The organism is uncultured Varibaculum sp., from assembly GCF_902489465.1.
Taxonomy (GTDB): Bacteria; Actinomycetota; Actinomycetes; order Actinomycetales; family Actinomycetaceae; genus Varibaculum.
Window position 1 is genome coordinate 1 of sequence record NZ_CABTZZ010000005.1, and the last position, 83,811, is coordinate 83,811.

73 protein-coding genes, 1 other RNA gene and 2 pseudogenes are annotated in these 83,811 nt (G+C 51.8%); 65 read left to right on the forward strand and 11 right to left on the reverse strand.

Annotation, left to right across the window (positions count from 1 at the left end):
* The 6 genes from RDM26_RS01575 to RDM26_RS01600 all read left to right on the forward strand — a co-directional run.
* Nucleotides 1-231: hypothetical protein (locus tag RDM26_RS01575; RefSeq protein WP_307737313.1), on the forward strand; the 231-nt coding region annotated here is incomplete at its 5' end.
* 32 nt (nt 232-263) lie between these two features.
* On the forward strand, nt 264-1,448 hold the full coding sequence (locus RDM26_RS01580) for an AAA family ATPase (RefSeq protein WP_307737314.1): 1,185 nt from the start codon (nt 264-266) through the stop codon (nt 1,446-1,448).
* The gene (locus RDM26_RS01585; RefSeq protein ID WP_307737315.1) at nt 1,429-3,132 is read left to right on the forward strand and encodes a UvrD-helicase domain-containing protein; all 1,704 of its coding nucleotides are present in this window, start codon (nt 1,429-1,431) and stop codon (nt 3,130-3,132) included. The genes RDM26_RS01580 and RDM26_RS01585 overlap by 20 nt, the downstream gene beginning before the upstream one ends.
* Before the next feature lie 500 nt (nt 3,133-3,632).
* Nucleotides 3,633-3,845: a type II toxin-antitoxin system Phd/YefM family antitoxin gene (locus RDM26_RS01590; protein ID WP_024058767.1), complete on the forward strand. Its 213-nt coding sequence runs from the start codon at nt 3,633-3,635 to the stop codon at nt 3,843-3,845.
* Entirely contained in the window at nt 3,842-4,225 is a 384-nt protein-coding gene (locus RDM26_RS01595; RefSeq protein ID WP_307737316.1) for a type II toxin-antitoxin system death-on-curing family toxin, read from the forward strand. The genes RDM26_RS01590 and RDM26_RS01595 overlap by 4 nt, the downstream gene beginning before the upstream one ends.
* A gap of 407 nt (nt 4,226-4,632) precedes the next feature.
* The gene (locus tag RDM26_RS01600; protein WP_307737317.1) at nt 4,633-5,610 is read left to right on the forward strand and encodes a hypothetical protein; all 978 of its coding nucleotides are present in this window, start codon (nt 4,633-4,635) and stop codon (nt 5,608-5,610) included.
* Nucleotides 5,611-5,874: 264 nt separating this feature from the next.
* Here the strand turns inward: RDM26_RS01600 and RDM26_RS01605 are convergent, their stop codons facing one another.
* Nucleotides 5,875-6,960 carry a hypothetical protein gene (locus tag RDM26_RS01605; RefSeq protein ID WP_307737318.1) on the reverse strand — a complete coding sequence of 362 codons (1,086 nt, stop codon included), beginning with the start codon at nt 6,958-6,960 and terminating at the stop codon, nt 5,875-5,877.
* A gap of 304 nt (nt 6,961-7,264) precedes the next feature.
* On the opposite strand from RDM26_RS01605, the gene RDM26_RS01610 reads away from it, so the two are divergent.
* Nucleotides 7,265-7,720 carry a cupin domain-containing protein gene (locus RDM26_RS01610; RefSeq protein ID WP_024058773.1) on the forward strand — a complete coding sequence of 152 codons (456 nt, stop codon included), beginning with the start codon at nt 7,265-7,267 and terminating at the stop codon, nt 7,718-7,720.
* Between the two features lie 165 nt (nt 7,721-7,885).
* On the opposite strand, the gene RDM26_RS01615 is transcribed toward RDM26_RS01610, so the two are convergent.
* On the reverse strand, nt 7,886-8,194 hold the full coding sequence (locus tag RDM26_RS01615; RefSeq protein WP_307737319.1) for a thiamine-binding protein: 309 nt from the start codon (nt 8,192-8,194) through the stop codon (nt 7,886-7,888).
* A 391-nt stretch (nt 8,195-8,585) separates the two neighbouring features.
* On the opposite strand from RDM26_RS01615, the gene RDM26_RS01620 reads away from it, so the two are divergent.
* From RDM26_RS01620 to purF, 7 genes are all read left to right on the forward strand, one after another.
* Nucleotides 8,586-12,032 carry a phosphoribosylformylglycinamidine synthase gene (locus RDM26_RS01620; RefSeq protein WP_307737320.1) on the forward strand — a complete coding sequence of 1,149 codons (3,447 nt, stop codon included), beginning with the start codon at nt 8,586-8,588 and terminating at the stop codon, nt 12,030-12,032.
* On the forward strand, nt 12,023-12,493 hold the full coding sequence (gene purE / locus RDM26_RS01625) for a 5-(carboxyamino)imidazole ribonucleotide mutase (RefSeq protein ID WP_307737321.1): 471 nt from the start codon (nt 12,023-12,025) through the stop codon (nt 12,491-12,493). Before RDM26_RS01620 ends, purE begins: the two co-directional genes overlap by 10 nt.
* Before the next feature lie 31 nt (nt 12,494-12,524).
* Complete coding sequence (purC, locus tag RDM26_RS01630; RefSeq protein WP_307737322.1) at nt 12,525-13,235, forward strand: phosphoribosylaminoimidazolesuccinocarboxamide synthase; 711 nt, start codon at nt 12,525-12,527, stop codon at nt 13,233-13,235.
* 86 nt (nt 13,236-13,321) lie between these two features.
* Nucleotides 13,322-14,305, forward strand: a complete 984-nt coding sequence (gene purM / locus RDM26_RS01635; RefSeq protein WP_307737323.1) for a phosphoribosylformylglycinamidine cyclo-ligase — start codon at nt 13,322-13,324, stop codon at nt 14,303-14,305.
* Nucleotides 14,293-14,841, forward strand: a complete 549-nt coding sequence (locus RDM26_RS01640; protein WP_307737324.1) for a formyltransferase family protein — start codon at nt 14,293-14,295, stop codon at nt 14,839-14,841. Before purM ends, RDM26_RS01640 begins: the two co-directional genes overlap by 13 nt.
* Nucleotides 14,841-16,034, forward strand: coding sequence for a phosphoribosylamine--glycine ligase (gene purD / locus RDM26_RS01645; protein ID WP_307737325.1), 1,194 nt, complete (start codon nt 14,841-14,843; stop codon nt 16,032-16,034). Before RDM26_RS01640 ends, purD begins: the two co-directional genes overlap by 1 nt.
* Nucleotides 16,035-16,044: 10 nt before the next feature.
* Nucleotides 16,045-17,496 (forward strand): amidophosphoribosyltransferase, encoded by a 1,452-nt coding sequence (purF, locus tag RDM26_RS01650; RefSeq protein WP_307737326.1) that lies wholly within the window; start codon nt 16,045-16,047, stop codon nt 17,494-17,496.
* Between the two features lie 68 nt (nt 17,497-17,564).
* Here purF and RDM26_RS01655 read toward each other — a convergent pair whose 3' ends face one another.
* Nucleotides 17,565-18,461 (reverse strand): EamA family transporter, encoded by an 897-nt coding sequence (locus tag RDM26_RS01655; RefSeq protein WP_307737327.1) that lies wholly within the window; start codon nt 18,459-18,461, stop codon nt 17,565-17,567.
* 309 nt (nt 18,462-18,770) lie between these two features.
* On the opposite strand from RDM26_RS01655, the gene pyrB reads away from it, so the two are divergent.
* Nucleotides 18,771-19,811 (forward strand): aspartate carbamoyltransferase, encoded by a 1,041-nt coding sequence (pyrB, locus tag RDM26_RS01660; protein WP_307737328.1) that lies wholly within the window; start codon nt 18,771-18,773, stop codon nt 19,809-19,811.
* Nucleotides 19,812-19,878: 67 nt separating this feature from the next.
* Nucleotides 19,879-20,790, forward strand: coding sequence for an AEC family transporter (locus RDM26_RS01665; protein WP_307737329.1), 912 nt, complete (start codon nt 19,879-19,881; stop codon nt 20,788-20,790).
* 19 nt (nt 20,791-20,809) lie between these two features.
* Here the strand turns inward: RDM26_RS01665 and RDM26_RS01670 are convergent, their stop codons facing one another.
* A complete protein-coding gene (locus RDM26_RS01670) occupies nt 20,810-22,294 on the reverse strand; it encodes a DUF1846 domain-containing protein (protein ID WP_307737330.1) in 1,485 nt (494 codons plus the stop codon).
* 193 nt (nt 22,295-22,487) lie between these two features.
* Between RDM26_RS01670 and RDM26_RS01675 the strand changes: the two genes are divergently transcribed.
* Together RDM26_RS01675 and RDM26_RS01680 are read left to right on the forward strand one after the other, a co-directional pair.
* On the forward strand, nt 22,488-23,309 hold the full coding sequence (locus RDM26_RS01675) for a Nif3-like dinuclear metal center hexameric protein (protein WP_307737331.1): 822 nt from the start codon (nt 22,488-22,490) through the stop codon (nt 23,307-23,309).
* 11 nt (nt 23,310-23,320) lie between these two features.
* Nucleotides 23,321-24,052 carry a hypothetical protein gene (locus tag RDM26_RS01680; protein WP_307737332.1) on the forward strand — a complete coding sequence of 244 codons (732 nt, stop codon included), beginning with the start codon at nt 23,321-23,323 and terminating at the stop codon, nt 24,050-24,052.
* A 27-nt stretch (nt 24,053-24,079) separates the two neighbouring features.
* Here the strand turns inward: RDM26_RS01680 and gdhA are convergent, their stop codons facing one another.
* Entirely contained in the window at nt 24,080-25,417 is a 1,338-nt protein-coding gene (gene gdhA, locus RDM26_RS01685) for an NADP-specific glutamate dehydrogenase (RefSeq protein WP_307737333.1), read from the reverse strand.
* Nucleotides 25,418-25,684: 267 nt separating this feature from the next.
* Here gdhA and uvrC point away from each other — a divergent pair, with 267 nt between their 5' ends.
* The 14 genes from uvrC to RDM26_RS01755 all read left to right on the forward strand — a co-directional run bounded on the left by uvrC (nt 25,685) and on the right by RDM26_RS01755 (nt 40,600).
* Nucleotides 25,685-27,646: an excinuclease ABC subunit UvrC gene (gene uvrC / locus RDM26_RS01690; protein WP_307737334.1), complete on the forward strand. Its 1,962-nt coding sequence runs from the start codon at nt 25,685-25,687 to the stop codon at nt 27,644-27,646.
* Nucleotides 27,647-27,675: 29 nt separating this feature from the next.
* Entirely contained in the window at nt 27,676-28,629 is a 954-nt protein-coding gene (gene rapZ / locus RDM26_RS01695; RefSeq protein ID WP_307737376.1) for an RNase adapter RapZ, read from the forward strand.
* The gene (gene yvcK / locus RDM26_RS01700; RefSeq protein ID WP_307737335.1) at nt 28,626-29,624 is read left to right on the forward strand and encodes a uridine diphosphate-N-acetylglucosamine-binding protein YvcK; all 999 of its coding nucleotides are present in this window, start codon (nt 28,626-28,628) and stop codon (nt 29,622-29,624) included. The genes rapZ and yvcK overlap by 4 nt, the downstream gene beginning before the upstream one ends.
* 60 nt (nt 29,625-29,684) lie before the next feature.
* Nucleotides 29,685-30,662 carry a DNA-binding protein WhiA gene (gene whiA, locus RDM26_RS01705; protein ID WP_307737336.1) on the forward strand — a complete coding sequence of 326 codons (978 nt, stop codon included), beginning with the start codon at nt 29,685-29,687 and terminating at the stop codon, nt 30,660-30,662.
* A 221-nt stretch (nt 30,663-30,883) separates the two neighbouring features.
* The gene (gene gap, locus RDM26_RS01710) at nt 30,884-31,891 is read left to right on the forward strand and encodes a type I glyceraldehyde-3-phosphate dehydrogenase (RefSeq protein WP_307737337.1); all 1,008 of its coding nucleotides are present in this window, start codon (nt 30,884-30,886) and stop codon (nt 31,889-31,891) included.
* A 115-nt stretch (nt 31,892-32,006) separates the two neighbouring features.
* Nucleotides 32,007-33,197 (forward strand): phosphoglycerate kinase, encoded by a 1,191-nt coding sequence (gene pgk, locus RDM26_RS01715; RefSeq protein WP_307737377.1) that lies wholly within the window; start codon nt 32,007-32,009, stop codon nt 33,195-33,197.
* A gap of 4 nt (nt 33,198-33,201) precedes the next feature.
* Nucleotides 33,202-33,975: a triose-phosphate isomerase gene (gene tpiA / locus RDM26_RS01720; RefSeq protein ID WP_307737338.1), complete on the forward strand. Its 774-nt coding sequence runs from the start codon at nt 33,202-33,204 to the stop codon at nt 33,973-33,975.
* A 130-nt stretch (nt 33,976-34,105) separates the two neighbouring features.
* Complete coding sequence (secG, locus tag RDM26_RS01725; protein WP_307737339.1) at nt 34,106-34,354, forward strand: preprotein translocase subunit SecG; 249 nt, start codon at nt 34,106-34,108, stop codon at nt 34,352-34,354.
* A gap of 50 nt (nt 34,355-34,404) precedes the next feature.
* Nucleotides 34,405-35,724: a CapA family protein gene (locus RDM26_RS01730; RefSeq protein WP_307737340.1), complete on the forward strand. Its 1,320-nt coding sequence runs from the start codon at nt 34,405-34,407 to the stop codon at nt 35,722-35,724.
* A gap of 205 nt (nt 35,725-35,929) precedes the next feature.
* Nucleotides 35,930-37,279 carry a trigger factor gene (gene tig / locus RDM26_RS01735; protein ID WP_307737341.1) on the forward strand — a complete coding sequence of 450 codons (1,350 nt, stop codon included), beginning with the start codon at nt 35,930-35,932 and terminating at the stop codon, nt 37,277-37,279.
* Between the two features lie 254 nt (nt 37,280-37,533).
* Nucleotides 37,534-38,151 carry an ATP-dependent Clp protease proteolytic subunit gene (locus tag RDM26_RS01740; protein WP_307737342.1) on the forward strand — a complete coding sequence of 206 codons (618 nt, stop codon included), beginning with the start codon at nt 37,534-37,536 and terminating at the stop codon, nt 38,149-38,151.
* A gap of 5 nt (nt 38,152-38,156) precedes the next feature.
* Complete coding sequence (locus tag RDM26_RS01745) at nt 38,157-38,822, forward strand: ATP-dependent Clp protease proteolytic subunit (protein WP_374041806.1); 666 nt, start codon at nt 38,157-38,159, stop codon at nt 38,820-38,822.
* An 85-nt stretch (nt 38,823-38,907) separates the two neighbouring features.
* Nucleotides 38,908-40,149 carry an ATP-dependent Clp protease ATP-binding subunit ClpX gene (gene clpX / locus RDM26_RS01750; protein ID WP_307737343.1) on the forward strand — a complete coding sequence of 414 codons (1,242 nt, stop codon included), beginning with the start codon at nt 38,908-38,910 and terminating at the stop codon, nt 40,147-40,149.
* A 130-nt stretch (nt 40,150-40,279) separates the two neighbouring features.
* Nucleotides 40,280-40,600, forward strand: coding sequence for a chorismate mutase (locus tag RDM26_RS01755; protein ID WP_307737344.1), 321 nt, complete (start codon nt 40,280-40,282; stop codon nt 40,598-40,600).
* 56 nt (nt 40,601-40,656) lie between these two features.
* On the opposite strand, the gene RDM26_RS01760 is transcribed toward RDM26_RS01755, so the two are convergent.
* The 4 genes and pseudogenes from RDM26_RS01760 to RDM26_RS01775 form a co-directional block, all read right to left on the reverse strand.
* Entirely contained in the window at nt 40,657-42,540 is a 1,884-nt protein-coding gene (locus tag RDM26_RS01760) for an AMP-binding protein (protein ID WP_307737345.1), read from the reverse strand.
* 46 nt (nt 42,541-42,586) lie between these two features.
* Nucleotides 42,587-45,274 carry a valine--tRNA ligase gene (valS, locus tag RDM26_RS01765; RefSeq protein WP_307737346.1) on the reverse strand — a complete coding sequence of 896 codons (2,688 nt, stop codon included), beginning with the start codon at nt 45,272-45,274 and terminating at the stop codon, nt 42,587-42,589.
* A 248-nt stretch (nt 45,275-45,522) separates the two neighbouring features.
* Nucleotides 45,523-46,167: pseudogene (locus RDM26_RS01770) on the reverse strand (DUF5692 family protein); the annotation flags it as partial.
* Nucleotides 46,142-47,023: pseudogene (locus RDM26_RS01775) on the reverse strand (hypothetical protein); the annotation flags it as partial. The pseudogenes RDM26_RS01775 and RDM26_RS01770, both read right to left, overlap by 26 nt.
* On the opposite strand from RDM26_RS01775, the gene RDM26_RS01780 reads away from it, so the two are divergent.
* The 3 genes from RDM26_RS01780 to RDM26_RS01790 all read left to right on the forward strand — a co-directional run bounded on the left by RDM26_RS01780 (nt 46,940) and on the right by RDM26_RS01790 (nt 52,039).
* Nucleotides 46,940-47,230: a hypothetical protein gene (locus tag RDM26_RS01780; RefSeq protein WP_307737379.1), complete on the forward strand. Its 291-nt coding sequence runs from the start codon at nt 46,940-46,942 to the stop codon at nt 47,228-47,230. The pseudogene RDM26_RS01775 and the gene RDM26_RS01780 overlap by 84 nt on opposite strands.
* A gap of 43 nt (nt 47,231-47,273) precedes the next feature.
* Nucleotides 47,274-50,108 (forward strand): excinuclease ABC subunit UvrA, encoded by a 2,835-nt coding sequence (gene uvrA / locus RDM26_RS01785; RefSeq protein ID WP_307737347.1) that lies wholly within the window; start codon nt 47,274-47,276, stop codon nt 50,106-50,108.
* Between the two features lie 113 nt (nt 50,109-50,221).
* Entirely contained in the window at nt 50,222-52,039 is a 1,818-nt protein-coding gene (locus tag RDM26_RS01790) for an AMP-binding protein (RefSeq protein WP_307737348.1), read from the forward strand.
* Between the two features lie 53 nt (nt 52,040-52,092).
* On the opposite strand, the gene rnpB is transcribed toward RDM26_RS01790, so the two are convergent.
* Nucleotides 52,093-52,442, reverse strand: an RNA gene (gene rnpB, locus RDM26_RS01795) — RNase P RNA component class A.
* 114 nt (nt 52,443-52,556) lie between these two features.
* Between rnpB and RDM26_RS01800 the strand changes: the two genes are divergently transcribed.
* From RDM26_RS01800 to hisG, 27 genes are all read left to right on the forward strand, one after another.
* The gene (locus tag RDM26_RS01800) at nt 52,557-53,180 is read left to right on the forward strand and encodes an L-threonylcarbamoyladenylate synthase (protein WP_307737349.1); all 624 of its coding nucleotides are present in this window, start codon (nt 52,557-52,559) and stop codon (nt 53,178-53,180) included.
* On the forward strand, nt 53,180-54,532 hold the full coding sequence (locus RDM26_RS01805) for an AAA family ATPase (RefSeq protein WP_307737350.1): 1,353 nt from the start codon (nt 53,180-53,182) through the stop codon (nt 54,530-54,532). The genes RDM26_RS01800 and RDM26_RS01805 overlap by 1 nt, the downstream gene beginning before the upstream one ends.
* Nucleotides 54,533-54,643: 111 nt before the next feature.
* Nucleotides 54,644-55,267, forward strand: coding sequence for a 30S ribosomal protein S4 (rpsD, locus tag RDM26_RS01810; RefSeq protein WP_307737351.1), 624 nt, complete (start codon nt 54,644-54,646; stop codon nt 55,265-55,267).
* Nucleotides 55,268-55,398: 131 nt separating this feature from the next.
* On the forward strand, nt 55,399-55,752 hold the full coding sequence (locus RDM26_RS01815) for a DUF948 domain-containing protein (protein WP_024058818.1): 354 nt from the start codon (nt 55,399-55,401) through the stop codon (nt 55,750-55,752).
* Nucleotides 55,752-55,928 carry a hypothetical protein gene (locus RDM26_RS01820; protein WP_307737352.1) on the forward strand — a complete coding sequence of 59 codons (177 nt, stop codon included), beginning with the start codon at nt 55,752-55,754 and terminating at the stop codon, nt 55,926-55,928. The genes RDM26_RS01815 and RDM26_RS01820 overlap by 1 nt, the downstream gene beginning before the upstream one ends.
* Before the next feature lie 50 nt (nt 55,929-55,978).
* Nucleotides 55,979-58,660: an alanine--tRNA ligase gene (gene alaS, locus RDM26_RS01825; RefSeq protein ID WP_307737353.1), complete on the forward strand. Its 2,682-nt coding sequence runs from the start codon at nt 55,979-55,981 to the stop codon at nt 58,658-58,660.
* Nucleotides 58,660-59,136 carry a Holliday junction resolvase RuvX gene (ruvX, locus tag RDM26_RS01830; RefSeq protein ID WP_307737354.1) on the forward strand — a complete coding sequence of 159 codons (477 nt, stop codon included), beginning with the start codon at nt 58,660-58,662 and terminating at the stop codon, nt 59,134-59,136. The genes alaS and ruvX overlap by 1 nt, the downstream gene beginning before the upstream one ends.
* Entirely contained in the window at nt 59,136-60,392 is a 1,257-nt protein-coding gene (mltG, locus tag RDM26_RS01835; RefSeq protein WP_307737355.1) for an endolytic transglycosylase MltG, read from the forward strand. Before ruvX ends, mltG begins: the two co-directional genes overlap by 1 nt.
* A complete protein-coding gene (locus RDM26_RS01840) occupies nt 60,380-61,213 on the forward strand; it encodes a shikimate dehydrogenase (protein WP_307737356.1) in 834 nt (277 codons plus the stop codon). Before mltG ends, RDM26_RS01840 begins: the two co-directional genes overlap by 13 nt.
* Before the next feature lie 4 nt (nt 61,214-61,217).
* Nucleotides 61,218-61,868, forward strand: coding sequence for a prepilin peptidase (locus RDM26_RS01845; protein ID WP_307737357.1), 651 nt, complete (start codon nt 61,218-61,220; stop codon nt 61,866-61,868).
* 87 nt (nt 61,869-61,955) lie between these two features.
* Nucleotides 61,956-63,167 carry a chorismate synthase gene (gene aroC, locus RDM26_RS01850; RefSeq protein WP_307737358.1) on the forward strand — a complete coding sequence of 404 codons (1,212 nt, stop codon included), beginning with the start codon at nt 61,956-61,958 and terminating at the stop codon, nt 63,165-63,167.
* On the forward strand, nt 63,164-64,870 hold the full coding sequence (aroB, locus tag RDM26_RS01855; protein ID WP_307737359.1) for a 3-dehydroquinate synthase: 1,707 nt from the start codon (nt 63,164-63,166) through the stop codon (nt 64,868-64,870). The genes aroC and aroB overlap by 4 nt, the downstream gene beginning before the upstream one ends.
* The gene (locus RDM26_RS01860) at nt 64,863-65,402 is read left to right on the forward strand and encodes a shikimate kinase (protein ID WP_307737360.1); all 540 of its coding nucleotides are present in this window, start codon (nt 64,863-64,865) and stop codon (nt 65,400-65,402) included. The genes aroB and RDM26_RS01860 overlap by 8 nt, the downstream gene beginning before the upstream one ends.
* A 71-nt stretch (nt 65,403-65,473) precedes the next feature.
* A complete protein-coding gene (efp, locus tag RDM26_RS01865; protein WP_307737361.1) occupies nt 65,474-66,037 on the forward strand; it encodes an elongation factor P in 564 nt (187 codons plus the stop codon).
* 6 nt (nt 66,038-66,043) lie between these two features.
* Nucleotides 66,044-66,493, forward strand: a complete 450-nt coding sequence (nusB, locus tag RDM26_RS01870) for a transcription antitermination factor NusB (protein WP_307737362.1) — start codon at nt 66,044-66,046, stop codon at nt 66,491-66,493.
* Between the two features lie 72 nt (nt 66,494-66,565).
* Nucleotides 66,566-67,864 carry a dihydroorotase gene (locus RDM26_RS01875; RefSeq protein WP_307737363.1) on the forward strand — a complete coding sequence of 433 codons (1,299 nt, stop codon included), beginning with the start codon at nt 66,566-66,568 and terminating at the stop codon, nt 67,862-67,864.
* A gap of 9 nt (nt 67,865-67,873) precedes the next feature.
* Nucleotides 67,874-68,728, forward strand: coding sequence for an orotidine-5'-phosphate decarboxylase (gene pyrF / locus RDM26_RS01880; protein ID WP_024058831.1), 855 nt, complete (start codon nt 67,874-67,876; stop codon nt 68,726-68,728).
* Between the two features lie 98 nt (nt 68,729-68,826).
* The gene (mihF, locus tag RDM26_RS01885) at nt 68,827-69,138 is read left to right on the forward strand and encodes an integration host factor, actinobacterial type (protein WP_022865224.1); all 312 of its coding nucleotides are present in this window, start codon (nt 68,827-68,829) and stop codon (nt 69,136-69,138) included.
* Between the two features lie 89 nt (nt 69,139-69,227).
* A complete protein-coding gene (gmk, locus tag RDM26_RS01890) occupies nt 69,228-69,779 on the forward strand; it encodes a guanylate kinase (RefSeq protein ID WP_307737364.1) in 552 nt (183 codons plus the stop codon).
* 55 nt (nt 69,780-69,834) lie between these two features.
* A complete protein-coding gene (gene rpoZ / locus RDM26_RS01895) occupies nt 69,835-70,110 on the forward strand; it encodes a DNA-directed RNA polymerase subunit omega (RefSeq protein ID WP_278605520.1) in 276 nt (91 codons plus the stop codon).
* 7 nt (nt 70,111-70,117) lie between these two features.
* A complete protein-coding gene (coaBC, locus tag RDM26_RS01900) occupies nt 70,118-71,329 on the forward strand; it encodes a bifunctional phosphopantothenoylcysteine decarboxylase/phosphopantothenate--cysteine ligase CoaBC (RefSeq protein WP_307737365.1) in 1,212 nt (403 codons plus the stop codon).
* Nucleotides 71,326-73,404 (forward strand): hypothetical protein, encoded by a 2,079-nt coding sequence (locus tag RDM26_RS01905; RefSeq protein WP_307737366.1) that lies wholly within the window; start codon nt 71,326-71,328, stop codon nt 73,402-73,404. The genes coaBC and RDM26_RS01905 overlap by 4 nt, the downstream gene beginning before the upstream one ends.
* Before the next feature lie 42 nt (nt 73,405-73,446).
* Nucleotides 73,447-74,400 (forward strand): methionyl-tRNA formyltransferase, encoded by a 954-nt coding sequence (fmt, locus tag RDM26_RS01910; RefSeq protein ID WP_307737367.1) that lies wholly within the window; start codon nt 73,447-73,449, stop codon nt 74,398-74,400.
* On the forward strand, nt 74,400-75,923 hold the full coding sequence (locus RDM26_RS01915) for a transcription antitermination factor NusB (RefSeq protein ID WP_307737368.1): 1,524 nt from the start codon (nt 74,400-74,402) through the stop codon (nt 75,921-75,923). The genes fmt and RDM26_RS01915 overlap by 1 nt, the downstream gene beginning before the upstream one ends.
* A 2-nt stretch (nt 75,924-75,925) precedes the next feature.
* Nucleotides 75,926-76,585, forward strand: coding sequence for a ribulose-phosphate 3-epimerase (rpe, locus tag RDM26_RS01920; RefSeq protein ID WP_307737369.1), 660 nt, complete (start codon nt 75,926-75,928; stop codon nt 76,583-76,585).
* A 143-nt stretch (nt 76,586-76,728) separates the two neighbouring features.
* The gene (locus RDM26_RS01925; RefSeq protein ID WP_307737370.1) at nt 76,729-76,992 is read left to right on the forward strand and encodes a phosphoribosyl-ATP diphosphatase; all 264 of its coding nucleotides are present in this window, start codon (nt 76,729-76,731) and stop codon (nt 76,990-76,992) included.
* Nucleotides 76,993-77,000: 8 nt separating this feature from the next.
* Nucleotides 77,001-77,846, forward strand: a complete 846-nt coding sequence (gene hisG / locus RDM26_RS01930) for an ATP phosphoribosyltransferase (RefSeq protein WP_307737371.1) — start codon at nt 77,001-77,003, stop codon at nt 77,844-77,846.
* Between the two features lie 88 nt (nt 77,847-77,934).
* On the opposite strand, the gene RDM26_RS01935 is transcribed toward hisG, so the two are convergent.
* Nucleotides 77,935-79,065, reverse strand: coding sequence for a DUF3866 family protein (locus RDM26_RS01935; RefSeq protein WP_307737372.1), 1,131 nt, complete (start codon nt 79,063-79,065; stop codon nt 77,935-77,937).
* A gap of 64 nt (nt 79,066-79,129) precedes the next feature.
* Between RDM26_RS01935 and RDM26_RS01940 the strand changes: the two genes are divergently transcribed.
* From RDM26_RS01940 to lnt, 3 genes are all read left to right on the forward strand, one after another.
* Nucleotides 79,130-79,456: a hypothetical protein gene (locus RDM26_RS01940; RefSeq protein ID WP_307737373.1), complete on the forward strand. Its 327-nt coding sequence runs from the start codon at nt 79,130-79,132 to the stop codon at nt 79,454-79,456.
* A complete protein-coding gene (locus RDM26_RS01945; protein ID WP_307737374.1) occupies nt 79,457-82,255 on the forward strand; it encodes a DEAD/DEAH box helicase in 2,799 nt (932 codons plus the stop codon).
* Nucleotides 82,240-83,811 (forward strand): apolipoprotein N-acyltransferase (lnt, locus tag RDM26_RS01950; RefSeq protein WP_307737375.1); only part of this gene is annotated, 1,572 nt, incomplete at its 3' end. The genes RDM26_RS01945 and lnt, both read left to right, overlap by 16 nt.

Genomic DNA, 83,811 nt, shown 5'->3' on the forward strand with positions numbered 1-83,811 from the left:
AGTACTCAGTACCTTAAGGCAAGCTTCAGCAGCGCTGGTGTTTTGGGCTTAAACCTCCTTTTTTCAAGAAGAACACGGCTTACGAACCTCAATAGTAACGAGCGTTCCTTTTTTCCAGACGAAGTAGACATTGAAGACGAGTCATTAACGGTTCGATTGGAAGCGAATCTCGACGGTGAAGATCTCACTGTCAGCCGTTTCTTTCCGTATGGGCAGCGAATACTTCAGTAGGCTCAGAGCAGCGTAAGAGTATTGGATGGACTATGATTTCATCTGACTTTTCGGCAAAGTCGCTAGCCCCGGGGCGAAGGACACTAGTAGATGATTACCTTAAAGAAATCGATGCTTCGGGTGATCAATATAAGTTAGAAGCAGCTATAAACGCACTCAGCGGAGCCATTAATGATTCCACTGCTTTCACTGGTGCACTGAACTCACTGGCTTCCACTCTAAATCAGGCACTGGAAAGCGGAGTGGATGATAGTAAGCTCCGATTCGTACCTGGAGCAGCAATCGAGGGAAACCTTTTGAGCGATGTGCGATTGGAGATGAAGGATAAGTTTGGCTCCATGCGAGAAGTTACCGAACAGTCGGATGGGACGAAGGCTCTAATCTCGTTTGCAATATTCGGATTAATAAATTCGAGTGGAATAATCGCTATAGATGAACCCGAGACCCATCTTCATCCATCAGCGCAGCGAAATCTGATTGAGGTGCTTCAGTCTTCCGGTAGGCAGCTAATAATTGCTACGCATTCTGGTGCTGTTGCAAGTGAGTTTAGCCCGGACAACATTGCAGTAATGCGAGAGTCTATGTCCCCCGCTCAGCCAAAAGTTGGGTTTCTCAAAGGGCGGGACGAACAAAAAACGCTAGCCAGATGGTGGATCAGCAACCGAATCGAGCTACTCACGGCTAGGCATATTATCGCTGGAGAAGGGCAATCGGACAGAATGGTAGTAGAGCGTGTTGCCGAGCTAAGCGGATATCACTTGAAAAGAGATGGAATTGAAATTCTCGAGGCAGGTAGTTGCAATGAGATGAAACCCGTTATGGGTATTTTTGGCGACAACGGGTTTGGCAAGCAAATCAGTATTCTGGTTGATGAAGATGCTGAAAATGAGACAGCCAACGAGCAAAAGAATCTCACTTCAGTATCTCTATTCGTCTCAAGAGCCGATCTCGAAGACGAGTATGTTTCTGCAATCGGAGCAGATGCGCTGTGGGAGGCATTGAGAAAATCGACTCTTTTCACGCCAAACATACTGAAGAACTGTGCTATCTCAGATGGAGCAGTCAAACCTAATGAAGATGAGCTTGCAGAGTTTTGTAGGCATAAGAAGAGGAAAATCTCCTGTGCTATTGTTGCCTGCAAGCTGCTGGATAAGACCTCGGCACAGCGGGTTTCCAGTGTTGTCAAGGTGCTTCAAAATGCAGCCCAAGTCGCATGAGGTAACTGCCGAGCAGCAGGAGATTTTCGATTACGAGCCTTTTGGGATGGTAATCACTGCGCCAGCTGGATGCGGAAAAACTGAGGCGCTTGCCTATAGGGCAAGAGGACTCCTTGAGCGATATGATTTCTCAGGCAATGGCAGGAAACTGCTGATAGTCTCTTTCACCAATCAGGCACGAGACAACATTAACGAACGGCTTAAGAAATATATTGGTGTGAAAACGCTAAGGGAACATGTCACCGTCTGTAACTTTCATGGTTTAGCGTCACGAATCATTAGGGCGCATGGTCAGCTTATAGGTATTGGAAGCGATTGGAGTTTGGCGAATTCAGACTGGGTAGGTAGAGAGCTTCGCGCCCCTGGATACAATCGAGAGGATGTTAATCAGGCTAGACTAGCAATACGTGATGCAAAGCTCACGTGTTTGACCGATGAGGAAGTGAAGAAAAAGCTCGAAGGTTTACCTGGGCGGGCTGGCAAAATTGCACTCAGCATCGAGAAAAAGCGAATGAAAGAAAAGATTATTTCCTATGACGACCAAATCAGAGTCGCGCTGTGGTTGTTACGCGATCCTAGGGTAACTGCACTTTACAGAAACCACTTCTTCGCGGCACTCGTTGACGAGTTTCAGGATTTGACACCTCAACAGCTGAGATTCGTACAGGCGCTTTGTGGTGAGAACATCACGTTTGCTGGGGATCTGGCACAAAGCATATATTCTTTTGCGGGAGGAGACGTCACTTTTATACAGCGGGAGATAGCCAAATCCTCTAGTACGCAGATAAAGCTACTTAAGTCATTTAGGTCGGCTCCTGAGGTTCTAAATACTGTCAACTCCTTATCGTCTCTGACGGGGAGTGGGCATCTCAGTACCGCCTTTCCCGCTGACTGGAAATCGGGTGGGGTTGCTGGCTCAGCATCTTTTGAAAACGAGAATTCTGAAGCTGAGTGGATTGTCGACATGTCAAAGTCTATCTTGGAGCATTGTCCAGACCACAGAATTGGCATCATCACGAGGACGGGGTACCGCGCATTGACCGTGAAGACAACCTTAACGGAGAGCGGAGTCAACTATACCGATTGGGGAAGCGGGATATTCAGCCCAGAAGTAGCTAGAGTTCTTAAAAATATTTGTTCTGGCATACAGGCTAAATCATGTTCAAGTAGTTTTGAAGTTCTACCGTATATTCAGCAGCAAGCAGAAATTTCGCAAGTAAGTCAAACAAGTGAACTTGAAGACGGGTGTGCATGGCTTCTTGACCAATTTTTTGAACGCAATTTCGATCTATCGGAAATACATGAAATTGAAAAGAGAATTGTTGCGCGAAGAGGAAACGAGACTATCGCGACTACAGGAGGCGTTCACTGTCTCACGGGGCACGCTGGGAAAGGGCAACAATTCGACTGGGTGTTTGTGCTTGGCTTGGAAGAAGGGAATATTCCTGATTATAGAGCAAAAAATCAGGAATCGAAGAATGAAGAAGCCCGGGTGCTCTCTGTAATGATTTCTCGCGCGCGAATCGGCGTTTTTTGTACTTACATAAAAGAAATGCGTGGTCACAGAAAGAAACCCTCAAGGTTTATCAAGTTCCTAAAAAAGACACCTGGATTTTTGTGCGGCAAAGAGAGTGTCGAAGTATGGCGCAGAAAAGCTGACTGGTCAGCAATAGCATCGATGTAGCTTGAGCTTTGTGAGGCTGCGAGTAGGCATTCTTCAATACCTTGAGCTGTAGGCACTTCGATGCTAATTACCTAGATCCAGTATGTTATTGCTCAGTCACGAAGTGTCAATCTTGAGTCAGTGAGTACCCGATCCAGTTGGCATTATTTCCATCCATTTAGTGAGCTGTGTGCAGCTAAGCCACGTTTCTCAGGTTATATGTGCCAGTCTTTAGTCTCATCGAAATAGTCTTCCAAAATTACTGTGCTGCTTGTAGTCGCTCCTGGCCGCTTGGTGGCTACACGGTTTTCGCGATTAGAATGTGCTGGTAAATATAGGTCAGGTATGGTGCTGAATACATAGAAATGAACTAAGTAATGATTTTGGGGGAGGAGGATAATCGAGATCGGATATTGAATACGCTCCTCCAGCAGTAGCGGATATGACGCTGAGGGAAGGCCTCTGTTGACTCTGGCCAAAGTTTTGACCATAATTTTGGTAGGTGTAGAAAGGGGAGGTCGATGCCAGCACTCACGATGGGGCTCGCGGAAGCAAAGAATAATTTTTCTCGGGTCACCGCAGAGGTAAACAAGACGGGTAAACCCCTTACCATTATGAAGAACAATCGGCCGTGGGTAGTCATCCAACCAGCGCAGGGTGTTAGAGAGGTTTCTGACGTGGCAGTCGATTTTATGGATGAGTACGCAGACGTATTTCAAGAACTTGCTAAATGAATCAGTTTGCGTTCTCGCGGCAAGAAGTCCTGGCTATTCATGATACGGTGATCGCTAAGTTTGGGGGGCTCGGAGGGATTCGCGACGAAGGAATCTTAGAGTCCGCTCTTGTACAACCCTTCCAAGTGTTTGCTGGTCAACAGTTATATCCTAGCCCCGTTGAAAAGGCATGCAGGTACGCGTTCGGAATTATTTCCAACCATCCGTTTCTGGATGGAAACAAAAGAACTGGTGCTGCACTTCTAGGTACCTATCTCAGAATCTCCGGTATAGATTTCAAGCCCAATCATGAGTCATTTCTCCAAGCTATGCTGAAAGTGGCGGATGGCTCCGCGGGCTATGATGAACTCGTGTCTTGGGTAGAAAGTGCATTGCAGTAACCTAGTTCGTTGCTGTCTGCCACCCGTCTGCCTGCTCGATTCAGAAGTAGCCGATAGGCAGTGCTATGAAATAGTGATCAAGGAGTAACTCTATCGTAGAGAAACACTCATTCGGATCTGACGGCAGATAGAGTGTTACGAATGCTGGCAGGGGCACTGCTCAATAAAATTTACGATGCTAGAATTTGCGTATTGCAACAATTCGAAAGGAAATATATTGAGTAACTCACCCCATTTCCAACCTGATGAAGAAGCTCAGCAACCAGACGGATATGAAACTAGGTTGGCTCCTAGTGCAAGCTCTGGTTCCGAAAACAGCTCATTTTCTCCCGCAGCCGGCTCCTCACAGCCATCAGCCCCCGCTAATGGGGTACAACCCCCCGCTTCCGCCTGCTCCGCCAAGCGGGATGAATCCGCCGTATCCGTCAGGGGGTTATCCGCAACCGATGCCTCCTGCTGGGTATCCGCCTTATCCGCCGCAAGGGGGAGCCGGGATGCCGCAGCCTCTTCCTCCGTCAGCTTCAGCACCTCAGGGAGAAATGGTGGGGTATCCCCAGGCAGGCTATCCGCCGGTAAATCCGGCAGCGATGCAGTCTCCATATGCCGCGAACCTCCCCGGTTATCCGCAACCCCAAAAATCACCTAACGATTTTGTGCTTGCCTTAAAAGCTATTTGGCCTACCTTTGTGGCTATGCACAAATCTGAGGGGCAACTTCGGGTAAAAGCCAACTCCCAGTTGAAACACTGGTGGTGGGTAGTGATGCTGCTGTTTTCCCTATTGGCGGGGCTCAGCGCCTCCGTGCTGGTAGCGCGCAGCGGCGATATCTTCTCCGGAGGATTATTCGGTGGCTCGGGATTTGGTGCCTATAGCATTTTATATTTCGGGTATTGGTTCCTTTGCTTCTTCGTATTCACCCTGGTGTCATTCGCGGCAGTTATTCTGCGGGCGGCGTTAGCACTAGCTGCTGCGCGCACTAAGCAAAGTAGCATCACCTTTACTCAAGTCGCTTCCATAGTTGCGACTGGGCTGGTAATGCCGTCTTTCGCATTGGTGCTAATATTCTTGATTTCCCTGCTACCGATTCCGGTTTTGCCGCTGATATTGATAGTGATCCTTCAAGTACTGCTATCGGCCGCCTTCTTGATTATGGAGCTATTGATTTTCGGAGGCTTAAAAGAACTGTATCCGCAAGATAAAAGCCCGGAGATGCGGCATACCGTTTTCTATATCATCTGGACACTTTGCGTTTCCCTAGTAATTGGGGTACTAGCGGTTCCGACCGGGACTTATGCCGTCACCTCCAGCGCGAAAGCTGCGGTAGAAGATACGGTGCAACAGCAAGTAGATCAGCTGGAAGATCTCAAGGGACTGTTCGATCAGTAGTGCCTTATCGGGGCCGTCCTTGGACGGCACTAACGGATAAGGATTAATAAATCGGGGTTTCCGCCAGAATTAAATTGGCGGAAACCCTGATTTTTCACTAAAAGCTACTCTTAGCCCCGAGATTAGTCGCCTTAGTCCTGGCATTGCCTCAGCTACTAAGTTCGGAGCTGCGAATGCCGATTCTGCGGTACTCCGTATTTTTGCCAGGGTAGGGTAGCCCTGCCTACCTATAGCGAAGAGTAAGAATCGTGATAGTCGCTGATTTCAAACCCTTTGATTGACATTTTCTGCGATCAAGTCGGGGCTACCTGAACCCAGTACCGGATCAGATCCGTAAATATTAATCCTGCCGGGACCTACAATTTTCACCGCTCCGTTTTCTAGAGCCGGCCCAATTGCAGTTAGATAGGGATGCTCGGGGTCGGCAGGATCAAAAATTGCCAGGTTGAAGCCATTTCCTTCGAATACGTCAACTACCAGCAGGGCATCTAAATAACCGTCTGCGTTTACATCCCCGTATCCCACTGCATAGGATTTATTCGGATCGGCTGGGAAACTTGCCGGGTCAAATAGTTTACCGATATCTTTATCTGCTAGCGTGATCGCGTCCATATGCGATTTAGGGTTCATGGGCGCGGGAGTGAACTGTTCAACTGAGGTTCCATTTTTCATGGTTGCCCAGCATTCACTGGTGGCAGCCGGCATCTTCCTGACAACGGGAGTTCCATCAGCATTCTGCCAAAAATTAGCTTCGGCGCATTCCGGAGAGTTTACAAAGGGCTGGAAGGCGTTGGCGAATTCAATATTTTTAATGGCATCTTTTGCTACCTCAGGTTCACTCGGCTGGATATCGGCTTGGCTTAGCTCTTTCTCAGGAGAATCTTGCGCCTTCGAGCTGCCGGTAAGTGCCATTACCTCGAGTTCATTGGAATCGTCCTCTGCTACGGCATCTGGGTCTTGGGGATTTGCGCTCTGGGTATTAGCTTCAGAATCCGGGCTAGCTTGTCCTGAGGAATCCCCAACTACCCTGGTGGTGTAAACGGCTTTCCCACTGCAGGTTACCGAGGCAGGTTTTTGCAGATTCTGTACCCACAGCAGTTTCGTGGTTTGGGGACTGTAGGCCACGATTTGTCGAGCATTAGAGGCGGTGGGGCTAGCCCCGACTACCAGGTGTTTATCACTGTAGATTTGTTCTTTGAAGTGGTATTTTTTATTCCGGATACTGGGCAGGTTGGGGGTACTGGTCAGCCGGTGGGTAGTTATTACCCTGCAGATAAGACTGGTAAGGAGTGCCTGGGGGAGGGGAAGGGAAGCTGCCCGAGGGCGTGCGCGAGGCTGAACCGAAGCCATCTTCCTTAGGGGTAAACGTTGGCATGTTTCTACACTAACAACTAAGACTCCTGTTCAGCAGTAAAAATAGAATGATAAAGGGACGTGACCAGCATTGCCGTAAAGATGCTTTCATTCCCGCACCTTTCGATCTTCCGTCTTTCAATCCGCTGAACGAAGAAGTGACCCCCTGCTGGTAGCCGAAATATTTACGCAGGTTCTTTCCACGCTGGTAGCGATATTCTCCGGGAAGTGCTGCGACCTGATCTCACCCTAGCTAGCATGGAAGAGGACAATCTGAAAGGCTAATGAAAGGAAAATACTCATGGCAGTTCATGACAATGGACCGGAGCCCTATAGCTTCGATTTGGAAACCGAAACTAAGGAAAACACCAACTACCGTACCACCGCCTGGACTGGGAAATATCTGCAGGTAACCCTAATGTCTATACCGGTAGGTGAATCTATTGGCCTGGAAGTACACCCTGACAATGATCAGTTCCTGCGCCTGGATGCGGGCAAAGGCAAAGTGGTAATGGGGGACGCAGAAGATAACCTCACCTTCGAGCAAGAGGTCGGCGACGGCTGGGCGGTAATGGTACCGGCCGGCAAATGGCACGACATTATTAACATCGGTGATGAACCGATGAAGGTCTATGCAGTTTATTCGCCTTCCCACCACGCGAAGGGAATCGTACAAGAGACTTTCGCTCAGGCGGAAAAGGACGAGGAATCCGGCAAAGACGTTCCTCCCGAATGGACTGTACAGCTCGGTAAATAGCTTATTTATCTAATAGATGACTCCAGTAGGTAGCCCACTTTGGTTACTTACCGCGGGAGTGCTTACCCGTAAAATCTAGTGGCGCCGCCCCAAAATCGGGGCGGCGCCACTAGATTTTTTACTAACAGATATTAGGTTTTAACCCAGATTTTTCAGATACTTACTCTAGGACTGCAGCCGATCCAGCGCGGCATCTAGACGGGTTAGTTTCGCGGTCATTTCACCGCTGCGGCCAGGACGAATATCCGCTTTTAGCACTAAAGATACCCGCGGAGCGTACTGGGATACCGCTTCACAGGCGTCCTTGACTACCTGCATACATTCATCCCACTCGCCTTCGATAGTGGTGAACATGGAATCGGTACGGTTAGGCAGTCCCGAATCCCGAATAACTTTTACCGCGGCAGCAACTGCGTCATGAACTCCGCCCTCAGAGTCAGAGGCGGAAGGCGTAATAGAAAATGCAACTAACATATTTTTACTTTAGTACCTCTACTTGCGAAACGAACTAGCGGATCCAACTCCACAACCCTGTAGCGTGATTCTGGTTTATGTGAAAGCAATCTCGCAAACCGCAAGTTCTTCCTCGGCACTAAGAAAACCGCGAAAAGATGAGACGAATTGCTTGCTGGTTTCTAGCAGCTGATTAGTACGCCAGGCGCTGCCCCTGGTAGGCTAAAAGGGTAGTTGGTTCCTGTGGGCTTGTTTCAAGAACTCCCGGGCAAGCAACTAACAGGCTCCCCGGGCAGCAGGTTTTACCAGAGGTCAGGGGGATGCGGTTGGGTAGTGGGTGAGAATTCAGACGACTTCCCGATGCCGCGCACAAAATTTCATACCGGGCAGCTATTTCATATAAGGGAAGACTTTGAATAAGCGGATTTTCGTAAGGAAAAAGAACGATACTACCCAGTTCAATGTCTATGACATTTTTGGTCTCGACGCGGCTGCACTGGAAAAAGCCAAGTACACCATATTTGCTGAGATCAACCAGGATCTGGTGCTTGACGCGATTGATATCGATGACTACTACGTCCTCGAATACCTACCGGGACAATTCGACCAGCGTGCCGATGCCGCGGAAAAATGCCTACAGCTGCAAGGATATGAAGCTACCGTAAAATGCGGATACGGGCATACCGGCAAGGTTGAATTCAACCCCATCGAGATGCGGCTTAAAGATATGTCGGTACTGGAAAACGAAACCTACGTTCCGAACCGACAATTACCTCCCAGCATTGAAATCACTGAAGAATACTATGAAAATGCTGCTTTGGCGATGACCAAAGCAGACTTGCTATTTATTAAAGGCTATTTCGACAGTATCGGGCGTCTACCTACCGAAACTGAGATTAAAGTAATTGATACCTACTGGTCAGATCACTGTCGCCACACCACGTTTGAAACTGAGCTCACCGATGCCGCCTTTAGTGGTCCTTACGCGGATCGTCTGCAGGAAGAATGGGATCAATACCTGGCAGAACGCAATAGTGAAAAACCGATTACCTTGATGGATTTGGCCACCTTGGCGGCCAAACGGGAAAAGGTAAAGAACCAGGAAATCTCCAACGAGATTAACGCCTGCTCGGTATATGTAACTGTGGGCGGCGAACGTTATATCCTGCAGTTCAAGAACGAAACCCACAATCACCCCACCGAGATAGAACCTTTCGGTGGGGCTTCAACTTGTATTGGGGGGGCTATACGTGACCCGCTATCGGGACGTACCTTCGTTTACCAGGCAATGCGTATTTCCGGTAGCGCCGATCCCCGGCTAACAGACCCCATCGAAGGCAAACTATCCAGTAAAGAAATTACCCAGCGAGCAGCGGCCGGATATTCCTCTTACGGTAACCAGATTGGGCTGGCGACTAACTATGTTAAGGAAATCTATCACCCCGGTTATCGTGCAAAACGCCTCGAACTCGGCTTTGTGGTGGGAGCGGCACCCGCAGAGAACATTATTCGCGAAGAACCTGCCCCCGGGGATCTCATCCTCTTGATCGGAGGACGGACCGGACGTGACGGGATTGGGGGGGCTACCGGATCCTCTAAAACCCACACGCGGGACTCCTCCCAAACCTGTGGGGCAGAGGTGCAAAAAGGTAACCCGATTATTGAACGCAAGATTCAGCGGCTCTTCCGTCGCGGCGAGGTCGCCAAGCGGATTAAGAAATGCAATGACTTTGGAGCGGGAGGAGTCTCCGTCGCTATCGGAGAGCTGGCTCCCGGCTTGGAAATAGAACTCGACCGGGTACCGGTCAAATACCAGGGACTAAATGGTACCGAACTGGCTATTTCGGAATCTCAAGAGCGGATGGCAGTGTGCATAGACCCTGCAGACCTACAGTTTTTCTATGACGCTTGCGAAAGTGAAGACGTAGAAGTAACCCATGTGGCCACCGTGACTGCTGAGCGGCGTCTGGTGATGCATTACTTGGGAGAAACTATCGTCGATATTTCCCGGGACTTCCTGGACACCAACGGAGTACGTTCCCAAGCTAAATTTAAGGCAGCCTCGGGTGGACAAATCGCTCCTGAGCGGGAAGTTTCCGGTTCAAACCTGCAGGAAAAACTGGAAAATAACCTGGCAGATTTAAATATTTGTTCCCAGCGCGGACTCAACGAAATCTTTGATTCCTCTATTGGCGCCACCACTTTAACCTTGCCCTATGGCGGTAAATTCCAGCGCACCCCCTCGCAGGTGAGCGCGCAGCTGGTATCAATGGAGAACGAACAATCCGAGGTAGCCTCGGTAGCGGCCTACGGATTTGAACCTTCGCTGGCTGAGCTCAGCCCCTACCACAGTGCAATTGTTTCAGTAGTGCAATCAATGTCGCGCCTAGCCGCAGCCGGGGTAGATTACCGCGACCTGTATTTCAGTTTCCAAGAATATTTCCCGCGTCTGGGGGAGGAACCTGAAAAGTGGGGAACAGTGGTGGAATCCCTGCTAGGAGCCAACCGGGTTCTGCGGCACTTCCATCTAGCCTCCATTGGCGGTAAGGATTCTATGTCCGGCACTTTCGAAGATATGAATGTGCCACCTACTTTGGTTAGTTTCGCGATCGGTATGCAGGAAGCGGATAAACTGCGCACCCCGGAATTCAAAGCTCGTAATCACCGTCTCTACCTGTTACCAGCGCAAACAGATGAATTGGGTGCAATAGACCTGGAATCTTTCCAAACTGCCCTCGATAAGTTGCAAACGATTAATCCCATCTCGGCATATGCCCTCGGGTATGGAGGGATCGCAGAGGCATTGCCAAAGATGGCTTTTGGAAACCGGATCGGGTTCAGCATCAATACTGAAGAAGACCTATTTGCTTCCCGCTATGGGGGTTTCCTGCTCGAAACTGATCAGCATTTGGACTTACCGCTTTTGGGATACACCGGTAGCTGGTCAGATAGCGCCATTAACGGGCAACGTTTAGACCTGGCAGCTTTACAACAAGCTTGGGAAGAACCTCTAGCAGATATTTTCCCGACCGCTGGTAGCCAGCTTCCTAACGATATTTCTAGTTCCAGTGAAACCTGCCTGACTAAACCGCATCATGCGCCCTATCGAAAACAAAATCCACAGGTATTTATTCCGATCTTCCCCGGTACTAACTGCGAATACGATATGGCTAGAGCTTTTACTCGGGAGGGGGCGCAGGTGGTAACCGAGGTTTATCGAGATGCCGCCTCCTACGCCCAGCAAATCGAGCAAGCCGATATTTTGGCACTGCCTGGGGGCTTTTCCGTGGGCGACGAACCCGATGGCTCGGCAAAGTTCATCGTTTCGGTGCTGCGTCAAGAACAGGTTAAAGAAGCCGTCCACTCCCTTCTGCGCAAAGGTGGCTTGATTCTGGGGATCTGCAATGGCTTCCAAGCGTTAATTAAATCCGGATTGCTTCCCTATGGACAGATCCGGGATTTAGATGCGGATTCACCGACCTTGGCCGCAAACGACAGCGGTCACCACGTCGCCAAAATCGTCCATACGGCTGTTTCATCGGTAGCTTCCCCCTGGCTCAGTTCCTTTGATGTGGGAGAAGTCCACCACCTACCGATTTCTCATGGCGAAGGACGGGTAGTTATGAGCCCGGAGCAGTACCGCGAATACTCAGCCTCGGGACAGATAGCTACTAAGTATTTAGGGGAAAATCCCAATGGATCTTCCTTCGGAATCGAAGGGCTGTTGGCTCATCAAGGACAAATCCTAGGAAAGATGGGTCATTCAGAAAGGAGCGGTAGCGGTTTATACCTCAACTACTGTCCCGAAATAGAACAAAACCTATTTAGAAACGGGGTTAATTATTTCCGATGGATGTAGCAATCATTTTTGGTTCCGCCTCCGATAAAGAAAAAATGGCGGGCGCGGCCAAATGTTTAGACGAGTTCGGATTGGAATATAAAGCATATATCGCTTCGGCACATCGGGTACCGGAACTTTTAGAGAAAATTCTCAAAGAGGCCGTGGATTCGGGGGCGAAAGCCATCATCGCCGGGGCAGGGCTAGCGGCACACCTACCAGGGGTAATTGCCTCTAAAGTGACGATCCCGGTAATCGGGGTACCTTTAGATGCGGCCTTAGGCGGTCAAGACGCCCTCTACTCAATCGTGCAAATGCCGAAAGGAATCCCGGTTTCTACGGTGGGAATCAACAATTCCTATAATGCCGCCATGACCGCTGTCCAGATTATTGGAACCAGCAACGAGCAGGTGTCCGCGCGGCTAAAAGAGTATCGCGCGAACATGAAGCAAAAGTTTACTGCTGACCCGGTTAGTTTTTAAGAGAAAATTTTTAGATAAAAGAAGGCAAATCATGGAAAAGAAAGAATTCCTGTACGAGGGCAAAGCCAAGAAAATCTATGCCACTGATGATCCTGATAAGGTAATTGTTTATTACAAGGATGATGCCACTGCCGGTAACGGCGAAAAGAAAGGCACCATTGCTGATAAAGGCATTATCAACAATGAGCTCACCAGCTACCTGTTTGAAATGCTAGCCTCACAGGGAGTAAAAACTCATTTCATTGAGAAACTGAATGATCGCGAGCAGCTGTGCTGGAAGTTAGATATCGTGCCGCTAGAGGTCATCACTCGCAATATTATTGCCGGTTCTATGGCTAAACGCCTGGGGCTAGAAGAAGGCACCATGCCGAAGAAAATGATTCAAGAGTTCTCCTATAAGGATGACGACTTGGGCGATCCTCTGATCAACTCCGATCACGCGGTGGCCATTGGGGCGGCCACTGAAGAAGAGGTGGCAGAAATCCTGGAGGTAACCGCTAAGATTAACCAGATTCTTTCTGATGCGTTTAAGAAGGAAGGTATCCTCCTGGTGGACTTCAAGATCGAATTCGGTCGCGACCAGGACGGGAATCTGATGCTAGCCGACGAAATCACCCCCGATACTTGCCGCCTGTGGGATGCGGAAACCAAGAAGAAACTAGATAAGGATCGTTTCCGCCGGGATATGGGCGGGATCGAAGAAGCCTATAAAGAAATCCTGCACCGTATTACCAAGAAATAGATTTTAGAGCAGATCCCTGGGGGTGGAGGTAATACTTCCACCCCCAGGAGACAGACCGCTACTTAGGGCAAGGGAAAAGACAGAATATGGTCAGCTATAAAGATGCCGGTGTTGATAAAGAAGCAGGATACGAGCATGTACGCCGGTTAAAGCAAATGGTCGCCTCCACCCAAAATGAACAGGTATTGGGTTCGCTAGGATCATTTGCTGCCCTGTATGAACTCGGTAAATACCAGGAACCCGTCCTAGTCTCCGGTACCGATGGCGTGGGCACGAAACTGAAAATTGCCTTCGCCTTAAAAAAATACGACACCGTAGGCATCGACCTGGTGGCCATGTGCGTCAACGATGTGCTCTGCCATGGAGCCCGGCCACTGTTTTTCCTCGATTATCTGGCTTGTTCCGAGCTAGATGCCGAGGTTTCTTCCCAACTCGTGTCCGGAGTGGTCGCCGGGTGTAAGCAGGCGGGTGCGGCGCTAATCGGGGGCGAAACTGCAGAGATGCCCGGGTTTTATCAAAGCGGCGAATACGATATGGCCGGTTTTACCGTTGGAGTGGTAGAGAAGGCCGATATTATCGATGGCTCGGCGATTAAAGAGGGCGATGTAGTGGTAGCCCTTCCTTCCTCTGGGCTACATTCCAACGGATTCTCGCTGGTACGGGCGCTCTTTAAGGATCCTTTCCCCGCGGAATTGCTGACTCCGACTAAAATTTATGTTCCCGAAATCCTCTCATTGCTGGAGCAAAAAATCGAGATCCACGGTCTGGCGAATATTACCGGAGGAGGGTTAGAGGAAAACGTACCGCGGATTATTCCTGAGGGTCTTTGTGCACGGATTGAAAAAGAAAAAGTTCGTATTCCCGCCATCTTTAAACGCGAAGAATTCGCGGCAGTACCTGAAAGTGAAATGTGGGGAACTTTCAATATGGGGGTGGGCTTCACTCTGGTGATTCCCCCAGAAGAATTACCGAAAGTAACCGCGTCGCTGCCCGAGGCCTATCAAATCGGGCAAATCCAGTCGCAAACACAGCTTCCCGATGGGCAAGGCAATAAAATATGCCTGCGATAAGTGTTTTTTGCTCTGGGGCAGGTACAAATCTACAAGCACTCATTGACGCTGGATGTGATATTCGCCAGGTAATCTGTAACCGAGAATGTCAGGCAGCAAAAAGAGCCGAGCGAGCCGGCATTCCCACCTTGATAACCAGCGCGGTCAGTCCGAAAGACGTTGATCCCCAGGTGGAACTAATAGTGTTAGCAGGTTACCTCAAGATACTTCCTCCCCAATTTGTCGCGGCCTTCGCTGGCAAGATTATTAATACCCATCCTGCCCTTTTGCCTCGTTATGGCGGTAAAGGAATGTTTGGTCTACACGTGCATCAGGCCGTTTTGGAGGCAAAAGAAAAAGAATCTGGCTGCAGCGTGCACCTGGTTACGGACCAGGTAGACGGGGGACGTGTCTTAGGTCAGCGGAAAGTACCGGTACTTCCAGACGATACCCCTAAATCCCTGCAGGAGCGAGTGATTAGCCAAGAACACCAGTTGCTAGTGGAAATAGTGAAAAACTGGGATAAATACTGCCCGAAAGAAAAGAGAAAATACTGATGGCGAAGATTCTGATAGTAGGGAACGGGGGACGAGAAAACGCTATTAAGCGCGCCCTGGGAGCCCACGAAATTGCCCAAACCACGTCCTCTAATATGCAAGAAATCTTGCAAATCGCGCGTGATTTCCACGCCGATCTGACCATTGTGGGCAGTGAAGATCTGCTAGTTGCCGGGATTGGAGATCTGTTTAGCCAGGCCGGCTTGAAACTATTTGGTCCGGGCAAAGCCGCAGCCCGCTTAGAGGGCTCTAAAGCCTATGCGAAAGATTTTATGCGCAAGTACGGGGTGAAGACAGCTCGCTACGAGACCTTTACCGATCCTCAGGATGCAATCGCGGGACTGGCCGACTTCGATTTGCCGGTAGTAGTTAAAGCTTCCGGGCTAGCCGCTGGTAAAGGCGTGATTATCTGCCAGACTGCCGAAGAAGCACGAAACGCTATCTCTCAAATCATGGTGGAACAGCGCTTCGGTAAGGCCGGAGCGGAAGTTGTGCTAGAAGAATTCCTAGTAGGGAAAGAGGCCTCGATCCTTAGCTTTGCTAATGAACAAGGGATTTTTCCGCTGGTATCCGCCAAGGATCATAAGAAAATAGGGGAGGGCGAGACTGGCCCTAATACCGGTGGAATGGGTACTTTTGCCCCCAATCCCTTCTATACCGCTCAGCGGCAAGCGCAGTTTGAACGTGATATCTTGGAGCCGACCTTAAAAGGGATTCAAGCTGAAGGCCTCGAGTTCGCCGGATGTATTTTCTTTGGACTAATGCTCACCGATAACGGCACCTATCTGTTGGAATACAATATGCGGTTTGGGGATCCGGAAACGCAAGTGGTGCTTCCCCTAATTGAGGGCGATTTTTATCAGCTACTGGTGGCCTGTATGGAACGTCGCCTGGAGCCTGGGGACATAAAAATCCGCGACCAGAAAACTATTTGCCTGGTGCTCGCTTCTGGAGGCTACCCGGGTAGCTATGAAAAAGGTAAAGAGATTAGTGGCCTAGAGGGCGTGGATTACCTGGAAGCGGGAGTGCGCCACGAAAATGGGAAAGCCTATACCAATGGGGGGCGGGTATTGAATCTGGTGGCTCGGGCGGACACTATAGAAGCTGCCCGCAAGGTGGTTTACGAAAATGCCCAGAAAGTAGATTTTGAAGGCAAAACCTACCGGAAAGATATCGGTGCGGATGTTATCTAGGGAGGGAAACATGAACGCGCAAATCGTTAATAACCTGGGAGAAGAGTGCGGAGTTTTTGGGATCTACGGCTCCCCAGATGCCTCTAGCCTGATCTACTACGGCCTGCATGCTCTGCAGCATCGCGGGCAAGAAGGCGCGGGCATTGCGGTCTCCGATGGAGACACCATTCGAGTTAAAAAAGCGAAAGGGCTGGTTAGTGAGGTTTTTGATGACCCCATACGTCTCGCTAAGCTAAAGGGATCGCGCGGCATCGGACACGTGCGTTACTCGACTTCCGGTAATAACTGGAGCTGCAATCTGCAACCCTTCGTATTTCATATGCATAACGGGAATATTGCCTTAGCCCATAATGGCAACCTAGTGAACTCCCCGGATCTAAAAGTTGAGTTAGAACGTCAAGGTTCGCTATTTAACTCCAACTCGGATTCAGAAGTGCTAATGCACTTGATTATGCGTGAACAAGGCAGCTTTTACGAACGGCTCTGTGCAGCCTTGCAGCGACTGCGAGGAGGATTCAGCTACCTGATCATGACCGATGACACCATGTACGGGATAGTGGATCCTCACTGTCTGCGACCACTGGTGATCGGAAAGACTAAGACCCGCGGCGGTTGGGTAATATCCAGTGAAAGCTGTGCCTTGGACTTGATCGGGGCTGAGTTTTATCGAGATCTGCGGGGCGGAGAAATCGCGATTATTAATGAGGACGGACTAAAGATTGAACGCTACTGCCCGCCGACAGATACCTGCGTAGCCGCCATGGAGTATATTTATTTCGCTCGGCCGGACTCCAATATTTTGGGGAAAAATGTCCATGCGGTGCGTAAACAGTGCGGGATGACTTTAGCGCATGAACAACCTACTCCCGGCGCTGACATTGTTATTGGGGTTCCTAACTCCTCCCTGTCGGCAGCGTCGGGCTATGCAGAAGCTGCCCACCTGCCCTATGAAATGGGGTTAGTGAAGAACCAATACGTGACGCGTACCTTTATTCAACCGAAACAGTCCCTGCGGGAAAAAGGGGTACTGATGAAGCTATCTGCGGTAAAAGGTATCGTGGAAGGTAAATCGGTGGTGATGGTAGATGACTCGATTGTGCGCGGTACAACTTCTCGGCGGATCGTCAGGCTGCTGAAAGATGCCGGCGCCCGCCAGGTACATGTGCGAATCGCTTCCCCCGAGTTTATTTTCCCCAGTTTCTATGGGATTGATGTTTCCAACTCAGCAGAATTGATCAGCGCCCATATGAATGTGGAAGAACTACGAGAACATTTAGGGGCAGATTCCTTAGGGTACCTGTCGATACCGGGACTGGTGGCCTCCGTGGGTCTGGATCTGCCCGGTAAATACGCAGGCCTCTGTATGGATTCTTTCGCCGGTCACTACCCGGCGGGTCTGGGCAGTTACGAGCAAGAGTATTTAGAAACTAGAACGGAGATTCAAAAGAGTTTCTCTGCCTAGAATTCTATCGATCCTCTGCATAGCTGCCCAGCTATATAAACAGTTCCGGCAGTCTTTGTTGGTGCTGCTTATTTGGCGGTACGGATTTTATCGCGAGCACGATAGGCGGGGATAAGCTCGGTGGCAAGCATAGCGACAACTACTAAAGCGCCCCCGACGACCATTCGCGAGGTTACGTCCTCGCCCCCGAAAAGGACCGCAAAGGCGGCAGCGAACACCGGTTCCATAGTCATTACTACTGCTGCCTTAGTAGGACGTAGGTGTTTCTGCGCCCAGGTCTGCATAATTAAGGCTCCAATGGCTGCGAACACCACCGTGTAAAGCAACACTGTCCACTGCCCCGCGTCCTGAGGTAATTGCAGTCCGAAGGGTAGAGCCGCTAGAAAACAGAAGACTCCAATGGCGATTAATTGGATCGCCGCTAAAGTTATGGGGTCGTCTTCGGCGGCCCAACGAGCAGTGAGTACGATGTGGAGAGCAAAAAGAGCTGCTCCCGCCAGAGTTAATAGTTCCCCGAAGCCAATGGAGAATCCATCAAGACTCAAAACCATTAACCCTGCCGTCGCCACCAGGGCAGCCGCTAGGTTCACTGGCTTAATTTTTTCTTTGAAAAGCAACCACACTAGCAGGGGAGTGATCACTACATAAAGTCCGGTAATGAAACCTACCACCGAAGCATCGGCACTCTCTAAACCTTTAGTTTGTAGGACTTGCGCCGCGGAATATACCGCACCTAAAGCAAAAGCGTGTTGCCAAACTTTTTTGCTCGCCTTTTTTAAGCGAGGAAAAAATATCACTGCCGAAAGCGCGCCCGCGATCACGAACCTAACCCCTAGAAAAGATAGGGTGGTCATACTAGTCAACAGGTCTTTGATTAGAAAAAAAGTAGAACCCCAAAAAGCAGTGGTTAGTATCAGCGCTAAAACGGCTAGAGACTGCAGATAGTAGCGGTTGAGTCCCTTCAAATCATCCCCCTTTGCTTTTCACCGTCATTCGATTCTAGGAGGCTAAGCGGGTGCAAAGCCATTTACGAGGATGTGTGCTCTAGCACCTTGCGAGAAAAACCAGGGAGAAAGAGGACACAAAAGCTGCCCCTGGCAGGGTTAGAGGTATTAGGGGAGGTAACGATGTGCTATTCTTCCTTCAGGAAAACGTTAGGAGCGTGATGGGAACCAGACGGTCGCGGCAACTGCCTGAGGTTTCTATTTCCAATTTCACCCCGCTGCGGCGGGGTATTTTTTTATCAAAAACACTCAATTGGAAAGGGCGAAAACATGTCGGAAGATTATGATTTCCCGCGTTTTGGGGTAGGGCAACATCTGATTTCGGTTGGTCAATTTGATCGCGAAAACCTGGGGGAACTCTTTGATCTTGCCGAGTTCTTGCGTCCTGTCGCTCAGCGAAAACAAATCTGTACGGTTCTAGATGGTGCCGTCTTGTGTTCCCTATTCTTCGAGCCCTCGACTCGTACCCGGCTATCCTTTGAATCTGCCTTCTTGCGGTTGGGTGGGGAAGTAGAAACTACTACCGGTTTCACTTTCTCTTCCATGGCGAAGGGAGAATCCATAGCCGATACTTCCCGGGTGGTTTCCGGATTCACCGATGTGTTAGTGGTGCGCCACCCCGACGCCGGTTCAGTAGCGGAGTTTGCCCGTCATTCGGTGGTGCCAGTGCTCAACGCTGGCGATGGCTCTGGCGAACACCCCTCTCAAGCTCTCCTGGATGTGTTCACAATGCGCAAAGAACTGGGCAAACGCGGCAAATCTCTCGACGGATGCACCATCGCGATTATGGGGGATCTGAAATATGGACGCACCGTCCATTCCCTCATGAAACTTATGAGCCTGTATGAGGGAGTAACTTTCCGGTTGTTTTCTCCGCCTTCACTGGAGCTGCCCCGAGAAATCGCCGAGTATGCGATTTCACGAGGCGGGCAAGTAATCGATTGCAATAACCAGATTGAGGCTTTGGAGGGCGCAGATACGGTTTACGCCACCCGGGTGCAGCGCGAACGGATGACCGAGGAACTGGCTAAGTCGAAAGAATTACAAGGGTGCCTGCTAGATAAGCCGATGTTAGAGGAGGCGGGAGCCCATGACATCGTTATCTGTCACCCGTTGCCGCGAGATTCCCGCCCCAACGCTCTTGACCTCTCGACTGATGTAGATGATCTACCGGGTCTCTCCATTTTTAAGCAAACCGATAATGGGGTGCTGGTACGCATGGCAATGTTCTTGACCACTATGGGGGTCGGGAAAGAGTTGGTGCAAGCCAAAACCAAACACAAGATCTGGAAAGTTAGCCCCGAAGGTTAAGCGGGAGATTTTCTCAGATACCAATCGGAGTTTAACTTCCGGTTTCTTACCCGCGTAACCTAAAAATATGGCGGGAATAATCCAAGGTTTGGCGGCAATCTGCGCGGTAGTAGCCATCGGATGGCTGCTGCGAATCCGCCGTATTATGAGCCGCGAGGTTATTGATGCCTTAGCTCAAATTGTGTACTGGGTGGCTACTCCCGCGCTGATTTTTCACACGGTCTCTACCTCACCATTAGCGCGAGCTATTGGAAAACCCCTAGCGGTGGCAGCTATGTCTGGGTGTGCAGTCGCCTTAGTCTTTGCGGTTGTGGCGGTGATTTTCCGAATGCAAAGAGTTGAACGTGCCGTGGCGACTATGAGTTCTTCGGTAACTAATGCTGCCCATATCGGGATTCCAGTTGCCGCCTACGTCCTGGGAAACACTTCTGCGGTGGCACCGGTAATTATTTTCCAACTCTGCTTCTTAACCCCGTTTTCTTTTGTCATGATCGACCTGGCAGCCAACAAACAAAAACTTTCGATCGGTTTGGCAACGAAAATGGTTTTCACCAACCCGATGGTGATTGCGGTACTGCTAGCGTTAGCGATTAATGCCGCGCAGCTGCCGGTACCTCGCCTAGTGTCTTCGCTAGCTGACCTGTTAGGGTCGGCGGCACCGGCGATGGTGCTGCTGGCTTTCGGAGCCTCCCTAAAAGATATGCGTCCGAAAGAACTTAGCTGGAAAACCGTGAGTCTGGTTGCTGTCTGTAAAGAGGCGCTGCATCCCTTGCTCGCTTGGGGAGCAGGTACATTGCTAGGTTTGAGCGGTCACGCGCTGCTAGCAGTCACCGTAATGGCGGCGATGCCCTCGGCGCAAAACTGTTTTGTAGCGGCTACTCGAGCCAAAGCCGGTCAGCAGGTTGCCCAGGGAGGCATTATGGTCACTACCGCCCTTTTTGTTCCGGCGGTAGTGACCATAGCGGCGCTTTTAACCTAAAAGCCTGACGGTAGTCGCCCTATTTCTTAAATAGGGTCTTGCGGGCATATACCGGCTCGGAAGTTACCTGTAATCCCAAATTCCGGAAAATCTGGGTATCAACCGAACCTAAAATCGTGGTGGTATGTACTTCGCAATCTCGTAAATGAGCGAGTTCTTCTAAAGCCTTGCGCGCATTGTCATCAGTATCTGCTGAAACGGACAACGCAATTAAAACTTCGTCAGTATGCAAACGGGGGTTACGGGCACCCAAATGGTCAACCTTCAAAGTTTGGATCGGTTTAATAGAAGAGGGCGCCAGCAGCTGCACCTCTTCGTCAATGCCGGCCAACATTTTCAAGGCGTTAAGTAGCATGGCAGAGCAGCAACCTAACAGGGGAGAAGTCTTACCGGTAATAATCCGCCCATCGCTCAATTGCATCGCTGCCGCCGGAGCTCCGGTTTCGGCCTCCAGATTTAAAGCCGGCCGGACTACGTAACGGTACTCTTTTGTGATTCCTAGTTTTGCCATTGTCATGGCAATCCGGTGTGACTCGATGGGATCGGCATGAGTGGCTGCCTCGTTACCCAAGGCGTGATAATAGCGGCGCACTACCTCTTGTTTGGCAGCTTCCTGGCAAACAAGATCATCGCTAATACAAAAGCCCGCCATATTAACACCCATATCGGTGGGTGACTGGTAGGGGCATGAACCCGCTAGTTGCTGCAGCAGGGAGCGCAGCAGAGGGAAAACTTCCACATCCCGGTTATAGTTAACCGCCTGTTTGTCGTAAGCCTGCAGATGGAAAGGATCGATCATATTGACATCGTCCAGGTCAGCGGTGGCGGCCTCATAGGCGAGATTCACCGGATGGTCGAGGGGGAGATTCCAAATGGGAAAAGTTTCAAACTTGGCGTAACCAGCTTTAATACCTCGTTGATATTCGTGGTAAATCTGGGACAGACAAGTAGCGAGTTTTCCAGACCCCGGTCCCGGAGCGGTTACTACCACCAAATCACGGCTAGTTTCCACATATTCATTGCGCCCGAAACCCTCCTCCGAAACGATCAGCTCAGTATTGGAGGGATAACCGGGAATCGTATAGTGCCGGGCAACTTTAAGACCGGAACGTTCTAGGCGTTCTTTGAATAGCTTGGCGTTGTGGTTATCTTCTTCCATCTGGGTTAAAACCACGTTTTCCACCAGGAAGCCCCGTTCGCGAAATACGTCTACCAGGCGGAGAACATCTTGTTCATAGGGGATACCTAAATCTGCGCGAATTTTTTGACGGTTGAGGTCTTTCGCGTTGATGGCGACCACGATTTCCATTTCGTCGCGTAGGCGTTCCAACATCGAAATTTTGTTGTCGGGGGTGAATCCCGGTAGCACCCGAGAGGCATGGAAGTCGTCGAAAAGTTTGCCCCCCATCTCCAGGTATAGTTTGCCGCCTATCTGCTGGCGACGTTCATCAATATGTTGCGATTGCGAAGAAATATAACGCTCAGAATCAAAACCAATCCGCATTGGACCCTTCCTGTTTGTCAACTTTACGGGGGTCATGCGCCCTTACCCATAATAGTGGGTGCGACGCCGGTGGTAAACCTGGCAGTAAATAGCCGTTTTCCTAAGTGTGCTCGTCGCCGGGGAGAAATTGCTATTCCTAGGTAATGGGGCGCGCTCTGCCCCCGGTATCCCATTTGTCTATTAGGATCGAATGGTGAGTGTAAAGCTAAGTCGCCTGGTCGAACGCCTAGAGGAGCTGTATCCTCCCCATTTAGCTGAAGAATGGGATCGGGTGGGATTGATTACCGGGCATCCGGATTCTGAAATTGATAAAGTCCTGGTAGCGGTAGATCCGGTGGCCAAAGTTCTGGAACAAGCGATCGAGGTCGGGGCACAACTTATTGTTACCCACCACCCCCTCTATTTGCGAGGAACCTCTTTTGTGGCAGCTACGGATCCGAAGGGAATCCTGATTCACCAGTTAATCGAAAACGGGATTGCGCTGTTCAACGCACACACTAACGCTGATTCCGCCGAAAGTGGGGTAGCAGATTGCCTAGCCGCAGCAGTGGGATTGCATAATACCCGCCCGTTGCTTCCCCTTGGTGAGCACACCGGCACCGGGCGCATCGGAGATTTACCCACCGCGTTGCCGCTGAAGGATTTTGCGCAACAGGTAGCGCAGGCTCTACCGGATTGCCCTGCAGGAATCCTGGTGGGAGGAGACCTGGAGGCAAAGGTGAAGACTATCGCGGTTAGCGGCGGTAGCGGTGATTCTTTCTTAGCGGATGCGCGCAAGGCAGGGGCAGATGTCTATATTTGCGCTGACTTGCGCCATCATCCGGCTTCCGAGCATTTAGAGGCGGGCAAACCCTATCTTATTTGTGCCACTCACTGGGCAAGTGAATGGCCGTGGGTACCTGCTTGTGCCCGTCACCTAGAACATAGTTTTTGTGGAGAACTGACGGTGGAGGTCTCAAAGATTTGCACTGATCCCTGGGCAGCACGGATAGCGCCGAAATTATCGGAGAATTAGAGGAGAAAGCAATGGAAGCGCCTTGGAAAGACCAACTAACTTTACTAGATTTGCAAGAGCTGGACACTAAGATTGCCAGGTTACGCTTTCGGCTCAAGAAAATGCCCCAATTAGCGCAGCTAGCGGAGCTGAGCGAAAAAGACCGTAAGTTGGACGACAAACAAACCCAACTGGCAGCTCATAAAACCGATAAACAGCGGGAAATAACTAACCTGGAAAATGACCTGGCAGGCATCCAAAATCGCCTGCAAACTCAACAGGAACGCTTAGATACGGGTGCGGGAACTCCTAAAGAGCTGGTGAGCTTGCAAGAAGAAATCCAGCAGATGCAGCAGCGAATCGGTGATCTAGAGGATCAAATGCTCGCGGTAATGGGCAAGCTGGAGCAGCTAGAGGATATCGAACAGCAGATCGCCCGGCGTAAACAAGAATATGCCCAAGAGATTTCACGATTAAAAGATGAAGTTGGAGCAGAAAACTCGCAAATCACTGCCCAGTTGCAGCAGCTAGAAAGTGAGCGGGAACAAAAGGCAGATCCCCTAGACACCCAGCTGCTATCTCTTTACGAGCAGGTACGCGGGCAAACCGGGGGAGTAGGAGCAGTGAAAGTAGTTGACGGAAGACCAGTTGGATATGATCTGGCTTTTTCGGTAGCGGAGATCGCGCACTTGCGGGCAGCGAAACCAGAAGAAGTTATTACCTCCGAGGACGAAGGCTATCTGCTAATCCGCTGCCCGCAATAGTCACTATTTAGTTATACAACTGGGGTTTTAAACGATGCCTTGCTCCATCATGCCGTGAGCCACCTTCAAGAAGCTATTGATATTAGCGCCCATTACATAGTCACCGGCATGACCATATTCTTCGGCGGTTTGTGCGCATTCGTCGTGAATGTTGTGCATGATCTTGGTGAGTTCTTTTTCCACCTTCTCAAAGTCCCAAGAGGCGCGGGAAGCGTTTTGGCTCATTTCTAAGGCCGAAGTGGCGACCCCGCCCGCATTTGCCGCTTTACCGGGGGCAAATAGAACCCCGGAATCTTGGAACAAACTGGTGGCGTTAGGGGTGCAAGGCATGTTTGCGCCCTCAGCCACTACTTTTACTCCGCCATCAAGTAAACGCTTCGCATCCTGCGAAGTAAGCTCGTTTTGGGTTGCGCAGGGGAGCGCAACGGTTCCCCCAACTGCCCAAGGTTTAGATCCGGAGTGATAGGTAACCCCCGGTTTACGTTTGGCATACTCGGTTAGCCGCGCCCGTTCTACCTCTTTGACCTGTTTTAGTAACTGGACATCAATCCCGTCTTCGTCTAGCACCCAGCCAGAAGAATCGGAAACAGTCACGACTTTCGCACCTAGTTGTTTCGCTTTTTCTGCCGCATAGATCGCTACATTTCCGGCGCCAGAAATCAGGACTCTTTGGCCTTCCAGATCCAGTCCTCGAGTCTGCAGCATTCTCTGAGCAAATAGCACTGTCCCGTAACCGGTGGCTTCCGTCCGTGCTTGGGATCCTCCCCAAGAAAGAGACTTACCGGTTAACACCCCGGTTTCGAAACGGTTGGTTAGTCGCTTATACATACCGAATAAGTAGCCAATTTCACGACCCCCAACCCCGATATCACCGGCGGGGATATCGGTATATTCCCCAATGTGTCGATAAAGCTCAGTCATAAACTGTTGGCAAAAGCGCATTACCTCGGTGTCGGAGCGTCCGTGAGGATCAAAATCTGATCCGCCTTTGCCGCCACCAATGCCCTGGCCGGTCAGGGCATTTTTGAAGATTTGTTCGAAACCTAAGAATTTCAAAATAGAACGGTTCACCGACCGGTGGAAGCGCAGGCCTCCTTTATAGGGGCCGAGTGCGGAGTTGAACTCGATGCGATACCCCCGATTAACCTGTACTTCGCCATTATCGTCCACCCAGGGAACCCGGAAAAGAATCTGGCGTTCCGGCTCTACCAGTCGGTCAAGAAGTTTAGTTTCAGCGAACTCGGGATGCTTTTCTACTGCGGGGCCAATGGATTCTAGAATCTCCCGTACTGCCTGGTGAAATTCGGGTTCATTAGGATTACGATCGAGAACCTCATCGTAAACCTTTTCCACAACACTGCTCATCAAGCGCCTCCTTAAACTATTTGCTGAGCTTCGTTGGCTGCTTTAGCTCAACGCCTGCTACTCCTTAAGATTTTCATTCTTAGCCGAAAAGATACCACTGCTATCCACATTTTGACTAAAGCATTAACTTTTTTGCCTTTCTCACAATTGATGGCGGTGAAAATGGGACTTAGGGCATAAGTTTTTTGAATTCAGCTGCCGCTCTCTGCTAGCTGAACCTGAGCAAGGGGCAATAAAAACCTTCTCCAAGGCAGGTATTCTAAGGACATGGCTGATCCTGCGTCTTACCGGCCGGCTCCGGCAGATATACCCCCCAGTCCCGGGGTTTATCGTTTTCTGGATAAAAATGGGCGGGTTATCTACGTGGGTAAAGCCGTTAACCTGCGTAACCGCCTGGCGAACTATTTTCAACCCCTAGAGTCGCTACACCCGCGCACCCGAAAAATGGTAACCACTGGAGCAGCTGTAAAATGGGTTACGGTCGGGAACGAGCTAGAGGCATTATCCCTAGAGTATTCCTGGATAAAAGAGTTTGCGCCGCGTTTCAACGTAATGTACCGCGATGACAAATCCTATCCTTATCTGGCAATAAACCTGGGTGAAGAGTATCCCCGAATCCACATTACGCGGGAGCGACGCCGAGCCAACTCGCGTTATTTTGGTCCCTACACCCAGGTGTGGGCGATTCGGGAAACTATGGATTTACTGCGTAAAGTTTTCCCGCTGCGCTCGTGTACCAAGGGAGTTTTTAATCGCTCTCAGGCGCTGGGACGTCCCTGTCTGGAAGGCTATATTGATAAATGCTCTGCCCCCTGTGTAGGCAGGATTTCCCCTGAAGAATACCGCAAGTTAGCCGAGCAGGTAAGCGCTTTCCTAGATGGCAAAACTGAGCCTTTTACTTCACGTTTGCGCTACGAAATGGAACAGGCAGCTTCGCGGTTGGATTTCGAACAGGCGGCGAAACTCCGCGACCAGCTGCGCGCCCTCGAAAAAGTTAGGGAAAAGAATACGGTAGTGCTGGATGAGGGGGTGGACGCGGACGTTTACGCCTTCGCCAAAGATGATCTAGAGATGATAGTGCAAGTATTCTACGTACGTGCTGGCCGGATCCGCGGCGAGCGCGGATGGGTAGTGGACACCCCGGAAGATAGAGATCTGCCAGAAATGCTCGAGAGTTTCTTAGAACAGACTTACGGGGAATATCGGCAGTTAAAAAAGGCGCTAGCCCCCGCTAAAAGTGTAGATGACGTGGAGCATACTCCTACCCAAGCAATCCCGGCCGAGGTTTTGATGCCGGTATTGCCCGCGAATGCAGCCACCGTGAGCGCCTGGCTAAGTGACATTCGCGGGAAAAAAGTCGAAATTAGGGTACCGAAGCGAGGACCGAAACGCTCCCTAATGGAAACTGTGGCGGAAAATGCTGCGCAAGCTTTGCGGCTGCACAAAACTAAACGGGTAGGAGATTTAACGCAACGTTCCGAAGCCTTACGCCAATTGCAAGAATATTTAGAGTTAGCGGATGCTCCTTTGCGGATTGAAGGCTACGATATTTCCCATACTCAAGGTACACACCAAGTGGGTTCGATGGTGGTATTCGAAGATGGTGCTCCCCTAAAACGTGCCTATCGCAGCTTTAATATCCAAAGCACCCCTGACGATTCTGCCGATGATACCAAAGCTATGAACGAAGTCCTCACCCGGCGTTTTACCAGGCTACGCCAGGAAGAAGCGGAAGCACAAAAGCAGTTAGTAAGTACCGAAAGCTCTGGGGAACTCAACCTGCGCCGTTTTTCTTATCCCCCGGACTTAATTGTGGTAGACGGGGGAGCGCCTCAGGTGAATGCGGCACAAAAAGCCCTGGAAACAGTGGGCGCCAATGTGAGTGTAATTGGATTAGCTAAGCGTCTAGAAGAAGTGTGGATACCGGGATCAGAGTTTCCAGTTATCTTGCCTCGCACATCCCCAGCGCTTTATCTCTTGCAATACTTGCGAGATGAGTCCCATCGTTTTGCGATTACTGCACATCGGAAAAAACGCGGCAAAACTATGCATAAATCGGTGTTAGACAAGGTTCCGGGGTTAGGGCCAGTACGGCAGAAGGCCTTGTTAAAGCACTTTGGTTCCTTAAAACGGCTGCGGGAAGCCGAAGAGAGTGAAATCGCGCAAGTTGAGGGTATTGGCCAGGTAATGGCACGGCAGATTTTTCAATCTCTTGCCGATAGCCGGTAAGTTAGCGCGCTTCGTTGCATACTTGGAACATGGATGAAGCTCACCAACGATACGAATCCTCCCCACCCACCGTGCCCGAGGGAGTACCTATTCTTGACGAAACCGCGCCCCCTCGCGATGCCAATGTTCCCGAGATGATCATTATTACCGGAATGTCGGGGGCGGGACGTTCGCGAGCGGGACAGGCATTAGAAGACCTGGACTGGTATGTAGTCGATAATCTCCCGCCCGCCATGTTGCTGCCCTTCGCGGATATGATGACTCCAGAAGGGGAAGGTATTCACCGTCTGGCGGCGATTGTAGATGTGCGCAGTGGGGAACTGTTTTCTAAACTGCAGCGTGCTTTGGATGAACTCTCGCGGCGCAATATCCGTTATCAGCTCGTTTTCTTGGATGCAGACGAGCGAGTCTTAGTGCGTCGCTATGAATCTAATCGGCGTCCCCATCCGTTGCAAGGAGGAGGCCGGATACTTGACGGAATTCGCTCCGAACGGCGGATCCTGGCTCCAATTCGTGCCCGTGCCGATGCCCTAATCGACACCACTAATATGAATGTGCATGACCTGAATCGGCATATGCGAGATGTGGTAGCTGGTGAGGGGGATCGCCCGATGAAACTCACCGTGATGTCCTTTGGGTTTAAAAATGGGATCCCCTTAGATGCTGATTGGGTATGTGACGTGCGCTTTTTAGCTAATCCCTACTGGGTTAGCGAACTGCGGCATTTAACCGGCCGGGACACACCGGTAGCGAAATATGTGCTGGATCAGCCGGGAGCCGAGGAATTTGTGCAAAACATGGTTAATATGTTGAGCCCGATTTTTGACGGCTATCTAACGGAACTTAAACCCTTCGTTACTATCGCGGTGGGTTGTACCGGAGGACAGCATCGATCAGTAGCACTGGCGGAAAAAATGAGCGAGCTATTCCGCGTGCAGGGTTTGCCGGTACGTACTGTTCATCGAGATCTGGGGCTGGAATGAGGACGTTATTAGATTCAAATGGCTGGATGACCCGCGGGTGGACAGGACCCAATATTGTCGCACTCGGTGGGGGGCATGGCTTGTCTGCAACTTTGCGAGCGCTGCGACATATTACCCGGCAGCTAACTGCGGTAGTCACGGTAGCTGATGACGGAGGCTCTTCGGGGCGTTTACGCAAAGAACTGGGGGTACTGCCTCCCGGGGATCTGCGGATGGCACTGGCAGCGTTATGTGATGACACCGATTGGGGACTGACCTGGCGAGATGCCATGCAACACCGCTTTAGTTCCGATGGTCCGCTTGATAACCATGCCCTAGGTAATCTCCTGATTGTCACCATGTGGGATCTATTAGGGGACGTAGTCGAAGGCCTTGATTGGGTGGCGAGGTTGCTCAACTGCGAAGGTAAAGTGTTACCGATGTGTGCCGAGCCGATGGAGATTGCAGCAGATTTGGTACTAGGGGGAGAAAAACGTACGGTACACGGTCAGGCAAAAGCCGCTAAAGCCCCGGGGAGAGTAGTCGACGTGCGGCTGAGTCCGGCTCATCCGCGGGTATGTCCGCAGACTATCCAGGCGATCCAAGATGCCGAGGGAATCGTTCTCGGGCCGGGATCTTGGTACACTTCGGTGATTCCCCATTTGTTGGTTCCTGAATTGGCTGAGGCTTTGCAACAGTCATCAGCGGGGAAAGTAATGGTGATGAATCTGCAGCCCCATACGGACGAAACCGAGGATTTAACCGTTTCGGGACATATTGAGGCTTTTCGCCATTTTGCCCCCGATACCCATATTGACGTGGTAATCGTGGATCCTACTGCTATTGAAGATGATGATGATCTAGAAAGCGCTGCCGAATCTATCGGGGCGAAGCTGATCATGCGTCAGGTAAGAGCAGGTTCGGCCTCGGAACAGCATGACCCTTTGCGTCTGGCGGCAGCGCTGCGGGATGCTTTCGAAGGTTACCTCTCGGAAGTAGGATTTTCCGAGCTCTAGCTAGAATGAAGCCTAGGAAGAAACTCAATATTTATATATAGGGCGGAAAGGGAAAACCAGATGTCTTTGACCTCAGATATTAAAAATGAACTAGCGGAGAAGACCTTAGCTAGGCAGTCTGAGGCTAAGGCGCAAACTGCCAGTATCTTGCGCTTTGCCGGGGGAATCCATCTGATTAACCGCAATATCGTGGTGGAAGCCGATGTCGACAATGTAGCGGTAATGAAATATTTGGTTGATAGTCTGCAAAATCTTTTTGACGCTTATCCCGATGTGGTAAAAGTTGAGGCCAAGGGAATTCGTGCCGATGATCGCTATGTGGTGCGGGTTGTAGAAAATGCTGGGACTCTAGCCCGTTTGACCGGTTTGCTTGATCGAGCCGGCCGTCCGGTGCGGGGGTTGTCTCCGCGGCTAGTTTCTGGTGATTTGGGAGTGTCTGAGGCCACCTGGAGTGGCGCTTTTATGGCTCGCGGATCTTTATCTCAGCCAGGGCGTTCGGGCTCCTTAGAAATTACTTGCCCCGGACCGGAGGCTGCGTTAGCACTGGTGGGGGCGGCGCGTCGCCTCGGGGTGAGTGCAAAGTCTCGCCAGGTTCGCGGCTTAGATCGGGTGGTAGTTCGCGATGGGGAGCAAATCTCAAAACTGTTAACGGCTATCGGGGCAGTTAAAGCCCAGGCAGTTTGGGAGAAGAATCGAGAGACTAATCAAGTACGGGGTTCAGTTAATCGCTTAGCGAATTTTGATGATGCTAATTTGCGACGCAGTGCCCGGGCAGCGGTAGCGGCGGCTGCCCGCGTCAGGCGAGCCTTCGAGATCTTAGGTGATGACATTCCCGAACACCTGTTACAAGCAGGTCAACTGCGATTACAATACAAGGAAGCATCTTTGGAGGAACTGGGGCATAAGGCCGATCCGGCGCTAACGAAAGATGCGGTTGCGGGCAGGATCCGGCGGCTGCTAGCGATGGCAGATAAAGTCGCCCATGAGCGGGGTATTCCTTCCACTCAAGAAGCTGTTGACCGCCAGGATAGCCAGTAGCTCAAGCTTCCTAGCATTCGGGAATTCTCTCATAGTAAAGTCTTGGTAAATAACGACTATTGGCCTAAGCGTAAAGCCGCTATGTTGTGTAAACTAACAACTAAGAGGACGACTCAAGATGGTCGTCCCCAAGATTGGGGTCACTAGTTTCACTAGGTGGCTGCGGATCTTGACCGAATAAATAGACTCCGCTGGTAAACCAGCAGTTCAGGAGGATAATAGTGACTATCCGTGTTGGAATCAACGGCTTTGGCCGTATCGGCCGTAACTTCTTCCGGGCCATTCGGGCTCAGGGTGCCGATATCGAGGTTGTGGCAGTAAACGATCTCACCGACAATAAAACTCTTTCTCACCTGCTAAAATATGATTCGATTCTCGGGCGCCTTGATGCTGAGGTCAGCTACGATGAAAAATCTATTACTGTAGGCGACCACAAAATCGTAACTTTCGAAGAGCGCGATCCTGCTAACCTGCCCTGGAGCGAAGTAGGTGCAGATATCGTTATCGAGTCCACCGGCTTTTTCACTGACGCCACCAAGGCAAAGGCTCACCTGGATGGGGGAGCTAAGAAAGTTATTATTTCCGCTCCCGGCAAGAACGTGGATGCTACTTTCGTAATGGGCGTAAACCACACCGATTACGATCCGGAAAAGCACACCATTATTTCCAATGCTTCCTGCACCACCAACTGCCTAGCTCCGATGGCAAAGGTACTAAACGACAACTTTGGTATTGAACGTGGTTTGATGACTACGATTCACGCCTACACCGGGGATCAGCGTCTGCACGATGCTCCGCACAAGGATCTGCGTCGCGCCCGCGCTGCTGCGCTGAACATTGTGCCTACCACAACTGGTGCTGCCAAGGCAGTTTCTCTGGTCTTGCCGGAACTGAAGGGCAAGCTGGACGGCTACGCTCTGCGCGTACCGGTACCTACCGGCTCGGTTACTGACCTCACCTTCACCCCCTCCAAGCCCTGCACCGCCGAAGAAATCAATGCGGCGATGAAGGAAGCGGCTGAGGGCGAGCTCAAGGGAGTTCTGGCATACTCCAATGACGAGCCGCTAGTTTCCACCGATATTATGACCGATCCGCACACCTCGATCTTCGATTCCGCTCTTACCAAGGTAATCGATGGTCAGGTGAAAGTGGTTTCCTGGTACGACAACGAGTGGGGCTACTCCAACTCCTTGGTCAATCTGACCAAACTCGTAGGGGAAAAGCTCTAAACTAATGCGACGTGATGCATAAGCTGTGCCCGCCTGCCTGTTACAGGCAGGCGGGCACAGTCTTATCACAAGTTTTACGCCCACCGGGGGCAGGAAGGTTAACTAAATAATGGCTCTGAGAGATATTGAGTCCTTAGGAGATTTAACAGGGCGTAAAGTCCTGGTGCGCTCCGACTTTAACGTGCCGTTAAAGGACGGCAAAATCACAGATGACGGCCGAATTCGCGCCGCATTGCCCACCCTTAAAGCTCTAGTGGATGCCAAAGCCAAAGTAGTGGTGATGGCGCACCTCGGCCGCCCGAAAGGACAGGTAAATCCCGAGTTTTCCCTAGCGCCGGTGGCAAAACGGCTCGGAGAACTACTGGGACAAGACGTAATCTTGGCGAAGGATACGGTCGGTGAAGACGCCAAAGAACAGGCCGCTTCCTTAGCAGATGGACAGGTCTTACTGCTAGAGAATGTTCGTTTTGACGGACGCGAAAACTCCAAGGATGATGCTGAGCGCGAAGCATTGGCGAAAGAATATGCGCAGCTGGCTGACCTCTTCGTTTCCGATGGTTTCGGGGTGGTACACCGCAAGCAGGCTTCCGTTTACGACATTGCAAAGTTGTTGCCCTCTGCGGCAGGATTCTTAGTAGTTAAGGAAATTGAATCCTTGCGCCGGGCAACCGATAACCCCGAACGTCCCTACGGAGTAATTCTGGGAGGCTCCAAAGTCTCCGACAAATTGGGCGTCATCGAGAACCTATTAGAAAAAGCCGACTTCCTGGCTATTGGGGGCGGCATGGCCTACACCTTCTTAGCGGCTAAAGGCTACGAGGTAGGCACTTCTTTGCTGGAAACTGAGCAGATCGAAACCGTTAAAGGCTATATGGAAAAAGCTGAAGAACGCGGGGTAGACCTGCTGCTGCCAGTTGATACGCTAGTCGCACCGGAATTTTCGGCTGACGCCCCGGCAACCTTGGTCGACTGCGACCAGATCCCCAGTGGTCAAATGGGGCTAGATATTGGACCCAAGACTGCCGAACTGTTCGGCGCGAAGATCAAAGCCGCCAAAACTGTGGCTTGGAACGGCCCTATGGGGGTATTTGAATTTGCTGCCTTTAGTGAAGGTACTAAGGCGGTAGCCCAAGCTCTGGCTGACTCCGAATGCTTTAGCGTAATCGGTGGGGGAGACTCCGCAGCCGCTGTTCGTACCCTGGGATTTGACGAAAACAAGTTCAGCCATATTTCCACCGGTGGCGGAGCTTCTTTGGAACTACTAGAAGGTAAGACCCTTCCGGGTATTGCCGTATTGGAGGATTAATAACATGACTCGCACCCCATTGCTAGCTGGCAACTGGAAAATGAATATGAACCACCTCGAGGCAACTCGGCTGGTTCAAGAACTAGCGCTGGACTTGCAGGATCACAATTTCGACTACCACAATGATGTCGTAGTGATTCCTCCGTTCACTGATATTCGCTCAGTACAAACTGTTGTCGAATCTGACAACCTAAAAATTACCTATGGAGCCCAGGATGTTTCTGTGCATGAATCCGGTGCTTACACTGGGGAAATCGCAGCTTCTATGCTCACCAAGCTGGGATGCTCCTGGGTGGTAGTTGGCCACTCGGAACGACGCGAATACCACAACGAGAGCGATGAACTGGTAGGTCAAAAAGCTGAGGTAGCTTTAGAAGCTGGTATGACCCCCATTATTTGCTGCGGTGAAGGCCTAGAGGTACGTAAAGCCGGTCAGCATGTAACCCATGTAGTTAAGCAGATCGAAGGCGCCTATAAAGGTATTTCTGCAGATGATGCGGTTAATACCGTGGTTGCTTATGAACCGATCTGGGCGATTGGTACCGGTGAAACCGCCACTCCTGAGGACGCGGAAGAAGTCTGCGGAGCTATCCGGGAAAAACTAGCGGAACTGTATTCGGAAGACGTGGCACAGTCCATCCGAGTTCTCTATGGTGGTTCGGTCAAATCCGCCAACGTAGCTGAAATTATGGCGAAGCCGAATGTGGACGGTGCCCTGGTGGGGGGAGCCTCCTTAAAGGCCGAAGAGTTCTCGAAGATTGCTCGATTCGATGACTAAGTAGGAAGCTACTGAAATTTTCCGTCACTTGGCGGTGAAGTTCCTAACGATTGGCGGCGGGTCAACCTAGACTCGCCGCCAATACGCTATAGTGAAGAGCAGTTCATAGTTTTTTTGGGAGAAGAAAATAGTGGAAACCGTAATCGAGATTATCGCGCAAGTAGTGTTGGTTCTGTCCAGCCTATTCCTGATTCTCACTATTTTGATGCATAAAGGTTCCGGGGGTGGGCTGTCCGATATGTTCGGTGGCGGTCTTACCTCTAGCGCTGGCTCATCGGGAGTAGCTATGCGTAACCTCAACCGTATTACCGTGATAACCGCTATTATCTGGCTTATCAGTGTGGTTGTCCTCGGCCTGTTGCCCAGGATTTTTTCCTAGTTTCATTATTAATAAAATAATCGCTTAAGACCCTAAAGAAAGCTTTCCCCATGAGCAAAGACGCGAAAAATCGTCCCGCACATCGGCGCGAAAGTAAGTCTTCTTGGAAAATTGTACTCACGGTTTTAGGGGTCGTATCGCTGGTCACCGTGCTTATCGGGGGAGCACTCATGGGATACTCCATGTACGAGGCGGGAAAGGTTAACCAGCCAAAAGTAACTCAAACTACCAAAGCTGTGGTTAAAACTGAAAAGCCGGCCACTTCAACCCCGCCTGCGCCAAAAGAAGTGCAAATAACTTTGGCGGCAACCGGGGACGTACTGGCACATCGCCCGGTAGTACAAAACAGTTGGAAGCACGGCAATGGAAGCCACTACACCCCGGCAATAGAGAAGCTCCGTCCCTGGATAGCGGGAGCCGATATTGCGCTTTGTCATCAAGAAATCCCTTTCGGTAAATCTGACAAAGACTCGGAGGGATATCCGGTGTTCAAAGCGCCATTAGGATGGGCACAAGATAGCAAGGCTATTGGCTACGATGGTTGCTCGACCGCCTCAAACCACACCTTAGATCAAGGACGAGATGGGGTGGTGCACACTATCCAGGCGTTGCGGACTGCGGGACTGGGAGTAACTGGATCAGCAGAGAGTTCCGAAGCTCCGCGCTATCAAATGTATGAAATCACCAAAGAGGGACGGTCTTTTAAACTCGCTCATATCTCGACTGCCTATGGCTTAAACCAGGGAGAAATCCCGCAATACAAACAGAATCCTTGGTTAGTAAATCTCACTACGGATGGCCAAATTATTGTGGACATTGCCCGGCAAGCGCGCAGTGCGGGTGCTGACTTTGTAGTTGCCTCGGTACATTCGGGAGTGGAATACCAATCCGCCCCTTCTGCTGAGCAAGACCGCATTGCCACTACCTTAGCTGAATCTGGGCAAGTCGACCTCTACTTGGGTCACCACGTGCACGTTCCCCAACCGATTCGGAAGATTCCGGGCGGAGTCGACGGTAAAGGACTGTGGGTTTACTACGGAGTCGGTAACTTGCTTTCGGGAATGAATCCCCGCCAGGGAATCGGTACCCAAGCTGGTCAAATTGCCTTCCCCACCATTACCTTGCCGTCTACCGGTAAGCCTTATGTTTCTGCGGCAGGTTGGATCCCGCTGATTATGGATCGCTCTACTTTACAGGTGGTTCCGGGATACCTTTTTGAAACTGCCGAGGGCGCTGGAACCAACTTACCTAAAACCACAGCCACTCGATATCTGGCTAATCTGCGCCAGGTTACCGAGGACCAGGCGACAGAGTTAAAAGCTCCGCCTAGTACTGCTTCTACTGCTCAGATCAAACCGCTAAACAGTTAGGCTTTTTGGCCTTATTTGAGGGCACTGGTTATTCCGGTGTGAAGCCAAGAATTTGCCATTTAGGTACGCTAGCTCACATCCTAGGGGTGATCATTTCCTGAATATCGCGGATTGCCCTAAGATTATCAGCGTTGCAATTTATCCGAACCGGGGAGATTTGCCGCATATAGGCAGAACCCCGCATACGAGCCACGGGAGCGTATTTGTGAAAACAGACGTGGAAAAGCTGGAAGAAACCAGGGCGAAACTAACCGTTCAGGTACCTTACGAAGATCTCAAACCGGAAATCGATAAGGTCTACAAGCAGCTAGGGAAGCAGGTTTCTATTCCTGGCTTCCGCCCTGGACACGTCCCGAATCAGATTATTGACCAGCGGATTGGGCGTGGCTACGTACTAGAACAGGCCATTAACGAGCGATTGGGTGACTTTTATGGGCGCGCCCTCGGACAAGCAGAACTTACCCCTCTGGGACAGCCGGAAGTAGACATTGTAGAAACTCCGGCAGTAGAAGGTAAACCTGGCGGGGATCTAAAGTTCACTGCGGAAGTTGATATTGTTCCCGAGTTCGAATTGCCCTCCCTAGAGGGGGTTTCTTTAGAAGTAGCCAAACTCGAAGTTAGCGACGAGGACGTAGAAAAGGAACTCGATCAGCTGCGTGACCGCTTTGCCTCGCTAAAGACTGTTGAACGTCCTGCCCAAGATGGCGACTTTACCTCTATTGACATGGTCGCCAAGATCGGGGACGAAGAAATTGACTCCGTATCTGGAGTTTCATACCAGATTGGCTCCGCCTCCATGCTAGAAGGCATGGATGAGGCTTTAACCGGGATGAACGCGGGAGATGCTGCCGAGTTCAAGTCCACCCTAAAGGGAGGAGACCACGAGGGCGAAGAAGCTGACGTGACTTTAACTCTCCATAAGGTTAAGGAACGCGAATTACCGGAAGCTGACGACGATTTCGCCCAGATGGCTTCAGAATTCGACACGATTGGAGAGCTCCGCAGCGACCTACGTGGCAATGTGGAGAAGATGCGGCGCCAGCAGCAGGCTCTGGAGGCTCGTGAGAAGCTGCAGGACTACTTGGTAGAAAATACTGATTTCCCGCTGCCGCAAGCCTTTATTGACGCAGAAGTTGATCGCTTGGCTCAGGGAAATGAAGATGCCGATCGTGAGGAGATCACCGAGTCGGTGACCAAGCAAGCCAAACAACAGATCGTGGGAGATCGGATCGCGAATGACCGCGACGTGGAGATCGATCCGAACGAACTGTATCAGTCAATTTTCGAGATTGCTCAAATGTATGGAGTTGATCCTATGCAGATGTTGCAGGATCAAAACCAGGTGGCCGCAATGGGGCAGGATTTGCGACGTAACCGGGCTCTGGTGGCTACTTTGCGGGAAGTGACTGTCAAAGACGAGGACGGCACCGAGATTGACCTTTCAGAGTTCACTAAGGATCCGGCTGAGGCGCGTGCAGAGCAGGCGGCGAAAGCTGCCGCCGAGGCCGCCGCAGCTGGCGAAGATGAAGCTGAGGGTGAGGCTGAAGAGAACTAGCTTCGTATAGCAGCAAGTTAACCTGTTATATCTGGTGGGGGCAGAAAGCGGAAGCTTTCTGCCCCCAGTAGTATTTATCACCATTACGCATCTGCAGGCTGGTAATAAACCCTGGTCATAAGTCCTTAATATTGAACCTAGCCTCACATTTTCCTGCGCTAAAAGCGTAAACGGCATGTGTAAGAAGAAAACCGCTTCCAAAGACGATATTTTTGATAGTGAATCATTTTAGTCCCACAGATAAGGAAAAACCTGTGCAAACTGCGGCAGTAAAAAATGAGGGAGATCAACCTAGCTCCCTAGCTTTAGGTGACCATGTTTTCAATAAGCTGTTAAAGGAACGGATTATTTGGTTGGGCTCGGAAGTAGCCGAGGATAACGCCAACCAGATTTGTGCGCAGATGATGTTACTGGCAGCACAAGACCCGGAAAAGCCTATTTTCCTCTATATCAATTCCCCAGGAGGTTCGGTCACAGCCGGCATGGCGATTTATGACACCATGCAATATATTCAGCCAGAGGTAGTAACTGTGGCGCTGGGGATGGCAGCTTCAATGGGACAGCTGCTGCTTACCGCCGGTACCCCCGGCAAACGCTATGCCACTCCACATGCCCGGATATTGATGCACCAACCGTCCGGGGGAGTAGGTGGCACCGCCTCGGATATTCGCATTAACGCTAACTTGATCTTGCAGATGAAACAGGAGCTAGCGGAGATCAACGCCCAGCGCACCGGTAAATCTGTCGAACAGATTCGCGAAGACTCCGAAAGGGATCACTGGTTTACCGCTCAAGAGGCGCTGGAATATGGCTTTATCGACCACGTTATTGAGTCGGCTCGCAACCTCGGCGCTGATGGAAAGGAACTGTAATCACTATGGCTTTTTCACCTCTATATCCGGCGGGTGCACCACGTTTAGCTGCTAACATGCCCATTGATCGTTATGTGCTTCCCGAATTTGAAGAACGTACATCCTATGGCTTCAAACGCCAAAACCCCTACACCAAGCTTTTTGATGAGCGCATCATTTTCTTAGGGGTGCAGGTTGATGATTCTTCAGCCGATGATGTAATGGCTCAGCTACTGGTGTTGGAATCCCAAGATCCCGATTCTCTAATCACCATGTACATTAACTCGCCCGGTGGCTCCTTTACCGCTATGACGGCAATCTATGACACCATGCAGTACGTTAAGCCGCAGATTCAGACGGTTTGCTTGGGACAGGCAGCTTCTGCGGCGGCCGTGCTTTTAGCTGGTGGCTCTGCCGGTAGCCGTTTGGCTTTGCCCAATGCCCGAATCGTCATCCACCAGCCTTCAATGCAGGGCTCGCAAGGACAGGCGACTGATATCGAAATTATTGCTGAAGAAATCGATCGTATGCGTACTTGGCTAGAAGACACGATTGCCAAGCACTCGGGACAGACTTCCGAGCAAGTGCGCAAAGATATCGAACGCGATAAGATTTTGACCGCCCAGGCTGCCAAAGAGTACGGACTGATCGATCAGGTTTTAGAGTCTCGCAAAAACCCCATAAAGCACTAGCATCCCTTAGGAAGCGTGTTGGCGCTGCCCAGTCTAGGAAATACCCCTAGGCTGGGGGTAGGGATTTGATTTAGGAGGGACCTAGGTGGAAGAAGAGGCCGAGCTCTTAAAATGCTCGTTTTGCGGTAAGACGCAGCGGCAAGTGCGCAAATTAATTGCCGGGCCGGCAGTCTATATTTGCAATGAATGCGTTGATCTTTGCAACGAAATCATGGAAGAGGATACCGCGAAGCATTCGCGCTCCAAAGCCAAACCTTTGCCCAAGCCTAAAGAAATCTACGACTTTCTAAACCACTATGTTATTGGGCAAGACCACGCTAAACGGGCTCTTTCAGTAGCAGTCTATAACCATTACAAACGGGTGCAGGCGAAAGAGCGTGGCCAGAACATCGACATGTCTTTGACCAAGTCAAATATTTTGCTGCTAGGCCCTACTGGTTGCGGCAAAACTCATTTGGCGCGTTCTTTAGCTAAACTGCTTAACGTTCCATTTGCCATTGTTGATGCCACGGCGTTAACTGAAGCCGGATACGTAGGTGAGGACGTTGAAAACATCCTGCTTAAGTTAATTAATGCTGCCGATGGCGATATTAAACGTGCCGAACGCGGGATTATTTACATAGACGAGATCGATAAGATTTCCCGTAAAGCCGAGAACGCCTCGATTACCCGCGACGTGTCGGGCGAAGGCGTCCAGCAGGCGCTGCTAAAAATTATTGAGGGAACCGTGGCCTCGGTACCTCCGCAGGGTGGACGTAAACACCCTCACCAGGACTATCTAGAGATTGACACCAATTCGATTCTCTTTATAGCCGCCGGAGCTTTTGCCGGAATAGACGACATTGTGAAGTCGCGGCTAGGGCAACATTCCACCGGTTTTGGTTCTTCCTTAAAATCTTCCGCCGAACATGGAGATCTTTATGCGCAAGTCAGTGCGGATGATTTGCATCGTTTCGGCCTAATCCCAGAATTCATTGGGCGCTTGCCCGTATTAACTTCGGTAAAGGAACTTACCGAATCCGATTTGGTGCGGGTATTGGTGGAACCGGAGAATTCCCTGGTTACCCAGTATTGCTCGCTATTTGAATTGGATGGAATTGACCTGCATTTCACCGATGGAGCCATTCACGCAATAGCTCGGATGGCCAGGGAACGGGGCACCGGTGCCCGGGCGCTCTCTTCCATTATGGAGGCCGTGTTAAAGGAGACTATGTTCGAGGTTCCCTCCCAACCTGATGTACGTTCGGTGACTATCACCGAAGAGGTAGTTAACCAGGGGGCGAAACCCACTTTACTAGAAGCAGTTCCGCGTTCTAAGACTGCCTAAAACCGTTTGAGATTTCCCGCAAACGCCAGCCTTAACGCTGGTTTAACGGGTGGCAATTGCGACTGGTAATTAGTGGGGTTTACTTGGACAGTGTTGGCCGTACTAGCTAGCCCTCATTTATCCTTAGGACATGGACAGCAAGCAGGAAGACACCACCTCGCAGATTCCGCCCGAACTGGCGCAGGCGCGCGCCACTATCGACAATATCGATGCGGCGCTGATACATATCTTGGCGGAGCGCTTTAAATGTACCCAAAAGGTGGGATATCTTAAAGCTCGCCTAGGTCTTAATCCCGAGGATAAAGGACGGGAGCAACGACAGGTAGCAAGACTGAGATCCTTAGCTGAAGAGGCGGGACTAGATCCGGTGTTCGCCGAAAAATTCTTAAACTTTATCGTGCAAGAAGTTATTCGCCACCATATCGATATCGCGGAACAGCAGCGCGGCTAGTCCAACTGACAACCGACCTAACTATGGCAGGGGATCAGCTAATTGCTAACCCCTAATCAATCCTCTAGCGGGCCGCCGTAGATAGCGTTAATTTCGTTTTCAAACCGTTTTAGCACCACGGAACGTTTTACCTTCAATGAGGGCGTCATCGTGCCATTTTCTAAAGAAAAATCAGTGGTCAGTACGCGGATCTTGCGGATGGATTCGGCGCGAGAAACCTTTTGGTTAGTGCGTGCCACTGCCCGTTCTAATGCTTTTAGCACTGCCGGGTGGCGAGCGGCGTCAGAAATATCCATCGGTGGCAAGTTGTGGTTGCGCAGCCAGCCCGGAAGCATTTCCGCATCCAAGGTAACTAGGGCAGCAATGAAGGGGCGACGATCTCCCACCGCGACCACGTTCGAGATTAGCGGGTGCCCGCGCAGGCCATCTTCCAATATTTCTGGAGAGACATTTTTGCCCCCGGCGGTCACAATAATTTCTTTCATTCGACCGGTGATATATACGAAACCATCAGCATCAATCCAGCCTTTATCTTCGCTATGTAACCATCCGTCTTCGGTATAAAGCTCGGCGGTTTCTTTCTCTAAATTGAGGTAGCCAGGAGACATAGCGTCACCTTTGAACAATACTTCGCCCTCGTCAGAGATCCGTACTGCGATCCCGGGAACTGGTTGTCCTACTGAGCCGATCTTGGCGCGGGTCGGTACATTCACCGTGGCCGGTCCTAGCGTCTCGGTTAGACCGTAGCCTTCACAAACCGTGACCCCAATACCGCGGAAGAAATGACCTAAGCGTACCGATAGGGGACCGCCCCCAGAAATAATATATTTGGCATTGCCCCCTAAAAGATTAGTCAAGCGCGATAAAACCAGTTGGTAAAATACTTGCCGTCGAATTTTTAGCGCTCGGGAAGGTCCCTGCGGGGTGTCTAGGGCTTTGGAATAGTCAATAGCGGATTTGGCGGCCAGCCGGAATAAACGTAACTTTATCCCATGTCCCGCGGACGCATCGGCGGCATTATAGATCTTTTCGAGGACGCGGGGGACTGCCAATATATAGGAGGGTTTAAAGGAGGCGAGATCCGCCAAGAGATTCTTAGTGTCCGGAACTAATCCGAGAACTCCAGGTCCTAGTAGGGCGCCCCAGGAAACCAGACGCGCGAGCGCATGGGCTACCGGCAAGAAAAGTAGACAGCGCGTGGTTTTCTGCATTCCGATCTCCGCCAAATAATCTAAAAGATTCGGTAGCAAGGCCGTGGCGTTACGTTGAGTAATAAGTGTCCCTTTAGGACGCCCGGTAGTTCCGGAAGTATAAATAATGGTGGCAACAGTATCGCCGGTAATCTGGGCGTTATAGGAGTCGATGACTGCCGGAGCAATTTGTCGTCCCGCCTCGATAATAGTTAGCAAATCTCCTGCTGCCAGAGAGAAAATCCGGCATTTGTGATCCGCACGGGTGGCAACTGCTTGTATTAATTCTTGAGAGGACTGGTTGGAGGCTATCGCATAGCGAATCTTTGAGTCCTGTAAAATCCATTCGATTTGTGCGGCGGAGTCAGTTTCGTAAATGGGAACCGTAACAATCCCGATTGCCAGCGCGGCCATATCGATCAGGGTCCACTCATAGGAAGTAGGGCCGTGTAACGCTAAGCGGTCTCCTGGTTTTAGGCCAATCCCTAGCAGACCACGAGCAACCGAACTAATTTCGTCCCAGAATTCACCGGCAGATACTTTACGCCATTGTTCCCCCAGCATAGTTTTTTGTTCAATAACTGTTTGGTTAGGATCTTGGGTAACGCGACGGCGAAACAGGGAGACAACATTATCGTGTTCCGAGCGGATCTTAGTAGCCGGCATGGAAAACTCTTTTAATTTACCGGGAGTGTCCCCGGCCACCGCAATTGTTCCGGGCGGGAAAGTAAATCCCTTCTCTGCTTCCACTGGTTTCTCCTTGAACCGTTTAATCATGACTGTAGTTTATCCTAAGTTAGTTGCGAGGTTTCTTGGGTGGAGGGGTGCCTAACACCGCATTCTGAGTGGAAACCTGGGTGGCAGCCTCTTTATCTACCTGGATATTTACCGTTCCGGTTAGAGAGGCGGCGGAATCTAGGTCAGCACGTACCGACGGCAAGTTCTCCGCTGACCAGTCATCGGCGTAGACAATAGTTACCTGCTCGAAGGGGGTGCGCTGTCCCACTTTGGCTTCGGACTTTACCTTACGTAGAACGCTCAGCGTGTCGCCGGCAAGTTCCAGCAGCTGCGCTTGTCCGGCAGCTTGCTCGAGAGCGGGGGTAACTTTCGGCCAGGGAGCGGTGTGAACCGATCCGGAGCGATACCAAGACCAAACTTCTTCGGCTGCATAGGGCAGGAATGGTGCCAGCAGGCGGGTTACGTTGTCAACCACCAGTGCGAGGGCAGTGCGCGCTGAATCTTGCGCGTCGCTCTCCCAGCTTCCAGAGAAGTTATGGGCTCGGTTTTTAACCAACTCTAGATAGTTGTCACAAAAATCCCAGAAGAATGACTCGGTTATCTCGAGGGCACGAGTATGATCATATTTGTCAAAAGCACTGGTGGCCCCACAGATAACCTCATTTAGTCGGGCAATGACTGCTTTGTCTAAGGCATTAGTTACCTTTATGGGGTCAAGGCAGAGGTCAGCGTCCTCGGTCATAGCTAGCGCAAATTTAGAAGCATTCAGTAGCTTCATCGCCAAGCGCCGCCCGATCTTCATTTGCGCTTCTTCAAAAGCAGTGTCGGTGCCTAGACGCGCCGCAGCTGCCCAATAGCGTACGGAATCCGAGCCATGTTTTTCCAGCAACCCCATCGGGGTAACTACATTCCCTTTAGATTTCGACATCTTTTTGCGATCGGGATCCAGAATCCAGCCTGAAATCGCGGCATTCTTAAAGGGGAGGGCGCCGAATTCCAAGTGTGCCCGCACCACGGTCGAGAACAGCCAGGTACGGATAATGTCTTGACCTTGCGGACGCACATCCATGGGGTAAACCCGCTGGAATAAATCCTCATCTCGCAGCCAACCGCCCGCAATCTGGGGGGTGAGGGACGAGGTCGCCCAGGTGTCTAAAATATCGACTTCTCCGGTAAACCCGCCGGCTTTACCCCGCTGATCTTCGGTAAATCCCTCCGGAACATCACTAGTCGGATCAATCGGCAGGGATTCTTCGGAGGGCATTAACACTTGGTCGTAATCAACTTCACCGCTCTCATCCACGCGGTACCACAGCGGAATCGGTACTCCGAAGAAACGTTGGCGAGAAACCAGCCAGTCATTATGGAGTCCATGTACCCAGTTGGCGTAGCGTACCTTCATGAAATCGGGGTGGAAGCGCAGTTCCTCTCCCCGTTTTAATAGTTCGGCGTTAAGGTTTTCTTGATGCTCCGGTAGCGTGTAGTCGCTGCCGCCATTGCGGATATACCATTGGCGCGACATTACTATTTCGAGCGGCTTATCTCCCTTTTCGAAGAAATTAGTTTGCCGCATAGTTTTTTGCGGTTCGCCCTTTAGCTCTCCGCTTTCTTTCAAAGCCTCTACAACGATTTGCCGCGCCGAGAATGTGGTTTTCCCGCGGATAGCATCCATCAGCTTTCTGCCAGCCGGATCGGTGATCCAATCAGTTGGCTCCTGGGTGATGCGGCCATCTTTTGCCAAAATCACCCTGGTGGGTAAGTTTAAATCCCGCCACCATTCCACGTCGGTAACGTCACCGAAGGTACAGCACATGGCAATGCCGGCGCCTTTATCCATTTCGGCTGCTGGGTGAGCCAATACCGGAACCTCTACGTTAAAGCCGGGACTGGTCACGGTTTTACCAAATAGATGCTGGTAGCGCTGGTCATCGGGGTGAGCAACCAAGCAGCAGCAAGCCGCCAGTAGCTCCGGACGAGTGGTTTCAATGATTACGTCCTCGCCGCTTGGCAGATGGAAAGCTAGCGCATGGTAAAAACCGGGGTAGTCACGGGCCTCTAATTCGGCCTGCGCTACCGCAGTTTGGAAAGTTACATCCCATAGCCCGGGAGCTGCCGCTTGATAGGCTTCCCCGCGCTTAAGGTTCCGCAAGAAGGCAGCTTGGGCTACTTTTTGGGAATCTTTAGAAATAGTTTGGTACTGATGCTTCCAATCCACGCTGAGACCCAGGCGCCGCCAGAGCGCCTCAAAGGATTTTTCGTCCTCTTTCGTTAGCTGTTCGCACAGTTCAATAAAGTTCTTGCGGGAAACTGGCACCTGATCGCGGGCTTTAACCGATTTGGAATCGCCGTGATGTGGCGGCTCAAAATTTGGGTCATAGGGCAATGAAGGATCACAACGGACTCCGTAATAGTTTTGGGCACGCCGCTCTGTAGGCAAACCGTTATCGTCCCAACCCATGGGGTAGAACACTGCTTTACCCTGCATTCGCTGGTAGCGAGCCAGGCAATCGGTGTGAGTATAAGAGAACACGTGCCCTACGTGCAATGATCCCGAGGCCGTGGGCGGGGGAGTATCAATCGAGAACACCTGCTCGCGCTGCGCTTCGCGGTCAAAAGCGTACACCTGCTGGTCTTCCCAGGCCGCGGCCCAGCGTTCTTCGAGGCCGTCTACGCTTACTCGCTGGGGAACTTTCGGGGCGGGCAAGTGTAGATCTGCTAAATCCCGGTGATCGTGGGGATTACTCATCGGCCATCTCCTATTTCATCTTTTCCCTGTCTACCGGCTCTGCCACCTCTGCGGGTGCAGAAACTGGTGTTTACATACCCTACTAAACTACTCGGTTTCGCAGGCCAACCCCAAAATATTCCGAGCGTCCTCGCCCTCGGAAAATATCGGTAATAGCTGGTACAGCTAAGAGCCTGCTCCCAAGAAACCTTAAACTAGCTAAGGAAATCAGGGGCAGTCTCTACTGCTAGTTTGCACGTCACCAGGTGCTAATTATTTTCTAGTTTTCCTCCGTTCTCGCGAGCAATCTGTTGGTTATAGGGGGTATCCCAATAAACTTCCTGAGTAAGGGAATTGCGTCTAGTCGAGCACACCTTATAAATGTGATAGCCGAACACCACCACATTGGCTACTAGGGCGGCTGCCGCGAGCAATAGCATTGCACTGGGGATGTGCGCGCTGCGATGCGCAAACATGGAATCCTGCATAAAGTGAGGGAAGGTTAACACTATCGCCGACCAGAAGGTCAAGGTATAGGCTCGGTATTGAATCCAAGCTCCTTTACCCAATGCTAAGAATGCGGGAATCGTACAAGAAGCCAGCAAAGCCACACCCGAATACCAGGCGCGATCAGCTAGACAGTGATACACATAGGCAACATTCCACAGATCGTAGGCAATAATCCAACCGACAGTCAGATCTCCCCAGATAATTTGCTTATTTTTACCTTTGGATACGTAGATTCCCATCCAGCCCGAAATCATTAGGAAATTTAGGATTCCAGCGATTCCGTTCATAATGTTCCAAGGCCCGCCCCAGGTAACCATTCCTTGGGAGGGATCCACCCGGTGAATCGAGTAGCACTGGAAATCGCGGATTACGGCCTCGATAATATTCATCACCAAAATCAGCGGAAGAGGGTGGCCAGGCGGGATTATCGGTTACTGGAGGACGCACCTCGTTCACTGCCGGGTCTTGACGACCATAGCGCAGCCATTGGTTGTGAGTAGCTTCGTAAAGTTCGGTGCCATCCCAGCGTCCGGCCGGAGTGCCGTAGCCGAAGAGCTTGCCTCCCAGGACTGCGCGCTTGATCCGGGCTTGCCACTGCGGCTTTTTGCGGAACTCGGCAACCCGCTTCACATATAGGTTCTGTAGGTGCGCCATACAGCCCCCGATTAGTTCAATATTGATCCAGTTAATCGCAGCCGCAAACTTGGTGTCGGGTTCAAATCCGATCCGCCAGTGGTTGATTAATCGGCAGCGATTATCTTTGAGCGGAATCAGATAGAAACACAGGGCAGACCCATAATGTTTCATCCCCGGGTAGCGGAAAGCAAAAGATCCCGGTGCCCGCGGTGGATGTTTAGTATCTACCCATTGGGAAAGATATTTACCAGGGACTACGTCCGCCCATTCCATGGACATACCAGCGAAGTAAACCGCCGCTATATCGCCCGGTTTTAAGGCATCTTTCCCTTGCCGCTGTTCTTGAATTTCGTAGGAATTAAAGAAAGGTAGCCGGTCAAAGCTACGTTCTAGGAACTCTGAGGAATAAGAGCCAGCCTTGTCGCAACCTAGCTGTTTTAGGTGCCGGTACACCGCGTAGGCGGGAGCATCAATATCAATCGCGTAAGTGGAGGAACGACCATTGGAATAACACCGGTCAATCAAGTCATCGGAGGGATAGTGCCACTCATTTTCTTCTTTGGTAGCCTTGCCCGAAAACTGACTGAAGCCGACACCTACCGCGCCTGCGCCACCAACTTCCAATGCTTAATGGATATTGTTTCCGCCCGCTCAATCTCAATGATTGAGGGCTTACCAGAAACCCGTGACATTACTGCTGCTAGTGGTTCTGTCGCCTGGTATCAAGCCGCAGCCGATGCCTTTAAAGCCAGCGGAGTGGGAATAGACCCTGCCACCGGATTCCGCACCATTGGTGGCTACTGGAACCTGCTCTCAAAGAATCCTAACTAACTGCAAAAATGCAAAATAGAACGTTTGTTCGTAGGATAGAGGTGTGGATGAAAAACTGGTAGTTAAAGGGGCACGAGAACACAATCTGCGCAATGTGGGGATTGAGATTCCGCGTGACCAGATGGTGGTGTTTACCGGACTGTCTGGCTCGGGGAAGTCCTCACTGGCCTTCGATACCATTTTTGCCGAAGGACAGCGCCGCTATGTAGAGTCCCTGTCCTCTTATGCCCGCCAGTTTTTAGGTCGTCTGGATAAACCGGATGTGGATTTTATCGCCGGGCTATCTCCGGCCGTTTCTATCGATCAAAAATCTACTTCCCGCAATCCGCGTTCTACCGTAGGTACTATTACCGAGGTCTACGACTATTTGCGGTTGCTGTATGCCCGCGCCGGGCAGGCCTACTGCCCGGTGTGTGGGGAAAAAATCCAGGCGCAAACCGCTCAGCAAATCGTGGATCGCCTGCTAACTCTGCCAGAAAAAACCCGTTTCCAGATATTGGCTCCGGTGGTGCGCGGACGCAAAGGTGAATACAGCGAACTTTTTGCCGAGCTAGTAACCCAGGGATTCTCGGCCGCAGTGGTAGACGGAGAAACCGTGCGCCTGACCCAGCCCCCGCAACTGGAGCGCAAAATTAAACACGATATTTTTGTGCGGGTCGATCGCCTGGTCATGAAAGAGGGCGTGCGCACCCGGCTTTCCGACTCGATAGAAACTGCTTTGAAACTGGCAGACGGACTGGTAGTTGTCGATTTTGTGGATCGAGAGGCATCTGATCCCGAGCGTTCCCGGCGTTTTTCTGAAAACCGCGCCTGTCCCAATGATCACCCCTTACAACTCGAGGAAATAGAGCCGCGAACTTTTTCCTTCAATGCCCCCTATGGGGCTTGCCCGGATTGTTCGGGGTTAGGGTCTCATCTGGAAGTTGATCCGGAACTGGTGGTTCCCAACCCGGAGCTTGCAATTTCTGAGGGCGCTATTGCTCCCTGGTCAACTAAAAATAAATACTTAATGCATATGGTTGCGGGCCTGGGGGAGGAACTAGGCTTCGATCTGGATACTCCTTTTAGCAAGCTATCGGGCTCCCAACAGAAAGCTCTTTTACGTGGACGCGATTACCAGGTAAAAGTAAAGTTCCGGAATCGTTGGGGACGAATGCGCACTTATTCTTCTGGATTTGAGGGTGCGATCCCTTGGATTATGCGCAAACGAGAGGAAACTGAATCCGAGGTAATGCGCGCGCGGTACGAAGGGTATATGCGCCAAGTTCCCTGCTCTACCTGTCACGGGGATCGTCTGAAACCGGAAGTTCTGGCAGTAAAAATTGGGGAACTAAATATCGCGGAGTTAACCAAACTATCGATTTCTGCCAGCGGCAAATACTTGTCGGAAGTAGAACTGACGGGACCGGCCAAGAAAATCGCCGAGCCAATATTGAAAGAAGTACAGGTACGCCTGCAGTTTTTACAAGATGTGGGTCTAGGCTATTTGACCTTGGCGCGGGGAGCCGCCACACTCTCAGGGGGAGAAGCCCAGCGGATTCGTCTCGCCACCCAGATTGGTTCCGGTCTGGTAGGGGTACTTTATGTGCTGGATGAGCCCTCTATTGGGTTACACCAGCGCGATAACCACAAACTAATCGAAACCCTCAAAAAGCTCCGTGACCTTGGAAACACTTTGTTGGTAGTAGAACATGACGAGGACACTATCCGCGCTAGCGACTGGATAGTCGATATCGGGCCGGAAGCCGGCGAACACGGGGGAGAAGTCCTCTACTCGGGGCCGATAGCGGGGATTGCTGACTGTAAGCGTTCTCTTACCGGACAGTATCTAACCGGCAAAAAGCAGATTGCAGTCCCCAAAAAACGGCGCAAGATTGAAAAAGATCGACAAATAAAAATTATTGGGGCGCGGGAAAATAACCTGAAGAATCTCGACGTTTCGATCCCTCTAGGTAAGTTAGTACTGGTCACCGGGGTATCTGGTTCCGGAAAATCTACTTTGATTAACCAGATAATGTATGAGGCCTTAGCGGCAAAGTTGCAGCGCAAAAAAGTGGTTCCCGGTCGCCATAAAGGGATTGAAGGCATCGAACACTTGGACAAGGTGGTACATGTAGATCAAAGTCCGATTGGACGTAATCCCCGTTCTAACCCCGCCACCTATACCGGGGTCTGGGATGCGGTGCGCGCCCTCTTTGCCCAAACCCCCGAGGCGCAGCTGCGCGGATACGGGCCGGGGCGTTTTTCTTTCAACGTCAAAGGAGGACGCTGTGAGGCTTGTAAAGGAGATGGCACGCTTAAGATTGAAATGAACTTCCTGCCTGATGTGTATGTACCTTGCGAGGTATGCGAGGGCGCACGCTATAACCAGGAAACATTAGAAATTAAATACCGGGGCAAATCAGTAGCCGAAGTGCTCGATATGCCAATTAGCGAAGCGGCAGAGTTTTTTGCTCCTATAAATAAGATTTCTCGTCACCTGAACACCCTGGTAGAGGTGGGATTAGGGTATCTGCACCTCGGGCAAAGCGCTACCACCCTTTCTGGTGGGGAAGCCCAGCGGGTAAAACTAGCCAGTGAACTCCAGCGCCGCTCCAATGGACGCACTATTTATGTCCTCGATGAACCTACCACCGGGCTACACCTGGAAGATATTCGCAAATTAATGCTGGTTTTGCAGTCGTTGGTAGACAAGGGCAACTCGGTCATCGTAATCGAACACAATCTGGATGTGATTAAGTGTGCCGATTGGGTAATCGATTTAGGTCCCGAGGGCGGAGACGGCGGGGGTACGTTAGTAGCGCAAGGCACCCCGGAACAAGTAGCAAAAGTGAAAACTTCCTACACCGGGCAGTACCTGCGCTCAATGTTGAAGTGACCTTAATTTGGGTGGGCCACAAGTAAGACTAGCGCTCCTACTTTACGTTTTCGTCTTTTCTGCTGTGCTAATCTACGGAAAAGAGAAACCTATTTTGAATTGGAGATTCGCCAATGGGAGCTCCCCTTATCGATCTAATGCAATTCACTTCGGTGTCCGCCGCAGTCCTTGATCGGGCTCGCAGACGCCCTCGGCAAATAGCGGTCGAACGTCCTTCTGCACTGGGCGCAGCCTGGGAAAAGATCTCCGCATCTTCGTTAGGGGACGCTATCCGAGCAGCTGGGTTAGGTTGGATCGGTTTGGGGCTCAAACCGGGAGATGCGGTCTCTATTTTGGGATCCACCTCTTATGAGTGGATGGTTATGGATTTGGGCGCGCAAGCCGCGGGACTGGTAACGGTACCAATTTATGAAACCGACTCTTATGAGCAAGTAAAGTGGATTACCCAAAAAGCCCAGGTAAAGGCAATTATTACTGATTCTACGGCACAAGCCAATATGATCCGTCAGTTGGATAAAGAACCCGAACTAAGTGGGCAAATCTCGGTGGTTTTCTCTCTAGATGATTCGGGATTTACCCGTCTGTTAGAGCATGGGCGCACAATCTCCCCCTCTAAGCTAGATGAACGCTTAGAACAAATAAGACTTGATGACCTATGCACTATCGTTTTTACTTCCGGGACTACCGGGCGTCCCAAGGGAGTGGAAATCACTCACGCCAACTTTTTGCGCCCCCTAAATGCCGTAATCGAGCGGAAAAGTTGGAATGAATGGATTTTTGATCCCGGCGCCCGGGTGATTTACTTCTTACCGGTAACCCACGTACTCGCGCGTTTCCTGGGGTATCAGCAGCTGGTAGGCCATGGTACCGCTGCGTTCTTGCCAAATCCGAAGACTATCGTGCAAGATATGCAGACGTTTAAACCGAATGCGCTGCTAGTGGTACCCAGGGTGCTGGAGAAAATCTATAACGCTGCCGATGCCACCGCTGGTTCCGGGATAAAGCTGCGGATTTTCCGGATGGCAGCACGCACTGCCGAACAGTGGGCGCGCCTGCAAGAGTCGGGGGGCGAGATTTCTTTCGGACAAAAAGTAAAGATTCGCATTGCGCGGCGGCTAGTTTTAAATAAGATTCGTAAGCTTATGGGCGGGAACTTACAGGGGATTGTCTCTGGGGGAGCGCCCATGGCCGAGCGGCTCGGCCGGTTCTTCATTGGATGCGGAATTGAAGTCTTGCAAGGCTATGGCGCTACCGAAACCACCGGACCGTTGACTATGTCTGACCGAATCGGTAACAAAACCGGATACGTGGGACACGCGCTAGTGTGCAACGAAGTGCGTTTGGGAGAGGGCGGCGAGCTGCAGGCACGGGGAGGCTCGATTATGCGGGGATATCACGGGGAACCAGAACTCACCAGGGAAGCATTTACCGAGGACGGGTGGCTAAAAACCGGAGATATTGCGCAGATTGATGCGGATGGAAACGTTAAAATTACCGGACGAGCCAAAGAAATCATTGTGACTGCCGGAGGGAAGAATGTAGCCCCCGAAGTTCTAGAAGAGCGCCTGAAGGGTCATCCCCTAATCTCGCAAGTGATGGTGGTGGGAGATAATAAACCCTTCGTAGCAGCCCTAGTCACTCTAGATAAAGAAATGCTGCCTACCTGGCTAAAGAATCACGGTATGGCGCAGATGGATGTTACCCGCGCGGCTCGGGATCCCCGGGTACTGGAAGCCCTGCAGCGGGCAGTCCAACGTACCAATCGGGCAGTGTCCCGGGCAGAATCTATCCGGAAGATCAAAATAATTACTACCGATTGGACTACCGAGAACGGAATGCTGACTCCGTCGCTAAAAATCAAGCGTAATCGGATTCGCTCTATCTATCGGGAACAAATCGAGGATCTCTATGCCAAGACGGATAAGAAATAGCCCCGGTTCTCTTTCGTACCCTGCCGAGGCTATATCGTCCATAATCGCTTAAGCAGATCAGCCGGCCTATAAGCCGGGTTCTGTACTGGCAAAGCCAGTGGCGACCATCTATCTTAGACCTGCGTTACCGCCTGCCTTTAGCAACCTACCCGCAAGTTAAAAGCGGACCACCCAACTTGCTGCTTGGTCTTGCTCCGGATGGGGTTTACCTAGCTGGCCAAGTCACCTTGACCACTGGTGGTCTCTTACACCGCCTTTTCACCCTTACCAACGCAACGCGTGGCGGTTTGTTTTCTGCGGCACTAGCCCGCGGGTCACCCCGGGTGGCTGTTAGCCATCATCCTGTCCTGTGGAGCCCGGACTTTCCTCGACTATCGCTAGCCGCGGCCGCCCGGCCGACTGATCCGGGTCAATAATACCCAAATCCGCCCTCTAATCGAAAGCAAAGTGCCAGCGGATGGATGCTCCCAGCTAAACCGGAGGTACCGATTATTCCAGGGTTGCTAGACTGTAAGACATGGTTGCCTATATAGATATTCACCCAGTTAATCCCCAAGCGCGGCTAATCACGAAAGCTGCTGACATTATTCGAGATGGGGGCGTGATCGCTTACCCCACGGATTCCGGTTACGCCCTCGGCTGCAAACTTGGAAATAAAGCGGGGCTGGAACGGATACAAACTATCCGCAAGCTGCCTAAAACCCATAACTTCACCCTTATTTGCCACGATTTTAAGCAATTGGGGAAGTTGGTAATCGTTGATAATTCAGCGTTTAAGCTGATAAACAGGCTTACCCCCGGGCCGTTTACCTTTATTATGAAGGGCGATAAGGCGGTGCCGCGGATTATGGTTAATCCCAAGAAAAAGACTGTGGGGGCACGAATTCCCAATCATGTAACTACTTTGGCTCTGGTAGAAGAATTGGGGGAGCCTCTAATGTCCTCCACTTTGATTTTGCCGGACAAGGAAGTTCCGGAAGCTAACGGCTGGGAAATCCGCGATGAAATCGGTTACCTGTTAGATGCAGTTATCGAAGGACCGGTAGAAGAAGCCCGCCCCACCACGGTTATTGATCTGAGCGGCTCAGTGCCTGAGGTGGTGCGCCAGGGCGCCGGTGATCTTTCGGATGTAATGATCTAGTGGATCTTTTCCAACAGGCCGCGCTTAACGAACAGGGGATCCCCGCGTTCTCGGACACCGCGCCCTTGGCGGTGCGGATGCGGCCGCTCAGTATTGACGAGGTAGTCGGACAAGCACACTTGCTGGAGCCGGGTTCTCCCTTGCGACGGCTTTTAGAACCTCAAGGCAGCGCCGGACAAGTTAGCTCTATTATTTTTTATGGGCCGCCGGGCACGGGGAAAACCACGCTTGCCTATTTGGTAGCCACCGCCTCGCAGCGTAACTTCGTGGAGGTCAGCGCGGTTTCTGCCGGGGTTAAAGAAGTACGGGCTGTTATAAAGCAGGCACGCGAGCAGCTACGCGCCACTGGTAAACAAACCGTGCTTTTTGTGGACGAGGTACATCGTTTCTCCAAGTCCCAGCAAGACGCCCTTCTGCCGGCGGTGGAAAATTCTTGGGTTATTTTGGTAGCTGCCACTACCGAGAATCCTTCCTTTTCCATAGTTTCTCCGTTGCTTTCGCGCTCTTTGCTGCTCACTTTAAACCCGCTAAATAAGCAGGACGTGAAAGGAGTACTGCGCCGCGCCCTTACCGATGAACGCGGACTGAAAGGTAAGGTAACTGCTGACGAGGACGCTTTAAATCGCCTCGCGGATTTGGGGGGAGCCGACGGACGCAAAGCGCTTACCTTACTAGAGGCCGCCGCTGAGGGGGCGTTAACGGCGGGGCGTAGCGCCCTCAGCACTGAAGATATAGCTCGCGCCGCCGACACTGCAATAGTGAAATATGATCGCGATGATCACTACGACGTTATCAGTGCCTTCATAAAATCCATGCGTGGTTCCGACGTCGATGCTACCTTGCATTACTTGGCACGCATGATCGAAGGGGGAGAAGACCCGCGTTTTATTGCGCGGAGAATCATGATTTGTGCCAGTGAGGACGTGGGGATGGCAGATCCGGAAGCACTAGAAATTGCAGTCAGCGCTGCCCAGGCAGTCCAGATGATCGGAATGCCGGAGGGGAGGATTATTTTGGCACAGGCAGCCGTGGCAGTAGCGACCGCCCCGAAATCCAATGCCTCCTATTTGGGAATTGAAGCCGCCATTAAAGATGTGCGTGCCGGGAAAAGCGACCCGGTGCCTAGCCATCTGCGTGATTCTCATTACGCTGATGCTAAAAAAATGGGAGTGTCTGGATATAAATATGCGCATAATTATCCGCACCATATTGTTACGCAAACTTATCTACCTGCGTCGTTAGTTGGAACTCAGTATTATCACCCGACCGATAACGGCTACGAAGATTTGGTATCTAAGCGTTTGCATACTATCCGAGGCATTTTGGCAAATGGCAATGGTAAGCAGAAATAAGCTAGTCTAAAACAGTTGTCTACAGACAACCCTGGGGTCTTAGCCCGCGTGGTGACCCCACCGGCAATACCGGTGAATGAAAATTGAAGAACACATACAGGAGAAAACAAAATGGCAAATAAACGTGCACGTAAGCAGGTTCGACTATCTCGCGCTCTGGGGATCGCGCTGACCCCCAAGGCACAGCGTTACTTCGACCGCCGCCCCTATGGGCCGGGTGAACATGGACGGGCTCGCCGTCGCAGCGAATCTGACTACGCGATCCGTTTGAAGGAAAAACAGCGTCTGCGTGCCCAATACAATATCCGCGAGGCTCAGATGCGCCGCCTATTCGAAGAGGCGCGGCGGATTAAGGGCATGACCGGTGAAAACCTGATCGTACTGCTAGAGTCCCGTTTGGATGCCCTGGTCTTACGTTCTGGTTTTGCCCGCACCATGCCACAGGCTCGGCAGACAGTAGTTCACCGTCACGTGCTGGTCGATGGCAAGCAGGTTGACCGCCCCTCCTACCGGGTAAAGCCTGGTCAGGTTATCCAGATTTGCCCCAAGTCCCAGACTAAAGATCCCTTTATTGTGGCGGCAGCGGGTTCTCACCGCGATGTGCTACCGGATGTGCCCCCCTATTTGGATGTGAACTTAGAACAGCTACAGGCAACCTATTTGCGACTTCCTGAGCGTGATGAAATCCCAGTAATCTGCGATCTGCAGATGGTGGTTGAGCACTACTCACGCTAAGTAATTATTCTTGTTGCCTGATGCCTCCCGATTTTTCGGGGGGCATCAGGCATATTTTGCTTGGTTCTGACACTGATGCTCGGTAGGGTAAAATCCAGCTATACACAAGCATTCTTTAGGAAGGAAGAACAATGAGCGTGGGTGAGGTTGCTTCATTAATCGCCGCTTTAGCGTTTTTGCTACTGGTCGTGTTTCTGGCGATACCTCTATGGAAGCTGGGGAAAGTATTTGACCAGCTTCAAGGATCAATTAAGCAGGTAGCAGCGGATACGGGCGATACCGTTAAGGAAGTTTCCCAAACGGTACGGGATGCCAACGCCCAGTTGGTGCGGGTCGATGCAGTTACCACTTCCGCAGCGCAGGTTGCACAGGATATCTCTGCGGTTTCTACCTTGGTTTCTTCTACCTTTGCCGGCCCTTTGATTAAACTCTCTGCCTTTTCTTACGCCGCCCGGAGAATGTTTAACCGGAAAGGGCAAGACTAATGAAGAAACTAGTGAAACTGGGAATTGCCGTGGCGGTTGTGGGTGCTATTGCGTATTCGATACCCCCGGTACGTCAGCGGATACAAGCTGCCGGAGCCGCTTTCCAGAAAGATTTTGAAGTCCGAGAAAGGCAATTGCGGGCGGCGTTAATGCCACAAACCACCCCCTTAAGTTAATCGCATGTTCAATAGGAGGTAGCTCCTCCTCACTAAGATCTAGAGGCATAATGCAAACTTCTGAAATTCGTTCCCGTTGGCTCGACTATTTTGCAAAACAAAATCATCATTTAGCAGAGTCTGTTCCCCTGGTGTCCCCAGATAAATCGATTCTGTTCACTATCGCGGGAATGGTGCCGTTCATTCCCTATATTGTAGGAACCGAGCCGGCACCTTGGCCGCGGGTCGCCAGTGTGCAAAAGTGCATCCGCACCAACGATATTGAAGAAGTTGGTAAAACTACCAGGCATGGCACTTTCTTCCAAATGTGCGGGAACTTTAGTTTCGGTGACTATTTCAAAGAGGGTGCCTCCACCATGGCCTGGGATCTGCTCACCGGTTCTGTCGACGAAGGCAAATACGGCCTGGATGGCGATAAGTTGTGGGTAACTATTTGGGAAAACGATGCTGAAGCCGAGGACATATGGCTAAATCAAATCGGCCTCGACCCGATGCATCTACAAAAGCTGCCCCGTGAAGAAATCTTTTGGGATACTGGGCAGCCCGGTCCGGCCGGACCGTGTGCTGAAATCCACTTTGATCGGGGAAGCGGTTACGGCCCGGAAGGTGGCCCCGAAGTAGATACCGGTGGCGACCGCTATCTGGAACTGTGGAACCTGGTTTTTGATCAATACTTACGCGGTGAAGGACGCGGTAAAGACTATCCGCTGCTGGGCGAGCTAGATGAGAAATGCATTGATACCGGCTTAGGTTTGGAGCGTCTGGCGTTTTTGCTGCAAGGCAAGGACAATATGTACGAGATTGACCAGGTGTTCCCGGTGATTGAAAAGGCTCAGGAGCTATCTGGGAAACGCTACACGCAGGGTAAAACTTCCAATGATCCTAATGACGTCCGGATGCGGGTAGTAGCTGACCATGTGCGCAGCGCTTTAATGCTCATTGGGGATGGAGTGCGTCCCGGTAATGATGGTCGCGGATATGTACTGCGTCGCCTGATTCGCCGAGTAGTTCGCGCCATGCGACTCTTAGGGGTAGAAAAACCGGTTTTTCCGGATCTTTTGCCGGTTTCCAAGCGTGAAATGGCAGCCTCCTACCCCGAATTAGACCGGGATTGGGAAACCATTTCTACTGTGGCTTACGAGGAAGAAGAAGCCTTTAGGCGCACGCTAGAGTCCGGAACTTTAATTTTTGACCAGGCGGTGTCCCAGATGAAGAAACGCCACGCGACCGAGCTATCTGGTAAAGATGCCTTTACTTTGCACGACACCTATGGTTTTCCAATTGACCTCACGATTGAGATGGCCGCCGAACACGGTATTGAGGTTGATCGCGAGAAGTTCACCGAGTTAATGCAGGAACAAAAGAACCGTGCCCGCGAAGATGCTCGGACTAAAAAGACTGGGCACGTGGATGCGCGTATCTATCATGAACTGGAAGCTGAACTCGGTCACGAAGTCGAGTTCGTGGGATATACCGAAGATAGCTGCAACGCCAAAGTGATTGGACTGCTAGCTGATGGACAGGCAGTACCGGCTGTTTCTACCGGAAGCAACGTCGAAATCGTCTTAGATGCCACTCCGTTTTATGCGGAAATGGGCGGACAGCTGGCTGATCACGGAGTAATCCGTTCCTTCCAGGGAGCTAAGTTTAAGGTCGAAGATGTGCAAAGTCCGGTCGCCGGTCTGCGGGTACACCGCGGAACTCTTCAAGCGGGACAACTCGCAGTAGGTGACGAAGTGGTAGCCGCGATTGATACCGCTCGCCGCCAAGCGATTGCCCGTTCCCATACGGCAACCCATATGTTACATAAGGCGTTGCAGGAGACTTTAGGCGCCCAGGCCACCCAGGCAGGCAGTGAAAATAACGAAAACCGGCTGCGTTTTGATTTCCACCACGGTAAATCGCTAAATGATGATCAAACAGAGCAGATTTTTGACCGGATTAATGATCAGCTGCGTGAAAATCTGCCGGTTAATACCGAGATTATGTCATTAGAAGCTGCCAAAAAGTCCGGTGCTACCGCGTTATTCGGGGAAAAATATGGGCAAGAAGTTCGGGTAGTTGATATTGGTAACGGCTGGGATCGCGAGCTTTGCGGCGGTACCCACATGCCAACCACCGGATACCTTGGACAGGTAGTTTTGATGTCTGAAAGCTCTATCGGGTCAGGGGTTAGACGAATCGAGGCTCTAGTAGCCGATAAAGCCGCTGATTTTCAGGCAAAAGAGCATGAACTAATTACCCAAATCGCCAAGATTATGGGAACTAAGCCAGAAATGATTCCTGCCCGAATTGATGATGCACTACTTCGCCTGCGTCATGCCCAAAAAGAACTAAACCGTCTGCAGCAAGAGAATCTGTTATCACGGGTAGGGGAGTTAGCGGCCTCTGCCAAAGAGATTGCGGGAAAGCGGGTAATCAGCTTTAATGCGGGACAGGTGCCTGGGGAAGCCCTCAGGGTACTTGCAGAAGCACTGCGTCAGCATTTACACGATGCCAATGCGGTAGTAGCAGTAGGGGGCGTATTTAAAGATCGTCCCTCGGTAGTTGTTGCCACTACCGCTAGCGCTCGCGAAAAAGGACTTAAAGCCGGGAATTTGGTGAAGATCGCTGCCCAAACCATGGGAGGCGGCGGAGGAGGCCGACCCGACCTGGCACAAGGCGGAGGTAAAGACGCAGGTAAGCTTACTGAGGCTCTGCAAGCGATTGAACGCGAGATTGCAAATAGCTGATGCGTACTGGTGTCAGACTGGCGATAGATCTGGGTACTAGACGCATCGGGGTGGCTCGCTCCGATGCGGCAGGTATCTTGGCGTTGCCGGTGGAAACTGTTTACCGTGACGGCGGGCAAGAAATGTTTCGCATCACGGAATTGGTAGCTGAGTACAATGCCCAGGAAATCATCATTGGCCTACCGCGTTTACTCAGTGGAAAAGAGGGCAAAAATGCCGCCGACGTGCGCGCGTGGGGCGCCGAATTGGAACAGCTGTTACCAACTTGTAACATAAGACTTGTAGATGAACGGCTCACCTCGGTGAGCGCTCATCAGCAGTTGCGCTCTGCCGGAGTTGGAGGGCGTGACCATAAGAGCGTCGTAGACCAACAGGCTGCAGTGCTAATCCTGGAGCAGGCGCTTGAGATAGAACGGCGAACCGGACGTCCCCCGGGATTGCCACTGGCTAACGGATCTGAAAGCGAGGGAGCCTGATGAGCCGGGAGGAAGAAACTGCTGAGGTTAGGAGGCATTTTCCATCCCGCCGCGCCGATAAGAACAGCGTAGCGGAGCCTGCACAAATGCCAGATTCTGCTAACCTCGACAGCTATTGGGAAGGGGAGTCTAAAGCGACTGCTCCTTCTCGGTCAGCCGTTACCGGACGCAGTGCCCGGCGGAAAGCTCGCCGTAAAAAGCGTACTATTGCGGCAGTGGTAATCCTGGTGGTCATTGGATTAATTACCGGAGCCTCGGTTATCGCTGCCAAAGAACTCGGAGGAATTAGCGGAATAATTTCTGGGGGTGAAGACTATGAAGGCAAAGGCACCGGGGAAGTAATCATCGAGATTCCGGAAGGAGCCTCGGGCAAAACTATCGGAGGAATCCTCGAAAAAGAAGGAGTAATCGCGGACGCGGACGTCTTCGCCGACATATTTAAGAAAAACTCTTTGGCGCAAGGGGTGCAAGCCGGACGATTCCGAATGCACAAACGGATGTCTTCCCGAGAAGCCCTGGCAATGCTGCTAGATCCAACCTCCAAAGCAGATATTAAGGTAACTATTCCCCCCGGGTTTACCGTTAAGCAAATTAAGACCCGCTTAGAAGAAACTGCCGGTTTCAACGCTGATCAAGTGGCTGAGGCCTTCGCAGATCCCGCCGAATACGGTATCCCCGGGCAAAGTGAAGAGTCTTTCGAAGGCTGGCTAGCTCCCGATACCTATACCGTTTCCACCAAACAGAGCATAAAAGATCTGGTAAAAACCATGGTGGACACTCAGATCAAACGCTTAGATGAGGCGGGAGTGGCTCCCGAGCAGCGAGCGGGCGTCCTCATTAAAGCTTCTATCTTAGAAAAAGAAGTCAACCTCGATAAATATTACGCCCAGGTCGCTAGGGTTATAGAAAACCGTCTCCAAGATAATCCGGATACACACGGATTCTTACAAATGGATTCCACGGTGGTTTATGGCCTCGGCCGCTCGGGAGGAATTCCCAGTAGCCAAGATCTAAAACAAGACACCCCCTATAACACTTATAAACATAAGGGACTGCCCCCAACTGCAATCGGAACCGTAGGGCTAAAAGCACTGCAAGCAGCGGTGAAACCGGCTGATGGCAAATGGCTCTACTTCACCACGGTCAATCTGGACAGTGGGGAAACTAAGTTTGCCCTCACTTTAGAAGAACAGAAGAAGAACGTGGAGGAACTTAAGCAGTGGTGCCAGGAAAACCAGGGCAAATGCAAACGCTAACTCCCTGGGCAGCGGTAATCGGATCACCGATTCACCATTCGCTGTCTCCAGTTCTCCATCTGGCAGCCTATCGGGATCTCGGGCTAAATATTGACTATCGCCGGATAGAGGTCACCAAGGAGGCGGTGGAGCCATTTTTGGCTAGCTGGCCTCAAAACCTGGTGGGACTGTCGGTGACTATGCCTTTAAAGCAGGTGATTATGCCTCTGCTATCCCAAGTTGATGGGTTAGCCAAAGCAACCGGAGCTGTAAATACCGTAGTTCCCTTCCCGGGAGGAACCACCGCCGGATTTAACACCGATGTTTATGGGCTGGTGGCAGCCATTAAAGAGGCTAAGGGCCCAGATTTCAGCCCCGAAAAAGCGGTCATAGTAGGATCTGGGGCTACTGCTTCCTCGGCGCTAGCAGCTTTAGCCGAACTTGAAGCCGCTCAGATTAATCTGCTGGCGCGCAGAGTATCGGGGACAGGTAACGCCCTTCAGGCGGCGACCCGGTTAGGAATCGATCACGGATATATTCCCCTAGCCGCCAGTGATAAAGCCCGAGAAACCTTGCAGGCAGCGGAGTTGATTATTTCCACCGTTCCCCGTGAAGTTCTGGATCGTTTTTATAAAACTATTTCCTTTAACCCGGGACAAACCGTATTAGACATTGTGTATGACCCTTGGCCAAGTGAACTCGTAAAACAAGCTCGCCGCGGCGGTGCCAGTATAATTTCCGGCAAATCCATGCTGCTACATCAAGCCCAAATGCAGGTTAAGTTATTTACTTCCCGCACTCCCGATCTAGAAGCTATGCGAACGGCTCTCAAGGAGGTATAACGGCATGAAAATGCAATTGTTAGTCCTAGTTATCGCGCTAATATTCGCGGGAGTTGGAAACCTGGCATACGGGTTACCCAAGGTAGATAAGTATTTTCGCCTTTCTGGACGAGGGAGAGCATTTTGGAATAAACCGTGGGTGATAGGTCTGATAGCTGGGGTTGCGGTGGGAACTGCAGTAATTATACGGTTCGGATCCATCAATTTACTGCTACTGTTTCCCTTACTTACCCTGGGAACAGTGCTTTCAGTTATCGATGCGGGCACCCAAAGGCTCCCGCGCTCGATGACTCTAACTTTCTTGATCCTGGTGGTAGCAGTGGTTATCTTGGCGGGTTTTATTACCGGACAGTGGGTAAAACCGGCTTATGCTCTCATCGTAGCGATCGGAAGCTTTATACTGCTACTCCCGGGTACTTTTGTACGTCACGGTATAGGTGCCGGTGATTTGCGGCTAGTTCCCCTCTTGGTGGGATTGGCTACCTGTTCCTCTTGGCATTGCCTATTGGTTATGGGGATCCTTTCCGTAGTAGGTAGTGGCCTGTGGGCGCTTTATCTGGTGATAGCGAAGAAAGCTAGCGGTTCTACCCGCATTGCTTTCGGGCCGTGGCTGCTAGCAGCCACCTATATCGCTCTGCTAGTGGTTCCTCGCTAGAAAACGTAGTTTTTTAGCCGGGGTACTTAGCTGTTCTAGAAGTGGAAAGCTGGGCCGCAATAATTGGTTCCATGAAAGAATGAAGCCATGTTGAGATGGATGAGCGCCGGTGAATCGCATGGCCCCGCGCTGGTAGGAATCTTGGAAGGAATGCCCGCGGGGGTAGAAATCACGACCGCAAAAGTCGCCGAGTATTTAGCCAGTCGGCGCGCCGGCTATGGACGCGGGGCTCGCCAGAAGTTTGAGCAGGATCGTGCCCATCTGGTAGGTGGGGTGATCAGAGGAAAGACTACCGGAGCTCCCATAGCACTGCTGATAGACAATAGCGAATGGCCAAAATGGGAAACGGTGATGAGCCCGGATCCGGTAGCTCCGCAGGCACTAAGAATCGATGCTGGAAAAGGCGACCAGCGGGAAATTGCTCGCAATAAACCTTTGACGCGTCCTCGTCCCGGACACGCGGACCTTGCGGGAATGCTGGCCTATGATCTGGAAGAGGCTCGCCCGGTTTTAGAGCGTGCCAGCGCCCGAGAAACCGCGATGCGGGTGGGACTGGGAGCCTTCGCGCAAGAATTCTTAAAACAAGCCGGCGGAATAGAGCTGGTTTCCTATGTAACTCAAATTGGAAAAGCCGAGCTACCAGTCAATTATCCAGTTCCGGACTTGAATCAACAGGACAACCTAGCTGAAAACCCGGTTAGGTGTCCCGATAAAACCGTTAGCGATCAAATGATTTCCCAGATCGATGCGGCTAAGAAAAATGGCGACACTATTGGGGGCAGTGTCGAGGTAGCTGCCTATGGGGTGCCGATTGGTCTCGGCAGCCATGTGGCGGCAGACCGGCGCTTAGATACTCGTTTAGCGGCAGCTCTAATGTCGATCCCCGCGGTGAAAACCGTAAAAATAGGCGATGGCAATCAGCCTTATCTGCCAGGGTCGGCGGCTCATGACGAGATTGTTCGGGCAGAAAACGGAGAAATAACCCGAGCTTCCAACCATGCGGGCGGGATCGAAGGTGGCATGTCGAACGGACAGCTAATCCGGGTCAGTTGTGCCTTCAAACCGATCTCTACCGTACCTCGTGCTTTGCGCAGTATTGATCTGGCAAGCGGGGAAGAAAGTCGGGCGATCCATCAACGCTCCGATACTTGCGCGGTAGTTCCCGGGGCGGTAATCGCCCAGGCACAGGTGGCATTAGTCCTCGCTGATGCTTTGCTGGAGCATGTGGGGGGATATTCCGTAGATCAGGTACGCGAGAACCTGCAGGCCTACCAAAAGCGCGTGGAGGCGAGGCTATGACTAGCCAAAAACAAATAGTTTTTATTGGTTTGCCTGGCAGCGGTAAAACCTCGGTAGGCAGGCTCGTGGCCTCACGGTTAGCTTGTTCCTTCCGCGACGCTGATCAAGTGCTTAGCGAGCAGGCAGGAATGTCGATCCCCGAGATTTTTGCTACCCGCGGTGAGGACGGCTTTCGCGAGCTAGAAGTAAAGACTATTGCGGAACTACTCGCTAGCGACACTGCGGTGCTAGCTCTTGGTGGAGGCGCGCTCACCCGGGAGGAAACCCGCTTAGCGCTGACAGGTAAAGATGTGGTTTTCCTAGATGTTTCACCTTCCCAGGCGGCTGCCCGCGTGGGTAAAGGTACTGACCGTCCACTTTTAACTGGTGCCGACAGTCCCAGTGGGAAGCTAGCACAATTAGCAGTTCAGCGCCGTGACAGCTACCTGGAAGCTGCTACCTTAATCGTTCCCGCTAACGGCACTCTTAGCGAAGTCTCCTCCGCGGTAATGCGGGGATTAGGCAGAAAGGAGCAGCTCCCGGTTCGCCGCTACAACCTGGGTACTTTGGCTGCTCTACCAACGCAGTTTAAGGGAACGTCGCGGGTGATTCCGGTAACTTCCGGTGCCGGGTACCAGGTCATCGTGGGGCAGGGGGCAGGAACCGCCCTCACTCAGATGCTACAAGAGCGTCCTCGGAAAGTATTCTTAATCTATCCGCCGCCACTTTCTGGCGCTGCCCGTAACTTGGCTAATAGCCTCACCCAATCTGGACAAGTTGTGAAATTATTCGAGCACCCGGATGGAGAAGGAGCCAAAAATATCCGGATCGTGGAAGATGCCTGGCGCTGTCTGGGTGAAAACCATTTTTCTCGCGAGGACGCGGTGGTGGCGCTAGGAGGCGGAGCGACTACCGATATGGCGGGCTTCGTAGCTGCCACCTGGCTGCGAGGAATTGAATTAATTAACCTACCAACTTCTTTGTTGGCGATGGTAGATGCGGCCATAGGAGGCAAGACCGGAATCAACACTTCCCTAGGAAAGAATCTGGTGGGATCGTTTTATCCGCCAAGCGCCGTTATTTGTGACCTCGATTATTTGCATACGCTACCGCCGCGACAGTTACGTGCCGGCTTAGCAGAGGTCATTAAATGCGGCTTTATTGCGGATCATAAAATATTGCAGCTGCTAGCTGGGCACCGCCCCGACACGCTGATGCGTTTTCCTGCCACTATGGAAGAAATAATTAGCCGCGCCATTAATGTTAAGTCCGGAGTAGTTAGCCAAGACCTGCGGGAAGGGGGCATGCGGGAGTGTCTGAACTATGGGCATACCCTCGCCCATGCGATAGAAAAGGCTAGTGCCTACCAAGTGCTACATGGGGAAGCGGTAGCCATCGGGATGGTGTTTGCTGCCCAGGTGGCAGTGGAAATGGATCTGCTCACGCCCTCGCAAATGCAAAATCAACGCCGCCAGATTGCCGCGGCGGGGTTGCCGACCGTTTGCCCGCAATATCGCTTTGAGCAACTGGTGAAAATCATGGCTTCGGATAAAAAAGTTCGCGGGGGAGTTATCCGCATGGTACTCACCAACAGTCGCGGACAGATTCAGGTCACCCCAATCACCGATTACCAGCTACTACAGCGAGCTTTTAATGCTATAAACCGGGCTGGTACCGTTGCGGACTCTCCGCCTTTTCCGGGTCAGGTGCAGCCAAATGAATAGGATTGTATTCTTGATTGGGCTGCCTGGAAGCGGAAAATCTACTATCGGGGAAGCGCTAGCAAGAAAATTCGGGTGGAACCTGGTTGCTACCGATAGTGAGGTAGCCGCCGAATTGCAGGTTGCGGCGGATACTGCGCTGCTAACAGTAGGGGAGGAGCGCTATCGCGAGGTTGAACGGGAAATATTGCGCGATCTCTTGCATGATCTGCCCCGCGAAAACACCATCGTGGATTGTGGCTCCGGCGCCTTAGATAACCCGCAAACCTTGAGTGAGCTGCAAGGCTTGCCTGGTGCTGAAGTGCTGGAACTGGTGATTGACCTATCGACTATGGCCGATCGCGCCGGGCTCAATCGCCCTCGCTCCCTAGGATTGGGGATGCCGCGGGCGTGGTTGCGGCAGATGGGGCAGGAGCGACGCCAGCGATGGCAGGTTCTGCATCCCTTAACGGTAGATGTTTCGGATTTATCGAAAGTGCAGGCGCTGCAAAAGGTGGCGGAGGCTTTGAGCCTAGGAAGTGAAAGTACCGGTTAGGGGCAATATTTTCAACCGTCGCGCGATTAAAGTAAAGTAGTAACGATTGATTTTGACTTGGGGGTATTAAGTTGGCGACAACAAATGATTTGAAAAACGGTCTGGTACTAAAACTTGACAACCAGTTATGGCAGGTTGTGGAGTTCCAGCATGTTAAACCGGGTAAAGGTCCGGCTTTCGTGCGTACCAAGATCAAGAATGTTTTAAGTGGCAAAACGGTTGATCGTACCTTTAATGCCGGGGTAAAAGTTGAGACCGCAACAGTTGATCGTCGGGATATGACCTACCTGTACCAAGATGGTACTGATTTCGTCTTCATGGATGACAACACCTATGAGCAGGTGATGATTACCTCGGAAATCGTAGGAGACGCCAAGAACTTCCTCATTGAAAATCAGCGCGCAGTAGTCGCTTTTCATGATGACCAGGTATTGTTCCTGGAGCTGCCCGCCTCGGTAGTCATGCAGATTACCCATACTGAGCCCTGGCTGCAGGGTAATCGTTCTTCTGCGGGAACCAAACCGGCGACCGTAGAGACTGGTTATGAAGTTCAGGTTCCGCTGTTTGTGGAAGAGGGCGAGAAAATTAAAGTTGATACCCGCTCCGGTGATTACATCTCCCGGGTTAAGGAATAGTAGCTAGTGTCCAAGAATCGGCTATCTCGGCGTACCAAAGCCCGGCGACGGGCAGTTGATACCCTTTACGAAGCTAATCTCAAAGGTCTAGATCAAGACCCGGATGATTTGCGGGAGCTGGTACTTCAGCGACAACAACTCACTACCGCGCAAACCACCTTGCCTGATTATGCGGCAGAAATTGCCGAGGGCGTGGCTGAGCATCTTTTCGATATCGATATGACGCTCAGCCAGTATTCTCGGGCATGGGCGCTAGATCGCATGCCCAAACCGGATCTAGCGATTTTGCGTTGCGGAGTGTGGGAGATTCTTTACAATGAGGATGTCCCCTGGAAGATTGCAGTAGACGAAGCGGTAGGTACCGCGCGAGCGATTTCCACTCCGGAATCACCAGACTTTATAAACGGAGTGCTAGATGCTATCGGGCGCTCCACTGACAATAATTCAAGTGAGTAGTAGCCCTTGAGGCATAAAACTGACGCTTGCGTCCTCGCCAGCCTGGCTGCACTCAGCTTTTAGGAGGCAGCTATGAGCGCAATAGTTTTCCGCGGAGCAAATATCCTGGGGGAAAATCGCGCCGATATTTTGGTAGAGGGCGAAGAAATCCGCCAGGTCGGCACCAATTTGTCGGTAGAAGTCGGCACGGGAGTTAGCGAAGTTGATGCCCAGGGTCTAATAGCGTTGCCTGGACTGGTGGATCTGCATACCCATTTGCGTGAGCCCGGCGGGTGTGACGCTGAAACTGTTGACACTGGTACTGCCGCGGCCGCTAAGGGCGGATATACCGCAGTTTTCGCCATGGCGAATACTACCCCTACCCAGGACTGTCCACCGGTAGTTGAGCAAGTCCTGGATTTAGGGCGTAAAGCCGGCCGGGTAGATGTATATCCGGTGGGCGCAGTCACTAAGAATCTGGAGGGAAAAGAGCTTTCGGATCTTAAGGGAATGCATCAGTCGCGGGCTGCGGTAAACGTGTTTAGTGACGATGGCAAATGTGTTTTCGATCCGCTGCTGATGCGGCAGGCTTTAGAGATTGTCCGCGATTTTGACGGGGTTATTGCCCAGCATTCCCAAGAGCCGCGCCTGACTGAAGACTCGCAAATGAACGAGTCTTACTTAGCGGAAGAACTTGGGCTAAAGGGCTGGCCGACCGTTGCGGAAGAGATGATTATTGCCCGCGATATTTTGCTGTCTCTCTACCTGGATGTGCGAATTCACGTCTGCCACCTGTCAAGCGCCAGAGCGGTAGAACTGGTGCGTTGGGGCAAATCCCAAGGTGCACGTATAAGTGCGGAGGTCACGCCCCATCATTTATTCCTCACCCAGGAAGAAGTAAGAGGGCGAGATCCGCTATTTAAAGTAAATCCGCCGCTACGGTCACAAAAAGACGTGGAGGCAGTGCAGGCCGGATTAGCAGACGGCACCATAGACCTGGTGGGCACCGATCATGCTCCGCATCCTCGCCGGCTCAAAGACTGCGATTTTGAATGCGGTGCTTTTGGGATGATCGGACTGGAAACTGCACTGGCAGTGGTGGCTACTACTATGGTGCAAAACGGAAAAATGACTTGGCGCGATCTGGCACGCGTCATGTCGGTTACCCCGGCAAGAATTGGGAAAGCCGAGGGGCAGGGAGAGGAAATCACTGCCGGATCGGTAGCAAATCTATGCTTTGTATCTGCCGATACTTCCTGGCAGGTTCACCGCGAGAGACAAGTTTCTCGCTCCGATAACACTCCTTTTGTGGGCAAGGAACTACTGGGGCAGGTGCGCCACACTATCTATCGGGGCAATCCCACAGTTTTAGCTGGAAAGTTACAGTTTTAAGGAGGAAATGTGCGTCGCTACGGGTTACGTTTAGCGCAGGCTATGGAGGAAAGAGGCAATGTTTGTGTAGGTATTGACCCTCACTCCTCACAGCTTTCTGCTTGGGGATTGGAGGACAACCTCCAGGGCTTGCGTACCTTCTCCTTAACTTTGGTGGAAGCGATGGCGGGGCAAGTACCGGTAGTAAAGCCCCAATCGGCGTTTTTTGAACGTTTCGGTGCAAGCGGTATCAAGGTGCTGGAGGAAGTACTGGCGGCTTGCCGTGAGGCGGGTTTATTAACGATTTTGGATGTTAAACGTGGTGATATCGGTTCCACAATGGCCGGTTACGCGCAGGCGTATTTGAGCGCAGATTCCCCGCTCGCAGCGGATGCGATTACGCTCTCGCCCTACCTGGGATATGGTTCGCTGGCGCCGGCTCTAGACTTAGCCAAGGACAATGGGAAAGGGATCTACGTTTTAGCCCTTACTTCTAATCCGGAAGGATTCCAGGTTCAACATGCCCAATGTGCCAGCGGTAGAAGCGTGGCGGCCGACATAATTTCGCAGGCTGAACACACAAATAAAACAGTTAGTGATCAAGGTCATATCGCAGATGTGGGTTTGGTTGTGGGCGCCACCACCGGAAATGCCGCGAAAGATTTAGGAATAGATTTTTCAGCATTTTCGGGATCGATTTTATCGCCGGGAATTGGCGCTCAAGGGGCTACACCAGCAGATATACAAAAAATATTCGGAAAAAGTACCTTCCGGGTACTGGCATCAACTTCCCGGGGAATATCTTCAGCTGGTCCGAAAGTATCAGCTTTGCAAGCGGCCTCCAGGCGAATAATTGAACAAATGAGTGATATTTTTCGCAACTGATCTGGCAAAACTTAGCCAATAGTTTGGCTTAAATGGAAAAAACAACTAGTGTTTTTCGTGTTGTTATCCCGTAAATCTAGATGAAGAGGTAATACAAAATGGCACTTCCTTCTTTGACTCCCGAACAGCGCGCACAGGCTCTGGAAAAAGCCGCTCAGGCTCGGAAGGCTCGCGCTGAAACTAAGGCGAAGCTGAAGAACCGGGAATTGACCCTATCTGAAGTAATCAAGAACGCTCAGGATGATCCGTACTTGGGCAAGATGAAGGTTCAGGCTCTGCTGGAGGCTCTGCCTCGGGTAGGCGCCACCACCGCTGCTGCGGTAATGGAGGAGATCGGCATCGCCAAGTCGCGTCGTATCCGCGGTCTAGGTGAGCATCAGCGCGCTGAGCTGGTTCGTCGCTTCGGCTAGTAATCTAACTAACTTATTGCAGTATGGGACCCAAGATTTGGGTCCCATACTGTTATTTACCGGAAAAGTTCGGAGTGAAAAGTTTACCCATGTCTCGCCTTTATGTATTGGTTGGCCCTTCCGGGGTAGGCAAAGGAACTGTGGTTAAGGCTTTACGAAAAGCCCATCCCCAGGTAAACGTAACGGTTTCTGCTACTACTCGTTCGCCCCGTCCGGGTGAACGTGACGGCATCGACTATCACTTCCTAAGTGAAGCCCAATTCGATGAACTGGTGGCCAGCGATGGCTTTGTGGAGTGGGCGATAGTTCACGGCCAAAAACGCTACGGTACTTTACGTTCTGAAATCGCAAAGTATATTGCCCGCGGCGAGGACGTGATTTTAGAAATCGATCTAGCAGGCGCGAGGCAGGTGCGGCGCACTAACCCCGATGCTTGTTTTATATTCCTACAAGCTCCCAGTGAAAAGATCTTGCAAGAACGCTTGCGGGGAAGAGGCACCGAGGGAGAAGCTGAGGTAACTCGGCGTTTACAGACCGCCGAAATAGAGATGGCAGCTGCCGGAGAATTTGAGCACATTGTGGTCAACAATCACCCTGATCAGGCTGCTAGCGAACTAGCAGCTCTAATGGGAATAGCGTAAGATTCTTCGTGAAGAGGTGGCGCTTGGCCACTGATAATAGAAATGAGAGGACAATATGTCGGGTACTGTTGCTAGCCCGGAGGGGATCACCAACCCTCCAATAGATGATCTATTGGAAAAGGTAGAGTCCAAATATGCCCTAGTGGTCTATGCGGCTAAACGGGCACGGCAGATTAACACTTACAATCTGGAGATCGCGGAAGGAATGTTTTCAACTCCTGGGCCGCTGATTGACTCCAACCCTGAAGACAAAGCTCTAGGTATTGCTTTGCGCGAAATTGATCAGGGAGTATTAAATTTGAAAGAGCATGACGATTCTTCCCAGGACTAACTGAACTATGTCGCAGCGCCGCCAAATTGTTGTCGGGGTGGGGGCGGGCATTGCCGCCTACAAAGCCACCCATGTGGTGCGGGCATTAGTTAAAGCCAACTTTGATGTCTGGGTAGTTCCTACCCCGGCATCGCTAAAAATGATCGGGGAAGTTACCTGGCAAGCCCTCTCCGGTAATCCGGTTTACACGAAGGTAGATTCCCCCTCCAGCGGAGTTGGGCATATTGAATTAGCCCGCGAGGCCAGCGCGATAGTAGTTGTTCCCGCAACTGCTGATCTATTGGCACGGATAGCCCACGGCATTGCTAACGATATGCTCACCAACGTGATTTTGGCGGCTGACTGCCCGCTATTGTTAGCTCCGGCGATGCACACCAATATGTGGGAAAACCCGGCTACTAAGGAGAATGTGCAAACCTTGCAAGCCAGGGGAGTGCGTTTTATCGGCCCGGTGGCGGGTGCCCTGTCTAGCGGAGATCAAGGGCTAGGCCGGCTGGCACCGGAAGAAGATATCTACGCCGAGGTAATCTCGGTTCTTGCTACCGGAAAATGGCAGGGCAAAAAGGTAATGGTAAGCGCAGGGGGAACCCGTGAGCCTTTAGATCCCGTGCGTTTTCTCGGGAATCGATCCTCCGGGCGCTTTGGAGTAGAGATTGCCCGGCAGTTTGCTTGGCAGGGAGCGCAGGTAACCTTGTTGGCTGCCAATATTGAACCAACGCTCCTGGAATCTTTACCTGCAGGGGTAGAAGTGGTTGCTACTCCTAGCGCGGGAAAGATGCACCAGGTGGCACTAGACTATTTCCCCCATATGCACGTTGCGGTAATGGCGGCGGCGGTAGCGGACTATCAGCCAGTAGATTTTCAAAGTGAAAAGATCAAGAAAGTTCCTAATCAAAAGGAGTTTTCTTTACGGTTGCGACCGACTGCCGATATTTTGGCAGATTTAGCCAGCAAGAAACGTCCCGATCAGCTAGTAGCCGGATTCGCGGCGGAAACCGGCAGCTGGGAACGAGTGCTGCAACTGGGCAAAGAAAAGGCTCGCCGCAAAGGAGCCGATATTATTTTTATTAACCAAGTGGGCACCGAAACCGGATTCGGAGATATCGCTACCAGAGTTTGCGCAGTTGACAGGGAAGGTAGTCAGATCGGGGAGTTTTCGGGCAATAAACCCCAAGTGGCTACCCAGATAGTTACGCTGGTGCGCCAGCAGCTGCAGTGACTGACACGATGCCGCGGTGGAGCGGCACTGATCCACTAGCTACCCTGAGATCCCGGGTGCAGACTAAATCCCTGGCAGGAACCCAACAAGAGCTACTGTCCGCTCCTAAGGAACCTCGTGGCAAATGGGATAACACTGACGCGATCGCTCGAGTTATTCCCGATGTTTCGGTTTTTCATCTCGCCAGCGGCCTCGATTACACGTTTCCGACCCGTCTACAGTCGAAAGTACAGCCCGGATGCTTAGTGAGTGTAAAAATCGCCGGCAAGCTGGTACATGGGTGGGTAAGGGATATTCGCGAAGCAGAACCCACCCAGCGGCGTTTACGGCCAATCAGCCGGATCCTCAGCCCCCATGCTTTGGTGTCGGAAAACAGCTTTTCATTGGCCGATCAGGTAGCTAGGCGTTATTCCGGAAGTTTATCCGCGGTATTACGCCAGGCGATCCCGCCGCGCCGCGCCAATATTGAAAAAGAGTTCTTTGAATCTTTTGTACCTGGCTCTGCGGCAACCAAAGAGCCCGAGCTAGGGGAGCTGGTCGGGGACAGAAATTCCACGGATCCTCTGGTTGCTTCCTATCGCGCTGGGACAGCCATTTTAGAGTCTTTAGAACAGGGGCGAACTAGCCGCGTGGTGTGGCAAGCGCTTCCCGAACCCGCCCTGCCGGCTCCCTTCTCTCAGATCGCCCAGCTCATCTCCCATTCCCTAAGTGCTAGTGGCTCGACGCTCTGTCTTTTCCCCACTAGCAAGCTAGCGCAGGAGTTTGCTGCCTACTGGAGTGAGTATGCTCCTATCGGGGCGCCCTCAGCCTTGGAGTATCACTCGGATTTGGGAGCGAATGCCCGTTACCGCGCCTTCTTAGAGTGTCGTTTTAACCATCCTCGTCTGGTGATAGGAACGCGTTCCGCCATTTTTGCTCCCTTGGAAAAACTGTCTCTGCTGTTGATTTGGGACGAGGCAGCCGAAAGCTATCAGGAAAAATCTGCACCTTATTGGCACACCCGGCAAGTAGCAATGCTGCGCAGCCAGCGTGAAAAAGCTTCTTTAGTTTTGGGAAGTTTTTCGCGTTCACCCCAAGCGCAAGCTTTAGTTATGTCTACCTGGGCGCGCGAGTTGGCTCCCGAAAATCACCAAATTCCGCTGCCTAAAATTTTTACCCCCGAATATGAAAATCGAGACGACCCTTCCCTCGGGCAAAGCGGGCTATCTTCTTCCGCCCTACAGTTTCTACGGCGCGGATTACAAAACGGTCCGGTATTAATCCAGGTTCCCCGCAAAGGAGGACGCGGCGGCCTGAGCTGCGCTAATTGCTTAGCGCCGGTGCGTTGTCCGCAGTGCCTAGGGCGCGTAGAGCACCTGCGCACCCAGTTTATTTGCCATAGTTGCAATCATCATTTTCAGTTTTCTTGCCCGCGTTGCGGGGCTAAAGCGACCCGCGCTCGGGTGCGCGGACACCAACAAATTGGAAGCGAACTAGCGGCCGCGTTTCCGCGAGTCCCTGTTTATAACTGTGACGCCGATAATTCTTTGATGCTTATCGGTGCTATGCCAGCCTTGATCGTGGCGACTGCGGAACAAGAACCGGTAGCCAAGGGTGGGTATGCCGCGGCGCTACTACTAGATGCAGGTATGATCCTTAGCCTAGATAGGATTTGGGCAGCGGAAGAAGCGCTGCGGCGTTGGGCAAATACCGCCGCTAAAGTTTCCGCTACTGGGCAAGTGATGCTCACCGGTGATCCGGGGCAGCGCCTAGCTGAAACTTTTAAACACCGAACTTTTAGTAGCTGGGCAAGCCAGGAGCTCCTAGGGCGAGCAGAAGTTGGGATTCCCCCTACCGCCACCTTAGCGGTTATTCGCGGCCAAGAGGACGCCTTGCACCGTTTCCTTGCTGAGTCCACCTTCCCCGATTCCCAAGTTATCGGGCCGGTTAGGCAGCAAGAGCACTTCCAGGTGTTGGTACGTTCCCGTTTGGATCAAGGTGAGCACTTGCGCGAAGAGCTGCGCCGCCTGCAAGCGGTGGCTTCGCGAAAAAAGTGGGGTCAGATCCAGGTACAGGTAGATCCCCAAGATCTTTAATGTTTCCTGAGATAGCGGTACTTAACTGATAACATTTCCTCTATGCGTGTCTTATTTGCCGGTACTCCCGACTCGGCGGTACCTGTCCTGAAGTATCTGCTCGACTCGGAGCATGAAGTGGTGGGGGTGCTAACTCGCCGCCCTGCTCGATCTGGTAGAGGTCGCAAGCTTACGCCTTCTCCGGTGGCACAGGTGGCTGAAAAGGCTGGCTTGCCGGTTTTTACCCCCTCTTCTTTGAAAGACACCAGTGAGCGCCCTGACTTTAAAGCATTAGGCGCCGACGTGGCGGTGGTAGTCGCCTACGGGTTGCTTATTCCGAAAGATTTATTAGAGGTTTTCCCGCACGGCTGGATTAACCTGCACTATTCCCTGCTGCCTAAATGGCGGGGAGCCTCTCCGGTGCAACATTCGCGCATCGCTGGGGAAGAAATCACCGGGGTTAGTATTTTTCGGATCGACGAAGGGATGGATACTGGCCCTATCTATGCGGTTGATCCGATCCGAGTAGCTCCGCAGACCACCGCAGATTTGTTGCTGCAGCGCTTAACCGACACCGGAATCGGGTTGCTGCCCCACGTCCTCGCCGCGTTGGAAACTGGAAATGCTAAAGCCCATCCGCAAGCAAGCGAAGGCGCCAGCTACGCGCCTCTGCTTCGCAAAGCTGATGCTCAAATACCGTGGGAAAAGGATGCCCAACAGGTAGCGGATATGATTTGCGGCTTTACCTCTGAGCCGGGAGCTTGGACGCAGCTGCCTGATGGTAAAAGGATCAGTATCTACCCCGTTATCGAAATGAAAGAACATGATACCCTGCAGCCCGGTCAGGTGCGGGTTACTAAACATGAAGTCACCGTAGGAACCGGCAGTAACGATGTGAAACTTACGTTTGTCACCCCGGCTGGAAAAAGAGAAATGGCTGCCGATGCCTGGGGACGGGGACAACGATATGGGGAAGAGTTCTTCTTTAGTATCCCGGGCGAAAGTGAGTCAAACTAGTGCGACCAGATCGTTCCTCAAAAAAATATTCCACCGGCAAGTCCCGGGATAACCGAAGCAGAAAGCGGGGAGGAAACCGTCTCGAACCGGAGGAATGGCGTCCCCAAACCGATCGGGTACGTACCTTGGTTTTCCAGGTACTCCTGGCAGTAGAGGCCAAAGATGCCTATGCGAACCTATTGCTGCCCCCCAGGCTTACCCGCTCCCAGATCGCCGGGCGCGATGCTGGTTTCGCGACCGAGCTAACCTATGGGACGCTGAGAAGCCAAGGCTACTACGATTGGATAATCGATGAATGCTCTACTCGCCCGGTAGCCGCCTTGGAAAAAGAAGTGCTGATTATATTGCGTATGGGCTTGCATCAACTGTTAAATATGCGAGTTCCCACCCACGCAGCGGTCAGCGAATCGGTGAATCTCACGAAACAGGAAGCCAATGAGGGAGCCGCTGGGCTGGTCAACGGGGTTTTGCGACAAGCAGTGCGCCTGGCTGACAGTGGAGAACTTGCTTGTCGCCTGGGCGCCCTTAGTAAATCCCGCCGCCTGGCAATTGAGTATTCCCATCCCGCTTGGATTATTGCCGCCTATCGCGCGGCTTTAAGTGAACACGCAAAACTGGGTGCCCAGATTCCCAGTGACGATGATTCCCTGGCGGCATTACTGGCAGAAAATAATCGCGCCCCCTATATCAATTTGGTGGCGCGGCCTGGCTTGGTTGATCGAGAAGAACTTGCCGATGCGGTAGAAGATATGGGGCAAGATGTTGCCTATTCGACGCTCAGTCCTTGGGGGTTGATTGTGTCTGGGGGAGACCCCGCAGGTCTAGAAGAGGTTCGTCAGGCGCGCGCAGGGGTGGAAGATCAAGGATCGCAACTGGTAGCCGGACTGGCAGCTACCTATCCTTTGGAAGGGAGCGACCAAAACTGGCTAGACTTATGTGCCGGTCCCGGGGGGAAAGCAGCGTTAATGGCAGCTTTAGGTAGGCAACGCGGCGCCCAGCTGATCGCTAATGAGGTCAGCCCCCACCGGGCGAAATTAGTTGAAGATTCGGTGAAGGCGCTCGATAATGTGCGAGTGACGCAAAAAGACGGCACCCAGTTTCCGCTCCGTGAGGGCGGATATGACCGGGTACTGATAGATGCTCCGTGTACCGGTTTGGGGGCATTGCGCCGCCACCCCGAGTCCCGTTACCGTGCCCGTAATGAAACTATTCCGGATATCACCGATCTACAGGCACGTTTGTTAAATCGGGCTTTAGATGTTTGCCGCCCGGGAGGCTTAGTTATATATGCGACTTGTTCGCCGCACCCAGCAGAAACTACCTTCTTAGTAGAGCGAGTATTAAAAGAACGCAAAGATGGGCAGCTGCTAGAACTTACTCCCGTATGGGATCAGCTCATCGATGCCGAGGCCTGGCCACAAGGTCTGGGCTGCGCCGATAAATACTTACAACTGTGGCCGCATATTCATGCCAGTGACGCAATGTTTGCGGTAGTAATCCGCAAAATCCAGAAAGGAAACTAATCATGGGCGTAACTATTTCTCCTTCTATCCTTAACTGCGATATCGCTAACTTGGCTGATGAACTTAAAAAAATAAAGAACGCAGATTATGCGCATGTGGATGTGATGGATAATCATTTTGTACCCAATCTTTCCTGGGGACTGCCGGTGGTAGAAGCAGTAATCCGCCAAAATGTTTTGCCGGTAGATGCCCATTTAATGATCGAGGATGCTGACCGGTGGGCGCCTACCTATGCGGAGGCAGGATGCGCTTCGGTTACTTTCCATGCCGAGGCAGCGGCGGCGCCGATTCGTCTGGCGCGAGAGATTCACCGGCAAGGAGCAAAAGTGGGAATGGCACTGCGTCCAGCTACCGATATCACCCCCTATATTGATATCCTCCCGGAAATCGATATGTTGCTGGTAATGACGGTGGAGCCCGGGTTTGGAGGCCAGTCATTCCTAGAGTCCATGATGGCGAAGGTTCGCCGTACCCGCGAAGCTATTTCTGCTGCCAACCTACAAGTATCACTACAGGTAGACGGAGGAATCACCCGCGAAACTATTAGCGTAGCTGCCGAAGCCGGCGCGGATGTATTCGTTGCGGGTTCGGCGGTTTATAAAGCTGAAGATGCTTACGCTGAGGTGGAGGAACTGCGACGAATCGCCCAGTCCCACTGCTAATAATCACGGTTTTTGCGCAGGGCAAGCAGTAGTGTCCTCCTAATCATTATTCGTGCGCCCCCGGTTACAGGTTTAGGCCAACTGGATTCCTGCCAACTGGAGCCGGAAAGCAAGATTTTTCAAAACCCACTAACCTTAAAGCTATGAAGAGTTTTGAAGATTTATTCGCGGAGTTGCAGGAGAAAGCAACCACCCGTCCTCAGGGTTCTGGCACCGTAAAAGAGCTAGATGCCGGGATCCATGCTATCGGGAAGAAAATCGTAGAAGAGGCGGCAGAAACCTGGATGGCCGCTGAGTATGAAAGCCTTGATGATTTTTGTTTGGAGGTCTCCCAGCTGCTGTATCACGCCCAAGTGATGATGATCGCTAAAGGGGTTAGCCTCGAAGACGTCTACCGCAAACTCTAAGGAAACAAATGTTAAGAATAGCTGTTCCCAATAAAGGTGGCCTGTCAGATCCAGCGATTAGGATTCTTTCAGAAGCTGGATATCGCACCCGGCGCCGAGGTCGAGAATTACATATCACCGATCAAAATAACCAGGTAGAAGTATTTTTTCTCCGTCCGCGCGATATTGCCCAATACGTAGGTGCCGGTTTTATCCAAGCCGGGATTACCGGACGTGACCTGCTGGCGGATTCGGGAGTCAAAGCCGAAGAAGTACTAGCACTGGGATTTGGTTCCTCTACTTTTCGCTTTGCGGCGCCTCAAGGTACCATGAGCTCGGTTCGGGATCTGGAGGGTAAACGCATTGCCACTTCCTTTGACCGGATTGTGCAAGACTATCTGGCTTCGCAAAAGGTAAAAGCCGATACCGTGCACCTAGATGGGGCCGTAGAGTCCTCGGTTCGCCTCGGGGTAGCGGATGCAATCGCGGATGTAGTGGAAACGGGCAACACCCTGCGGGCAGCCGGGCTAGAAGTATTTGGCCAACCTTTGATGCAATCAGAGGCCGTACTCATCGCTAATCCGCAGGCAGCGGAAAGCGCGGGTCTGTTGGTTCTTCAACAGCGCCTTTTGGGGGTGCTCAATGCTCGCAACTATGTGTTGGTGGACTACAACGTTCACCGGGATCTGTTGGATAAAGCAGTCAATTACACTCCCGGAATTTCTTCCCCCACCATATCTTCCCTGCAAGATAGCAACTGGTTAGCGGTTCGGGCGTTGTGTAAACGCTCCGAGGTTCACGGGGTGGTCGATAAGCTCCACGCCCTAGGAGCAGAGGGGATTCTAGTTACCCAGCTGTTATCGGCTCGGATCTAGCTGGAGCTGCGCCAGGGGCAGGCTTACTCCTAACTGGTACCTTGTCGCCTCTAAGGTAATCCCGAAGGATTTTGCCTGAGACTTTGGGCTAGGCAAGCTGCGCGGCGAGGCGTCCGGCTACCGCAGCTGCCAGGAAGGGAGCCGCATCTTCTGCCAGGCCTCGTCGCATGGTTGATAGTTTCACCGGGCAGTTGCTTAAGGCCTGGTAGAGTCCGGCGGTTGGACATTTTTGCACCCGGTGCCGGGAACTAATCTGTGCCAGTTGGGAGTCCACCAATTTAGTGAATTCACTGTTTAGGAGAGGTTTTTGCCCTTCGCCTTCGTCGGTGAACTCCGGTAGTGCCACGGTAAGGGGTATTGGCGTAAAGTCGGACAGAATTCGCAAACTGTGATGGGAGATTCCCTGGTGACGCGGCCGGGGGTCGGCTGCCGACATCCGCAGGGCACAAATGGCTTTCCCGCCTCCTACAGCCGCCTGGGTCAGGAATGAAGAGAGCTCAAAACCGGAGTACCCATAGGGGGTACCGCTACCCGCGTTTCCCGGGCCTTGTCCCACAATCACAATATCGGCGGCTAATACGTGCCGGGCTGCCAGCAGCGCCGAAAAAGTATTGATGGCTTCCAAGTCGCCCCCGAAGGCTTGACCGGCCGTAATTACTGCCGTTAACCAGCCTTTTTCGCGCAGTGCGTTAATGTTGCGGGAGAAAAATGCCGGGAGCGCCCCGCCATCGGTGTAAACATAAGCAATTTTGGCTTCGGGATTTTCTGTCCTGACCCCGGCGATCACTGCGGGAAGCTGGGAATGTAAATCAATCCCTACTACCGGCATTCCTTGCAGGTCTTCTGCCTGTCGCATCTTTTGGTGGGAGGGAGATTCTTGTTCCTCAACGGAGGAAACCATGTACTGGCTGGGGGTATAGCGCGCCTTCATGATGTGACCCTGATTAGCCGGCAGCACGTCTTCTGGTAGACGTCCACAAAGCGCGGTTACCAGCGCAAACCCTCCGGTTCCTAAGTTTTTTTGAAGAGGAGAACAATCAATACGTACCGTTTCTCCCGCTTTTATCTCTCCGTTTAAGGCTGGATAGTTTAAGGCACGTAGAGTTTGCCCGGTTAAAAACTGCTCCGCTCCACTAGGGTGGGCACAAATCTTAAGCGTGAGTTCTTGGGTGGCTGAAAAATTGCGGACAGCTGCCACCTGTCCTTCCCGTAACATCATGTTTTATATTGTAACGGTCTTTGTCAGGGTGACCGCGAGGGGCTCAAACAGGTAGGCTTAGGGTATGCATGGGTTTTTAATTGCGCTGTGGACGCTGGGGATTCTCGCGGCAATAATTTGTCCGATCGTCATGTTTGTCTGGCTATTCCGCAAAGCCAATGCCACTTTAAACGTTTTCGAGGAACAAGTTCAGCAGGTAACCTCTCCGCTGGAAAATTTGCAGGAAGCCTCGGATCTTCCGGCTCTCCGCCCGGCCGGAGCCAGCGGTGATCCCCAGGTGTTAGCTGAGGCTCGCCAGGTACGCGCCGAAGTGGCAGCCACCCGGCGTGCTCGCCGCTACGCCCGCCTAACAGCCGCTAAAGCGCGCTGGGAAAAACTGGGGCTGGTGTAGGTGCCGCGCAGGCGTAAACGAAAAAAACCTACTACTCAAGGTGCGGGGGATTGGGATTCCCTAAGCGCGGCGGAAAAATTAGCCACTTTTAAACGCACCCAGATTAAAGGCGAGGCGGCTAGTTTCGCAGCTAGTTTTGATTTTCCCTTTGATGATTTCCAAGATCAAGCCCTTCGCGCCCTCGAGAACAATAAATCTGTATTAGTTGCTGCCCCTACCGGTTCCGGTAAGACTTTAGTGGGGGAATTTTCCCTATTCCTGGCGTTAAAACGGGGGGTAAGAGCTTTTTATACTACCCCGATCAAGGCGCTTTCTAATCAAAAATTTAGGGATTTTTCTGCTACTTACGGCAGTGAAAATGTGGGACTACTGACCGGGGATATCTCCGTTAACCCGTCAGCACCCCTGGTGGTGATGACCACTGAAGTTTTGCGCAATATGCTGTACCGAGATGATGGGCGCCTCGATGATTTAGGGTTTGTGGTTCTTGATGAGGTGCATTACCTTGCTGATCGTTATCGCGGGCCCGTGTGGGAAGAAGTTATTTTGCATCTTGGCGCGCAGGTGAAAGTAATCGCCTTATCGGCCACGGTATCGAATGCCGAAGAGTTTGGGCAGTGGCTGCGCCAGGTGCGCGGGGATGTCGAAATTGTGGTTTCGGAAAAACGTCCGGTACCGCTTTACCAACATATGTTGGTAGGAGGGCGACTTTTCGACCTGGAAGTGAAGTCTTCCGGTGGTAAAACCAAACTGAATCCGGCCTTGCTAGCAAGGACTCGCCGCGGCTTGGGGGAGCCCGGACGCGGTCACCATACGTCCTTGCCCGCCGCGGTAGGGGAGTTGAACGCGAAAGGGCTACTGCCAGCAATTGTTTTTATTTTTTCGCGTGCCCGCTGTCAGCAGGGACAAAACCAGCTGGTAGCGGCGGGAATAGATCTAACCAGTCCCGCGGAGAAAAGCCAAATCTCAGCGCGGCTGGATGAAATTAGCGAAAGTATTCCTCCTGGTGATGCCCTCGCCTTGGGATTGGACACCCTGTTCGAGGGACTCAGACGCGGAATCGCCGTGCACCATGCGGGCCTGCTTCCAGTACTTAAAGAAGCAGTAGAGAAAATGTTCGCTGCCGGACTATTGAAAGTGGTGCTGGCAACCGAAACTTTGGCGCTGGGGATTAATATGCCGGCGCGTTCGGTAGTTATTGAATCGCTGCGCAAATGGGACGGTCACGAGTTCGTGATGCTCTCGGCTGGGCAATATACCCAGCTTACCGGGAGAGCTGGCAGGCGTGGGATCGATACTTTGGGTCACGGCATCGTAATGTTTCGTCCCGGCATGGATCCAGCTACGGTCGCGGCGCTTGCCTCAAAACGTACCTATCCGCTGAAATCAGCTTTTAGTCCCACCTACAATATGGCGGTTAACCTGCTGGAGCGAGGATCCTTGGAGGGTACCCGGGATGTTTTGCGACGCTCTTTTGCGCAATTCCAGGCAGACCGAGGGGTAGTAGGGAAGGCACAGCAAGCAGCAGATAAGCAACGGGCAGCCGACGAAATTGTCACGGCTAATTCTTTGGAATGCTCCTATGGGGATATTTACGAGTATGTAAGGATTAAAAGCGAGCTTGAGGCACGCGATGCCCGCCATGCCCAGCTGCTTGCCCGCGAGCAAGCACAGCGGCGCTTAGAGCTTTTTAGTTCTCTAAAGCGCGGTGATGTATTGGCTTATAAAGATAGTCGCCGCGCCCGCCACGGGATTGTGATGAAAAAATCGGGAACCCGCACTGGGGAAACCACTTTGACGGTGCTAGCCGATAACGCCAAGCTACGGGAGTTTCCCACTAATGGGTTTGCTGGCCCCTTAGCCTTGGTGGGGCAGATGTGGGTGAAAGATTACTCGGAACGCAAACCTCGCGACCGCCAACGCCTAGCGTCCAAGCTCCGTACCGCGGTGCGCGAAGGGATTTTTACCGATCCGGAATCCGCCAAGCCTCGTGAGGAAGAGGCGGCTACCCCCGACAAACCAGCCGAAGCAAGCCGGGGGAGTTCCTGGCAGTTATCGGACATTAACGGTAGAGAACTTACGCAGCTGAGCGAACTGGAACTTACCGAGCTGCTGGCACACCATCCGGCGGCTAGTTGTCCCCAGTTAGCTAGCCATATTAAGAAGGCATCCCGGTGGGCGCGTCTCGAGCGGCAGGCTGCCCGCTTGCGACGCCAAGTTGATATTTCGGAGGGCGCACTAGTTGATACCTTTGACCGGGTCGTTAACGTCCTAATCAAGTTAGGTTATCTAGATCCCAATGGACAAGTAACTGAATCTGGGGCAGTGCTGTGCCGAATATATAGTGAATACGATTTGCTCTTGGCGCAATGCGCCCTAGAAAGTGTTTTCGCGGGTCTGGGCCCGGCACAACTAGCGGCAGCTTGTTCGGCGGCTAGTTATGAGGCGCGGCGCGAAGAAGCGGGCGCCCCGGTGCCTGCTTCTTTGAAATCTGTGGTCAGTCAAATCGAAACCTTGGCGGCAGATCTGCGCCAGGTGCAAAGCGAGCTGCAAGCACCAGAACTTCCGCGGTCATCTTCGGCGCTGGTGGCAGCGACTTATGCTTGGGCTAAGGGGAAACCGCTAGCAGTGGCTTTAGAGACTGCCCCTTTGGAGGCTGGGGATTTTGTGCGAGCGATGAAACAGCTGCTCGATGTGCTACGGCAGCTAGAAATGGTGGGCAGTGTAGAAACCTCGGCTACAGCGCGTAAAGCCCAAAAACTAATTTTGCGCGGAGTGGTGGCATGGTCAGATATTTAATTAATGGTTTCTGGGCTCTGGTAGCTGCCATCACGATTGCTACCGGTCTACTATTGGCTTTCCCCTCTGCCTGGGGATCACACTGGCTAGGCGCCTGGTTAGCTCTCGGACTCTGGCTACTAATTCTGCGACGCGCGCGCCGCAGCTACGCTCTAGTGATTTCCATTCTGGCCTCCCTGGTATTTTTCTTGGTGCTATTTCGCTGGGTAGCTATCTCACTGACCTTTTCTACTCCTTGGATTGCTCTGGCGCTTTTTGAAACATTATTTCCTACTTTGTGGGCGGGGATAGTTTTGGCTACCCGCAAACTGACCAGCCCGCTTTGGACATTTTGGACGGCATTTTCTTTTGCCGGGATAGAAGCGTGGAGAGCGTGTTTTCCCTGGACGGGAATGCCTTGGGGAATGTTGGGATTTTCCCAAGTAGATAGCCCTATGAGGGGATGGATTCCGCTTCTGGGTGAAAACGGGATGGCCTTTCTAATGGTGGGGATCGTGGCGGCGTTAGTTAGCGTTACTTGGAAAATTTCCATGCCGAATCTAGCTACTGCGGCTTTGGCTCTGGTATTAATGATTTTTTCCGGTGTGGGCTTACCGTCTCTACCAGATTTACAAGATTCTCCCCAGCTAAACGTAGCGGCTATGCAAGGGGGTGTGTCTTGGCCAATTGGGTATACCTATTCCCATCCCGGCACCATCTTGTCTGGTCATATGGGACAAGCGCGCAGCAGTGATTTGCGCGGGACGCAAGTAGTTTTATGGGGGGAACAGGCAGCGGATATAGATCTAAGCTCTGAATCGCAGCGGGCTGAGGAACTGCGACACTGGCAGGAAAACCTGCAAATCCCCGCTATTTTTGGCACTTTGGTTTATGGGGATAAAACTACCTCTAACCAGGTACTAAAGCTGGAGGATGGCAAGTTCTCGCATATCTATACCAAGCGGGAACCGGTGCCTTTTGGGGAGTTCTTACCGGCTCGTCCTACCATCTCTAAGATATTTCCCGAACAGGTAAAGATGCTCCCGCGCGATATGATACCGGGCAAATCCCCCGGAGTTACCCCAGTTGGTAATGCGCAGATAGGGGCAAATATCTGTTTCGAGGTAGCGATTGACCCGCTGGTGCGCGATACGGTGAACGCGGGTGCGAACCTACTATATTTCCCCACTAATAATTCTTCTTTTGGATACTCCTATCAGTCCCGGCAGCAGCTGCAGATTGCCCGCTTTCGCGCCCTAGAATATGATCGCTCCACTGTCCAAGTGGCAGTGGGGGGAGTAAGCGCTCTGATTAATCCAAAAGGTCAGGTTGTTTCCCAATCCGGGCTCTTTAGGGCAGACACTTTAAAGGCAGCGCTGCCTTTGCGCGACACTCCCACCTGGCAGGCACGTTTTGGGGGGGAAGTAAATGCTATCTTCCGTTTCGGAACCCTAATTGGGCTGGTTCTGGTGGGAGCAACCCTTGTTTTTTTAAAAATACAAAAACGCAGCTTTCAAAGAACAGAGTTTTCCATCCGAAGAGGACGCAAACGAACGGTGAATAAGAGCAGAGGAAGC

What these genes read in the sequence shown, in the direction of transcription:
- RDM26_RS01580 (WP_307737314.1), top strand. Translation starts at nt 264, where the DNA reads ATGATTTCATCTGACTTTTCGGCAAAGTCGCTAGCCCCGGGGCGAAGG.
- RDM26_RS01585 (WP_307737315.1), top strand. Translation starts at nt 1,429, where the DNA reads ATGCAGCCCAAGTCGCATGAGGTAACTGCCGAGCAGCAGGAGATTTTC.
- RDM26_RS01590 (WP_024058767.1), top strand. Translation starts at nt 3,633, where the DNA reads ATGCCAGCACTCACGATGGGGCTCGCGGAAGCAAAGAATAATTTTTCT.
- RDM26_RS01595 (WP_307737316.1), top strand. Translation starts at nt 3,842, where the DNA reads ATGAATCAGTTTGCGTTCTCGCGGCAAGAAGTCCTGGCTATTCATGAT.
- RDM26_RS01600 (WP_307737317.1), top strand. Translation starts at nt 4,633, where the DNA reads ATGAATCCGCCGTATCCGTCAGGGGGTTATCCGCAACCGATGCCTCCT.
- RDM26_RS01605 (WP_307737318.1), bottom strand. Translation starts at nt 6,960, where the DNA reads ATGGCTTCGGTTCAGCCTCGCGCACGCCCTCGGGCAGCTTCCCTTCCC.
- RDM26_RS01610 (WP_024058773.1), top strand. Translation starts at nt 7,265, where the DNA reads ATGGCAGTTCATGACAATGGACCGGAGCCCTATAGCTTCGATTTGGAA.
- RDM26_RS01615 (WP_307737319.1), bottom strand. Translation starts at nt 8,194, where the DNA reads ATGTTAGTTGCATTTTCTATTACGCCTTCCGCCTCTGACTCTGAGGGC.
- purE (WP_307737321.1), top strand. Translation starts at nt 12,023, where the DNA reads ATGGATGTAGCAATCATTTTTGGTTCCGCCTCCGATAAAGAAAAAATG.
- purC (WP_307737322.1), top strand. Translation starts at nt 12,525, where the DNA reads ATGGAAAAGAAAGAATTCCTGTACGAGGGCAAAGCCAAGAAAATCTAT.
- purM (WP_307737323.1), top strand. Translation starts at nt 13,322, where the DNA reads ATGGTCAGCTATAAAGATGCCGGTGTTGATAAAGAAGCAGGATACGAG.
- RDM26_RS01640 (WP_307737324.1), top strand. Translation starts at nt 14,293, where the DNA reads ATGCCTGCGATAAGTGTTTTTTGCTCTGGGGCAGGTACAAATCTACAA.
- purD (WP_307737325.1), top strand. Translation starts at nt 14,841, where the DNA reads ATGGCGAAGATTCTGATAGTAGGGAACGGGGGACGAGAAAACGCTATT.
- purF (WP_307737326.1), top strand. Translation starts at nt 16,045, where the DNA reads ATGAACGCGCAAATCGTTAATAACCTGGGAGAAGAGTGCGGAGTTTTT.
- pyrB (WP_307737328.1), top strand. Translation starts at nt 18,771, where the DNA reads ATGTCGGAAGATTATGATTTCCCGCGTTTTGGGGTAGGGCAACATCTG.
- RDM26_RS01665 (WP_307737329.1), top strand. Translation starts at nt 19,879, where the DNA reads ATGGCGGGAATAATCCAAGGTTTGGCGGCAATCTGCGCGGTAGTAGCC.
- RDM26_RS01670 (WP_307737330.1), bottom strand. Translation starts at nt 22,294, where the DNA reads ATGCGGATTGGTTTTGATTCTGAGCGTTATATTTCTTCGCAATCGCAA.
- RDM26_RS01680 (WP_307737332.1), top strand. Translation starts at nt 23,321, where the DNA reads ATGGAAGCGCCTTGGAAAGACCAACTAACTTTACTAGATTTGCAAGAG.
- gdhA (WP_307737333.1), bottom strand. Translation starts at nt 25,417, where the DNA reads ATGAGCAGTGTTGTGGAAAAGGTTTACGATGAGGTTCTCGATCGTAAT.
- uvrC (WP_307737334.1), top strand. Translation starts at nt 25,685, where the DNA reads ATGGCTGATCCTGCGTCTTACCGGCCGGCTCCGGCAGATATACCCCCC.
- rapZ (WP_307737376.1), top strand. Translation starts at nt 27,676, where the DNA reads ATGGATGAAGCTCACCAACGATACGAATCCTCCCCACCCACCGTGCCC.
- yvcK (WP_307737335.1), top strand. Translation starts at nt 28,626, where the DNA reads ATGAGGACGTTATTAGATTCAAATGGCTGGATGACCCGCGGGTGGACA.
- whiA (WP_307737336.1), top strand. Translation starts at nt 29,685, where the DNA reads ATGTCTTTGACCTCAGATATTAAAAATGAACTAGCGGAGAAGACCTTA.
- tpiA (WP_307737338.1), top strand. Translation starts at nt 33,202, where the DNA reads ATGACTCGCACCCCATTGCTAGCTGGCAACTGGAAAATGAATATGAAC.
- RDM26_RS01730 (WP_307737340.1), top strand. Translation starts at nt 34,405, where the DNA reads ATGAGCAAAGACGCGAAAAATCGTCCCGCACATCGGCGCGAAAGTAAG.
- RDM26_RS01745 (WP_374041806.1), top strand. Translation starts at nt 38,157, where the DNA reads ATGGCTTTTTCACCTCTATATCCGGCGGGTGCACCACGTTTAGCTGCT.
- RDM26_RS01755 (WP_307737344.1), top strand. Translation starts at nt 40,280, where the DNA reads ATGGACAGCAAGCAGGAAGACACCACCTCGCAGATTCCGCCCGAACTG.
- valS (WP_307737346.1), bottom strand. Translation starts at nt 45,274, where the DNA reads ATGAGTAATCCCCACGATCACCGGGATTTAGCAGATCTACACTTGCCC.
- RDM26_RS01790 (WP_307737348.1), top strand. Translation starts at nt 50,222, where the DNA reads ATGGGAGCTCCCCTTATCGATCTAATGCAATTCACTTCGGTGTCCGCC.
- RDM26_RS01800 (WP_307737349.1), top strand. Translation starts at nt 52,557, where the DNA reads ATGGTTGCCTATATAGATATTCACCCAGTTAATCCCCAAGCGCGGCTA.
- rpsD (WP_307737351.1), top strand. Translation starts at nt 54,644, where the DNA reads ATGGCAAATAAACGTGCACGTAAGCAGGTTCGACTATCTCGCGCTCTG.
- RDM26_RS01815 (WP_024058818.1), top strand. Translation starts at nt 55,399, where the DNA reads ATGAGCGTGGGTGAGGTTGCTTCATTAATCGCCGCTTTAGCGTTTTTG.
- RDM26_RS01820 (WP_307737352.1), top strand. Translation starts at nt 55,752, where the DNA reads ATGAAGAAACTAGTGAAACTGGGAATTGCCGTGGCGGTTGTGGGTGCT.
- alaS (WP_307737353.1), top strand. Translation starts at nt 55,979, where the DNA reads ATGCAAACTTCTGAAATTCGTTCCCGTTGGCTCGACTATTTTGCAAAA.
- ruvX (WP_307737354.1), top strand. Translation starts at nt 58,660, where the DNA reads ATGCGTACTGGTGTCAGACTGGCGATAGATCTGGGTACTAGACGCATC.
- mltG (WP_307737355.1), top strand. Translation starts at nt 59,136, where the DNA reads ATGAGCCGGGAGGAAGAAACTGCTGAGGTTAGGAGGCATTTTCCATCC.
- RDM26_RS01840 (WP_307737356.1), top strand. Translation starts at nt 60,380, where the DNA reads ATGCAAACGCTAACTCCCTGGGCAGCGGTAATCGGATCACCGATTCAC.
- RDM26_RS01845 (WP_307737357.1), top strand. Translation starts at nt 61,218, where the DNA reads ATGAAAATGCAATTGTTAGTCCTAGTTATCGCGCTAATATTCGCGGGA.
- aroC (WP_307737358.1), top strand. Translation starts at nt 61,956, where the DNA reads ATGTTGAGATGGATGAGCGCCGGTGAATCGCATGGCCCCGCGCTGGTA.
- aroB (WP_307737359.1), top strand. Translation starts at nt 63,164, where the DNA reads ATGACTAGCCAAAAACAAATAGTTTTTATTGGTTTGCCTGGCAGCGGT.
- RDM26_RS01860 (WP_307737360.1), top strand. Translation starts at nt 64,863, where the DNA reads ATGAATAGGATTGTATTCTTGATTGGGCTGCCTGGAAGCGGAAAATCT.
- RDM26_RS01875 (WP_307737363.1), top strand. Translation starts at nt 66,566, where the DNA reads ATGAGCGCAATAGTTTTCCGCGGAGCAAATATCCTGGGGGAAAATCGC.
- mihF (WP_022865224.1), top strand. Translation starts at nt 68,827, where the DNA reads ATGGCACTTCCTTCTTTGACTCCCGAACAGCGCGCACAGGCTCTGGAA.
- gmk (WP_307737364.1), top strand. Translation starts at nt 69,228, where the DNA reads ATGTCTCGCCTTTATGTATTGGTTGGCCCTTCCGGGGTAGGCAAAGGA.
- rpoZ (WP_278605520.1), top strand. Translation starts at nt 69,835, where the DNA reads ATGTCGGGTACTGTTGCTAGCCCGGAGGGGATCACCAACCCTCCAATA.
- coaBC (WP_307737365.1), top strand. Translation starts at nt 70,118, where the DNA reads ATGTCGCAGCGCCGCCAAATTGTTGTCGGGGTGGGGGCGGGCATTGCC.
- fmt (WP_307737367.1), top strand. Translation starts at nt 73,447, where the DNA reads ATGCGTGTCTTATTTGCCGGTACTCCCGACTCGGCGGTACCTGTCCTG.
- rpe (WP_307737369.1), top strand. Translation starts at nt 75,926, where the DNA reads ATGGGCGTAACTATTTCTCCTTCTATCCTTAACTGCGATATCGCTAAC.
- RDM26_RS01925 (WP_307737370.1), top strand. Translation starts at nt 76,729, where the DNA reads ATGAAGAGTTTTGAAGATTTATTCGCGGAGTTGCAGGAGAAAGCAACC.
- hisG (WP_307737371.1), top strand. Translation starts at nt 77,001, where the DNA reads ATGTTAAGAATAGCTGTTCCCAATAAAGGTGGCCTGTCAGATCCAGCG.
- RDM26_RS01935 (WP_307737372.1), bottom strand. Translation starts at nt 79,065, where the DNA reads ATGATGTTACGGGAAGGACAGGTGGCAGCTGTCCGCAATTTTTCAGCC.
- RDM26_RS01940 (WP_307737373.1), top strand. Translation starts at nt 79,130, where the DNA reads ATGCATGGGTTTTTAATTGCGCTGTGGACGCTGGGGATTCTCGCGGCA.